The sequence below is a fragment of the Ideonella alba genome (assembly GCF_018069845.1).
GTDB classification, from domain to species: domain Bacteria; phylum Pseudomonadota; class Gammaproteobacteria; order Burkholderiales; family Burkholderiaceae_C; genus Ideonella; species Ideonella alba.
Genome location: NZ_JAGQDD010000003.1, coordinates 276,887 through 389,502, shown reverse-complemented (window position 1 = coordinate 389,502; position 112,616 = coordinate 276,887). Strand labels below are relative to the sequence as shown.

Sequence of the window (112,616 nt, the reverse complement as noted above, 5' to 3'; positions counted from 1 at the left end):
CCGCGCTGGCCGAGCGCACGCGCGCGTCGATGCTGTTCACCTTTGCGCCGCGCACGCCCGCGCTGGCGGCGATGCATGCGGTGGGCCGTTTCTTCCCGCGCAGCGACCGCGCGCCGGCCATCGTGCCGGTGGCCGAGCACGACCTGCACCAGCGCCTGCAGCAGCGCCTGGGTGGCCAGGGCTGGGCCTGCGCCGGCACCGAGCGCGTGGCCTCGGGCTTCTACACCTCGCAGGCCATGGCCTGGAGGCGCGGATGAACGGCCGCGCGCAGCAGAAGGTCCTGGCGCTGTGGCGCCAGGTCGGGCTGCGCTTTCTGCCCTTTGCCGACGCCGCCACGCCCGAGCTGCCGCTGGGGCGCCTGCTGCGCCTGTCGCTGTTCCAGGTCTCGGTGGGCCTGGCGCTGGCGCTGCTCAACGGCACGCTCAACCGGGTGATGATTGTCGAGCTGGCGGTGCCGGCCTGGCTGGTCTCGCTGATGGTGGCGCTGCCCATCGTCTTCGCGCCGGTGCGGGCGCTGATCGGCCACCGCAGCGACCACCATGCGTCGGCGCTGGGCTGGCGCCGCGTGCCCTACATCTGGTTCGGCTCGCTGCTGCAGTTCGGCGGCCTGTCGATCATGCCCTTCGCCCTGCTGGTGCTCACCGGTGAAGGCACCGGCCCGGCCTGGGTGGGCCAGCTGGGCGCGGCGCTGGCCTTCCTGCTGGTGGGCGCCGGCCTGCACACCACGCAGACCGCCGGCCTGGCGCTGGCCACCGACCTGGCCGCGCCGGCGCAGCGCCCGCGCGTGGTGGCGCTGCTGTATGTGTCGCTGATGCTGGGCATCCTGGGCAGCGGCGTGGCGCTGGGTCTGCTGCTGCAGGACTTCAGCCCGCTGCGCCTGGTGCAGGTGGTGCAGGGCGCGGCGCTGCTGACGATGCTGCTCAACGGCGTGGCGCTGTGGAAGCAGGAGGCCCGCCAGCCGCGCCGCATCGCGGCCGAGCGGCCCGAGTTCCGCCGCGCCTGGTCCGCCTTCGCCGGCCGCGCGCCGGTGCGCCGCCTGCTGTGGGCAGTGGGCCTGGGCACCGCGGCCTTCAGCATGCAGGACATCCTGCTCGAACCCTATGGCGGCCAGGTGCTGCACCTGCCGGTGGCGCGCACCTCGCTGCTGAGCGCGCTCACCGCGGCCGGCGCGCTGGTGGCCTTTGCGCTGGCCGCGCGCGCGCTGCAGCAGGGCCGCGACGCGGTGCGCCTGGCGGCTGGCGGCGCGCTGGTCGGTGTCTGGGCCTTTGCCGCGGTGGTGTTTGCCGAGCCGCTGTCCTCGGTCGCACTGTTCGCCGCCGGCGCCGGCCTGATCGGCCTGGGCGGCGGCCTGTTCAGCGTGGCCATGCTCAGCGCGGTCATGGCGCTCGACGAATCGGGTGACGGCGCGGTGCCGCACGGCCTGGCGCTGGGCGCCTGGGGCGCGGTGCAGGCCACCGCCGCGGGCCTGGCCATTGCGCTGGGCGGCGCGGTGCGGGATGCGGTCTCGGCCCTGGCCGTGGCTGGCTGGCTGGGGCCGGCGCTGAGCAGCCCCGGCGTTGGATTCAGCGTGGTCTATCACCTCGAGATCGCGCTGCTGTTCGCCACCCTGGTGGCATTGGGACCGCTGGTGCGACGCCCGCGGCCCGGTTCCGGGGCACCGGTGGGCCGTTTCGGCCTGGCCGAGTTCCCCGGCTGACGATCACTGAAGGAGCAAGCCCATGTCTCATCTTGGCGCCATCACCCACAACATCGACATTGCCCAGGTCGTGCTGTACATGTTCTGGATCTTCTTTGCCGGGTTGATCTACTACCTCCACCGCGAGAACAAGCGCGAGGGCTACCCGCTGGAGTCCGACGGCCGTGGCGGCCGCGTGGTCATCCAGGGCTTCCCGGCGGTGCCGGCGCCCAAGACCTTCCTGCTGCGCGACGGCAGCACCCGCCAGGCGCCCGGTGCGAACTCGGCCCCGGAACCGCTGGTCGGTGGCGAGGCCACCTCGCGCGTGCCCGGCTCGCCGATCGTGCCCATCGGTGACCCGATGCGCGCAGGAGTCGGCCCCGGCGCCTTCGCCGCCGGCCGCCCCGACACGCCCGACCTGACCTGGGACGACCGCGGCCCGCGCCTGCAGCCGCTGCGCGTGGCCGCTGGCTTCGACATCGCCCACGGCGACCCCGACCCGCGCGGCATGCCGGTGCTGGGCGCTGACGGTGCCCAGGGCGGCACCGTGGTGGACGCCTGGGTTGACCGCAGCGAGGTGCTGCTGCGCTACCTGGAAGTGGAAGTGGCCGGTGGCCGCCGCGTGCTGCTGCCGATGACGCTGGCCAAGGTGGGCGAGCGCTCGGTCAAGGTGCAGTCGATCCTGGGCCACCAGTTCGTGGGCGTGCCCGGCACCAGGCTGCCTGACCAGGTCACGCTGCTCGAGGAAGAGCGCATCGGTGCCTACTACGGCGCCGGCACGCTGTATGCCGAGCCCTCGCGCCAGGAGCCGCTGCTGTGAACCCCGGCCGCGTCCGCGAGCACCACAGCGAGCCGCAGCCCGGTCTGCCCGAGCGGCTGCCGGCGGGCGAGCGCCTGCTGTGGCAAGGCGCGCCGGACGCCCGTGTGCTGGCCCGGCGCGGCTTTCACCTGGGCGGCTTCGCGCTGTACTTCGCGGCGCTGCTGGCCTGGCGGACCTGGAACCTGGTGTCCGACGGCGCCGGTGCACCGGCCCTGCTGGTGGGCACCGCGCCGCTGCTGGGCCTGGCCGTGCTGGCGCTGGGCTTCATCGCCGTGCTGGCCTGGCTGGTCGAGCGCACCACGCTCTACACGCTGACCGACCGCCGACTGGTGCTGCGCATCGGCATCGTGCTGACGGTGAGCTTCAACCTGCCGCTCACACGCATCGAGGCCGCCGAGCTGCGCCGCCACCCCGATGGCAGCGGCGATCTGTCGCTGCGCCTGCTGGGCGATGACCGCATCGGCGTGATGCACCTGTGGCCGCACTGCCGCCCCTGGCGCTTCGCCCGCGCCGAGCCGATGCTGCGTGCGCTGCCCGACGTCGACCGCGTCGCCGCGCTGCTGGGCACCGCCCTGAGTGCGTCCCTGCAACCCGATCAGCGCGCCACCAGCGCCGCGCCGACCACCACCGAGCCCGCGGCCCTGCCTGGCCACCTGCCGCACGCCGCCTGAGACCGCCATGCACAGCGCCGCCCCACCCCTTGAGCACGACGACCATGTCGAGGTCCCCCGCGGCGCGCTGCGCGCCATCGCCGCCCTGATCCTGGCCACGCTGCTGGCCGTGGCCTGGGTGCAGCTCAGCGGCGGTGCGCCGTCCAGCGCCAGCACCGCACCGGTGGTGGTCGAGCGCTGGCTGCAGTTCAGCGACCTGCCGGACGGCCGCATCGAGGTGCGCGAGGACGGCCACCCGCTGGCCACGCTGTCGGCCGGCGCCCACGGCTTCCTGCGCGGCGCGCTGCGTGCGCTGGCGCGCGAGCGCCGCGTGGCCGGCCTGGCGGCGCAGGTGCCCCTGGCGGCCAGCACGCCGACCCCCGCCTTCCGCCTGCGCGCCCATGCCGACGGCCGCCTCAGCCTGGACGACCCGGCCACCGGCGTGCGCATCGACCTGGAATCCTTCGGCCCGACCAACACCGCCGACTTCGCCCAGCTGCTGCACCTGCCGGCCCTGGCGCCGTCGCGCTGAGCCCCTTCACCCTGCCTTTCTCCGGAGCGCGTCATGGACATCGCCGACACCGCCCTCACCCCGCTGCAGAACCCCGACGACGCGATCGCCCGCGCCCGTCGCCAGACGCTGCTGACCCCGCGCTTCTACACCACCGACTTCAAGGCCTTCGACCGGCTGGACCTGTCCTCGGTGAAGGCCGAATGGGATGCGGTGATGGCCGAGTACGAGGGCGACAACAACCACGACCACTTCCAGCGCGACGAGGCCTTCGCGCAGGAGATCCGCGAGCTGCCGCCGGCGCTGCACCAGGAGTTCCTGGACTTCCTGGTCAGCTCGCTCACGTCCGAGTTCAGTGGCTGCGTGCTCTACAACGAGATCCGCCAGCAGATCGAGCACCCCGAGGTCAAGCAGCTGATGGCCTACATGGCGCGCGATGAATCGCGCCACGCCGGCTTCCTGAACAAGGCGCTGAAGGACTATGGCCTGGGGGTGGATCTGGGCGCGCTCAAGCGCACCAAGGCCTACACCTTCTTCAAGCCCAAGTACATCTTCTACGCGACCTACCTGTCGGAGAAGATCGGCTACGCGCGCTACATCACGATTTTCCGCCAGCTCGAGCGTCACCCCGAGCGGCGCTTCCACCCGATCTTCCGGTGGTTCGAACGCTGGTGCAACGACGAATTCCGCCACGGCGAGAGCTTCGCGCTGATCATGCGCGCCAACCCGGGCCTGCTGCAGGGCGGCAACCGCTGGTGGATCCGCTTCTTCCTGCTGGCGGTCTTCGCCACCATGTACGTGCGCGACCACACCCGCCCCGAGATGCACCAGGCCATGGGCCTGGACCCGTCGGCCTACGGCTTCGAGGTGTTCCGCATCACCAGCGAGATCTCGCGCCAGGTCTTCCCGCTGTCGCTGGACATTGACCACCCGGTCTTCCGCCGCGGCCTGGACGCGCTGTGCGAGTGGTCGCGCCGCATGGACGCCGCCAAGGCCCGCGGCGGCCTGATCGGCCGGCTGCAGCAGGCCTGGTGCGGTGCCGGCGCCGCGCTGTGCTTTGCCCGCCTGTACCTGCTGCCGGTGAAGAACCACGAGCTGCCGGCGCAGGTGCACATTGCACCGGCCTACTGAGCGCCGGGCCCGCCTGTGACCGAGATCGCGCTGGCCGTCGGCTTCACGCTGTTCCTGTGGTGGTTCAGCACCGGCGTCATCATCTACCTGGACGGCCTGCCCCAGCGCACCTTCGTCACCACGATGCGCTGGACCACCGCCGTGCTGGTGGCCGCGCTGTGGGGCCTGGTGCACACGCGCGACGATGTGTCGGTCAGCGGCGCCTACTGCGCCTTCACCTGCGCGCTGCTGGTGTGGGCCTGGCAGGAGGTGGCCTTTCTGCTGGGCATGGTCACCGGGCCGCGCCGCGAGGCCTGCCCGCCGCAGGCCACCGGCTGGCGTCGTGCCCACCTGGCGCTGCAGACCGTGCTGTACCACGAGTTCGCGCTGGTGGTGCTGGCCCTGACCGTGCTGGCCTGCGTGGGCCCGGGCAGCAACCGCGTGGGCGTGTGGACCTACGCGTTGCTGTGGGCCATGCGCCAGAGCGCCAAGCTCAACATCTTCCTGGGCGTGCGCAACCTGGGCGAGACCCTGCTGCCGCCGCACCTGGCCTACCTGTCGAGCTACTTCCGCCGCCGGGCGATGAACCCGCTGTTCCCGCTGTCCGCGCTGCTGATCGGGGCGGCCACCGTGTTCGCCTGGGGCCCGCTGCTCGACACCGGCATGCCGGCCACCGGCGAAGGGGTCGCTCGCGTGCTGCTGGGCACGCTGCTGGCCCTGGGCGTGCTGGAGCATGTGCTGCTGGTGCTGCCGCTGCCCACCGATGCGCTGTGGCGCTGGGGTCTGAGCTCGCACCGGGCCAAGGGCGCGGTGGCGGCGCCGCCGCGCTGAGGCGCGCGCCGCGCCTCAGCGGCGGTGCAGCGTCAGCGGCAGGCGTGTCAGGTCTTCCTCGCGCGACGAGGGACCGACCTGCACCTCGAAATCGCCCGGCTCGATCACCTCGCGGCCCCGGGCGTCGACCAGCCGGAAGGCCTCTGGGGGCAGCGTGATCACCACCTCGCGCGATTCGCCGGGGGCGAGTTCCACCCGGGCGCAGCCCTGCAGCGAGCGCTGCACCCAGGTCACCGAGGTGACCAGGTCGCTGACATAGGCCTGCACCACCTCCACGCCGTGGCGCGCGCCGACGTTCTGCACGGTCACGCGCAGCGTCACCGGCTCGCCGATGGGGACCTCGCGGGCGTCCAGCCGCGCATCTCGCCAGGCAAACCGGGTGTAGCCCAGGCCATGCCCGAAGGGCCAGCGCGGGGCCTGCGTCAGGTCGGCGTAGCGGTGGCCGTGCTGGCCCCGCACCTGGCTGTAGAACACCGGCTGCTGCCCCACGTGCACCGGCATCGAGATCGCCAGGCGGCCGCTGGGGTTGAGCTGTCCGAACACCGCCTCGGCCACGGCCTGGCCGCCGCACATGCCGGGATTGAAGGCCTGGAGGATGGCGCGCGCCCGCCCGGCCGAGCGCGGCAGCACCAGCGGCTTGCTGTTGACCAGCACCAGCACGAAGGGGCGGCCGCAGGCCGCCAGCGCATCCAGCAGCGCCACCTGTCCGCCCTGCAGCTCCAGCGTGGCGGTGGACAGGGTCTCGCCCACCAGGCTCAGGTGGTCACCGACGACGGCCACCACCACATCGGCCTGCGCCGCCAGCGCCATGGCCTCCTCCACGCCCTCGGTGCCCTCATCGGTGATGCGGCAGCCCGGCGCATGCAGCACCTGCAGGCCGGGCGGCGCGAGCTGGCGCAGGCCGTCCAGGACGGTGGTGACGGTCTCGCGCGGGTGCTGGCCGGCCTCGGGCGGGTGCTGGCAGGAGCCCAGCGACCAGTCGCCCAGCTGCTGCAGCGCGTCGTCGGCGTTCGGTCCGATGACTGCGATGCGGCGCAGCGCGCCGGGGTCCAGCGGCAGCAGGCCGTCGTTGTGCAGCAGCACCAGGCTCTGGCGGGCCGCGTCGAGGTTGATCGCGCGGTGGGCCGCGCAGCCGGTGCGGCGTGCGGCTTCGGCCAGGTCGGCGCGGCGCGGCTGCTCGAACAGGCCCATCGCGAACTTCAGCGCCAGCAGGCGCGCGCAAGGGGCGTCCAGGTCGGCCTCGGTGATCAGCCCCCTCGCCAGGGCCTCGCGGGCGCCGTCGAAGAAGTCGGGCGTGACCATCACCAGGTCGTTGCCGGCTTTCAGGGCCACCGCGGCGGCCTCGGCGCGGTTGGCGCAGACCTGCTGTTCGTGGACCAGGCGGCCCACGTTGTCCCAGTCGGTCACCAGCACGCCGCGAAAGCCCCACTCGTCCTTGAGCACCTCGGTCAGCAGCCAGCGGTTGGCGGTCGAGGGCACGCCGTCGATCGACTGGTAGCCGGTCATGAAGGTCATCGCCCCGGCCTGCACCGCGCGGCGGAACGGCGGCAGGAAGTAGCTGCGCAGCTTGCGCGGGCTCAGGTCGGCCTCGGAGGCGTCGCGTCCGCCCTGGGTCTCGGAGTAGCCGGCGTAGTGCTTGGCCGTGGCCAGGATGCCCTCGGGATCGGCCAGGCCGGCGCCCTGGTAGCCGCGGATCATCGCGGCGCCGAGTTCGCCGATCAGCCACGGGTCCTCGCCGAAGGTCTCGCCGGTGCGCCCCCAGCGCAGGTCGCGGCTCAGGCACAGCACCGGGGAGAAGGTCCAGTGGATGCCGGTGGGCACGACCTCGCGCGCGGTGACGCGGGCCACCTGCTCGATCAGCGCCGGGTTCCAGCTGCAGGCCAGGGCCAGCTGGGTGGGGAAGATGGTGGCGCCCTGCCAGAACGAGTGGCCGTGGATGGCGTCCTCGCCGATCAGCAGGGGAATGCCCAGGCGGGTGGTCGCGGCCAGGTCCATCGCCCGGTTGGCCTTGTCGCCCAGGATGTGCAGCAGGGCGCCGGCGTGGCGCGCGGTGACGCAGGACAGGTCCTCGCCGCGGGCGTCCCACATCATCAGCTGGCCGATCTTCTCGTCGACCGTCATGCGCGCCAGCAGGTCGGCCACGCGTTCGGCGACGGGCCGCGTCGGATCGCGGTACGGCAGCGGGGCGCTCATCGTCGTGTCCCTCATGCCAGCACCGCCGGCGCGGCGTGTTCGCCCACCAGCGGCACGCGCCGCCCGTCTGGTCCGAAGGCGTGCAGGCGCTGGGCCGGCAGCCCGAAGCGCACGCCGTCGCCCAGCCCGACCTGGGCCGGCCCCGGCAGCAGCGCGCACCAGCGGCGGCCGGCGCCGGCGATCCACAGCAGGTGCTGGCTGCCCAGCGGCTCGACCAGTTCCACCGTGCCCTGCAGGGGCTGGCCCGGGGCGACGATCAGGTCTTCCGGCCGCACGCCCAGCGTCAGCGCTGGCGCATCGCCCACGGCCAGCGGCCAGGCCAGGCCAGGCGCTTCGAAGCGCTCGCCGCGCACGCTGCCGTCGACCAGGTTGATCGTCGGCGAGCCCACGAAGGCCGCGACATGGCGCGTGGCCGGCGTGTCGTAGACCTGGGCCGGCGTGCCGATCTGCTCGATGCGGCCCTGGTTCATCACCACGATGCGTGTGGCCAGCGTCATCGCCTCGACCTGGTCGTGGGTGACGTAGATCATGGTGTTGCGCAGCTGCGCGTGCAGCAGCTTCAGCTCGCGCCGCAGTTCGGCGCGCAGCTTGGCATCGAGGTTGGACAGCGGCTCGTCGAGCAGCAGCACCTGGGCCTCGCGCACCAGCGCCCGGCCGATGGCCACACGCTGGCGCTGGCCGCCCGAGAGCTGGCCCGGCCGGCGGTCCAGCAGGGCCTCGAGCTGCAGCATGGCCGCGGCCTTGGCCACGCGCTCGGCGATCTGCGGCCTGGCCATGCCGGCCATGCGCAGCGGAAAGCCCAGGTTGTCACGCACGCTCAGGTGCGGGTACAGCGCATAGCTCTGGAAGACCATGCCGACACCGCGTGCGCTGGGCTCGGCATGAGTCATGTCCTGCCCGCCGATGTCGATGCGCCCGCCGCTGATGGCGTTCAGGCCGGCGATGCTGTGCAGCAGTGTGGACTTGCCGCAGCCCGAGGGCCCCAGCAGCACCAGGAACTCGCCCGGCTGGACATCCAGGTCGAGCTGGGGGATGACCTCGACGTCGCCGTAGCGGATCTGCAGGCCTTGGATGTGGACGCGGCTCACGGGCGGACGCTCAGCTTTCCTTGTAGATGCGGACCCAGTCGACCAGCATGCGGGCCGGGAAGACCGTGCTCCCATTCGGCGGACCCGGCCAGTCACCCCCGACGGCCAGGTTCAGGATGAGGAAGAAGGGCCGCTCGAACACCCAGGGCGCACCCGGTGGCAGCGAGGCCGGCGTGAGGCGGTGGTACTCGATGCCGTCCACCTGCCAGATGATCTCGTTGGGGCGCTTGATCAGCGTGAACACGTGGAACCTGTCGGCCACCGGCGTGCCGAACTGGCGCGGCCGGCCGATGCCGCTGCCGCCGGAGTAGCCCGGGCCGTGGGCCGTGCCGTAGGTGGTGTTGGGCTCCTTGCCCACGTACTCCATGATGTCCAGCTCGCCGGCTTGCGGCCACGGCAGATTGCTGTCGCCCAGGCTCCAGAAGGCCGGCCACAGGCCCACGCCGGCCGGTACCCTGATGCGTGCCTCGACCTTGCCGTAGGTGTAGCTGACCTTGCCCCGGGTCAGGATGCGTGCCGAGGTGAACTCGCACGGGCGGCCGTTCCAGCACGGGCCGGGGTTGACCGCCCGCTCGGCGCGCAGCACCAGGCGGCCCTTGCCGTCGTGGAAGGCGTTTCTGGGCGCTGCGGTGTAGTACTGCAGTTCGTGATTGCCCCAGCCGCCCGCCTCGGCGTTGCCCAGGTCATTGCTCCAGACGCTGGGCTGCGGCGGGCTGCCGGCCGCGGCGTTGAATTCGTCCGACCAGACCAGCGTCCAGCCGGCGGGGGCCGCGTGGACCGCGCCGCCGCAGCAGCCCAGCAGGGCGCCGGCCAGCAGCATGGCCAGGCCTCGGCGCTTGATCCAGGGCCTGTGGAGGGTGGGGGTCGGTGCCAAGGGGCGCATCGGTGCTCCTGAGGGGGGTCGCGGGGGCCGCGTTCAGCCACGGCCAGCCTGGCAGGCGTGCAGAAAGGCCTGCAGCCAGCGCGCGCTGGCCTTGGGCGTGCGGGCCAGGGTGGTGTAGTCGACATGGACGATGCCGAAGCGCTTGGCGTAGCCGCTGGCCCACTCGAAGTTGTCCATCAGGCTCCACACCATGTAGCCGGCCATCGGCACGCCGCGGTCGAGGGCATCAGCCACCGCCGCGATGTGGTGGCGCAGGTAGTCGGTGCGGTCCTGGTCGTGGACCGTGCCGTCAGCGGCCACCGGGTCGGGAAAGGCGCCGCCGTTCTCGGTGATGTGCACCGGCGGCAGCCCGGGGTAGTCCGCCTTCAGCTGCAGCAGCAGGTTGGTCAGGCCGCGCGGGTAGATCTCCCAGCCCATCGCCGTCACCGGCCGGCCGGCCGCCTGGGGATCGACCGGCTGGCCCTGCGCACTGACGATGTGGCGGGTGTAGTAGTTGACGCCCAGGTAGTCCATCGGCTGCGCGATGTCCGCCAGGTCGCCGGGCTGCACCTTCGGCGCATCGGGACCCAGGTCGGCCCAGACGTCCTCTGGGTAGCGGCCCGTGAACAGCGGATCGGTGTACCAGCGGCGGGCATGGCCGTCGGCCAGACGGGCCGCTGCCCGGTCTTCGGGACGGTCGGTGGCGGGCTCGCACGGGGCGATGTTGAGCACGATGCCCAGCGGCTCGCGGGCGCCTTCGGCACGCAGGGCCTGCAGGGTCAGGCCGTGGCTGAGCAGCAGGTGGTGCGAGACCTGCATCGCCAGGCAGCGGCTCTTCAGGCCCGGCGCGAACACACCCTGCTCATGGCCCAGCGTGGCCACCACCCAGGGCTCGTTGTGCGTGGTCAGGCCGGCCAGTCGATCGCCGAAGCGGGCCTGGATGCCGCGGGCGTAGTTGACGAACTGGTGCACGGTGTCGCGCGAGCCCCAGCCGCCCTGGTCCTGCAGCGCCTGCGGCAGGTCCCAGTGGTTGAGGGTGGCGAAGGCGCGGATGCCGCGGCGTGACAGGCCGTCAAGCAGACGGTCGTAGAAGGCCAGGCCCGCCGGGTTCCACGCCCCTTGTCCCAAGGGCTGCACGCGGGGCCAGCTGATCGAGAAGCGGTAGCAGGCCACGCCCAGCGAGGCGATCAGGTCGAGGTCCTGCTCCAGGCGGTGGTAGTGGTCGCAGGCGATGTCGCCATGGCTGCCATCGGCGATGGCGCCGGGCTGACGGCAGAAGGTGTCCCAGATCGATGCGCCCCGGCCACCCACCTGGGTGGCGCCTTCGATCTGGAAGCTGCTGGTCGCCACGCCCCACAGGAAGTCGGGCGGAAAGCGCTGGGCCAGGGCCTGGAGGGAGTCGGACATCACTTCACGGCGCCAGCGGTCAGGCCGGCAATCAATTGACGGGAGAAGACCACGAAGAGGATCAGCAGCGGCACCGTGGCGATGGCCGAGCCGGCCATCAGCGCACCCCATTCGGTGTTGACCGTGCTCTGCAGGCTGCGCAAGGCCAGCGGCAGCGTGTAGCTGTCGGCCTGGCGCAGCACCACCAGCGGCGCCATGAAGTTGTTCCAGGAGCCGATGAAGGTGATCAGGCCCAGCGTGCCCAGGGCGGGGCGCATCAGCGGCAACGCCACATGCCAGTAGATGCCCAGTTCGCTGCAGCCGTCGATGCGCGCGGCCTTCAGCAGCTCGGGCGGCACCGCGGCGGCGGTGAACTGGCGCATCAGGTAGATGCCGAAGGCGCCGGCGGCACCGGGGACATAGAGCGCGCGGTGGGTGTCGATCCAGCCCAGCGCGTCCATGACCATGAAGTTCGGGATCATGGTCATGAACGGCGGCACCAGCATCGTGCCCAGCACCAGTGCGAACAGGGCCTGCTTGAAACGGAACTCCAGCAGCGCGAAGGCATAGCCGGCCATCGAGCAGAACAGCAGCGTCAGGCCGGTGGACATCAGCGCGACATACAGGCTCCAGCCCAGGTTCTTCCAGAACGGAATGCGGCCGGCCAGCACACCGACGTTGTTGAGCAGTTCCTGGCCGAACCACAGCGGCGGCGGCAGGTTGAAGATGGCCGTCTTGCTCTGCGTGGTGAAGACCGCCATCAGCCAGAACGGCGCCAGCATGACGAGGGCGCCCAGCGCGACCACCAGGTAGGCCGGGGCGCGGCTGAGGAGAAGCGGTGAGGGGCGCTGGCTCATCCGCGCTCCCGGAAAGCCCGGTTGGTGAGCCAGGTCAGCACCGCCAGCAGCGCGAACAGCAGCCAGGACATGGCGCTGGCCGCGCCGAAATCGCTGAAGTCGAAGGCCAGCCGGTAGACGTACATGGCCACCGTCATCACGGCCTGGTCGGCACCGCCGCGGCCGTTGGTGAGGATGAAGGGTTCCTCGAACAGCTGCATTCCGCCGATGATGCTGAGCGTGACGGCAAACAGCGCCATCGGCCGCAGCGCCGGCAGCGTGATGAAGCGGAACTGCGACCAGGCTCCGGCGCCGTCCAGACGAGCGGCCTGGTAGAGCTCGCGCGGGATGGTCTGCAGCGCCGCCAGGTACAGCACCACGTTGAACCCGAGGTAGCGCCAGAAGATCACCATCGCCACCGCGGGCTTGAGGGTCTGGGGCTGCCACAGCCAGTTCACCGGATCGATCCCCAGGAGCCCGAGTCCGGCGTTGATCAGGCCGTAATCGGTCGACAGCATCGAGGTGAACATCATCGCGATGGCCACCGACGAGGTGATGTAGGGCAGGAAGTACAGGGCCGAGACCCCGTGGCCCCAGCGGCCGCAGGCGCGGTCGATGAAGACGGCCAGCGGCAGCGCCAGCAGGTGCTGCGGCAGCGCCGACACCACCGCCAGCCACACGGTGTTGCGCAGCGCCTTCCAGAACCAGCCGTCGCCGAGCACGAAGAGCAGGTTGTCCAGGCCGGTGAAGCGCATGGCCTCCAGCCCGGCGGTGGGTTCCCAGGTCTGGAAGGCCATCCACAGGCTGAACAGCAGCGGAAACAGGCCGAAGGCGGCGAACAGCACCAGAAACGGAGCCACCAGCAGGTAGGGCGCGTATCGCTGGTGCCAGGGGCGGGCGCTCGGCTGGGTCATGGTCAGCGCTGGGCACGGTGGCGCAACAGGGCCTGGGCATCGGCCAGGGCCTGGGCCACGGGCTTGCCGTAGATCAGCACGTTGTCCAGTTCGCCATTGACCACCTCCTCGGCGAACTTGTGCTGGCGGTGCAGCGGGCGCGGCGGGATGCGGCGCGCCGCGTCGCGCCACTGCTGGCGCGCCAGCTGGCCGCCCAGGAAGGGCACGGGCTGGTCGAAGAAGGGGTCGTCCTGGGCGTCGAGCAGGGCCGGGAAGGCGTCCTGGCTCTTGAAGGCCCGCAGCTGCAGCGCGCGGTCCATGGTCAGCATCTGCACCAGCGACCAGGCCAGGTCGCGGCGGGCCGGGTCGGCGCGCCGCGGCAGGGCGTAGTAGGTGCCGCCGTAACCGATGAACACGCCCTCGGGCAGCGGGCTGCTGCGCCACAGGCCCTGGGTCTGCGGCGCGACCCAGTTGGCCATCTGGCCGGCCATCCAGGCGCCCGACAGTTCGGTGGCGATGCGGCCGCGGCGCAGGTGTTCGGCCCAGTCGTTCTGCCAGGTGTCGACGACGGCATCGAGCTTGGCGCGGCGCATCTCGCGCGCCAGCTCGAACGCGCGCCGGAAGATCGGGCCGTCCACCCGGGGCTGGCCCTGCTGGTCGAAGTAGACGCTCTGGCCGGGCGGGGCGCCCGTCAGCGCGACGATGTCCTTCAGGTAGCGCGCATGGGCCATCAGGTAGGCGCCGGTGCGGGCCTTGATGCGCTCGCCGGCGCGGACGTAGTCGTCCCAGCTGCGGGTGAGTTCGTCGATGCCCACGCCGGCCTTGGCCAGGATGTCCTGGCGGTAGAACAGGCAGCCCGGGCCGATGTCGGTGGGCAGCGCCACCAGCGCGCCGTCGCGGTTGCGCGCCTGCTCGAAGGCGAAGCTGACGAAGCGCGGCTTCAGGGCCTCACCGTCGTACGGCGCCGCGGACAGCGGCAGCAGTCCCGCGCCCATCGCGAATCGACCCAAGTAGCTGGCTTCCAGGGCCATCACGTCCGGCAGGTGGCGCGATCCGCCCCCGGCCGTGGACAGCGCGGTCGTCATCGCCGTGTGGTGGTCGTCGTACTGGCGGCTGATGACCTCCACCTCGACACCCGGATGGTGGGCCTGCCAGGCCGGCAGGGCCTCCTTGACGATCTGGTCCACCAGCGGATACGCCGCCACGACCAGCTTGCCGGCGGCCGCGGCCTGCACCGGGGCCCCCGCCAGCGGCCAGCCGACGGCCAGGCCCAGGCCCTGGGTCAGCCAGCGTCGGCGCGAGCGGTGAACGGGGTGCATCAAACGGGGAGGCGTCAGTGGTCACGCTCAAGATGAAAGCGCTTTCAGTCATTCTCGGCGCGGCGCTCGACCCGCGTCGACCGCGGAAACCCTAGGTTTGCGCGGGGCCTGGCACGCGGCGGGGCGAGCCTACACTTCAGTGCTTTGGACGGCACCGCTGCGCGGACGCATCGCCTTGAGTTCCCCGAAACCGCCGAAGAAAACGCATTCAGTTGTCCCTGGCCAGACGGTCACGCTGGAGCAGGTGGCCGCGCATGCCGGGGTGTCCCCCAGCACCGTCTCGCGCATCCTGAATGGCACGGCGGTGGTCAGCCCGGCCAAGAAAGCCGCGGTCGAGGCCGCGATCCAGGAACTGGGCTTCCGCCCGAACCCGGTGGCGCGTGGCCTGGCTGGCGGCCGCACGATGAGCATCGGCGTGGTCACGCAGATCATCAGCAGCCCGTTCTACGGCGAGGCGCTGCTGGGGATCGAGGAGCAGCTGGAGCAGGCCGGCTATGTGCCGCTGATCGTCAGCGGCCACTGGCGGGATGTCGACGAGCGCAAGGCCCTGCAGACCCTGCTGGCCCGCCGCGTCGACGGCCTGATCGTGTTCGCCGGGCGGCTGTCGGCGGCCGACCTGCTGCAGGAGGCCGCCGGCCTGCCGCTGGTGGTGATGGGCCGCCAGGTGCAGGGGCCGCAGGCCTTCAGCTTCAGCTTCGACAACCGCAAGGGCGCGCGCCTGGCGACCGAGCACCTGCTGGCGCAGGGGCACCGCCGCATCGCCTTCGTGATGGGCGACCCGGTGCACGACGATGCCGCTGACCGCTACCAGGGCTACCTCGACGCGCTGGCTGCCGCCGGTCTCGCGGCGGACCCGGCGCTGCTGACGCAGGGCGACTACACCGAGGGCGGGGGGCTGCTGGCCATCACCCACCTGCTGGCCCGCGGACAGTCGTTCAGCGCCGTCTTCAGCTGCAACGACCAGATGGCCATCGGCGCCGCCCATGGCCTGCGCCGCCATGGCCTGCGGGTGCCGGACGACGTGTCCCTCGTGGGCTTCGACGACGTCGTCCTGGCGCGCTATGCGATGCCGCCGCTGACCACCGTGCGCCAGTCGATGCTGGACATGGGGCACCAGGCCGCCAAGGCCGTGCTCGACCAGTTGGCGGGACGGCCCCCCCAGGTCCAGCTGCCGGCCCCGGAGCTGGTGGTGCGCGACAGCACCCGGCGCCTGGCGCGCTGAGCGTCACCCGCGACCAGCGACCGGCGACCTTCGGCACAGCGTCGCATTCTCGCCAACGCAGCACAGGACCTAGGGTGTTGCCTAATTTGAAAGCGCTTGCAGATGGTTCATCCTTACGCTGTTTGAAACCGCTTTCAGAACTCCTCGGCGCAAAGCCGGACAGCCCACTTCAACAACACTGGAGACATCACGATGCACCGACGCCACCAATTGGCCCGCCGCACCTGCGTGGCAAGCGCCGTGGGTCTGCTGTTCGCCGGCGCGGCTGCGCGGGCGCAGCAGGCGCCTGCTGCCAACGACCCTGAACCCCAGAAGATCGAGGTCACCGGCATCCGCAAGAGCCTGGAGACCTCGGTCGAGCTCAAGCGCGGCGCAGCGGGTCTGGTGGACGGCATCGTCGCCGAGGACATCGGCAAGTTCCCCGACACCAACCTGGCCGAGTCGCTGAGCCGCATCAGCGGCGTCTCGATCGAGCGCAGCAACGGCGAAGGCACGCGCATCTCGGTGCGCGGCATGGGCCCCGACTTCAACCTGGTGCTGCTCAACGGCCGGCAGATGCCGGGCTCCAGTTTTGACGGCGGCGCGCCCAGCTCGCGCTCCTTCGACTTCTCCAACCTGGCTTCCGACGGCGTGGCAGCGCTGGAGGTCTACAAGACCAGCCGCGCCAGCAGCCCCACCGGCGGCATGGGCGCCACCGTCAACGTGCGCACCCAGCGCCCGTTCGACATCAAGGACACCATCGCCTCGCTGGGCGTGAAGCTGGTCAACGACACCACCGCCAGCAACCTGCCCAACGAGATCCAGGGCAAGCGGGCCACCCCCGAGCTCAGCGGCATCTACAGCACGCAGTCGGCCGACGGCACCTTCGGCATCGCGCTGATGGGCACCTACCAGGTGCGCGACTCCGGCTACAACCAGGCCGGCGTGACCAGTGGCTGGAAGTCCTTCGACGGCAAGGTGGACAACGACTGGGGCGGCGGCAACGCCCAGTGGGGCGGCCTGCCGCCGGCCTCGTGGGGCGCGATCAAGAACCGCCCCACCGCGGACTCGATCTACAGCGTGCCGCAGAACATGAACTACTCGTTCACCAGCGTGCACCGCGAGCGCATCAACGGCCAGGCGGTGGTGCAGGTCAAGCCGACGCAGGACATGGTCGCCACGCTGGACTTCGTCATGTCGGAACAGAAGTTCCGCCAGCGCCGCAATGACATCTCGGCCTGGTTCAACTACGGTGGCCAGTTCGGTGAATACCAGACCGGCTCGCCCTCGTCGCCGATCATCTACGGCGAGACCATGACCAACTCCGACGTGGCCATGGGCACCTCGCGCACCCAGACCAAGGTCAAGAACGAGCAGATCGGCCTGAACCTGAAGTGGAAGGCCAGCAACGCGCTGAACTTCGACTTCGACGTCCACCACTCCACCGCGACCTCGGGCGCCGATGACCCGCTGGGCACCAACGTCGTGATCGGCACGGCGTCGATGAACCGCGGCGACACCTACGTCGACTTCAGCAACAAGTTCCCGGTGCTGAACATCAAGGGCGGCGCCCTCAATCCCGCGCTGCAGCAGCTGCAGGGCTCGGTGTTCGGCAACAGCTACCAGAAGAACGAGATCGACCAGTTCCAGGCCAAGGGCAAGTGGAAGATCGACGGCGACAGCAGCCTCGACTTCGGGGTGTCGCTGACCCAGGTGAAGAACCGCTCGGCCTTCGCCAATGTGCAGCGCGACTCCTGGGGCGACGGCGCCGCGGGTGGCCCGGCCGCGATGCCGGACAACATCTGGCGCGCCGACTCCATCGGCAAGTACTTCAGCAGCATCCCGGGCTCGAACGACCCGCGGCTGTACAACCAGTTCTTCGCCTTCAACTTCGACGACGTGCGCAACGCCGCGATCAAGGCGCTGGGCTCGGACGCGCTACTCAAGGCCTCGTTCAACTTCAAGGACGACTACCGCACGACGGAAAAGTCCGACGCGCTGTTCGTCCAGTACAACCGCGGCTTCGACTGGATCGTGCCGATCGACGTTGCCGCGGGCCTGCGCTACGAGCGCACCAAGGTCACCTCGCCCAGCGTCGAGTCGGTGCCGACCGTGGTCAGCTGGGTGGCCGACAACGAGTTGCCGATCACCTTCAACGGCACCACCTCGGGCCAGCGCTCGGGCAGTTACAGCTACGCGCTGCCCTCGATCGACCTCAGCGCCGACCTGACCACGGACTCCAAGCTGCGCCTGAGCTATGGCAAGACCATCGGTCGTCCGGGCTGGTCCGCGATTCAGGGCGGCCGCACGCTCGACGGACTGGCGCGCATCGGTGGGGGCACCGGCTCGGTGGGCAACCCCAGCCTGAAGCCGCTGCAGTCGATGAACCTGGACCTCGCGTTCGAGTACTACTACGCCCGCAGCAGCTACGCGGCGGTCAGCCTGTTCAACAAGCGCATCAAGGACTACAACGAAGGCGTGGTCACGCCGCAGACCATCCCCGGCCTGACCACCCCGATCGGCGGCGCCTACTACCGCCAGGCCATCGCGCAGGGCGGCTGCGCGGCCAGCGACTCGGGCTGCATCCGCCAGTGGATCTTCGCCAACCTGGCCGGCAGTCCGGGGGTCGATGCGGTCAACAAGATCATCACCGGCCAGCCTGGCGACCCGCTGATCAGCTTCAACCTCAGCACCTTCCAGAACAGCGCGCGCAAGAGCACGATCAACGGCATCGAGCTGAACGCGCAGCACATGTTCGGCAAGTCGGGCTTCGGCCTGTCGGCCAACTTCACCAAGGTGAAGTCCGACCGCACCTATGACAACAACAAGGTGGGGGCGCAGACCGATGTGCTGACCGGCATGGGCGACTCGGGCAACCTGGTGGGCTTCTACGAGAACGACGAGGCCAGCGTCCGCCTGGCCTACAACTGGCGGGGTCAGTTCCTGGTCGCCAACTTCGGTGGCGCCGAAGGGGCCCAGCCGCTGTATGTCGAGCCCTACGGCCAGTTCGACCTGAGCGTGGGCTACAGCCCGATCAAGAACCTGCGCCTGCAGTTCGAGGCGATCAACCTGACCGACGCCTACGTGCGCACCCACATGCGCAACGAGAACCAGCTGGGCTCGGTCACGCAGCTGGGTCGTCGCTACACGATCGGGGCGCGCTACAAGTTCTGAGCGCCCTGATCGCCGGCGCCCGGGCCGGCCCGGTGGCCTGAAGCAGGGTCGGACTCGTCCGACCCTGTTTGTCTCAGGGCCAGGGGGCGCAGCCGGGAAGCCACCGCGGCGCTCGGGAACAATCCGCGGATGCTGGGCGCCGGCCGCGTCCGGCCAGGGCGAGTGGGCGAGGACGAGATGCTGAACGACCGATTGCGCACGGTGCTGGTGCTGGGTGGCGGCTCCGCCGGCTGGCTGGTGGCCGGCCTGCTGGCCGCCGAGCACCCCGACCTGCGGATCACGCTGGTCGAATCCGACGACGTGCCCGTCATCGGCGTCGGCGAAGGCACCTGGCCGTCGATGCGCGACACCCTGCGGCGCATCGGCCTGTCGGAGTCGGACTTCATCCGGCGCTGCCAGGTCGCGCTCAAGCAGGGCTCGCGCTTCGACGGCTGGCAGCGCGGCGGCGCAGGCACCGACGGCGACCGCTACTACCACCCGTTCATGCTGCCGGTCGGCCACGGCGATGCCGACCTGGTGCAGGCCTGGCTGGCCACCGATCCGGCGCGCCCCTTCGCTGATCTGGTCAGCCCCTCGGTCCAGCTGTGCGAGACCGGTCGCGCCCCCAAGCAGCTGCAGACGCCCGAGTTCGGCGCGGTGGCCAACTACGCCTACCACTTCGATGCGGGCCTGTTCGGCCAGCTGCTGCGCGAGCACGCCGTGCAGCGGCTGGGCGTGCGGCATGTGGTGGACCACGTCGACGCGGTGCTGTCGGCCGACAACGGCGACATCGCCGCGCTGCGCACGCGCGGCCACGGCGAGCTGGCGGCGGACCTGTTCATCGACTGCTCCGGCCTCGCCTCGCGCCTGATCGGGCAGCACTTCGGTGTGCCGTTGAAGAGCGAGCGCGAGGTGCTGTTCAACGACGCCGCGATGCCGGTGCAGGTGCCGTACGCCAGCGCCGACCAGCCGCTGGCCACCTGCACCATCGCCACCGCCTGGGCCAAGGGCTGGATCTGGGACATCGGCCTGCCGTCGCGGCGCGGTGTGGGCTGCGTGTTCGCGCGCGCCCACGCCAGCGAGGACGAGGCCCAGGCGGCGCTGCAGGCCTACCTGGACGCCACCGGCGCCCCGCGCGAGCGCCCGGCGCCGCGCGTCATCCGCTACGACCCGGGCTACCGCCAGCGGTTCTGGGTGCGCAACTGCGTGGCCATCGGCCTGGCCAGCGGCTTCATCGAGCCGCTGGAGGCCTCGGCGCTGGCCTTGGTCGAGCTGTCGGCCCAGCGCCTGTGCGACGAGCTGCCGATGTCGCGCGCCAGCATGGACGCGGTGGCCGCCCGGTTCAACGACGACTTCGGCTACCGCTGGGCGCGGGTGATCGACTTCCTGAAACTGCATTACGCGCTCAGCGAGCGCGATGACACCGCCTACTGGCGTGCCCACCGCGACGCCGCCACCTGGCCCGGGCGGCTGCGCGAGCTGCTGCCGATGTGGCGCCTGCGCGCGCCGGCGCGGCACGACTTCGGCCGCATCGACGAGGTCTTCCCGGCGGCCAGCTACCAGTACGTGCTGTACGGCATGGGTTTTCGCCCTGTCCCGCAGCCCCCCTCGGCTGCCAAACTGCAGAGCGCCCTGGCCTGCTTCGACGAGGCCGCGCGCCAGACGCGCCGCTTCGTCTCCGGCCTGCCCGGCCATCGCAGCCTGATCGACCACCTTGTGAAGACCGCCGCATGACCCGCCCCGCGATGCTCGACAACATCACCCACCGCCACCTGCGCGTGCACACCGGGCACGCGGCGGCGATGGGCGATGCCCGCAACTCGGCGCTGGCGCTGCCGGCCGAGTTCCGCCGCCTGCAGGCGCATTTCCCCATCGTCTTCCAGCTCATCGACGGGGACGGCGGCTTCCAGCCGATCGCGCTGTTCGGTCTGGAGGACGGGCAGAACCTCTTCCTGACGGAGCGCGGCTGGGACGCCACGGCCGTGCCGATGGCGGTGCAGCGCGACCCCTTCCTGATCGGCCGTGCCCCGGACGACACGCTGCAACTGCACATCGACCTGGACAGCCCGCGCATCGTGCGGGCCGACGAGGGCGAGGTGGGGACCGCGCTGTTCATGCCCCATGGCGGCTTCAGCGACTACCTCGACCACATGGTCAAGCTGATGGAAAGCCTGCACGCGCACGCCCAGCAGCTGCCGTACTTCATCGAGGCGCTGACCCAGCATCAGCTGCTCGAACCGCTGGTGCTTGACCTGGAGACACCCGGCGGCGAACACAGCCGCTTGACCGGCCTGTTCACCATCAACGAGGAGCGGCTGACGACGCTGCCCGGTGCCGCGCTGGAGGCGCTGTCGCAGGCCGGCTACCTGCTGCCCTGCTACATGCAGATCGCCTCGCTGGCGCAGCTGCCCGTGCTGGCCGAGCGTGCAGTGCGTGCGGTGCGCCGCTGACAGGCCATGCGCGAGGTCCCGCTCTGGCAGGGTCCCATCGACCCCCGCGCGCTGCCCGATGCGCTGCTGACCGCGGCGCGGCCCTATGTCGTGCGCGGCGCTTTCGCCCACTGGCCGGTGGTGCAGGCGGCGCGCCAGTCCGACGTGGCGCTGGCGCACTACCTGATGCGGCTCTACAACGGCGTGCACATCGGCCTGTTCCAGCTGGCGCCCGAGGCCCGGGGCCGCGTCTTCTACGCCGACGACACCCTGCAGGGCTTCAACTTCAGCCGCCACGCGACCACGCTGGACCAGGTGCTGACCGGCCTGCTGCACCTGACCGCCACGCCGGAACCCCCCGCGCTGTATGTGGGCTCGACGACGGTGGAGGCGGTGCTGCCGGGCTTCCTGGACGCCAACGTGATGGCGCTGGGCGCGCGTGACGCGCTGGTCAGCCTCTGGCTGGGCAACCGCACCCGCATCGCCGCCCACTACGACCTGCCGGACAACCTGGCGGTCGTGGCCGCCGGCCGGCGCCGCTTCACGCTGTTCCCGCCCGAGCAACTGCACAACCTGTACCTGGGGCCGCTCGATCCCACCCCGGCCGGCCAGCCCATCAGCCTGGTCGACTTCGCCCGCCCCGACCTGGAGCGCTTTCCGCGCTTCGCCCAGGCCTGGGAGGCCGCCGAGGTGGTCGAGATGGACCCGGGCGATGCCCTCTTCATCCCCAGCATGTGGTTCCACCACGTCGAGGGCCTGGCGCCGGTCAATCTGCTGATCAACGCCTGGTGGCGCGAAACCCCCGAGTACATCGACTCGCCCCTGACGGCGCTGCGCCTGGCGCTGCTGACGCTGCGCGACCTGCCCGAGCGCGACCGGCGCATCTGGCAGCACCACTTCCAGCACTTCATCTGGGGCGCCGACGACAGCACCTGGGCCCACATCCCTGCCGCGGCCCGCGGCCTGCTGGGCCCGATCGACGAGGCCGTCGCGCGCCAGGCGCGCACCCAACTCCTGAACCAACTCAAGCGATGAACACCTCCCCGAACGCCTTCCACCGCGTCGTGATCGCTGGCGGCGGCACCGCCGGCTGGATGACGGCCGCGCTGATGAGCAAGCTGCTGGGCAAGCGGCTGGAGATCAGGCTGGTCGAGTCCGAGGAGATCGGCACCGTCGGCGTGGGCGAAGCCACGATCCCGGCGCTGCACACCTTCCACAACCTGCTGGGTCTGAACGAGGCCGAGTTCATGGCCGCCACCAACGCCACCTTCAAGCTGGGCATCCAGTTCGAGGGCTGGAAGGCCATCGGCGAGCACTACTTCCACTCCTTCGGCAGCACCGGCAACGACCACTGGAGCGCCGGCTTCCAGCACTTCTGGCTGAAGGGCCGGGCGCAGGGTCTGGCGCGGCCCTACACCGACTACAACCCCGAGACGATGGCGGCCCACGCCAACCGCTTCGCCCATGTGCCCAACAACGCGCTGAACTACGCCTACCACCTGGATGCGGGCCGCTATGCGCGCTTCCTGCGCGGCCTCAGCGAGGGCTACGGCGTGCAGCGCATCGAAGGCAGGATCGCCCGCGTGCTGCAGCACGAGACCGACACCGCCACCGCACGCGCCGGCGACATCGCGGCGCTGCAGATGATGGACGGCAGCCGCATCGAGGGTGACCTCTTCATCGACTGCACCGGCTTTCGCTCGCTGCTGCTGGGCGAGACGCTGGGCGTGGGCTACGAGGACTGGTCCTACTGGCTGCCCTGCGACCGCGCCGTGGCGGTCCAGACCAGTTCGGTGCGCGAGGCCTGGCCCTACACCCGCTCGATCGCCCACCCCTTCGGCTGGCAGTGGCGCATCCCGCTGCAGCACCGCGTCGGCAACGGTCTGGTCTACAGCAGCAAAGAGCTGAGCGATGCCGATGCCCCGGAGGTGCTCAAGCGCCACGTCGAGGGCGATGTGCTGATCCAGCCGCGCATCCTGCGCTTCCTGCCGGGTCAGCGCGACAAGGTCTGGGAGCGCAACTGCGTCGCCGTGGGCCTGGCGGGCGGCTTCGTCGAGCCGCTGGAGTCCACCAGCATCCACCTGATCCAGCGCCACGCGATCCGCCTGATGCAGCTGTTCCCGTCGGGCGGCATCCAGCAGGCGGATGTGGACGAGTTCAACCTGCAGTCGCGGCGCGACCTGGAGCACATCCGCGACTTCATCGTGCTGCACTACCACGTCAATCAGCGCACCGATTCGGCGCTGTGGCGGCATGTCCGCGAGATGACGCTGCCGCCCACGCTGCGCCACCGGATCGAGCTGTTCCGCGAGACGGCGCGCGTGTTCCGGCCCAGCGACGAGCTGTTCGCCGAGAACTCCTGGATCCAGGTGATGATGGGCCAGGGCCTGATGCCTGGCCGCTACCACCCGGTGGCCGACCTGATGGGGCCCGACGAGCTCCAGCGCTTCCTGGAGGACATCCGCGTGCGGGTGCAGCGCATCGTGGCCGGCCTGCCGGCGCACCAGGCCTATGTGCAGCAGCTGTGCGCGCCCTTCCGCGACCCGGCGCCGGCCGCCTGAGGCCGGCGGCGCTCGCCTGAGCGGCCACCGGCGGGCCCGGCGCCGGTCTTCCACCGTTGTCAAGGTGGCGAGACATGGGTGTATGTACCAATGTCTGGACACTTTGCGCCCCAAGCTTGCCCCACCTCAACCCTGGCGCCTCCCGCCTCGCTAGGCTGATCTCCATCCGCGTGTCCCGCGGTGGAGGTCTGTATGCGCATCGTCCTGATCCACCCCAACTACCACTCCGGTGGCGCCGAGATCGCCGGCAACTGGCCGCCGGCCTGGGTGGCCTACCTGGCCGGCTACCTCAAGCACGCCGGCTACACCGACCTGTGCTTCATCGATGCGATGACGCACCACCTCAGCGACGAGCAGGTGCGCGAGCGGCTGCTGGCGCTGCAGCCCGACATCATCGGCTGCACCGCGATCACGCCGGCCATCTACAAGGCCGAGGCGCTGCTGAGGATGGCCAAGGAGGCGCTGCCGCAGGCTGTGACCGTGCTGGGCGGCATCCACGGCACCTTCATGTACCCGCAGGTGCTGCAGGAGGCACCGTGGATCGACGCCATCGTGCGCGGCGAGGGTGAGCAGGTCTTCCTGAACCTGGTGCGCGCGGTCGACGACGGCCGCTGGCGTTCAGAGGGGCCAGGTGTGGTGCACGGCATCGCCTACCGGCAGGACGGGCAGGTGGTGGCCACGCCGGCCGAGCCGCCGATCCAGGACCTGGACCGGGTGGCGCCCGACTGGGGCGTGCTGGAGTGGGACCAATACATCTACATCCCGATGGGCGTGCGGGTGGCGATTCCCAACTTCGCCCGCGGCTGTCCCTTCACCTGCAGCTTCTGCAGCCAGTGGAAGTTCTGGCGCGACTACCGGGTGCGCGACCCGATCAAGGTGGTCGACGAGATCGAGACCCTGGTGCGCGAGCACCAGGTGGGCTTCTTCATCCTGGCCGACGAGGAGCCGACGATCCACCGCAAGAAGTTCATCGCCTTTTGCGAGGAGCTGATCCGCCGCGACCTGGGCGTGCTGTGGGGCATCAACACCCGCGTCACCGACATCCTGCGCGACGAGGCCCTGCTGCCGCTGTTCCGCCGTGCCGGTCTGGTGCATGTGAGCCTGGGCACCGAGGCGGCGGCGCAGCTCAAGCTGGACCGCTTCCACAAGGAGACCACGGTCGCGCAGAACAAGAAGGCGATCGCGCTGCTGCGCGAGGCCGGCATCGTCACCGAGGCGCAGTTCATCGTGGGCCTGGAGAACGAGACCGCCGAGACCCTGGAGGAGACCTACCAGATGGCGCGCGACTGGAACCCCGACATGGCCAACTGGGCGATGTACACGCCCTGGCCCTTCTCGGACCTGTTCCAGGAGCTGGGCGACAAGGTGGAGGTGTTCGATTTCGAGAAGTACAACTTCGTCACGCCGATCATGAAGCCCGACGCGATGGACCGCGCCGAGCTGCTCGACCGGGTGATGCACAACTACCGCCGCTTCTTCATGAACAAGGCCTTCTTCCAGTACCCCTGGACCAAGGACCGCACGCGGCGGCGCTACCTGATGGGCTGTCTCAAGGCCTTTGCCAAGAGCGGCTTCCAGCGCAGCTTCTACGACCTGGGCCGGGTGGGCTACTGGGGCCCGCAGAGCAAGGGCAAGGTCGACTTCGGCTTTGCCGGCGAGCGGGTCCATGCGCGGCCCGATGCCGCCGCCATCGCCGCGGCCGACGAAGGCTGGGTGACGATGCACGGCCCGAAGATCGCGATGCGCCGGCGCGAGGGCGAGGCGATCGCCGCCGAGGCCTTGTCGCGCATGAGCGAGGTGGCCGACGGACCCGCGGCCACGCCGTGAGCGCGGCGGTCGGCCGCATCGGCCCCAACGCGATCCTGCAGGTGATGGCGGTGCTGCGCGCCGGCCCCGGCGAGGCGGCCTGCCGCGCCGTGCTGGCCCAGGCCGGCCTGGCCGCCTACGCCGACACGCCGCCGCAGACCATGGTCGACGAGGCCCAGGTGCAGGCGCTGCACCGCGTGCTGCGCGAGCACGGCTCGGTGGCCGAGGCCCGGGGCATTGGCCGCGCGGCCGGGCTGGCCACGGGGGACTATCTGCTGGCCCACCGCATTCCGCGGCCCATGCGCTGGCTGCTGCCGCGCCTGCCGGCCACCTGGTCGGCGCGCGTGCTGCTGGTGGCCATCCGCCGCCACGCCTGGACCTTCTGCGGCAGCGGCCAGTTCAGCGCGCAGCTGCTGCGGCCCGGTCGGGTGCAGCTGCGGCTGCAGGGCAGCGCCACCAGCCGCGGCGTGCAGGCCGACGAGCCCCTGTGCGACTACTTCGCCGCCACCTTCGAGCGCCTGTTCCAGGCGCTGGTGTCGCCCGCCTCCAGGGTGCAGGAGGTGGCCTGCGCGGCGATGGGTGCGCCGGCCTGCGAGTTCGAGCTGGACTGGTGAGCGCCCAGCGCGCTCATCACCGCCGGCGGTCCCGGGTGCAGGCGCGGCGGCGCGCAGGGCTGCTCCGGCAGCGCCGGGGTGTCCAGGCCGGCGGGCAGGCGAAAGCGCACCCGCTCGACCTCGCCCGGCAGCGCGCGCGGCGCCGATGCGCCCAGCGCCACCAGGCGATCGCACAGCGCGTCGACCAGGGCGGGTGGGGTGGACGCGGCGGCGGTGATGCCCACCTGGCGCACACCCGCCAGCCAGGCCGGGTCCAGCTCGTTCGCCTCCTCGATCAGCCAGGCGCGCACGCCGGCCTGCTCGGCCACCTCGCGCAGCCGGGCGGCGTTGGCGCTGTGGCGCGCCCCCACCACCAGCACCGCGTCCACCTGGCGCGCCAGCGCACGCACCGCGAACTGGCGGTTCTGTGAGGCGTAGCAGATGTCCGAGGTGTTGGGTCCCTGCAGGTCGGGCCAGCGCTGGCGCAGCACATCGATCAGGCCGGCGGTGTCGTCGATCGACAGCGTGGTCTGCGTGACATAGGCGGCGCGGGTGTCGCCCGGCCAGTCCAGTGCGGCGATGTCGGCGGCGCTGCCCACCACGGCCAGCGGCTCGGCGGCGGCCACGCCGCGCGTGCCCTCGACCTCGTCGTGGCCGACCTGGCCGATCAGGATCACCCGGCGGCCGTCGGCGCTGTACTGGCGCACCTGCTGGTGCACCTTGCTGACCAGCGGACAGGTGGCGTCGATCACGCGCAGGCCGCGCGCCTGGGCGGCCTCCAGCACCGCATCGGCCACGCCGTGGGCGCTGAAGACCAGCACCTCGCCGCGCGGCACCTGGGCCACGTCATCGACGAAGACGACGCCGCGGCGGCGCAGGTCCTCGACCACCTGGCGGTTGTGCACGATCTCGTGGAACACATGCAGCGGCGCGCCGAAGCGCGCCAGCGCCCGCTCGACGCTGTCGATGGCCCGCTCCACGCCGGCACAGAAGCCGCGCGGCTGGGCCAGCAGGATCTCCAGCGGCGGCGTGGCCATGGCAGGGGGCGGATGGCCTCAGTTGGGGGCGGCCGCGGTGGTCGCGGCGGCCGGCGGCGTCGCGGTGGCGGTGCCCATCGGCACCCCGCCCAGCGCCGGATGGTCCTTCAGCATCGACTGGCCGGCCAGCGGCTTGTTGACCCCCTGGTGGCAGGTGGCGCAGCTGATCTTGGCCACATCGCCGCCCGGGCCCTTGCGGTGGTCCGGGAAGACCGAGGTCAGCGGCAGCAGGTACTGGTTGTTCAACTCGCGGGCCATGCGGATGCCGTGGTAGGCCTGGGTGCGCGCCAGCGGGCTCTGCGACCACTCGGTGTGCGAGCGGGTGTTGTGGCAGTGGGTGCAGTTGACGCCCAGCGATTCGCTCATGTGGATCATCAGGCCGAAGGTGTTCTCGGTCTGGCGGATCGTCATCGGGCTGCCCATCGGCAGGGCCTGCGGCGTGCCGGTGCGGATCGGCTCGGCCCCCACCAGGTAGCGCGACAGCACGTTCACATCCAGCGAGGTCAGGCCGGCCTGCATCGACGGGTGGTTCTGGCCATAGCCCAGCGCCGAGGCGCCGCCGGCATGCTTGCCGCCGTCCTGGTTGAACCACACCGCGGCCGGCACCGGCTGGCCACGGTGACAGGTGTAGCAGGTCACCCCGGTCTGCTGGACGTGGCTTTGCCAGTCGGCATTCAGGTGGCGGGTCATGGTCAGCATCTTGCGCGCCACGACCTTGGTGTAGAGCGAGTCGTCGGAGAGTTCGGCGCCCTGGGCGTGGCAGTAGGCGCAGCCCTGCTGCGGCGACACCCAGTTGGTGATCGCCTGCATCGTGCGGGTGAACTCGCCCACCGGCAGATCGCCCAGCACCTTGACGTTCTTGAAGACGTCCTTGGCCAGCGGCGAGCCGGGCGGCGCCGGCACCGCGGGCAGCGGCTCGGGCAGGGTCTGGGCGGCCAGCAGCGGTTCGGTCAGGCGCGGGTTGCTGACCTGGCCCATGGCGGTGCCGCGGTAGCCGGTCTGCTGGCTCTCCATCGGCGGGCGTTCGCAGCCCGCCAGCAGGGCGCAGAGGCTCAGGGCGGCGGCCAGCAGGCCGCGGTGGGGCGTGTTCTTCATGGGTGCTCCTGCGGGATCAGCGGGCCGCCAACGGCACGGGGGTTGCGGGCGCGTCGGCGGACATCGGGTCAGTGCGGGGCGAGGGCCGGGTCCGGTCCGACCGGGTAGGCCGCCGGGTAGCTGGGCGCCACGCCGTGCTGGACCGCCCACAGGTACCAGTTGTCGACCACGGTGCCGGTCAGCAGGATGCCGATGCCGCCGCACAGCGGGCACAGCACCGCGAACCACCAGGCCCAGCGGTGGATGGATTCCATCGTCGCGTTGAAGCCCATGGTCCAGCGCCAGAACAGCGCCGCGCGCTCGCTGGCGGTGCCGCGGTCCAGGATCTGCTCGATCTCGCGCTCGCCGCCGAAGCGGGTGACGGCCAGGATCGTCGCCCCGTGCATCGCGAACAGCAGCGCCGAGCCGTACAGGAAGGCGATGCTGAGCATGTGGAAGGGGTTGTAGAACAGGTTGCCGTAGCGCAGCGAGAAGGCCGCCGTCCAGTCCAGGTGCGGGAAGATGCCGAAGGGCACCGCCTCGCTCCACTGGCCCAGCATCACCGGGCGGATGAAGCCCAGCACCAGGTACAGCCAGATCGCCGCGGCGAAGGCCCACGCCACATGCGTGCCCAGGCCCAGCGCACGGGCCCGACGGTACATGCGCACCCACCACAGCAGGATGGCCATGGTCAGGCAGAAGCCCGCCATCAGCCACCAGCCGCCCTTCTCGAGCGGCGGGATGCGCAGACCGTACTCGGCCGCCGGCGGCTCCAGTGCCAGCCAGGGCAGCTGCCGGACGAACTCGATCGGGTTCCAGTTGACCGAGGCCAGCATGTTCAGGCCGATGATCTCGAAGGCCGCGAAGCCCAGGATCAGCGCGACCACGCCGAGCCAGCCCAGGTAGATCGGGCCGATCTGCGCGTCGCCGAAGCGTCCGAGCAGGTGCACATGCACCGGGGTGCCGGCGCGCTTGTCCTCGGCCAGCGCCACGCCGGGGTAGGCGGGCGAATGGACCTGGACGCGGGTGAAGATGTTCTGGTACTCGGCCATGGGAGCTCCTGTTGTCTTCTAGGGGCCGTGGGTGGGGGTGTTCAGCGCCAGACGGGCAGGCTCAGCCACCAGTTCCACCATTCGGGCCAGCCGCGGGTCCAGAAGGGACCGCTGAGCACGATGCAGATCGCGCTCCAGAAGGCCGCCGACAGCGCCAGGAACAGGCCCAGGCGGTGGATGCCCAGCGAGCCGATCGAGTAGCCGATGGTGTCGCGGAAGAAGGTGTTCTCGTGCTCGGGCGCCTTGACCACTTCGCCCTTGCCGGGGTTGGTGGCCGACAGGATCAGCGAGCCGTGCAGCGCCAGCGCGAAGCAGGTGGCGAAGAAGAAGCTCACGCCCAGCATGTGCGCCGGGTTGTAGTGGAAGTGCAGGTACTGGTAGCCGGTGTTGGACACCCAGTCCAGGTGGCTCATGATCCCGTAGGGGAAGCCATGGCCCCAGGCGCCCAGCAGCATCGGTCGGATCACCACCAGCGTGAAGTAGGCGAAGATCGCGAAGCTGAAGGCCACCGGCACATGCAGCCCCATGCCCAGCTTGCGGCAGATCTCGACCTCTCGCAGGGCCCAGGACACGAAGGCGCCCAGCGCACAGATCGTGATCAGCTGCCACAGCCCGCCTTCGGCCAGTGGCGCCAGGCGCAGGCCCCAGCTCAGGTCCGGCGGCGCGATGCTGATCTGCCACAGGTTCCAGGTCGGCCCCAGCGCCGCGCCCCACAGGATCAGCGCGGTGCCCAGGGTGGCGAAGAAGGCGGTGGTGACGCCGAAGAAGCCCACGTAGAACGGACCGACCCAGAAGTCGAACAGGTCGCCTCCGATCAGGGTTCCGCCGCGGACGCGGTATTTGCGCTCGAAGCTGAGCATGGCCATGGCCGACTCCCATGCAGACGCAGCACACCAGGGCTGCGCCGATCAGGTGTTGGGTCGGCATGCGACCGGTCGCTTGCCCGCAGGCAGGCGGCAGGCTCGGATGCCGAGGGACGGTGAACAAGGGGGTCTCCGGCCCGAACCCTGCGTCCGGGGACGCAGGGTGGGTGCGGGGACTAGCCCTTGGGCGGTGCCTCGACCTGGACGGTCGCCGCCTTGGTTTTCTTGGCGCCGTCGAGCCAGTTGAACTTGTCGGTGCTCAGCAGGATGAAGTGAATGAGCAGCGCCAGTCCGAACAGGAACGTGAACAGCGCGATGAGGACCCTTCGCGGGTCGAACAGCAACCACAATCTCCACATGTCTTGTCTCTCCATTCAAGGGATGTTGGACAACAGGGTGTAGACCGCCGACCTGACGCCGCCGATCAGCGAGCGATGGTCCTCGGCACCGGTCAACCAGCTGCGCCAGGGAATGAACAGCAGCTGGGCGATCACGGCGATCACCAGGAACATCGCAAAGCACACACAGAACACCAGCCGCGAGGACTCGGCGCCCCGGGTGTGGCCAACGTCGGGCTTCAGGGTGGAAGCGGTCATCTCTTGCTCCTCAGGAGCGTTGAAGGCGGGCCAGGCTCAGAGCCAGGGACGCCAGTTCCACACCAGGATGTGGGCGACGATCGCGATCGCAGTGAACGCGATGAAGCTGGTCACAAACATGCCGTGAAACTCGCGTGCTTCCTGCTCGGTCAGTCCGGACAGGGAGCCCTTACGGTCATCAGCCATAGTGGGGGTTCCTTTTCTCAATGGCCTTGCGGCCGATACCGCGGCTCCATCCCGCGCGGCAAGGGCGCCCGGTGGCAGGGCTGCCAGCCGGAACGTCGGAAGCGGGCGTCATCGGCGTCATGCCGGCACGCCCGTGGTCAGGGTGTCGCGCAGGCGCGCCATGCGCTCGGCGGTGACACGGTCCTCGCCGGCCTGCTGCGCCTCGTGCTCGGCGCGGTCGCGCAGGCGCTTGGCGGCCGAGATCTGCACCAGCACCGGCTGGGCACGCACCAGCTCATCGAGCAGGCGCTGCGCCTCGTCGTCCCAGGCCTGCGGGCGCTCGGGCGCCAGGCGGGCCGGGGTGGGCTCGACGGCATCCAGCGCCGAGGCCAGCGGCAACACATGGAACAGCGCGTCGAAGAGGGCGTTGCAGACCTCCTGCAGCACATAGGTGGCGCCGGCATAGCCCATGAAGGGCGTGCCGGTGGCGCGGCGGATGATGGCGCCCGGGAACGACGCCGGGATGTAGCTGGGCCGCGGGCCATGGCCGCCGGCCAGCTCGGCCAGGTACATGCGCTCGTTGAAGGAGCCGAACATCACCAGCGGCGTGCGGCTGTGGGTGAGGCGGCGCACCTCGGCGTTGTCGGTCTTGGCGCCGGGCACGCGTGGCACCGCGAACTGGCAGGGCAGGCCCAGCTCCTCGCCCAGGTAGCGCTGCAGGCCACGGGTGTAGGTGGCGCCGGCCACCACCGCGAAGCTGGCGGTGGCGAAGAAGTCCTGCGTCACCGAGCGCCACAGGTCCCACACCGGCTTGAGCGTGGTGTGCTTTTCCTGCTCGATGAAGGGCTCGGGGTCCAGGCCCAGCATCTCGCCCAGGGTGCGCAGGAAGCGGGTGGTGCTGTGCACGCCGATCGGCGCATGCAGCCAGGGCCGCTCCAGTTGTTCGCACAGCGCGGCGCCGAACTCGCGGTACAGGCAGACGTTGGCGTCGGCCTCGGCCAGGCGCGGCACGTCCTCCAGGTGGCTGCCCAGCGGGAAGCTGAGGTTCACCTCGGCGCCGATGCCTTCGACCAGGCGACGGATCTCGGCCAGATCGCTCGGGCCGTTGAAGACACCATAGCTCGGGCCGATCAGGTTGACCTTGGGGCGCGCGCCGGCCGGGCGTTCGGCCGCGGGCCGGGCCGCGGGGATGCGCTTCGTGCCGTACTGCGTCCACAGCCAGCTCATCGCACGGTTGGCGCACTGCCACTGGTCTTCGTCGATCGTGCGCGGCAGGAAGCGCAGCAGGCCGGTGCCCTCGGGGGTGACGCCGCCGCCGATCATCTCGGCGATCGAGCCGGTCACCACCACCGCCGGCAGGTCGGGGTCCAGGGCGCGGTGGGCGCGGCGCATCGCGCCTTCGGTGCCTTCGCGGCCCAGCTGTTCCTCTGCCAGGCCGGTGACGACGATCGGCAGCTCGTGCGGTGGCAGTGCGTCGGTGTAGTGCAGCACGCTGGTGACCGGCAGGTTCTCGCAGCCCACCGGGCCGTCGATCACCACCTGCAGGCCCTTGATCGCGGTGAACACGTACACCGCGCCCCAGTAGCCGCCTGCCCGGTCATGGTCCAGCACCAGCATGGTCTACACCCCCACCGGCGCGTTCGCCGCCTGCTGGATCTTGATGACGCGGCGGCGGAAGTCGGCACGGAAGGCCGGCCGCTCCTGCGGCGCCTGCTGCCAGACGCCGCTGCGGTCGCCCTGGCCGACGCCGGAGGCGCCGAAGAAGTCGTCCATCGCCTCGAAGCGCGCGCGGTTGGCGATCGCGGCGTTGATCACCGTGGCCAGCGAGCCGGCGCCGGCCGGGCCCATCAGCGGCCGCGCCGAGATCAGGTTCGTGAAGTACAGCGCCGGCGTGCGGGCCTGCTTGGCCGCCTGCACCAGCGGCGTGGTGCCGATCGCCAGGTCGGGCTCGAAGGCGCGCATCGCGGCCAGGTCCTGCTCCAGCGAGGCGCGGCACTGCACATGCACGCCGTGCGCGGCCAGCCAGTCGCGGTCGTCGGCGTTCCAGGGCGTGGCCGGTGCGGCGGTGCCGCAGTAGCGCAGGTCGGCGCCGCTTTCCACCAGCAGGCGCGCCACCAGCAGCTCGGAGCCCTCGTAGCCGCTGAGCGTGAGGCGGCCGCGGATCGGCTGCGACGCCAGCGCGCTGCGCACCGCGGGCACGAAGCGGTTGCGGGCGGCGTCGATCATCGCCTGCGGCACGTTGGCGCTGCGCCCGATCGCCTGCAGCCAGGCGTCGGTGCCCTCGGCCCCCACGGGCGCCGAGCCGACGATCGGCCGGCCAGCGGCCTGGAACTCGCGCACGCTGGCGGTGTAGAAGGGGTGGATCGCGGCGACCACGCTGGCGTCCAGCGCGGCGTACAGCTCGCGCCATTCGCGCGTGGGCACCACCGGGCCGGCGGCCAGGCCCAGGGGGTCGAGCAGCGCGCCCAGCACCACCGGGTCGGCGGGGAACATCTCGCCCAGGAAGGCCACGCTGGGCCGCTCGGCGCGGCCGCCGCGCGGTGCCTGCACCGGGCCGGACTCGGCCTCGGCGCGGGCGTAGCGCAGCATCGCGCCGGCCAGCACGTCCTTGGCCTCGGCATGGGTGGGCACGCCGAAGCCGGGCACGTCGATGCCGATCACGCGCACGCCGTCGATCTGCCTGGGCAGCAGCTGCAGCGGCACGCCGCTGGCGGTGGGCACGCACAGGTTGATCACCACCACCGCGTCGACCTTCTCAGGGTCAGCCAGGCCAAAGACCGCTTCGCGGATGTCCTCGAAGAGCTTGCCGGTGACCAGGGTCTCGCTGTTGAAGGGCACGTAGCCCACGCTGCGGCGCGCGCCGTAGAAGTGCGAGGTGAAGCTCAGCCCATAGACGCAGCAGGCCGAGCCCGACAGCACCGTGGCCACGCGGCGCATGCGCAGGCCCACGCGCAGCGAGCCGAAGGCCGGGCACATGCTCTGCGGCTGGTCGTGCGGGCCCTGCGGGTAGTCGCGGGCGTAGCGCGCCAGCGTGTCGGCGGTGGACTCGGGCAGCTGCTGCGCCAGCGCCGCGACCTGTTCGGCCGAGGCGTGGCAGCCCAGCGCCTCGGGGGCGCCGTCGTGCAGGGGCAGGGTGGACACAGTCATCGCTGGCTCACTCGGGGTCGTAGACCACCTCCAGCGAGGGCTTGGCCACCACGGCGCGGCCCATCATGTCGGCGTCGGTGGCCGGTTGCAGCACCACGTCGCGGCCGACCGCGCTGCCCGAGAACAGCGCCAGCAGGCCGTCCTGGCTGAGCGGGCGGGGCTGCTGCGGCGGGGCCTCGGCCACGGCGTCGGCCAGCTGGCCGAACAGCGGACCCCAGGCGCCATCGGGGCGGCCGATGATCTCGTAGGCGGCGCTCTTGCGGCGGATGTCCTCGTGCGCGGGGATGCTGGCCAGCACCGGGATGCCGGCCTGCGCGGCAAAGGCCTGGGCCTCGCCGGTGCCGTCGTCCTTGTTGACCACCAGGCCGGCCACGCCGACGTTGCCGCCGAGCTTGCGGAAGTACTCGACCGCCGAGCAGACGTTGTTGGCCACGTACAGGCTCTGCAGGTCGTTCGAGCCGACGACGATGACCTTCTGGCACAGGTCGCGGGCGATCGGCAGGCCGAAGCCGCCGCAGACCACGTCGCCCAGGAAGTCGAGCAGCACGTAGTCGAAGCCCCAGTCGTGGAAGCCGAGCTTCTCGAGCGTCTCGAAGCCGTGGATGATGCCGCGCCCGCCGCAGCCGCGGCCGACCTCGGGGCCGCCCAGCTCCATCGCGTAGACGCCGTCGCGCTTGAAGCAGACATCGCCGATCGCCACCGATTCGCCGGCGGCCTTGCGGCGGCTGCTGGTCTCGATGATGGTGGGCGTGGCCTTGCCGCCGAACAGCAGGCTGGTGGTGTCGCTCTTGGGGTCGCAGCCGATCAGCAGCACGCGCCGGCCCTGCTGGGCCATCATGTAGCTGAGGTTGGCCAGCGTGAAACTCTTGCCGATGCCGCCCTTGCCGTAGATCGCAATGATCTGTGTGCCCTGCTTGACGGGGCCGATGGACGGCGCGTCGGGCTCAATGGCCGCTTCGGCGCGCAACTGCAGATCGCGCAGCACCTGCACAGGCACCTCGGTGGGAGAGTTCATGCGCTGTGCCTCCAGTCGAGAATCATCTTCAGGCAGCCGGCGTCGCCGAAGGCGGTGCGGTAGGCCTGGTCGGCCTGATCGGCCTCGCAGTGGTGGGTGACCAGGCCGTCGAGCGGCAGCACGCCGGACTCGATCAGGGCCTTGACGGCCAGCAGGTCGGGGCGCTGCCATTCGGCCGCGACGCGGATGCGCGCTTCGCGCATGAAGGCCGGCGGGAAGGCGAAGGACACGCGGTCGGGGTAGAAGCCGGCCAGCACGATCTCGCCGCCGGGGGCCAGGCGCTGCATCAGCACGTCGAGCATGGCGGCATCGCCGCTGACGTCGCAGACGCTGCGGTAGTCGCGGCGCGGGTCGTCATCGGGGTGCAGCACGGTGTAGCCGCGGGCACCGTCCTGGCGGCGGGCGTCGGTTTCCCAGACGACCGTGTTGGTGCAGCCGGCGGCCACGTTCAGGCGCGCCAGCAGGCGACCCAGCACGCCGTGGCCGACGATCAGCTCGGGCGGCTCGGGGTGCTCGCAGGTGCCGCCGCGGGCCACCGCGTGGTAGGCGGTGGCGGCCAGGGCCATCAGCACTGCATCTTCGCCCAGGGCCTCGTCCACGGCCACCACGCGGCGCGCCGGCACCACCAGGCGCTGTGCGGCGCCACCGAACAGGCCGCGCACCGGGCCGAAGCAGTTGGCGCCGGGCACGAAGACGCGGTCGCCGGGGCGGAAGGCGCTGTCGGCGCCGGCTTCGGCCACGCGGCCGACCGACTCGTAGCCCGGTACCAGCGGGTAGCCCATGCCGGGGAAGGGCGGCATGCGGCCGCTCCACAGCAGGCGCTCGGTGCCGGTGGAGATGCCGCTCCATTCCACCTCGACCAGCAGATCGTCCTCGCCGCGCGGCGACAGGGCCAGGCGCTCGAGCTGCAGGTGCTCGGGTGAGGCGAGAACGACGGCCAAGGTGTCAGTGGAAATTGACATGTTGAGTGTCACTGTACGCTGACATATTGAGTTGTCAAGGGTGATTTACGACGGGGTCCGTGGGGGGCTCAGGTGCCGGGCTTGAGCGCCATCAACACCCGCGTCTGCAGCGGCTGGCGGGTGGCGTGCTCGCGCGGCGCCTGGAAGCCGGCGGCCTGCAGCAGCTCGGACAGGCGGGCCGCGCTGCGCGGCCGGCCGCTGCGCATGGCCAGCAGGTAGAAGCCGAAATAGGCGTCGCCCATGCGCGCGGCGCCGGGGGTGTCGGCCATCGGTTCGGCGAGCAGCAGTGCCCCGCCGGGGGGCAGCGCGGCGTGCACGGCGCGCAACAGTGCCTGGGCAGGTTCGTCGTCGTGGTCGTGGACCACGCGCACCAGCGAGACGATGTCGGCGCCCGTGGGCAGCGGCTGGCGCAGGAAGTCGGCGCCGTGCACGCGGGCGCGCTCGCCCAGCGCCTGCCAGTCTGGCTGCTGCCGTGCGCGCTCGACCACCGCCGGCAGGTCCAGCAGCCGCAGCGACAGCGCCGGCGCGCGGCGCGCCGCCTCGATCAGGAAGCGGCCCTGGCCACCCCCCACGTCCATCAGGCAGCGCCAGCGCCGCAGGTCCACCGCGTCCAGCACCTGCTCGGCCACCAGCGGCTGCGAGGCGCTCATCAGCTCGCTGTAGGCGCCCACGTCGGCGTCGCCGAGCTGGCCCGGCGCGGTGGTGGTGGCGTAGGGCCAGAACGCGGCCAGGTGGCTGTCGCGGGCCTGGCCGCGCAGCAGCGCCACCGGGTCGGCCAGGTCGGCATAGAGCGCGCCGTGGTGCTCGACCATCGCGCTGATCGCGCGGTCGCCGGCCATCACCGCGCCCAGCGGGCCCAGGCCCCAGCGGCCGGCGCCGCGTGGCTCGACCAGCGACAGTGCCTGCGCCGCCTGCAGCAGCCGCAGGCAGGCGCTGGCGTCCAGGCCCAGCCGGGGCGCCAGCGCGTCCAGCGTGCGGGGGCCCTCGGCCAGGTGGTCGAACAGGCGCAGCTGCACGCAGGCCAGCAGCACCTGCGAGTAGACGAAGCCGGCGACCAGGTCGAACAGCGCCTGCGCGCGCCGACGCGCCACCCAGCGCGTCAGCGGGAAGCCGGCCGCCCACTGGCGAAAGCGCGGGCTGCCCAGCAGGCGGTCACGCCAGCGCGCCCAGCCGTCGCGCCAGGGCGCGGGGGGGGGCGCCGTCCCAGCGGACGTCGGCGCTGTGTTCGCGGGGATTCACCGTGGGCTCAGGCGGCCTGGCGCAGCAGGTCGGCGTACAGCGCGGTGGGCACCAGACGCTCGCCCTCGGCGCGCACCAGGGCTTGCAGCTGGTGGCGGCCGGGGCAGGCCGGCACCGAGGCCGCGGCCTCGTCGACCAGCTCGCCGAAATGCCGCGTCGCGTCCAGCAGGCCATGCACGCGGGCCGAGCTGGGGCGGTCGTGCATTACGTCCTGGCCCACCGGCTTGCCCAGCGCCTCGGGGTCGGCCACCACGTCGCGGATGTCGTCGGCCACCTGGTAGGCCTCACCCAGACAGGCGCCCAGCGCGCGCCACGGGGCGCCAGGCGCGCCCGCGGCTTCGGCGCCGGCCACCGTGGCGGCCACGAACAGGGCGCCGGTCTTGGCACGCTGGTAGTCGCTCAGCACCACCTGGGGCTCGCATTCCTGGGCCTGGCCGGCGACGATGCCGTGGGGCATGCTGACGCCGCGCGTCACCGCCGCCCAGACCGCCGGCAGGCGCTGCGGTGCCCGTGCGGCCACCGCGCCCAGGCCCTGCAGCGCCAGCACGATCAGCGCGTCACCGCTGAGCACCGCCAGCCGCTCGCCATAGGCGGCGTGCACCGACGGCCGGCCGCGGCGCAGGCGCGCGTTGTCGAAGCAGGGCAGGTCGTCGTGCACCAGCGAGGCGCAGTGCAGCAGCTCGATCGCCGCGGCGGCGGCATCGGCCAGCAGCGGGTCGTCGTCGCCGCAGGCCAGCGCCACGGCCAGGCACAGGCGCGGCCGCACGCGGGCGCCGCCCGGCCACACCGCGTGTCGCACGGCGGCCGCCAGGCGCGGTGGCGCGTCGTCGATCAGGGCGCCTTCCAGGGCCCGCTGCAGCGAGGCCTCGATCCGGTTGCGAATGTCCATCAGGCTCCCCGGTGTGACGCCCGGCCGACCAGGGAGGGGCCGGCCTGACGCGGTTGTCAACAGCATCAAGTGTCAAGCAGAATAGACACATGAGCTGTCAACGTCAATACACACTGACGACCCCCCACGGTCGCCACCGGGTCTGAAGACCATGGCGGGCGAGCACCGGGTGATCGTGGTTGGCGGTGGCATCGGCGGCCTGGTCGCCGCGGCGCGCCTGGCCCACGCCGGGCGTGCCGTCACCGTGCTGGAGCGCGCCGCGCACTGGGGCGGCAAGCTGCGCCACCAGGCGGCGGGCGATGCCTGGATCGACGCCGGGCCCACGGTGTTCACGCTCAAACCCTGGTTCGAGACGCTGTTTGCCGAGCTGGGCGAATCCTTTGGCGCGTGGGTGCCCACCACGCCGATGCCGGTGCTGGCGCGCCACTTCTGGCGCGGCGGCGACACGCTGGACCTGCTGGCCGATCCGCAGCAGGCGGTGGCGGCGATCGGCGCCTTCGCCGGGCCCGACGAGGCGCGCCGCTACCAGGCCTTCTGCGGCCGCGCCGAGCGCATCTTCCGCACGCTGGAGCACACCCACATGCGGGCGCCGCGCCCCACGCCGATCAGCCTGGCCTGGCGCAGCTGGCGTGCGCAGGGCCTGCCTGGGCTGGCGGCGCTGGCCGGCATTGCGCCGTTCGCCACGCTGATGGCTGAGCTGGCCCGGCAGTTCCGTGACCCGCGGCTGCGCCAGCTCTTCGGCCGCTACGCCACCTATTGCGGCGCCTCGCCCGATGCGGCGCCGGCCACGCTGATGCTGGTGGCGCAGGCCGAGCGTGCGGGCGTGTGGCGCATCCCCGGCGGCATGCAGCGGCTGGCGCGGGCGCTGGCCGACATCGCCGTGGCGCGCGGCGCCGTGCTGCGCACCGGCGCCCATGTGAGCGAGCTGCTGGTCGAGGGCGGCCGCGCCTGCGGCGTGCGCCTGCTGGGGGGCGAGTGCCTGCGCGCCGACCAGGTGCTGTGGAACGGCGACGCCGCGGCGCTGGCGCGCGGTCTGGCCGGTGCGGCGGCGCGCGCCGCCATGCCGAGTGAGGCCGCCACCGCGCCGCGGTCGCTGTCGGCCCTCACCTGGACCGCGCTGGCGCAGGCCCAGGGGCCGGCGCTGGCGCACCACAACGTGTTCTTCAGCAGCGATGGCGCGGGCGAGTTCAGCGACATCTTCGGCGCCACGCGCCTGCCGCGCCGCCCCACGGTCTACCTCTGCGCCCCCGACCGCGACGACGTCTCGCCGCCGCCCGGGGGCCTGGAGCGGATGTTCTGGCTGGTCAATGCACCGGCCCAGGCGGACGGCCGCGGCCTGTCCCCACAGGAGATCGACACATGCGAACTGCGCAGCCTGACCCATCTGAGACGCTGCGGCCTGCGCCTGCGCTGGCAGCCCGAGACGGTGCTGCGCACGACGCCGGCGGACTTCGCGGCGCGCTTTCCGGGGACCGGGGGGGCGCTGTACGGGCGGGCGACGCACGGCTGGCAGGCCTCGTTTCGCCGGATGGGCTCGGCCAGCCGGATCCCGGGCCTGTGGCTGGCGGGGGGCAGCGTGCACCCGGGGCCGGGCCTGCCGATGGCGGCCACTTCGGGCTGGCTGGCGGCGCAGGCGATGCTGCAGGCAGCGCCCGCCCGGGTTTCGATCACCCTGTCCCCCCCGGCGGCTATGCCTGGTGGTACCTTGACGCGCTGAGCGCCGACCGCCGTGATGCGCTGGTGCTGATCGGCTTCGTCGGCAGCGTCTTCTCGCCCTACTACGCCCGGGCCCGCGCCCGGGGTCCGGCCGACCCGCAGGCGCACTGCGCGATCAACGTGGCGCTGTACCGCGACGGCCGGCCCCTGTGGGCGATGACCGAGCGTGGCGCGGCGCAGCTGCAGCGCGGGCCCGATCACCTGCAGGTGGGGCCCAGCGCGCTGCACTGGGACGGCGAGGTGCTGGAGGCGCGCATCCAGGAATGGGCCGTGCCCTGGCCGCGCCGCCTGCGCGGCCGCGTGCGGCTGCGGCCGCGGCCCTGTCCCACCGCGCCGATCGACCTGGACGGCGCCGGCCGCCACCAGTGGTGGCCGCTGGCGCCGCTGGCCGACGTGGAGGTCGACTTCGACGAACCCGGCTGGCACTGGCGCGGCCAGGGCTACCTGGACAGCAACCGCGGCGCCGAACCGCTGGAGCAGGCCTTCTCGCACTGGCACTGGGCGCGCGCCCACCTGGACGAGCGGCGCTGCATGGTGGTCTACGACACGGTCGAGCGCGATGGCCAGACCCGCGCGCTGGCGCTGGAACTGCGCGAGGGCCAGCCGGTGCAGCAACTGCCGCTGATGGCCAGCACCGATCTGCCGCGCGGCGCCTGGGGCGTGGCGCAGCAGGTGCGCCAGGACGCGGGCTCGCTGCCGCAGCGGCTGCGCCGGCTGGAGGACGGGCCGTTCTACACCCGCTCGCTGCTGGGGCTGCGCTGGCACGGCCTGCCGGTCTGCGCGGTGCAGGAGAGCCTGGACCTCAGGCGTTTCGCTCGTCCGTGGGTGCAGGCGATGCTGCCGTTCCGGATGCCACGGCGGGCTTGAGCGCCTCGGCGTGGGCGGCCTCGTCGCGCTGGCGCAGCCGGCGCAACGACCACAGCTCCCACAGGCCCCAGGCGATGGGCACGCCGAAGCCCAGCACGATCTCCAGCCAGATCAGCGACACGGCGCCCCAGCGGCCGTCAGCGCCAGACCACCGGCGGCGCAGCCTGGCGCGCGCGGTCCCAGCGCTCCAGACGCTCGAACAGCGCCAGCACGCGCAGGCCGCGCGTCTGCCACTGCCACCAGGCCGGCGGCGTGTCGGCCAGCGGGCGCGGCAGCGCCTGCACCAGGAAGGCATTGGCCGCCAGCGGCGGCTCGTGCAGCGCCTGCATCGACGGCCGCAGCGTGCAGGCGGCCTGGGCCAGGCCCAGCAGCTTGCGCCGGGCCGACACGACGGCGCGGCGGTCGACCGAGTTGCCGCCGTTGCGCCGCACCTGCAGACCGATCTGGCGGTACAGCAGGCGCGCGGCGTTGATGCCGGGCCGGCAGGCCAGCGGCAGCGCGGCCACGCCGGCGCCGGCGCGGGCGTACAGGCGCTCGGCCACGGCCAGCAGGCGTTCCACCACCTGGTGCAGCGCCGGGCTGAACACCGGGGCGGCGAGGAAGGCGTCGGGGTCGATGCCGGCCTCGCGCAGCCATTGCTGCGGCAGGTAGAGCCGGCCCATCGCGGCGTCTTCTCCCACATCGCGGGCGATGTTGGAGAGCTGCATCGCCACGCCCAGGTCGCAGGCGCGGGCCAGCGCGGCCTCGGCGTGCTCGCCCTGGGTGGCGCCCATCAGCGCGGCCATCATCGCGCCCACCGCGCCGGCCACGCGGGCGGCGTAGGCCAGCAGCTCGTCGAGCGTCTCGTAGCGGCGGCCGGTGGCGTCCCACTCGAAGCCCTCGATCAGCGCCAGCGGCCAGGCGATCGGCAGCGTGCCGCCGCGCACCACCGCGGCCAGCGCGCGGTCGGCCACGTCCGGGCCGGGCTGGCCGGCGTACAGGCGTGCCAGGCGCTCGCGCAGCTCGGCCACCGCCTCGGCGGCGTTCTCGCCGCGGGCGGCGGCGCCATCGACCCGGTCGTCGGCCATGCGGCAGAAGGCGTAGAGCGCGCAGGCCGGCTCACGCACCGCACGCGGCAGCAGCCACGAGGCGGCCAGGAAGGTGCGCGAGCCATTGGCCAGCGCCACCCGGCAGGCGGCCAGGTCGGCGCGGTCGGCGGCCAGACGATCAGGCGGCGGCGCGGACATGGGCGGCGGCCGGAGCCAGGTAGTGGTCGAGCACGCGGGCTGAGCTGAGCACGCCGGGCAGCCCGGCGCCCGGATGGGTGCCGGCGCCAACCAGGTACAGCCCCGGAATGTCCTCGCTGCGGTTGTGCGGTCGGAACCAGGCGCTCTGCATCAGCGTGGGCGCCAGGCCGAAGGCGGCGCCCTGCTCGGAGGACAGGCGCTGGGCGAAGTCCAGCGGCGTCGTCACGCGCGAGGTCACGACCTCGGCACTCAGGCCCGGCAGCAGGGTGCTTTCCAGCCGCCGCTGCACCGCCTGCCGGAAGGGCTCGGCCTGCTGCGTCCAGTCGACGCCGCTGCCCTGGTGCGGCACCGGCGCCAGCGCGTAGAAGGTGTCGCAGCCCGGCGGTGCCAGCGAGGGGTCGGTGGCGGTGGGGCGGTGCAGGTAGAGGCTGAAGTCCTCGGCCAGGTGCTGGCGGTGGAAGATGTCGGCCAGCAGCTCGCGGTAGCGCGGCCCCAGCGCAATCGTGTGGTGGGCCACGTCCGGGTACTGGCGGCGCGTGCCGAAGTACCAGACGAACAGGCTCATCGAGTAGTTGGCGCGCTCCAGCTTGCGGTCGGTCCAGCGGTGGCGGTGCTCGGGCGCCACGAGGCGGCGGTAGGTGAAGGCCGAGTCGGCGTTGGAGATCACCGCGTCGGCGTCCAGGCGCTCGCCGCCCTGCAGCATCACGCCCCGGGCGCGGCCGCCCTCGACGATGATCTGCTCGACCCGGGTGTTCAGCCGCAGCTGAGCGCCCTGCTCCTGCATCAGCTTGACCAGGCCGCTGACCAGCGCGCCGGTGCCGCCCATCGCGAAGTGCACGCCCCAGTGGCGCTCCAGGTGGGCGATCAGGCAGTAGACCGCGGTGGTGTCGAAGGGGTTGCCGCCCACCAGCAGCGACTGGAAGGTCAGCACCACGCGCAGCCGCGGGTCGCGCACATGGCGGCTGGCCAGGCCCCAGACCGAGCGCCAGCCCTGCAGGCGCAGCAGGTCGGGGGCGACCTTGAGCATGTCGGTGGGGCTCTCGAACGGCACATGGCCCAGCTGCTCGAAGCCGACCTTGAAGATGGCCTTGCTGGCCGCCAGGTAGCGCTCGTAGCCGGCCACGTCACCCGGCGCCAGGCGGGCCACCTCGCGGCGCATGGCTTCGGGGTCGCCGCTGTAGTCGAACAGCGTGCCGTCGTCGAAGCGGATGCGGTAGAACGGCGCCACCGGGCGCAGGTCGATGTCGTCGGACAGGCGCTTGCCGCACAGCGCCCACAGCTCCTCGAGCAGGAAGGGCGCGGTGATGACGGTGGGCCCGGCGTCGAAGGTGAAGCCGTCCTGCCGGTGCACATAGGCCCGGCCGCCGGGCGCGTCGAGCTGCTCGACGACGGTCACCCGCCAGCCACGGGCCACCAGCCGGACCGCGGCGGCGAGGCCACCGAAGCCGGAGCCGATCACCACGGCGTGCGGCACGCCACTGTCGAGTGTCAACATTTGGTGATTGTAGGAGTGTCAAGTTAGAATGACAACACGATCCGTACTCCTCCTGGCCGGCCCCACCTTCCCCTGCGCTGCGGCGCCCGGGCAGCCGTCCTCAAAGAGCCCGACTCGCCGGCCCTGGTCCTCTCGGCAGCGTCATGGACAGGGCCCCTGTGGTATCGTGGATTGATCATTCCAGGCCCTGTGCGTCGACACCTGCGCCTGGCGGATCATTCCGCCCTTGGTGCAAGTCGTGCGCTGCAGTGGAGAAGTCGCGTGAGCAACGCCCCGAATCGCCCGACCGAGCCGCCTGACCTGGGTGCGCTGTCCGAACTCGCGCCCCAGCTGGCGCAGACCTTTGTCTCCATCGCCAGTGACATCGCACTGGTGATCGACGACGACGGGGTCATCCGCAACGTCGCCCAGGGCGCCGAGCCGCTGACCGGTGGCGCCGCCCACTGGGTGGGCCGGCACTGGGTGGACACCGTCACTGGCGAGACCCGCCGCAAGGTCGAGATGATGCTCAGCGAGGCCCGCGCCGGCCGCGTGACGCAGCGCCGCGAGGTCAACCACCACGCCGACGGCGGCACCGAGATCCCGGTGGCCTACTCGGCCGTGCGCCTGGGCGCCAAGGGCCCGGTGCTGGCGGTGGGCCGCGACCTGCGCTCGGTGGCCGCCATCCAGCAGCGATTCGTCGAAGCCCAGCAGGCGCTGGAGCGCGACTACTGGCGCCGTCGCCAGGCCGAGGCGCGCTACCGCATGCTGTTCCAGGTGGCCACCGACGGCGTGCTGGTCATCGACGCCCACAGCTACGCCATGGTCGAGGCCAACCGCGCCGCCGCCGAGCTGTTCGGCCGCGTGATGGCGCACTGGGCCGGGCAGAGCGTGCTGGCGAGCATCAGCAGCGTCTCGCGCGCGGCGGTGGAAGAGCTGTTCGTCACCGCCCGCACCAGCGGCCGCCCGGGCGAGATCCGTGCGCTGCTGGCGCCTGGCGAGGGCCTGGCGGTGGCGCCGGTGCCGGCCGACCTGTCGGCCACGCCCTTCAGCGCCGACGGCACGCTGCTGCTGCTGGTGCGCGTACGCGTGGCCGAGGTGGCCGCCGAGCCGGGCTCGGCCAGCCTGCGCCTGGCCAGTTTCGTCGACCGCACGCCCGACGCGGTGGTGATCACCGATTCGCAGGCCCGGGTGCTGATGTCCAACTCCGCCTTCGACCTGCTGTGCCAGGACGCCGCCGCGGTGCCCGGCATGCCCATGCCCAGCGCCGGCCAGAGCCTGACCCAGCTGCTGGGCGACGCCAAGGGCAGCCTGCCCGCCATCCTGGCGCAGGCGCGCCACCTGGGCATCGTCGACCAGCAGCAGTGCACGGTCGGCTGCCATGAGTCGGTGGCGATCGACGTCGAGGTCTCGGCCGCGCTGCTGGCCGAAGGCGACCAGGAATGCATGGGCCTGACGCTGCGCCGCATCGACCACCGCCAGGGCGCGATGCCACCGCAGGTGCGCCAGCTGGCCAGCGCGATCGACCGCCTGGCCGCCCAGGTCGGCCTGATGTCGCTGGGCGACCTGCTGCGCGAGACCAGCGAGCTGGCCGAGCGCCACCTGCTGGAAGAGGCGATCGCCCGCCACCCGTCCGACCTGGCGCAGGCCGCGGCGCTGCTGGGCATTGCGCTGGATGACCTGTGGGCGCGGATGCGCCACCATCGGCTCGAGGCGGGCAAGACGCCGGGCCCGGGGCTGCTGAACTGATCTGCGGAGCACGCACGTGCAAGGCGAGAGTCCCCGCTTCGGTCAGGCCGATCTGACCAACTGCGAGCGTGAGCTGATCCACCTCGCCGGCTCGGTGCAGCCGCACGGCGTGCTGCTGGTGCTGGAGGGCGAGGGCCTGCGGCTGTCGGCAGCGTCCGAGAACATCGCGCAACTGCTGGATGCCCCCGGCAGCGCCTGCCTGGGCCGTCCGCTGGAGGCGCTGGCGCCGGGCCTGGCGCAGGCGGTGCAGGCCGCGCTGCCCGCGCTGCGCGCCGATGAACCGGTGCCGCTGCAGGCCGCCCGCGGCGGCGGCGCGCCCGACTGGGAGGGCGCACTGCACCGCAATGCCGCGGGCGCGCTGGTGCTGGAGCTGGAGCCGCTGGCGTCGGGGGCCGCGCCCACCGTGGGCCATGACCGCGAGACGCTGATGACGCTGGTCGCGCAGACCGTGCAGCGCATTGGCGAAGCCGCCAGCCTGGGCGTGCTGGCCGACGCCACCGCACGCGGCGTGCGCGAGCTGATCGGCTACGACCGGGTGATGGTCTACAAGTTCGACCCCGAGGGCCACGGCGAGATCATCGCCGAGTCGCGCGACCCGCGGCTGCAGTCGCTGCTGGGGCACCACTACCCGGCCACCGACATTCCGCAGCGCGCCCGCGAGCTGTACCTGCGCAACCGGGTGCGGGTGCTGGTGGACGTGCACTACCAGCCGCAGCTGCTGGTGCGCGAGGACGGCCAGCCGGTGGGCGACCAGCTCGACATGTCGATGAGCTACCTGCGCAGCATGTCGCCGCTGCACCTGCAGTACCTGAAGAACATGGGTGTCACCGCGACGCTGGTGGTGTCGCTGGTGCACGAGGAACGGCTGTGGGGCCTGATCGCCGCCCACCACGATGCGCCGCGCAACGTGCGCTACGCGGTGCGCGCCGCCTGCGACCTGATCGGCGAGGTGGTCTCCACCCGCATCGCGGCGATCGAGAACTACGCCCATGCGCAGGTCGCGGTGCTGGTGCGCCGGCTCGAGCAGCGCCTGGTCGAGGCCACCTCCACCGAGGGCGACTGGCGCCAGGCGCTGTTCCGCAACCCGGCCACGCTGCTGCAGCCGCTGAATGCCACCGGCGCGGTGCTGTTCGCCGAGAACGAATTGCTGACCACCGGCGAGGTGCCGTCCACGCCCGAGCTGCGCGCGCTGCGCGACTGGGTGGTCGAGCAGACCGCCAGCGACATGCTGTTCGCCAGCTCCGCGGTGGGCAAGGCCAACCCGGCGCTGGCCTCGCTGACGCCCACCGCCAGCGGCGTGCTGGGCGTGCGCCTGTCGGCACAGCGGCCCGACCTGCTGATGTGGCTGCGCAAGGAGCAGATGCGCACCGTCACCTGGGCCGGCGACCCGCACAAGCCGATGATCGGCGATGACCCGATGAGCCTGTCGCCGCGGCGCTCCTTCGCCGCCTGGTCCGAGCTGGTGCGCGGCACCGCGATCGCCTGGACCACCGCCGAGCTGGCGCTGGGCCGGGCCTTTGGCGGTGCGCTGGTGGACATCATCGTGCAGGTCCAGGCGGTGCGCCTGCTGGTGGCCGAGCACCAGTTGGCCACGGTGCGCGAGACCGTGCGCAACGCCGTCGAGGCGGTGCTGGTGGCCGGGCCGGACGGCCGGCTGCTGTTCATCAACGAGGCCTGTGGTCAGTTGCTGGGCCGGGTCTGGTCCGGGGGGCCGCCGGCCGACGCGGCCGACCTGGACCACCTGGCCGATGCCTTCACCCAGCCCCAGCAGCTGCGCCATGCGCTGGCCGCGTTGCGCACCGGCCAGGCCCACTGGCGTGGCGAGCTGCTGTTGCGCCCGCAGCAGGCCGATGCCGGCGAGCGGCCGGTGACGGTGCGCGCCGAGGTGGTGCCGGGCCGTGACGGCCGTCCGCTGGGCTATGTGCTGACGTTCTTCGACCGCAGCCAGAGCTGGCGCGCCACCCAGGCCCGCGCCCACCTGGAGGCCTCACTGGCCCGGGCGATGCCGGCGGCGGCGCCGGTCGAGGGCCTGTCGGCGGGCGCCGCGGCCACGCGCGAGATCGACCCGCTGCTGGGCGCCATCCTCACCAATGCCAGCCTGGCGGCGATGGACATTGCCGATTCCAGCGCCTCCGTGCCCACCGCGCCGATGCTTGAAGAGCTGGAAAGCGCCACCCGCCGGGCCACCTCGCTGGTCGAGCGCATCCGCCGGCTGAGCACGCCGCCGGGCGCGGACAGCGGGTCGTGAGCGCCGCGCTGCGCGGGTCAGGGCGGGCAGCGCCAGTCGAACCAGTCGCCGTGGCGGTCGAAGGCGGCGCAGGCCTCGTCCTCCAGCGCCTGGGCTTCGTCCTCGTCGCGCGCCAATTGGTCCAGGCCGCTGCGAAAGCGCATGGCCAGCTCGCCCACGCGCGCCGGACCGCCGAAGTCATAGAACGCCAGACCCGGGCCGCCGGCCAGACCCAGGCTCTGGCCCACCACCCGCGCCAGCACCTGGCCGCCCGCCAGGTCGCCCAGGTAGCGCACATAGGCGTGTGCCGCCAGACCCAGCGGCTGGCGCATGGCCAGGCCCTGCAGGTGCTGCGCATAGGCCAGGGCCGGCGGACTGGCCTGCAGATCGGCGCGCCAGTCGGGGCCGTGCAACTGCCCCAGATCCTGGTCCAGGGCACTGCGGCGCGCCAGCGCCGGGTCCAGCAAGGGCGCCAGGCGCTGCTGCACGGCGGGCGTGTCCAGGCCGTCTTCCAGCGCGCTGTACAGGGCGTGCAGGTCGCACAGCCAGCCGCAGTAATCGGCGCGGCCCAGCTGGCCGCGCAGCAGCCGCTGCATCAGCGCACTGCGCTCCACCTGGGTGTGGCGCGTCTGCGTGGCCTGGCGCAGCCGGCGGGCCAGGGGCTGAAAGGGGGGCGCGGCCGGACTCATGCAGCCCATCTTAGGGCCTGGCCCGTGGCCCGCAGGGGGGCTTGATGGGGGCGGGCACCACGATGGTGTCTGCCGGCGGTCTGCGCTGGCACCTGGCGCGCTGGGGCGACGGTCCTCGGCAGCTGCTGTGCCTGCACGGCACCGGTGCCTGCAGCGACAGCTTCCAGACGCTGGCGCAGGCCTGGCTGGCGCGCGATGCTGGCTGGACCCTGCTCGCCCCCGACCTGCCCGGCCAGGGCCGCAGCGCCCCGCTGCCGCCCGGGCGACGCGGCATGGCGGCGATGGCCGAGGCGCTGCGCGCGCTGCTGGCCACGCTGGCCGAGCCGCCGGCGGTGGTGCTGGGGCATTCCGCCGGTGGCGCGCTGATGCTGCGCCTGGCGCTGGACGGCGGCCTGTCGCCCCCAACCCGGCTGATCGGCCTGAACGCCGCGCTGCAGCCCTTCGACGGCCTGGCCGGCTGGACCTACCCGGCGCTGGCCAGGCTGCTGGCCTGGAACCCGCTGGTGCCGCCGCTGGCCGCCTGGCGCGCGCGCGACCTGACGGCGGTGCGCCGCCTGATCGCCGCCACCGGCTCGGCACTGAATGAAGACGCCGTGGCCCGTTATGGCCACTGGCTGCGCCAGCCCACCCACCTGGCGGGCGTGCTGTCGATGATGGCCGACTGGGACCTGGCCGGCCTGCAGCGTGACCTGCCGCGTCTGCAGCACCCGCTGACGCTGGTGGTGGGCGAGCGCGACGCAGTGGTGCCGCCGGCGCAGGCGGCGCGGCTGCGCCGGCCGGGTGTGCAGGTGCAGCGCCTCGACGGGCTGGGCCACCTGATGCATGAGGAAGACCCGCCGCGCCTGGCCGCGCTGCTGCTGGCCGATTTGGATCAGCCCAACGCTGCGTGCAGCTGACGCGCGTCGGCGTGCGGCAGCGGCAGGTAGCGCGCGCCCATCGCCTGGGCCAGCTCGCGCGCCTGGGCCTGGGGCTGCGGCGCGGTGTCCAGCCACAGCAGATCGAGTGACTGGCCGGCGAAGGCGCGCGCCGACACCAGTGCATCGGCCGCGGCCTGGGTGCGCCCGGGGCTGCCGTCGCGCGCCAGGTTGGCGCGGCCGTCGGACAGCACCACCACCACCGGCGTGGCGCCGCGGCGCAACTGTTCCTGGCTGGCCAGGAAGGCGGCGTCGAGTGCGGCGGCCAGCGGCGTGGCGCCGCCGCCGACCAGGCCGGCCAGACAACGGCGTGCGCGCGCCAGCGCGCGGGTGGGCGGCAGCAGCCATTCCACCGACGGGCCACCCGGCTGGCCGCGGAAGGCCAGCAGCGCCACCTGGTCACGCCGCACATAGCACTCGGCCAGCAGCAGCTCGACCGCGCCCTTGGCCTCGGCCAGGCGGTGCGCGGCCGCCGAGCCCGAGGCGTCGACGACGAACATGGTCACCGTCTGGCGCTGCTGGATGCGGCGGGTGATGCGGAAATCCTCGCGCTGCAGCTGCACCCGGTTCGGGGTGGCGGGGCGCTCGCGGCGGCGCAGCGTCTGCCAGGGCGCGGCGGCTCGCAGCGTCTCGACCAGGTTCAGCCGGGCGCCGCGGCGCGGGTCGCCAGGGTGGGCGCCGGCCGGGCGGCCGCGCAGTGGCTGAACCTGCCAGGCGCCGGCGCTGCCCGCGCTGCGCGAGGCGTTGCGGGCGCGGCCGGCGGCCAGGCGTGCCAGCAGGCCCGGCGGCAGCGCTGCCAGAGCGGCCTGCAGCAGCACGTCGGCGGCCTGCTCCAGCGCCTGGTCGCTGGGGGCCGGATCGCTGGAGTCGGCGGGGGGCGGTGTGTCGGCGCAGGCGTCCTGCGGCGGCGGTTCGGCCGGTGTCTCCTCGGTGTCGTCGGCGGGCAGCGGCGGCAGCTGGGTGGCGCGTGGCGCCAGCACCAGGCGCGCGGCCCAGGCCAGGTCCTCGTCCTGCACCTGGGCATGGCCGGCCCAGGCGGCGGCGGCGCGAGCGGCACGCCAGGCCTGCAGCAGCGCGCGGTCGGAGCCCACGCCCAGCGCGGCGGCGGTCTCGGCCAGCGCCTGCAGCGCCTCGTCGGACACCTGGATCCAGGGCAGCGCCGTGTGGGCCGCTTGCACCCGCTGGCGCCAGGCGGCAGCCTCGTCGCCGACGGGGGCGTCCAGCGCTTCGCCGCAGGCGCCCAGGTCCAGCCACAGGCCCAGGCGCTCGGCCAGCGCGGGCGGCAGGGTCTCGTCGGGCTCGGCGCCCTCGTCCATGGCCACCAGCGCCCAGCAGGCCGGCAGGCACTGGTCCAGGCCCTCGCGCTGCACGGCCACCTGGTGGGTGTCCAGCGCATGGCCCAGCAGCGCAGCGCGGCCGCGGTCCAGACGCTCGGCCATCGGCAGCAGCAGCACGCCGCCATCGCACTCGGCCAGCAGGCCGCGCTGGGCCACCGGGCGGCCGCTGCGCAGGCTGGCCGTCAGGTCCAGGCCGCCCAGCAGGCGCCCGGTGTCGATGCTGGCGGGCATGCGGCGCCAGGGTGTCTCGGGGGGCTGGCCGGCCGCCAGCCAGGCCAGCCAGGCCTCGCGGCGCGGGCCGTGGCGGTCGCGCAGCGCGACGCCGCCCAGGCCGGCGGCGTCCACCGCCAGCAGCGCGGCGGCCTGGCGGGCCGCGATGGCGTTCACGCCGGCACCAGCTCGTCCACCGCGCGCTGCACCCGCACGCCCGAACCAGCGTCGTCCAGCGGGTTGCGGCGCAGGCGGTGGCGCAGCGCGGGCGCGGCCATGCGGCGCAGGTGATCCGGCGTGACGGTGGCCGCACCTTCCAGCGCGGCCAGCGCGCGGGCGGCGCGCATCAGCGTAATCTCGCCGCGCAGGCCGTCGGTGCCCAGCTGCAGGCACAGCTGGGCGGCCAGGGTCAGCACCTCATCGGACACCGCCAGCTCGGCCAGCCGGCGCTGGGCGCCCTGCAGCTGGCGCCGCAGCCGCGCCTGCTCGGCCGCCCAGGTCTGCTGGAAGGCCTCGGGGTCGCGCTCATAGGCCTCGCGGCGGCGCACCACCTCGATGCGCTGGCCAATGTCCTTGGGCGTGCCCACGTCCACCGCCAGGCCGAAACGGTCCAGCAGCTGCGGCCGCAGCTCGCCCTCCTCGGGGTTGCCGCTGCCCACCAGCACGAAACGGGCGGGGTGGCGCACCGACAGGCCTTCGCGCTCGACCACGTTCTCGCCCGAGGCGGCCACGTCGATCAGCAGGTCGACCAGGTGGTCCTCGAGCAGGTTGACCTCGTCGATGTACAGGAAGCCCCGGTGCGCCCGTGCCAGCAGCCCGGGCTCGAAGGCCTTGACGCCCTGGCTCAGCGCCCGTTCCAGGTCGAGCGCGCCAACCACCCGGTCCTCGGTGGCGCCCAGCGGCAGGTCGACCACCGGCACCGGGCGCAGCGCGCTGCGTGAGCGGCCATGGCGGCCGGCGGCCTGGCATTCGGGACACAGGCGCGCGGTGCCGGCACGCGGGTCGCAGCCATAGCGGCAATCGGCCAGCGCGCGCATCGGCGGCAGCAGCGCGGCCAGACCGCGCACCGCGGTGGACTTGCCGGTGCCGCGGTCGCCCAGGATCAGCACACCGCCCAGGCTGGGATCGACCACGGTGGCGAGCAGCGCCCGCTTCATCTCCTCCTGGCCGACGATGGCGGTGAACGGGTAGGGCGTGGCCATGGAAATCACCTTGGGCGGCAGGGGGCCGCAGGCTGTCAATTTAACAGGACACTGGGTGGTGTCAATGCTGGCGATCGCGTGCACGGTGACGGCGGCCTGCTGACACGGCCATAATGGGTCCATGTCTGCGATCCGTCTGATCCCTGCAGCGCGCTCCGGGTGGCGTTGGCGCAAGCCATCGGCCTGAACCCACCCATGCCCCGGGCGACCGCTGTTGCGGCCCCGCCCCACTCCCCGCCCCGTCTGCCGCGCCAGCCTGCGCCGGAAGGGGACGCCGGGATCCAGAATCCCGGGGGTCCGCCAGACCTCCGCTGCCATCCAAGGGAAAGCGCCCATGCTGCTGATGATCGACAACTACGACTCCTTCACCTTCAACCTGGTCCAGTACTTCTCTGAGCTGGGCGAAGAGGTGAAGGTGGTGCGCAACGACGAGATCACCGTCGACGAGATCGGTGCCCTGCAACCCGACCAGCTGGTGCTCTCGCCCGGCCCCTGTTCGCCGGCCGAGGCGGGCGTGTGCGTGCCGGCGATCCAGGCCTTCGTCGGCAAGCTGCCAATCCTGGGCGTGTGCCTGGGCCACCAGAGCATCGGTGCCGCGCTGGGCGGGCGCATCATCCGCGCCAAGACCCAGATGCACGGCAAGACCAGCGTCATCGACACCGATGGCGAAGGCGTCTACGCCGGCCTGCCCAAGCAGTTCACCGTGATCCGCTACCACTCGCTGGTGATCGAGGAGAGCACCCGGCCCGAGGCGCTGCAGGTGACCTCGCGCTCGGAAGATGGCGAGATCATGGGTGTGCGCCACCGCGAACTGGCCGGCACCCGCACGCCGCTGGAGGGCGTGCAGTTCCACCCCGAGTCCATCCTCTCCGAGCATGGGCATGCGATGCTGCGCAACTTTGTCGCGATGAGCCGCGCATGAAGACCGTCGACCTAAGGAGCGACACGGTCACGCGGCCCACCGCCGCGATGCGCGAGGCCATGGCCCGCGCCGAGGTGGGCGACGACGTCTTCGGCGACGACCCCACCGTCAACGCGCTGCAGGAGCGCATGGCGGCGCTGGCCGGCATGGAGGCGGCGCTGTTCATGCCCAGCGGCACGCAGAGCAACTTCTGCGCGCTGCTGGCGCACTGCCAGCGCGGCGACGAATACATCGTCGGCCAGCTGGCCCACACCTACCGCTACGAGGGCGGCGGCGCCGCGGTGCTGGGCAGCATCCAGCCGCAGCCGCTGGCGCAGGACGCGCGCGGGCAGATGGCGCTGGCCGACATCGCCGGCGCGATCAAGCCCGACGACCCGCACTTCGCCCGCAGCCGCCTGCTGTGCCTGGAGAACACCTGGAACGGCCATGTGATGCCGCAGCACTACCTGGCCGAAGCCACCGCGCTGGCGCGCTCGCGCGGCCTGGCCTGCCACCTGGACGGCGCGCGGGTGTTCAACGCCGCAGTGGCCGAGGCCGGGCCGGGCGGTGACATCGCCAGCGCGCTGCGCGGCATCACGCGCCACGTCGACAGCGTCTCGATCTGCTGCTCCAAGGGCCTGGGCGCGCCGGTGGGCTCGCTGCTGTGCGGCTCGCGCGAGCTCATCACCCGCGCCCACCGCATCCGCAAGATGGCCGGCGGTGGCCTGCGCCAGGTCGGCCTGCTGGCCGCGGCGATCGACCATGCGCTGACCCACCACCTGGGCCGCCTTCACGAGGACCACGCGCTGGCCGCGCGCCTGGCCGACGGCCTGCGCGGCCTGCCGGGGCTGAGCGTCAAGAGCGCCGAAACCAACATCGTCTTCGTCGATGTGGCCGACGGCCGCGGCCCGGCGCTGCTGGCCCACTTGGCGGCGCAGGGCATCCTGGCCACCGGCCTGATCGGCCTGCGCTTCGTCACCCACCAGGACGTCGATGCCGCCGGCATCGACCGCACCATCGCCGCGGTGCGCGCCTTCGTCGAACTTCATCCCGCCGCCGATGCGCCCACCGCGGCGTCGCGCGCCCCGTACTGACCCGCCCGAAAGACCGCCATGAGCATCACCAACACCGAGGCGCTGACCCGCGTCATCGAGCACCGCGAGATCTTCCACGACGAGATGCTGACGCTGATGCGCCGCATCATGAGCGGCGAGATGTCGCCGGTGATGATTGCCGCGCTGGCGATCGGCCTGCGCGTCAAGAAGGAGTCGATCGGCGAGATCGCCGCCGCCGCGCAGGTGATGCGCGAGTTCGCCACGCCGGTGCCGGTGGCCGACCGCACGGGCCTGGTCGACATCGTCGGCACCGGCGGCGACGGCAGCCACACCTTCAACATCTCCACCGCCAGCACCTTCGTTGCCGCGGCGGCGGGCGCGCGGGTGGCCAAGCACGGTGGGCGCAGCGTGTCGTCCACCAGCGGCTCGGCCGACGTGATGGAGGCGCTGGGCGCGCACATCAACCTCAACCCGGAGCAGGTGGCGCAGTGCCTGGCGCAGACCGGCATCGCCTTCATGTTCGCGCCCAACCACCATGCGTCGATGAAGCATGCGGCGCCGGTGCGCAAGGAGCTGGGCGTGCGTACCATCTTCAACATCCTGGGCCCGCTGACCAACCCGGCCGGTGCGCCCAACATCCTGCTGGGCGTGTTCCACCCCGACCTGGTGGGCATCCAGGTGCGCGTGCTGCAGCGCCTGGGCGCCGAGCATGCGATGGTGGTCTATGGCATGAACGGCATGGACGAGATTTCGCTGTCGGGCGAGACCATGGTGGGTGAGCTGAAGGACGGCTCGGTGCACGAGTACATGGTGCACCCCAGCGACTTCGGCCTGCCGGTCTACGACAGCCGCGTGCTGCGGGTGGCCAACCGCGATGAATCGGTGGCCTGCATCCAGCGCGCGCTGGGCAACGAGGACGGCCCGGTGCGCGACATCGTGCTGCTAAATGCCGGCGCCGCGCTGTACTGCGGCGGCCAGGCGGCCAGCATCAGCGAGGGCGTGAAGCTGGCCCGCGAGGCGGTGGCCTCGGGGCGGGCCATGGCCAAGCTGAGCGCGTTTGTCGCGGCCACCCAGGCCTTGAAAGGCTGAGGGGCTGAGTCGATGGACGACATCCTGAAGAAGATCGTGGCGGTCAAGCACCAGGAGGTGGCGTCCGCCAGGGCGGCACGCGACCTGGCCAGCCTGCGCCGCGAGGCCGAATCGCTGGGCGGGCAGCGCGACTTCATCGGCGCGCTGCGCGCGAAGATCGCCGCCGGCCAGGCCGGTGTGATCGCCGAGATCAAGAAGGCCAGCCCCAGCAAGGGCGTGATGCGCGACCCCTTCGAGCCCGCCGACATCGCCGCCAGCTACGCCGCCCACGGCGCCGCCTGCCTGAGCGTGCTGACCGATGTGCAGTTCTTCCAGGGCAGCGCCGACTACCTCCGCGCCGCCCGCGCCGCCTGCGCGCTGCCGGTGCTGCGCAAGGACTTCATGGTCGATGACTACCAGGTGGTCGAGGCCCGCGCGATGGGTGCCGACTGCATCCTGCTGATCGCCGCCTGCCTGGACGACGCCCAGATGGCCGACCTGGAAGCCACCGCCCACGGCCTGGGCATGGCGGTGCTGGTCGAGGTGCACGACGGCGCCGAACTGGACCGCGCACTGCGCCTGCGCACGCCGCTGGTGGGCATCAACAACCGCAACCTGCGCACTTTCGACGTGACCCTGGACACCACGCTGGGCCTGCTGCCGCGCGTGCCGGCCGACCGCCTGCTGGTGACCGAGTCGGGCATCCTGGGCCAGGCCGATGTGCAGCGCATGCGCGCCGCCGACGTGCACGCCTTCCTGGTCGGCGAGGCCTTCATGCGCCAGCCCGACCCGGGCGTGGCCCTGGCCACGCTGTTCGCGTGAGCGACCTGTTCGGCGGCGCCGGCTTGCGGCTGGAACAGCCGCTGGAGGCGCTGATTGCGGAAGTGGGCACTGACTGGCGAAGCGTTGTCGAGGCCTGGGTGGGCACGTCCGCCGGCCGCGGCCTGATCGCCCACGTCGACGCCCGCCGCACCGCCGGCGCGCTGATCTACCCCGCCCAGCCCTTCCGGGCGCTGGCGCTGACGCCGCTGGACGCGGTGCGGGCGGTGATCCTGGGCCAGGACCCGTACCACGGGCTGGGCCAGGCCGAAGGGCTGGCCTTCTCGGTGCCGCCGGGCCAGAAGATCCCGCCCAGCCTGCGCAACATCCACGCTGAACTGCAGCGCGACCTGGGCCTGCCAGCGCCGCGCCATGGCCACCTGGGCGACTGGGCACGGCGCGGCGTGCTGCTGCTCAACACCAGCCTGACGGTCGAGGACGGCCAGCCGGCCAGCCACGCGAAGAAGGGCTGGGAGGCGCTGACCGATGCGCTGATCGAGGCGGTGGCCCGCCAGCCGCGCCGCATCGCCTTCCTGCTGTGGGGGGCACATGCGCAAGCCAAGGCGCCGCTGATCGAGGCCGCCGCGCCGGGCCGCCACCTGCTGCTGCAGGCCAACCACCCGTCGCCGCTGTCGGCCCGCCGCCCGCCGCTGCCCTTCCTGGGCTGCGGCCACTTCGGCGCCTGCCGCCAGGCGGGCATCGACGTCGACTGGCGGCTGGGCTGATCGCGCTGGCGCGCCGATTTGCGCACTGCACGAAAAAGCTGCTAAACTCTTGGGCTCGCTCCGGAGGGGTGCCCGAGTGGCTAAAGGGGGCAGACTGTAAATCTGTTGGCTTACGCCTACGCTGGTTCGAATCCAGCCTCCTCCACCAGAGCGAACCTGTCATGAGAGCACCAGCCGCAAGGCTGGTGCGGTGAGTGCGCCGGCCGCAAGGCTGGCGACAAGTTGCGAATGAGTGAACGAGTCCCGAGCGGGAGTAGTTCAATGGTAGAACCTTAGCCTTCCAAGCTAATGACGCGGGTTCGATTCCCGTCTCCCGCTCCAGTGAAGGACAGGGTTCGTTGGTGTGTGTCGAGTGAGTCGACACAGGCCTGAGGGGTGCCCCGGCAGCCCTCAATCCTGTGTCGATGCCCATGTGGCTCAGTGGTAGAGCACTCCCTTGGTAAGGGAGAGGTCGCGCGTTCGATCCGCGCCATGGGCACCACCTCTTTCTCGTTTTCATTGTTCTCGAACGCCCTCAGGGGCACCAGGAGCGCAAGATGGCAAAAGGCAAGTTTGAACGGACCAAGCCGCACGTGAACGTGGGCACGATTGGTCACGTGGACCATGGCAAGACGACGCTGACGGCGGCGATCACGACGATCCTGGCCAAGAAGTTCGGTGGCGAGGCCAAGGCCTACGACCAGATCGATGCGGCGCCGGAAGAGAAGGCACGCGGCATCACGATCAACACCGCGCACGTCGAGTACGAGACGGCCAACCGCCACTACGCGCACGTCGACTGCCCGGGCCACGCCGACTATGTGAAGAACATGATCACCGGCGCCGCCCAGATGGACGGCGCGATCCTGGTGTGCTCGGCCGCTGACGGCCCGATGCCCCAGACCCGCGAGCACATCCTGCTGGCGCGTCAGGTGGGCGTGCCCTACATCATCGTCTTCCTGAACAAGTGCGACATGGTCGACGACGCCGAGTTGCTCGAGCTGGTCGAGATGGAAGTGCGCGAGCTGCTCAGCAAGTACGACTTCCCGGGCGACGACACCCCGATCATCAAGGGCTCGGCCAAGCTGGCCATCGAAGGCGACACCGGTGACCTGGGCGAGCAGGCGATCTTCCGCCTGGCCGACGCGCTGGACAGCTACATCCCGACGCCCGAGCGCGCCGTGGACGGCACCTTCCTGATGCCTGTCGAAGACGTGTTCTCGATCTCGGGCCGCGGCACCGTGGTGACCGGTCGCGTCGAGCGCGGCATCGTCAAGGTCGGCGAGGAAATCGAGATCGTCGGTATCAAGCCGACCCAGAAGACCACCTGCACCGGCGTGGAAATGTTCCGCAAGCTGCTGGACCAGGGCCAGGCGGGCGACAACGTCGGCATCCTGCTGCGCGGCACCAAGCGTGAAGAAGTCGAGCGCGGCCAGGTGCTGTGCAAGCCCGGCTCGATCAAGCCGCACACCCACTTCACCGCCGAGGTGTACGTGCTGAGCAAGGAAGAGGGCGGCCGCCACACCCCGTTCTTCAACAACTATCGCCCGCAGTTCTACTTCCGCACGACGGACGTGACCGGCGCGGTGGAGCTGCCGAAGGACAAGGAAATGGTCATGCCGGGCGACAACGTCAGCATCACCGTCAAGCTGATCGCCCCGATCGCGATGGAAGAAGGCCTGCGCTTCGCCATCCGTGAAGGCGGCCGCACCGTCGGCGCCGGCGTCGTGGCCAAGATCATCGAGTAAACCTTCCCGAAAAGGCCGCAGGGGTATAGCTCAATTGGCAGAGCGTCGGTCTCCAAAACCGAAGGTTGTAGGTTCGATTCCTACTGCCCCTGCCAACTGAACACGCTGCGCAGAACAGCGTGCCCGGTTGGTGGCTCCGCAAGGAGCCCAGCAGCCCGAAGCAGGCAGCCCGCAGGCCACCAGAGCCCGGCGGGCTTTCCTGCTGTTGGGCCGTCAGTCTCCTGACGGGCCGACAGACCACCCAAGCAGACCATGTCCACCTCTCCTCAAGTCGAAACTGTCTCCACCGGCGCTGACAAGGCCAAGCTGGCCGCAGCGGCGGTGCTGCTGATCGGCTCGGTCGCGGCCTTCTACCTGCTGAACCAGCAGAGCATGTGGCTGCGCGTGGTGGCCCTGCTGGTGGGCGTGGCCCTGGCGGTGGTCGTGTTCTTCACGTCCGAGAACGGCAAGCAGCTGATCGGCTTCGGCCGCGAGTCGGTGCGCGAGGTCAAGAAGGTCGTCTGGCCCACCCGCAAGGAAGCCGGCCAGATGACGCTGTACGTGTTCGCCTTCGTCGTCGTGATGGCCCTGTTCCTGTGGCTGACCGACAAGACGCTGGAGTGGGTGCTGTACGACCTGATCCTGGGCTGGAAGCGCTGAACGCGCACCCGGTCATCCAACAAGAGGCATCCGAATGAGCGAATCCGTCGCCCCCGACACCACCGCCAACGCACCGGCCAACGGCATGCGCTGGTACGTGGTGCATGCCTATTCGGGCATGGAGAAGGCCGTCGAGCGCAACATCCGCGAGCGCATCGAGCGCGCCGGCATGCAGGCCAAGTTTGGCCGCATCCTGGTGCCGACCGAGGAAGTGGTCGAGCTGAAGAACGGCAAGAAGTCGGTCACCGAGCGCCGCTTCTTCCCCGGCTACGTGCTGGTCGAGATGCTGATGGACGACGAGTCCTGGCACCTGGTCAAGCACACCAGCAAGGTCACCGGCTTCGTCGGCGGCGCGCGCAACCGCCCGGCCCCGATCTCCGAGGCCGAGGTGATGAAGATCGTCAACCAGATGCAGGAAGGCGTCGAGAAGCCGCGGCCCAAGGTCGAGTGGCAGGTCGGCGAGCTGGTCCGCGTCAAGGAAGGCCCGTTCACCGACTTCAACGGCGCCGTCGAGGAAGTCAACTACGAGAAGTCCAAGGTCCGCGTCTCGGTCACGATCTTCGGTCGTGCCACGCCGGTGGAGCTGGACTTCTCCCAGGTCGAAAAGGTCTGACGACCTGAGTCGTCAGACCTGTCGAGTCCGCCCCTCAGGGCGGGCTCGAAAGGTCAAAGCAGTCAGCAGCGTTCCCGACCCGGCGCCGCTGATGAAGTTCGAAACGGGTCGTGGACGAGGAGCCGAGGGGCTGATGCCCCGAAGCGTCTGAACTCGAAAAGGAGCCATTCATGGCAAAGAAGATCGTCGGCTTCATCAAGCTGCAGATCCCGGCCGGCAAGGCCAACCCCTCTCCGCCGGTCGGTCCGGCGCTGGGCCAGCGCGGCCTGAACATCATGGAGTTCTGCAAGGCGTTCAACGCCCAGACCCAGGGCATGGAGCCCGGTCTGATGCTGCCCGTGGTGATCACCGCCTTCGCTGACAAGTCCTTCACCTTCGTGCTGAAGTCGCCCCCGGCGACGGTGCTGATCAAGAAGGCGATCAAGCTGGACAAGGGCTCGGACAAGCCGCACCTGAACAAGGTGGGCAAGATCACCCGCGCCCAGCTGGAAGAGATCGCCAAGATGAAGCAGAAGGACCTGACGGCGGCCGACATGGACGCCGCGGTGAAGACGATTGCCGGTTCCGCCCGCTCGATGGGCGTGATCGTGGAGGGCGTGTGACATGGCAAAGCTGACCAAGAAGGCCAAGGCCCTGCAGGGCAAGGTCGACAGCCTGAAGCTGTACACCATCAATGACGCGCTGAGCCTGGTCAAGGGCTGCGCCACCGCCAAGTTCGACGAGTCGATCGACGTGGCCGTGCAGCTGGGCATCGACGCCAAGAAGTCGGACCAGGTCGTGCGTGGCGCCGTCGTGCTGCCCAACGGCACCGGCAAGACCAAGCGCGTGGCCGTGTTCGCCCAGGGCGCCAAGGCCGAGGAAGCCAAGGCCGCCGGCGCCGACGTGGTCGGCATGGAAGACCTGGCCGAGCGCGTCAAGGCGGGTGACATGCCCTTCGACGTGGTGATCGCCTCGCCCGACACGATGCGCATCGTCGGTACCCTGGGTCAGATCCTGGGCCCGCGCGGCCTGATGCCGAACCCGAAGGTCGGCACCGTGACCCCGGACGTCGCCACGGCGGTGAAGAACGCCAAGGCCGGTCAGGTCCAGTTCCGCGTCGACAAGGCCGGCATCATCCACGGCACGATCGGCCGTCGCTCGTTCGACGACGACAAGCTGGTGGGTAACCTGGCCGCGCTGCTGGAAGCCCTGAACAAGGCCAAGCCGGCCTCGTCCAAGGGTGTCTACCTGCGCAAGCTGGCCGTGTCCTCGACGATGGGCGTGGGCGCCCGCGTCGACATCAGCTCGGTGGCGATCAACACCGCCGCTGCCTGATCGAGGCATTGAATCCGGCCGGGCGGCCGTCTTGACGCCCGGTTGGTCATTGGTGGGCCGTGCCAGGAGCTTGCTCCGGGCGCGGGCCATCCAAGACCGCTGGTGACGGCACGCAGGTGCCGTCTTAATCGAACCCAAGGGTCCGCCCGAGGGGTCCACCAGCGCAGATGGCGTCCCCGCCGTGACGAAGGAAGTGAACCGTGATGGGCACCTCACTCGAAGCGGCAAGGTCGCTGAAACCCCGGTGCACCGGAGTCGCCCGTCAGGGTGGCGAAGGTGCGTGATGTGAGGAGTAGACCTTGAGTCTCAACCGCAACGAGAAGGCGGCCGTGATCGAGGAAGTGGCAGCGCAAGCCGCCAAGTCCCAGACCCTGGCGCTGGCCGAGTACCGTGGCCTCACCGTGGAAGCCCTGAACAAGCTGCGCGTCGATGCGCGTGCCAAGGGTGTGTATCTTCACGTGCTGAAGAACACCCTGGCCCGTCGCGCTGTCGCCGGCACCCCGTTCGAGGTGGCCGCGGAGAGCATGGCCGGTCCGCTGATCTACGGCTTTTCGGAAGATGCCGTCGCCGCGGCCAAAGTCATCGCTGACTTTGCCAAGGGCAACGACAAGCTGGTCATCAAGGCTGGTGCCTACGCTGGCAAGGCCCTGGACGCCGACGGCGTCAAGGCCCTGGCGTCGATCCCCAGCAAGGAAGTCCTGCTGGCCCAGATCGCTGGCCTGCTGATGTCGCCCGTGCAACGCATGGCCGGCGTCCTGGCTGCCCTGTCCGAGAAGCGTGGTGGCGGCGCTGAAGCGCCTGCCGAGGCCCCTGCGGCCTGATCCCGCTGCCTGTACCCATTCACTGATTCACTGATTTCAAGGAAACCATCATGGCTTTCGACAAAGACGCCTTCCTGACCGCCCTGGACAGCATGTCCGTCATGGAACTCAACGACCTGGTCAAGGCGATTGAAGAGAAGTTCGGCGTGTCCGCCGCCGCCATGGCCGCCCCGGCCGCCGGCGGTGCCGCTGGCGCTGGCGCCCCGGCCGCTGAAGAGAAGACCGAGTTCAACGTCGTGCTGACCGAAGCCGGCGCCAACAAGGTCTCGGTCATCAAGGCCGTGCGCGAACTGACCGGCCTGGGCCTGAAGGAAGCCAAGGACCTGGTCGACGGCGCCCCGAAGAACGTCAAGGAAGGCGTGGCCAAGGCCGACGCCGAAGCCGCCGTCAAGAAGCTGGTGGAAGCCGGCGCCAAGGCCGAGCTGAAGTAATTCAGCCCCCTGGCCAGGAGGCTGGGAGCCCGCCAAGGGCTCCCGGCCTTTTGCGCTTACAGGGCGCAGCGCGGCGACCCCGGTCGCGGCGGTGCAAAACCCTGTTGAGAGCAGCTGGAAAATTCCCGAGTGATAATCGTGGGTTTTCCAAGTGTTCTCTGATCCGACTGCAGAGAACGGGTTTGGTCGGACTCCGGTGCAATGCCGGGGTTGTCCGCCAGCGGTTGGTAGTGGCCAACCACCAAGCTTTCAGGTCTCCCCGTGAGGGGATGAGCCTGGCCAGCCAGTCGCCGACGCAGCCCGTGCTACCGGCCGGCACGCGCTGTCGATACGGAGTCTTCCATGGCGCAAGCAACCCCCTACAGCTACACCGAGCGCAAGCGTATCCGCAAGAGCTTCGGCAAGCGCGAGAGCGTTCTCAACGTCCCCTACCTGCTGACGATGCAGCGGGAGTCCTACGTCGCCTTCCTGCAGAAGGACACCCCGCCGCAGCAGCGCAAGCCCGAAGGCTTGCAGGCCGCCTTCCTGTCCGCGTTCCCGATCGTGTCGCACAACGGGTTCGTGGAGATGAAGTTCATCGAATTCAACATCGCCAAGCCCACGTTCGACGTGCGCGAGTGCCAGCAGCGCGGCCTGACCTTTGCCGCCGCGGTGCGCGCCAAGCTGCAGATGATCATCTATGACCGCGAGGCGCATCCCGCCAAGGTGGTCAAGGAGATCAAGGAGCAGGAGGTCTACATGGGCGAGGTGCCCCTGATGACCGACTACGGCTCGTTCATCGTCAACGGCACCGAACGCGTCATCGTCAGCCAGCTGCACCGCTCGCCCGGCGTGTTCTTCGAGCACGACAAGGGCAAGACCCACAGCTCGGGCAAGCTGCTGTTCAGCGCCCGCATCATTCCCTACCGCGGCTCCTGGCTGGACTTCGAGTTCGACCCGAAGGACATCCTGTACTTCCGCGTCGACCGTCGCCGCAAGATGCCGGTCACGATCCTGCTCAAGGCCATCGGCCTGAACCCCGAGCAGATCCTGGCGCATTTCTTCAAGAACGACACCTTCCGCCTGATGGATGCGGGCGCGCAGATGGAGTTCGTGCCCGAGCGCCTGAAGGGCGAGGTGGCCCGCTTCGACATCACCGACAAGACCGGCGCGGTCATCGTCGAGAAGGACAAGCGCATCACCGCGCGCCACGTGCGCCAGCTCGAGCAGGGCGGCACCACCTTCATCTCGGTGCCGGAAGACTTCCTGGTGGGCCGCATCGTGGCCCGCAACATGGTCGACCCGGACACCGGCGAGATCATCGCCAAGGCCAACGACGAGCTGACCGAGTCGCTGCTCAAGAAGCTGCGCGCCGCCGGCATCAAGGACATCCAGTGCCTGTTCACCAATGAACTGGACCAGGGTGCCTACATCAGCCAGACCCTGGGTCTGGACGAGACCGCCGACCAGCTGGCCGCCCGCGTCGCGATCTACCGCATGATGCGCCCCGGCGAGCCGCCGACCGAGGACGCCGTCGAGGCCCTGTTCCAGCGCCTGTTCTACAGCGCCGACACGTATGACCTGTCGCGCGTGGGCCGCATGAAGTTCAACGCCCGCGTGGGCCGCGACGCCCCCGAAGGCCCGATGACGCTGTCCAACGAGGACATCCTGGACGTCGTCAAGATCCTGGTCGAACTGCGCAACGGCCGCGGCGAGGTCGATGACATCGACCACCTGGGCAACCGCCGCGTGCGCTGCGTGGGCGAACTGGCCGAGAACCAGTACCGCTCGGGCCTGGCCCGCATCGAGAAGGCCGTCAAGGAGCGTCTGGGCCAGGCCGAGACCGAGGCCCTGATGCCGCACGACCTGATCAACTCCAAGCCGATCTCCGCGGCGCTCAAGGAGTTCTTCGGAGCGTCGCAGCTGTCGCAGTTCATGGACCAGACCAACCCGCTGTCCGAGATCACGCACAAGCGTCGCGTCTCGGCCCTGGGCCCGGGCGGTCTGACCCGCGAGCGCGCCGGCTTCGAGGTGCGCGACGTGCACCCCACGCACTACGGCCGCGTCTGCCCGATCGAAACGCCGGAAGGCCCGAACATCGGCCTGATCAACTCGCTCGCGCTGTACGCCCAGCTCAACGAGTACGGCTTTCTCGAGACGCCGTACCGCCGCGTGGTCGACAGCAAGGTGACCGACCAGATCGACTACCTGTCGGCCATCGAGGAAGGCAAGTACGTCATCGCCCAGGCGAACGCCTCGCTGGGCGCCGACGGCACGCTGACCGACGAGCTGGTCTCGGCCCGTGAGAACGGCGAATCGGTGCTGACCTCGCCCGAGCGCATCCAGTACATGGACGTGGCGCCGACGCAGATCGTCTCGGTGGCGGCCTCGCTGGTGCCCTTCCTGGAGCACGACGACGCGAACCGCGCGCTGATGGGCGCCAACATGCAGCGCCAGGCCGTGCCGGTGCTGCGCCCCGAGAAGGCCCTGGTGGGCACCGGTGTCGAGCGCGTCGCCGCGGTCGACTCGGGCACCGTGGTCACGGCGCGCCGCGGCGGCGTGGTCGACTATGTCGACACCAACCGGGTGGTGATCCGCGTCAATGACGCGGAAGCCGTGGCCGGTGAAGTCGGCGTCGACATCTACAACCTGATCAAGTACCAGCGCTCGAACCAGAACACCAACATCCACCAGCGCGCCATCGTGCGCCGCGGTGACAAGGTGGCGGCGGGCGACGTGGTGGCCGACGGCGCGTCGACCGACCTGGGTGAGCTGGCCCTGGGCCAGAACATGCTGGTCGCGTTCATGCCCTGGAACGGCTACAACTTCGAGGACTCGATCCTGATCAGCGAGCGCGTCGTCGCCGAAGACCGCTACACCTCGATCCACATCGAGGAACTGGTGGTCATGGCCCGCGACACCAAGCTGGGCGCCGAGGAAATCACCCGCGACATCCCCAACCTGTCCGAGCAGCAACTGGCGCGCCTGGACGAGTCGGGCATCGTCTACATCGGCGCCGAGGTCAACCCCGGCGACGTGCTGGTGGGCAAGGTCACCCCCAAGGGCGAGACCACGCTGACCCCGGAAGAGAAGCTGCTGCGCGCGATCTTCGGCGAGAAGGCCTCCGACGTGAAGGACACCTCGCTGCGCGTCGACCAGGGCACGCAGGGCACCGTCATCGACGTGCAGGTCTTCACCCGTGAAGGCATCCAGCGCGACAAGCGCGCCCAGCAGATCATCGACGATGAACTCAAGCGCTTCCGCCTGGACCTGAACGACCAGCTGCGCATCGTCGAGGCCGACGCCTTCGACCGGATCGAGAAGCTGCTGGTCGGCAGCGTGGCCAATGGCCTCCCGCAGCGCCTGGCCAAGGGCGCGTCGATCACCAAGGAGTACCTGGCCGGCATCGACAAGTACCACTGGTTCGACGTCCGTCCGGCCGAGGAGACCCTGGCCAACCAGCTCGAGTCGATCAAGAACTCGCTCGAGCAGACCCGCCACGGCTTCGACCTCGCCTTCGAAGAGAAGCGCAAGAAGCTGACCCAGGGCGACGAGCTGCCCGCCGGCGTGCTGAAGATGGTCAAGGTCTACCTGGCCGTCAAGCGCCGCCTGCAGCCTGGCGACAAGATGGCCGGCCGCCACGGCAACAAGGGTGTGGTGTCCAAGATCGTGCCGGTCGAGGACATGCCCTACATGGCCGACGGCACCCCCGCCGACATCGTGCTGAACCCGCTGGGCGTGCCCTCGCGGATGAACGTCGGCCAGGTGCTGGAAGTGCACCTGGGCTGGGCGGGCAAGGGCATCGGCCAGCGCATCGGCGACATGCTGCAGCGCGAGGCCGCGGTGGCCGAGCTGCGCCAGTTCATGGACGAGCTCTACAACCAGTCGGGCGGCAAGTCCGAGAACCTGGGCGAGTTCACCGACGCCGAGGTCATCGAGATGGCCCAGGAACTCAGCAAGGGTGTGCCCTTCGCGACGCCGGTCTTCGACGGCGCCAAGGAAGAGGAAATCCGCGCCATGCTGAAGCTGGCCTACCCGGAAGACATCGCCACCCGCAAGGGCCTGACCGACACCCGCACCCAGGCCTGGCTGCATGACGGCCGCACCGGCGAGCGCTTCGAGCGCCCGACCACCGTGGGCTACATGCACGTGCTGAAGCTGCACCACCTGGTCGACGACAAGATGCACGCCCGCTCCACCGGCCCGTACAGCCTGGTCACCCAGCAGCCGCTGGGCGGCAAGGCGCAGTTCGGCGGCCAGCGCTTCGGCGAAATGGAAGTCTGGGCGCTGGAAGCCTACGGTGCCGCCTACGTGCTGCAGGAAATGCTGACCGTCAAGTCGGACGACGTGAACGGCCGCACCAAGGTGTACGAGAACATCGTCAAGGGCGAGCACGCGATCGATGCCGGCATGCCGGAATCGTTCAACGTGCTGGTGAAGGAAATCCGCTCGCTGGGTATCGACATCGAGCTGGAGAAGAACTGATCGCCTGGGCGGCAGGCCCCGCGCCTGCCGCTTCAGTCATCCGTCCCCTTTTCCATCTCGATACCACATTAGGAGTTAAGCCATGAAAGGCTTGCTGGACCTCTTCAAGCAGTTCACCCCGGATGAACACTTCGACGCGATCAAGATCGGGCTGGCTTCGCCCGAGAAGATCCGTTCGTGGTCGTTCGGCGAGGTGAAGAAGCCCGAGACCATCAACTACCGCACCTTCAAGCCGGAGCGTGACGGCCTGTTCTGCGCCAAGATCTTCGGCCCGATCAAGGACTACGAGTGCCTGTGCGGCAAGTACAAGCGCCTGAAGCACCGCGGCGTGATCTGCGAGAAGTGCGGCGTTGAAGTCACCCAGACCAAGGTGCGCCGCGAGCGCATGGGCCACATCGACCTGGCCGCGCCCTGCGCCCACATCTGGTTCCTGAAGTCGCTGCCGTCGCGTCTGGGCCTGGTGCTCGACATGACGCTGCGCGACATCGAGCGCGTGCTGTACTTCGAAGCCTACGTCGTCGTCGACCCCGGCATGACCTCGCTGAAGAAGTTCAGCATCATGAGCGAGGACGAGTACGAGGCCAAGCGTGCCGATCCCGCCTTCGGCGATGACTTCGAGGCCCTGATGGGCGCCGAGGGCATCCAGAAGCTGCTCGCCGAGATGGACCTCGACGTCGAGATCGACAAGCTGCGCAACGACATGACCGGCAGCGAGCTGAAGGTCAAGAAGAACTCCAAGCGCCTGAAGGTGATGGAGGCCTTCAAGAAGTCGGGCATCAAGCCGCACTGGATGGTGATGGACGTGCTGCCGGTGCTGCCGCCGGACCTGCGTCCGCTGGTGCCCCTGGATGGCGGCCGCTTCGCCACCTCGGACCTGAACGACCTCTACCGTCGCGTCATCAACCGCAACAACCGCCTGGCCCGTCTGCTCGAGCTCAAGGCCCCCGAGATCATCGTGCGCAACGAAAAGCGCATGCTGCAGGAGGCCGTCGATTCGCTGCTGGACAACGGCCGTCGCGGCAAGGCCATGACCGGCGCGAACAAGCGCGCGCTGAAGTCGCTGGCCGACATGATCAAGGGCAAGAGCGGCCGCTTCCGCCAGAACCTGCTGGGCAAGCGCGTCGACTACTCGGGCCGCTCGGTCATCACCGTGGGCCCGACGCTCAAGCTGCACCAGTGCGGCCTGCCCAAACTGATGGCGCTGGAGCTGTTCAAGCCCTTCATCTTCAGCCGGCTGGAGGCGATGGGCATCGCCACCACCATCAAGGCGGCGAAGAAGGAAGTGGAATCGGGCACGCCGGTGGTCTGGGACATCCTTGAGGAAGTCATCAAGGAACACCCGGTCATGCTCAACCGCGCCCCGACGCTGCACCGCCTGGGCATCCAGGCCTTCGAGCCGGTGCTGATCGAGGGCAAGGCGATCCAGCTGCACCCGCTGGTCTGCGCGGCCTTCAACGCCGACTTCGACGGCGACCAGATGGCCGTCCACGTGCCGCTGTCGATCGAAGCGCAGATGGAAGCCCGCGCCCTGATGCTGGCCTCGAACAACGTGCTCTTCCCGGCATCGGGCGAGCCGTCGATCGTGCCCTCGCAGGACGTGGTGCTGGGCCTGTACTACGCCACCCGCGAGCGCATCAACGGCAAGGGCGAAGGCATGGTCTTCTCCGACACCGTCGAGCTGCAGCGCGCGCTGGACAACGGTGCGGTCGAGATCACCTCTAAGATCTCGGTGCGCCTGGTCGAGTGGACCAAGGACGCCGACGGCGAGTTCCAGCCCGAGACCAAGCTGGTCGACACCACTGTCGGCCGTGCGCTGCTCTCCGAGATCCTGCCCAAGGGCCTGCCGTTCGCCAACATCAACAAGGCGCTCAAGAAGAAGGAAATCTCGCGCCTGATCAACGTCTCCTTCCGCAAGTGCGGCCTGAAGGAGACCGTGGTCTTCGCTGACAAGCTGCTGCAGTCGGGCTTCCGCCTGGCCACGCGCGCCGGCATCTCGATCGCCATCGACGACATGCTGGTGCCGCCGCAGAAGGCCGGCCTGATCGAGCGTGCCGAGAAGGAGGTCAAGGAGATCGAGCAGCAGTACGTCTCGGGTCTGGTCACCGCCGGTGAGCGCTACAACAAGGTCGTGGACATCTGGGGCAAGACCGGCGACGAGGTCGGCAAGGTCATGATGTCGCAGCTGTCCAAGCAGAAGGTCATCGACCGTCACGGCAAGGAAGTCGACCAGGAGTCGTTCAACTCGATCTACATGATGGCCGACTCGGGCGCGCGGGGTTCCGCCGCCCAGATCCGCCAGCTGGCCGGCATGCGGGGCCTGATGGCCAAGCCGGACGGCTCGATCATCGAGACGCCGATCACCGCGAACTTCCGCGAAGGCCTGAACGTTCTGCAGTACTTCATCTCCACCCACGGCGCCCGCAAGGGCCTGGCGGACACGGCGCTGAAGACCGCGAACTCCGGCTACCTGACCCGCCGCCTGGTGGACGTCACGCAGGATCTGGTGGTGGTCGAGGACGACTGCGGCACCGAGCACGGCTTCGCCATGCGCGCGCTGGTCGAAGGCGGTGAAGTCATCGAGTCGCTGCGCGACCGCATCCTGGGCCGCGTCACCGCGGTCGAGGTGACCCACCCCGAGACCCAGGAGATCCTGATCCCCGCCGGCACCATGCTGGACGAGGACAACCTGGACGTCATCGAGTCGGCCGGCGTCGACGAGGTCAAGGTCCGCACCCCGCTGACCTGCGGCACGCGCTTCGGCCTGTGCGCCAAGTGCTACGGCCGCGACCTGGGCCGCGGTGGCCTGGTGAACACCGGCGAAGCGGTGGGCGTGATCGCCGCGCAGTCGATCGGCGAGCCGGGTACGCAGCTGACGATGCGGACCTTCCACATCGGTGGTGCGGCGTCGCGTGCAGCGGTGGCCTCCAGCGTGGATGCCAAGTCGGACGGCTTCATCGGCTTCAACGCCACGATGCGCTACGTGACCAACGGCAAGGGCGAGCTGGTGGTGATCTCGCGTTCCGGCGAGATCATCATCTCCGACCAGCACGGCCGCGAGCGCGAGCGCCACAAGGTGCCGTACGGCGCCACGCTGAACGTCAAGGCCGACCAGCAGATCAAGGCCGGCACCGTGCTGGCCAACTGGGACCCGCTGACCCGCCCGATCATCACCGAGTTCGCCGGCAAGGCGCGCTTCGAGAACGTCGAGGAAGGCGTCACCGTCGCCAAGCAGGTGGACGAGGTCACCGGCCTGTCGACGCTGGTGGTGATCGACCCGAAGCGCCGCGGCGCGGCCAAGGTCGTGCGTCCGCAGGTCAAGCTGCTCGACGCCGCCGGCCAGGAAGTCAAGATCCCCGGCACCGACCACTCGGTGACGATCGGTTTCCAGGTGGGCGCGCTGATCCAGATCCGCGACGGCCAGGACCTGGCGCCGGGTGAAGTGCTGGCGCGCATCCCGGTCGAAGGCCAGAAGACCCGTGACATCACCGGCGGTCTGCCGCGGGTGGCCGAGCTCTTCGAAGCCCGCTCGCCCAAGGACAAGGGCACGCTGGCCGAGATCACCGGCACGGTGTCCTTCGGCAAGGAGACCAAGGGCAAGGTGCGCCTGCAGATCACCGACCCGGACGGCAAGGTGTTCGAGGAGCTGGTGCCCAAGGAGAAGAACATCCTGGTGCACGAAGGCCAGGTGGTCAACCGCGGCGAGCTGATCGTCGACGGCGCGGCGGATCCGCAGGACATCCTGCGCCTGCTGGGCGTCGAGGAGCTGGCGCGCTACATCGTCGACGAGGTGCAGGACGTCTACCGTCTGCAGGGCGTGAAGATCAACGACAAGCACATCGAGGTGATCGTTCGCCAGATGCTGCGCCGCGTGCAGATCGTCAACCCGGGCGACTCGACCTACATCGCCGGCGAACAGGTGGAGCGCTCCGAGCTGCTCAACACCAACGAGAAGCTGCGCGCCGAGGACAAGCTGCCGGCCACCTACCAGGACGTGCTGCTGGGCATCACCAAGGCCTCGCTGTCGACCGATTCGTTCATCTCCGCGGCTTCCTTCCAGGAGACCACCCGCGTGCTGACCGAGGCGGCGATCATGGGCAAGCGCGACTCGCTGCGCGGCCTGAAGGAAAACGTCATCGTCGGCCGCCTGATCCCGGCCGGCACTGGCATGGCCTTCCACCAGGCCCGCAAGGCCAAGGAAGAGATGGACGAGACCGAGCGTCGCGCCATCGCGCTGCAGGAGGCCGAGGAACTGGCCGCCACGCAGCTGGCCGCGCTGGATGACGCGGGCGACGCACCGGCCGGCGAATAAGCCGCGGCGGCTGCCACCCCAGGAAGGGCGACCGAGAGGTCGCCCTTTTTTCGTTCAGCCGGCCGGTCGCCAGTCGTCCGGGTGGACGATCTGCAGGCCGTGCAGCGCCAGCGCGCGCCGGCGCAGCTTCAGCACCGCCTTGTCCCGGCTGACCAGCCAGCGCGCGCCGCAGGCCAGCGCGAAGTCGATGAACTTCTGGTCGTCGCGGTCGGTGCAGCGCAGGCTCGGCAGCGGCGCCGGGGTGGGCAGCTCACCGGGCAGGGCCCGCACGTCCACCTGCGCCAGCACCGGCTGGCCCGACGGGGCCGCGGCCGGCAGCCGACCCCGGGCCAGCACGTGGGCCAGTTCGTCGCGCAGCGGCGCGGCGATCCGCCAGCGCCAGGCGCCGGCCTGCCGCCAGGCCTCCCAGGCGGTGCATCGCGGGTCGGCAAAGTGCAGCCAGTCGAGGATGCTCTGGGTGTCCAGCACCGCATCCAGGCTCTCTGAGCGAGAGTAGGTGTTCACATTGATGGCTCGCTGGGGTCGGGCGCCCGGGCGGCTTGCGTGCCGTGCCGGGGTCGACCTATAATGTTCGGCTTTTCGGCACATTCTGCCGCGCTTGGCGCTGCCTGGACAACCCGGTGGCGCCGTTGCCGTTTTGCGGCGCGCAGCGCAGGGCCCCGGGGCATTCGCCTGCGGGGCGACACCAGGGCCCGCAAGGCGCTGGACGCCAGCCGGAAGGAATTTTTCGTCGTAACTTCAAACGGGAACAAGTTACCCATGCCCACCATCAACCAGCTCGTGCGCCAAGGCCGTCAGGTCGAGGTCACGAAGTCCAAGTCGCCTGCGATGCAGAACTGCCCGCAGCGCCGCGGGGTTTGCACCCGCGTCTACACCACGACCCCGAAGAAGCCGAACTCGGCGCTGCGGAAGGTCGCCAAGGTGCGCCTGACCAACGGTTTCGAGGTCATCTCGTACATCGGCGGTGAAGGCCACAACCTGCAGGAACACAGCGTCGTGCTCGTGCGCGGCGGCCGTGTGAAGGATCTGCCGGGTGTGCGCTACCACATCGTGCGTGGCTCGCTGGACCTGCAAGGCGTCAAGGATCGCAAGCAGGCCCGCTCCAAGTACGGCGCCAAGCGTCCCAAGAAGGCCTGATCGGCCGTCTGACCCGTTCGTGTCACACCGGCCTGCCAGGCTGCTGATGTGATCCCAGTTGCGGCCCCACCCCGATACGGTGCGGTCGAGTAAGTGAAGGGCCCGAAACGCCTCGTGCAAGCGTGGTCCCTCCAGGTGAGCAGGTGGCTGCCACCCACTGAAGATGAAGGAAGAGTGAAATGCCTCGTCGTCGCGAAGTCCCCAAGCGCGAGATCCTGCCCGATCCGAAGTTCGGCTCGGTCGATCTGTCCAAGTTCATGAACGTCATCATGGAGTCCGGCAAGAAGGCCGTGGCTGAGCGCATCATCTATGGCGCCCTCGAGCAAGTCGAGAAGAAGGCCGCCAAGGATCCGCTGGAAGTGTTCATGACCGCGCTGAACAACGTGAAGCCCATGGTCGAAGTCAAGAGCCGCCGCGTCGGTGGTGCGAACTACCAAGTTCCCGTGGAAGTTCGTCCCATCCGCCGCATGGCCCTGGCGATGCGCTGGCTCAAGGAGTCGGCCCGCAAGCGTGGTGAGAAGTCGATGGCTGCCCGCCTGGCCAACGAGCTGCTGGAGGCCTCGGAAGGCCGCGGCGGCGCGATGAAGAAGCGCGACGAAGTGCACCGCATGGCCGAAGCCAACAAGGCCTTCTCGCACTTCCGCTTCTAAACCACCGTTCTTTGGCCGCTCAGGGTTAACGCTGACCCGGGCGGCCCTCGCCATTTCTGGCATTTGGAGTGACACATGGCTCGTCAGACCCCCATTGAGCGCTACCGCAACATCGGTATCTCCGCTCACATCGACGCCGGCAAGACCACCACCACCGAGCGCATCCTGTACTACACCGGTGTGAACCACAAGATCGGTGAAGTGCACGACGGTGCCGCGACCATGGACTGGATGGAGCAGGAGCAGGAGCGTGGCATCACGATCACCTCCGCCGCGACCACCTGCTTCTGGAAGGGCATGGACCTGAACTATCCGGAGCACCGCTTCAACATCATCGACACCCCGGGCCACGTCGACTTCACCATCGAGGTGGAGCGTTCGATGCGCGTGCTCGACGGCGCCTGCATGGTGTACTGCGCGGTGGGTGGCGTGCAGCCGCAGTCGGAAACCGTCTGGCGCCAGGCCAACAAGTACAAGGTGCCCCGCCTCGCGTTCGTCAACAAGATGGACCGCACCGGCGCCAACTTCTTCAAGGTCGTCGACCAGATGAAGACCCGCCTGAAGGCCAACCCCGTGCCCGTGGTGATCCCCATCGGCGCCGAGGAAAACTTCAAGGGCGTGGTCGACCTCATCAAGATGAAGGCGATCTTCTGGGATGAGGCCTCGCAGGGCATGAAGTTCTCGTACGAGGACATCCCCGCCGAGCTGGCCGAGCAGGCCAAGGAATGGCGCGAGAAGATGGTCGAGGCGGCTGCCGAAGCCACCGAAGAGCTGATGAACAAGTACCTCGAGACGGGCGACCTGACCGAGGAAGAGATCAAGGGCGCGATCCGTCAACGCACCATCGCCACCGAGATCCAGCCGATGCTGTGCGGCACCGCCTTCAAGAACAAGGGCGTGCAGCGCATGCTCGACGCGGTGATCGACTTCCTGCCTTCCCCGGTGGACATTCCTCCGGTCGGCGGCACCGACGAGGACGACCAGCCGGTCACCCGCAATGCCGACGACAAGGAGAAGTTCTCCGCGCTGGCCTTCAAGCTGATGACCGACCCGTTCGTCGGCCAGCTGACCTTCGTTCGCGTGTACTCGGGCGTGCTGACCTCCGGCTCGACCGTCTACAACCCGATCAAGGGCAAGAAGGAGCGTATCGGCCGGATCCTGCAGATGCACGCCAACCAGCGTGAGGAAATCAAGGAAATTCTGGCCGGCGACATCGCCGCCTGCGTGGGCCTGAAGGAAGTGACCACGGGCGAGACCCTGTGCGATCCGGATGCCGTGATCACGCTGGAAAAGATGGTCTTCCCCGAGCCGGTGATCTCGCAGGCCGTGGAACCGAAGACCAAGGCCGACCAGGAAAAGATGGGCATCGCGCTGGGCCGTCTGGCTGCCGAAGACCCCTCGTTCCGCGTCCGCACCGACGAGGAATCGGGCCAGACCATCATCTCGGGCATGGGCGAGCTGCACCTGGAAATCATCGTCGACCGCATGAAGCGCGAGTTCGGCGTGGAAGCCAACGTGGGCAAGCCGCAGGTCGCGTACCGCGAGACCATCCGCAAGTCGGCCACCGACGTCGAAGGCAAGTTCGTCCGCCAGTCGGGCGGCAAGGGCCAGTACGGTCACGTGGTGTTCACGATCGATCCTCAGGAAGCCGGCAAGGGCTTCGAGTTCGTCGACGCGATCAAGGGTGGCGTGGTGCCGCGCGAGTTCATCCCGGCGGTCGAGAAGGGCGTCATCGACACCCTGCCCAACGGCGTGCTGGCGGGCTTCCCGGTGGTCGACGTCAAGGTCACGCTGACCTTCGGCTCGTACCACGAAGTGGACTCGAACGAAAACGCGTTCAAGATGGCCGCGTCGATGGGCTTCAAGGAAGCCATGCGCCGCGCCAGCCCGGTGATCCTGGAGCCGATGATGGCCGTGGAAGTCGAGACCCCGGAAGACTACGCCGGCTCGGTGATGGGCGACCTGTCGTCCCGCCGCGGCATGGTCCAGGGCATGGACGACATGGTCGGCGGCGGCAAGATCATCAAGGCCGAGGTCCCGCTGTCCGAGATGTTCGGCTACTCGACCACGCTGCGCTCGATGTCGCAAGGCCGCGCCACGTACACGATGGAGTTCAAGCACTACAGCGAAGCTCCGAAGAACGTGGCCGACGCGATCATCACCGCGCGCTCGAAGTAACACCCACCCCCGGAGCGGCTGCCGCCGCTCCCCCTCAAGGGGGCGCAACCAGCGGCCCGGCAAAGCCGGTTCCGCGGTTGCCGCCGGATGGGTTGGTTCTCCTTTCAGGTCTTCAGCACCCCTCACGACGGGGTTGGCCTGCTGCCCGTGGCGGCCAGTGCTGGAGACGTTAAACCGACACGGGCGCTGCTCTTTACCTGGAGATCTGAGAAATGGCAAAAGGCAAGTTTGAACGGACCAAGCCGCACGTGAACGTGGGCACGATTGGTCACGTGGACCATGGCAAGACGACGCTGACGGCGGCGATCACGACGATCCTGGCCAAGAAGTTCGGTGGCGAGGCCAAGGCCTACGACCAGATCGATGCGGCGCCGGAAGAGAAGGCACGCGGCATCACGATCAACACCGCGCACGTCGAGTACGAGACGGCCAACCGCCACTACGCGCACGTCGACTGCCCGGGCCACGCCGACTATGTGAAGAACATGATCACCGGCGCCGCCCAGATGGACGGCGCGATCCTGGTGTGCTCGGCCGCTGACGGCCCGATGCCCCAGACCCGCGAGCACATCCTGCTGGCGCGTCAGGTGGGCGTGCCCTACATCATCGTCTTCCTGAACAAGTGCGACATGGTCGACGACGCCGAGTTGCTCGAGCTGGTCGAGATGGAAGTGCGCGAGCTGCTCAGCAAGTACGACTTCCCGGGCGACGACACCCCGATCATCAAGGGCTCGGCCAAGCTGGCCATCGAAGGCGACACCGGTGACCTGGGCGAGCAGGCGATCTTCCGCCTGGCCGACGCGCTGGACAGCTACATCCCGACGCCCGAGCGCGCCGTGGACGGCACCTTCCTGATGCCTGTCGAAGACGTGTTCTCGATCTCGGGCCGCGGCACCGTGGTGACCGGTCGCGTCGAGCGCGGCATCGTCAAGGTCGGCGAGGAAATCGAGATCGTCGGTATCAAGCCGACCCAGAAGACCACCTGCACCGGCGTGGAAATGTTCCGCAAGCTGCTGGACCAGGGCCAGGCGGGCGACAACGTCGGCATCCTGCTGCGCGGCACCAAGCGTGAAGAAGTCGAGCGCGGCCAGGTGCTGTGCAAGCCCGGCTCGATCAAGCCGCACACCCACTTCACCGCCGAGGTGTACGTGCTGAGCAAGGAAGAGGGCGGCCGCCACACCCCGTTCTTCAACAACTATCGCCCGCAGTTCTACTTCCGCACGACGGACGTGACCGGCGCGGTGGAGCTGCCGAAGGACAAGGAAATGGTCATGCCGGGCGACAACGTCAGCATCACCGTCAAGCTGATCGCCCCGATCGCGATGGAAGAAGGCCTGCGCTTCGCCATCCGTGAAGGCGGCCGCACCGTCGGCGCCGGCGTCGTGGCCAAGATCATTGAATAAGGGGCGGACCATGTCCAAGCAAAAGATCCGCATCCGCCTCAAGGCCTTCGACTACAAGCTGATCGACCAATCGGCTCTGGAAATCGTCGACACCGCCAAGCGCACCGGCGCGATCGTCAAGGGCCCGGTGCCCCTGCCGACCCGCATGCAGCGTTTCGACATCCTGCGCTCGCCGCACGTCAACAAGACCAGCCGCGACCAGTTCGAGATCCGCACGCACCAGCGCCTGATGGACATCGTCGACCCGACCGACAAGACCGTCGATGCCCTGATGAAGCTCGACCTGCCGGCCGGTGTGGACGTGGAGATCAAGCTCCAGTGAGCCACTGACCGGCGCCGGGCGCCCGCAGGCCTACTTGCGGGTTAGTCCGGGGCTGGTTATACTCGCCATCTTTTGCGAAAGGCGGCCATTCGTGGTCGCCTTCGCGTCATCACTTTTCAGAACTGCGGTGCCGACAGGCGGCGTTGGAGTGAAGAGTCAGATGGCACCGTCAGCCCGGCCAATCGTTGTCGGGGATGTGAAAACCCAGCTCCTTCAGTGGAGCGGAGAAGAACCATGAGTCTGAGCAACCGTCTCGGTTTGCTGGGCCGCAAGGTGGGCATGATGCGCGTGTTCACGGACGATGGCGACGCCATCCCCGTGACCGTGCTGGATGTGTCCAACAACCGCGTCACCCAGGTCAAGACCGTCGAGACCGACGGCTACAGCGCCCTCCAAGTGGCGTTCGGCACGCGCAAGGCATCGCGCGTGACCAAGCCGGAAGCCGGCCACCTCGCCAAGGCGGGTGTCGAAGCCGGTGAAGTCCTGAAGGAATTCCGCGTCGACGCCACCGTGGCCGCCGAATACAAGGCCGGTGCCACCGTGCCCGTCACGCTGTTCGCCGCCGGCCAGAAGGTCGACGTGCAGGGCACCTCGATCGGCAAGGGCTACGCCGGCACGATCAAGCGCCACAACTTCGGTTCGCAGCGCGCCTCGCACGGCAACAGCCGTTCGCACAATGTCCCGGGCTCCATCTCGATGGCGCAGGATCCGGGCCGTGTGTTCCCGGGCAAGAAGATGACCGGCCACATGGGCGACGAGACCGTCACCACCCAGAACCTGGACATCGTCCGCATCGATGAAGCCCGCCAGCTGCTGCTGGTGCGTGGCGCGGTGCCGGGCGCCAAGAACGGCTTCGTGACCGTGCGTCCCGCCGTCAAGGTCAAGGTCAAGAAGGGAGCCAACTGATGCAACTCGAGCTCCTGAACGAACAAGGGCAGGCCACCTCCAAGGTGGACGCACCTGACACCGTGTTCGCCCGCGACTACAACGAAGCCCTGGTCCACCAGGTCGTGGTCGCCTACCAGGCGAACGCCCGTCAAGGCACCCGCAAGCAGCTGACCCGTCGCGAGGTTCACCACTCGACGAAGAAGCCGTTCCGTCAGAAGGGCACCGGCCGCGCTCGCGCCGGTATGACCTCGTCGCCGCTGTGGCGCGGGGGTGGTCGGATCTTCCCGAACACGCCGGACGAGAACTTCTCGCAGAAGGTCAACAAGAAGATGTACCGCGCCGCGATGGCCACCATCTTCTCGCAGCTGGCCCGTGACGGCCGCATCGCGGTGGTCGATTCGCTGACCATCGAGGCGCCCAAGACCAAGCTGCTGGCCTCCAAGTTCAAGGCCATGGGCCTGGACTCGGTGATGGTCATTTCCGACAACGTGGACGACAACCTGGCGCTGGCCTCGCGCAATCTGGCCAACGTGCTGGTGGTCGAGCCGCGCTACGCCGATCCGCTGTCGCTGGTCTTCTACAAGAAGGTGCTGGTGACCAAGGGCGCGATCGAACAGCTCAAGGAGATGTTCGCATGAGCACCAAGTTCAACGAGGGCCGTCTGGCCCAGGTGCTGGTCGCCCCGGTGATCTCCGAGAAGGCCACCTCGGTGGGCGAGAAGCACAACCAGGTGATGTTCAAGGTCCTGCGCGACGCCACCAAGCCCGAGATCAAGGCCGCAGTCGAGCTGCTGTTCAAGGTCGAGGTCGAGGCGGTGAACGTCGTCAACGTCAAGGGCAAGGTCAAGCGCTTCGGTCGCTCGATCGGCCGTCGCGACCACGTCAAGAAGGCGTATGTCTCGCTGAAGGCCGGCCAGGAGCTCAACTTCTCCGGGGAGGCCGCGTAAATCATGGCAGTCGTCAAAGTCAAACCGACCTCGCCGGGCCGCCGCGCCGTCGTCAAGGTCGTTCACAAGCACCTGCACAAGGGCGCTCCTGAAGCGTCGCTGCTGGAGCCGCAGAAGCAGAAGTCGGGCCGCAACAACAACGGCCACATCACGATGCGCCACAAGGGTGGTGGTCACAAGCACCACTACCGCGTCGTCGACTTCAAGCGCAACAAGGACGGCATTCCGGCGAAGGTCGAGCGCATCGAGTACGACCCGAACCGCACCGCCCACATCGCGCTGGTCTGCTACGCCGATGGCGAGCGCCGCTACATCATCGCCCCGCGCGGTCTGGAAGTCGGTGCCACCATCCTGAGCGGTGCCGAGGCCCCGATCAAGGCTGGCAACACGCTGCCGATCCGCAACATCCCCGTGGGCTCGACCATCCACTGCGTCGAGATGCTGCCGGGCAAGGGCGCGCAGATCTGCCGCTCGGCCGGCACCTCGGTGACGCTGATGGCCCGCGAAGGCACCTACGCTCAGGTCCGCCTGCGCTCGGGTGAAGTGCGCAAGATCCACATCGACTGCCGCGCCACCATCGGTGAGGTCAGCAACGAAGAGCACAACCTGCGCCAGTACGGCAAGGCCGGTGCGATCCGTTGGCAGGGCATCCGCCCGACCGTGCGTGGTACCGCGATGAACCCGGTCGACCACCCGCACGGTGGTGGCGAAGGCCGCACCGGCGAAGGCCAGGTGCCGGTGTCGCCGTGGAACACCCTGACGAAGGGCTACCGCACTCGCAACAACAAGCGCACGCAGACCTTCATCGTCTCGCGTCGCAAGAAGTAAGGGCTGGACCATGGCACGTTCACTCAAGAAGGGTCCGTTCGTGGACCATCACCTGGTGGCCAAGGTCGACAAGGCCGTGACCACCAAGGACAAGAAGCCGATCAAGACCTGGTCGCGTCGCTCGACCATCCTGCCCGACTTCATCGGCCTGACCATTGCCGTGCACAACGGCAAGCAGCACGTTCCGGTGTATGTGACCGACCAGATGGTCGGCCACAAGCTGGGCGAGTTCGCGCTGACCCGCACGTTCAAGGGTCACCCCGCGGACAAGAAGGCCAAGAAGTAAAGGAACACGACGATGGAAACCAAAGCAATCGTCCGTGGCGTCCGCCTCTCCGTTGACAAGGGCCGCCTGGTGGCGGACATGGTCCGCGGCAAGAAGGTGGATCAAGCCCTGAACATCCTGACCTTCACCCAGAAGAAGGCCGCCGGCATCGTCAAGAAGGCGCTGGAAAGCGCCATCGCCAACGCCGAGCACAACGACGGCGCTGACATCGACGACCTGAAGGTCACCTCGATCTATGTCGAGCAGGGCGCCACGCTCAAGCGTTTCGCCGCGCGCGCCAAGGGTCGCGGCAACCGCATCAGCAAGCCGACCTGCCACATCTACGTGACCGTGGGGAACTGAGGAAGACCATGGGACAGAAAATCCACCCGACCGGCTTCCGCCTGCCCGTCACCCGTGCCTGGGCGTCGCGCTGGTACGCGAACAGCCGCAACTTCGCCGGCATGCTGGCCGAAGACCTGGATGTGCGCGAGTACCTCAAGGCCAAGCTGAAGAACGCCGCCGTCTCGCGCATCCTGATCGAGCGTCCTGCCAAGAACGCCCGCATCACGATCTACTCCGCCCGTCCGGGCGTGGTGATCGGCAAGAAGGGCGAGGACATCGAGAACCTGAAGGCCGAACTGACCAAGCGTCTGGGCGTGCCGGTGGCCGTGAACATCGAGGAAGTGCGCAAGCCTGAAGTCGATGCTCAGCTGATCGCCGACTCGATCACCCAGCAGCTGGAAAAGCGCATCATGTTCCGCCGCGCCATGAAGCGCGCGATGCAGAACGCGATGCGCCTGGGCGCCCAGGGCATCAAGATCATGTCCGCCGGCCGCCTGAACGGCATTGAAATCGCCCGTACCGAGTGGTACCGCGAAGGCCGCGTGCCCCTTCACACCCTGAAGGCCGACATCGACTATGGCTTCTCCGAAGCCAAGACGACCTACGGCGTGATCGGCGTGAAGGTGTGGGTCTACCGCGGTGACCGCCTGGCCAACGGCGAGGCGCCCACCATCAACACCCCGGCCGGTGCCGAGGACGACCGCCGCCCGCGCCGCAACGCCCGCCCGGGCGCCCCGGCCGGCCGTGGCCGCCCCGGTGACCGTGCTCCGCGCGCTGCCGCTGGCGACAAGCCGGCCGAGGCTGGCGCCGGTGCCGCCGCCACCCCCGGCGTGAAGCGCGTGCGCAAGACGCCCGCCGCCGGTGAAGGCAAAGGAGAATAAGCATGCTGCAACCCGCACGTCGCAAGTACCGCAAGGAGCAGAAGGGCCGTAACACTGGCGTCGCCACCCGTGGCGCCAGCGTGTCCTTCGGCGACTTTGGTCTGAAGGCCACCGAGCGTGGCCGCATCACCGCGCGCCAGATTGAGGCGGCACGTCGTGCCATCTCGCGTCACATCAAGCGCGGTGGCCGCATCTTCATCCGCATCTTCCCGGACAAGCCGATCTCGCAGAAGCCTGCCGAGGTCCGCATGGGTAACGGCAAGGGCAACCCGGAGTACTACGTGGCCGAGATCGTGCCCGGCAAGGTGCTCTACGAAGTCAACGGCGTCCCCGAGGCGCTGGCCCGTGAAGCCTTCACGCTGGCTGCCGCCAAGCTGCCGCTGCGCTGCACCTTCGTGGCGCGCCAGATCGGCGCCTGAGAAAAGGACAGCACATGAAAGCATCTGAACTGCGTACCAAGGACGTGGCCGCGCTCGAGAAGGAAGTCTCCGACCTCCTGAAGGCGCACTTCGGTCTGCGCATGCAAAAGGGCACGCAACAGCTGGGCAACACCGCCCAGCTGGGCAATGTCCGCCGTGACATCGCCCGTGCCAAGACCATCCTGGCCGAGAAGAAGAAGGGAGCCGCGAAGTGAGCGAAGCCCAAGCCACCACCAAGGTCCAGCGCACCCTGATCGGTCGCGTGGTCAGCGACAAGCGCGCCAAGACGGTCACCGTCCTGGTCGAGCGTCGCGTCAAGCACCCGCTGTACGGCAAGATCGTCGGCGAGTCGCGCAAGTACCACGCGCATGACGAGAACGGCGAATACAAGATGGGTGACACCGTCGAGATCTCCGAGTCGCGTCCGCTGTCCAAGACCAAGAACTGGGTCGTGACCCGCCTGGTCGAGAAGGCCCGCCTGGTCTGATCGCCTGACCGTCCCGCAGGTGGGGTCTTCGCGACCCCCCGCGTGACCGAAGCCGCTGCGCTGGAAGAATCCGGCCCAGCGGCTTTCTTCATTTCCCGGGCCTGGCCGTTCCCACAACAAGAAGGAGAGCTCCCCATGATCCAGGTTGGCGACAAGCTGCCCGGCGGCACGCTGTACGAGTTCATCGAGGTCGAGGGCAATGGCTGCAGCCTGGGCCCCAACGCCTTCGACATCGAGAAGGCCACCGCCGGCAAGACCATCGCGCTGTTCGCGCTGCCTGGCGCCTACACGCCCACCTGCTCGGCCAAGCATGTGCCCGGCTACGTGGAGCTGCACGACCAGCTCAAGGCGGCCGGTGTCGACGAGATCTGGTGCGTGTCGGTCAACGACGCCTTCGTGATGGGCGCCTGGGGCCGCGACCAGAAGACCGGCGGCAAGGTCCGCATGATGGCCGACGGCTCGGCCGATTTCGCCCGCGCCACCGGCCTGACGCTGGACCTCAGCGCCCGCGGCCTGGGTCTGCGCAGCAACCGCTACTCGGCCCTGGTGGTCGACGGCGTGGTGCGCACGCTCAATGTGGAAGGCCCTGGCCAGTTCGAGGTCAGCGACGCCGCCACCCTGCTGAAGCAGGCGCAGCAGCTGGCCCGCTGAAAAATCTCGCCCGGGGCTGTTGACACGGCCTCGGGAAAGCCAGCATAATAGACAGCTTCGCCGCAATGGCGTGGCCTTGCCGTTGTCGACTTCAAGCTCGACAAGGACGCAAGGGCGCGACGTGGCGGTTTTCTGCCCAATCGGTCGAGGGCGCCTTCGCAAGAGGTGCCCGGAGCCAGACGGGCCCAATACTGACCGCGACAGCCTACGCCAAGGGGGTGTGGGCGCCGCGGGAGCAAGTTGGGGACATTGACATGATCCAAATGCAATCGCGGCTCGACGTCGCGGACAACACGGGCGCGAAGTCCGTCATGTGCATCAAGGTGCTGGGCGGCTCCAAGCGCCGCTACGCCGGTATCGGCGACATCATCAAGGTGAGCATCAAGGAAGCTGCTCCCCGTGGCCGCGTCAAGAAGGGCGAGGTCTACAGCGCCGTCGTCGTGCGCACCGCCAAGGGTGTGCGCCGCCAGGATGGCTCGCTCGTCAAGTTCGACGGCAACGCCGCCGTCCTGCTGAACAACAAGCTGGAGCCGATCGGCACCCGCATCTTCGGCCCGGTGACGCGCGAACTGCGCTCCGAGCGCTTCATGAAGATCGTGTCGCTGGCGCCCGAGGTGCTGTAAGCGCTTCGCACCCACAAGAGGAAACGCGATGAACAAGATTCGCAAGGGCGACCAGGTCGTGGTCCTGACCGGCCGTGACAAGGGCAAGCGCGGCACCGTGTCGCTGCGCGTTGACGCCGACCATGTGGTCGTCGAGGGCGTCAACATGGTCAAGAAGCACGTCAAGCCGAACCCGCTCAAGGGCACCACCGGTGGCGTGATCGACAAGACCATGCCGATCCATCAATCCAACGTGGCGATCTGGAATGCCGCCGCCGGCAAGGCCGATCGCGTGGGCATCAAGACCCTGGCCGATGGCAAGCGCGTGCGCGTCTTCAAGTCCAGCGGCGAAGAGATCAAGGCTTAAGGCGGGGTATCCAGCATGAGTCAACAGCAACAAGCCGCCGTCATCGCCCGACTGCAGGCCTTCTACCAGGAAAAAGTCGTCCCCGACATGATGGCCAAGTTCGGCTACAAGTCGGTGATGGAAGTGCCGCGTCTGACCAAGATCACGCTCAACATGGGTGTGGGCGAGGCCGTGGCCGACAAGAAGGTCATGGACAACGCCGTCGGCGACCTGACCAAGATCGCCGGCCAGAAGCCCGTGGTCACCAAGAGCCGCAAGGCCATCGCGGGTTTCAAGATCCGTGACGGCGTGCCCATCGGCTGCATGGTCACCCTGCGCGGTGCCCGCATGTACGAATTCCTGGACCGCTTCGTCACCGTGGCCCTGCCGCGCGTGCGCGACTTCCGCGGCATCTCGGGTCGTTCGTTCGATGGCCGTGGCAACTACAACATCGGCGTCAAGGAACAGATCATCTTCCCGGAAATCGAGTACGACAAGATCGACGCGATCCGTGGCATGAACATCTCCTTCACGACCACCGCGAAGACCGACGACGAGTGCAAGGCGCTCCTCGCCGCCTTCCGCTTCCCGTTCAAGAACTGAGGTGACACGTGGCTAAGGTTTCCCTGATCCAGCGCGAAGAAAAGCGCGCCAAGCTTGTCGCCAAGTACGCGAAGAAGTACGCCGAGCTGAAGGCCATCATCGACAACGCCAAGAAGTCCGAGGAAGAGCGCTACGCCGCGCGCCTCGAGCTGCAGAAGCTGCCCCGCAACGCCAACCCGACCCGCCAGCGCGCCCGCTGCGAGCTGACCGGTCGTCCTCGCGGCACGTTCCGCAAGTTCGGTCTGGCCCGCTCCAAGATCCGCGATCTCGCCTTCAAGGGCGACATCCCCGGCGTGATCAAGGCCAGCTGGTAATCAAGGCGAGAAGGAGATAACACCATGAGCATGAGTGATCCCATCGCCGACATGCTGACCCGCATTCGCAATGCCCAGGCGGTCGAGAAGGCGTCGGTGACGATGCCCGCCTCGAAGCTGAAGGTGGCGATTGCCCAGGTCCTGAAGGATGAAGGCTACATCGACGCTTTCGCTGTCAAGAGCGAGAGCGGCAAGAGCGAGCTCGAGATCGGCCTGAAGTACTACGCCGGCCGTCCCGTGATCGAGCGCATCGAGCGCGTGAGCCGCCCCGGCCTGCGCATCTACCGTGGCCGCGATGCCATCCCCCAGGTCATGAACGGCCTGGGCGTGGCGATCGTCACGACCCCCAAGGGCGTGATGACCGATCGCAAGGCGCGCGCTGCCGGCGTCGGCGGCGAAGTGCTGTGCTACGTGGCCTAAGGGAGGAGTCGAGCAATGTCCCGCGTTGGAAAAATGCCGATCACCGTCCCGCAAGGCGTGGACGTCAAGATCGCTGCTGACCAGATCACCATCAAGGGCGCCCAGGGCACCCTGGTGCGCGCCGGCAACGGCCTGGTCACCGTGAAGCAGGAAGGCGCCGTGCTGTCGGTCGCTCCGGCCAACGATTCGGCCGAAGCGAACGCCATGAGCGGCACCATGCGTGCGCTGCTGGCCAACATGGTCAACGGCGTCAGCAAGGGCTTCGAGAAGAAGCTGAACCTGGTCGGCGTGGGCTTCCGTGCCCAGGCCCAGGGCCAGAAGCTGAACCTGCAGATCGGTTTCTCGCATCCGGTTGTCAAGGAAATGCCCGCCGGCATCACCGTGACCACCGCGACGCCCACCGAAATCGTCATCAAGGGTGCTGACCGCCAGGTGGTGGGCCAGCTCGCCGCCGAAGTGCGCGCCATCCGGCCGCCCGAGCCCTACAAGGGCAAGGGCATCCGCTATGCCGACGAGCGCGTGGTCATCAAAGAGACCAAGAAGAAGTAAGGAGCGACACCATGCTGAACAAGAAAGAGCAGCGCCTGCGTCGTTCGCGCCAGACCCGCGAGCGCATCGCCACGCAGGGCGTCGCGCGCCTGACCGTCTTCCGCTCGAATCTGCACATCTACGCCTCGGTCATCTCCGGCTGCGGCAGCAAGGTCCTGGCCTCGGCCTCGACCGCCGAGAAGGACGTGCGCACCGAACTGTCGGGCAAGGGTGGCAACACCGAAGCCGCGGCCCTGGTGGGCAAGCGCATCGCCGAGAAGGCCAAGGCCGCTGGCGTCGACAAGGTGGCTTTCGACCGTGCGGGCTTCGCCTACCACGGCCGTGTCAAGGCCCTGGCCGAAGCCGCTCGCGAAGCCGGCCTGCAGTTCTGATCTGCGCGAAAAGGAAACCTGAAAATGGCAAAGTTCACTCCCCGCGCCCAGACTGAAGGCAATGACGACGGCCTGAAGGAAAAGATGATCGCGGTCAACCGCGTCACCAAGGTCGTCAAGGGTGGTCGCACGCTGAGCTTCGCGGCGCTGACCGTGGTCGGCGACGGCGACGGCCGCGTCGGCATGGGCAAGGGCAAGGCCAAGGAAGTGCCGGTGTCGGTGCAGAAGGCCATGGATTCGGCCCGCCGCAACATGGTCAAGGTGCCGCTGAAGAACGGCACGATCCACCATGTGGTCAAGGGCCACCATGGTGCCGCCCGCGTGCTGATGATGCCCGCGCCGGCCGGTACCGGCATCATCGCCGGCGGCCCGATGCGCGCCGTCTTCGAAGTGCTGGGCATCACCGACATCGTCGCCAAGAGCCACGGCACCTCGAACGCCTACAACATGGTCCGTGCCACGCTCGACGCGCTGAAGAACGTGTCGACCCCGGCCGAGATCGCTGCCAAGCGCGGCAAGTCGGTTGAAGAGATCTTCAACTGATCAGCCCAGCAGGAGCCAACATGACTGACGCCAAGAAGACCCTCACGGTCAAGCTGGTCAAGAGCCCGATCGGCTGCAAGGAATCCCACCGCGCCACCGTGCGTGGCCTGGGCCTGGGCAAGCTCAACAGCCAGCGCACCCTGGAAGACACCCCGGCGGTTCGCGGCATGATCAACAAGATTTCCTACCTGGTCCAGGTGCTGTAAGCACCGCGCCTGATCGACAGGAAAAGCACCATGCAACTCAACACCATCCAGCCGGCCACCGGTTCCAAGCATGCCAAGCGTCGCGTCGGCCGTGGCATCGGCTCGGGCCTGGGCAAGACCGCCGGCCGTGGCCACAAGGGCCAGAAGTCCCGTGCGGGCGGCTACCACAAGGTCGGCTTCGAAGGCGGCCAGATGCCGCTGCAGCGTCGTCTGCCCAAGCGTGGCTTCAAGTCGGCCTCGCTGAAGTACAACGCCGAAGTCACGCTCTCCGAGCTGCAAGCCCTGGGCGCTGCCGAGGTCGACGTGTCGACCCTGAAGGCGGCCGGCCTGGTGCCCCAGCTGGCGAAGAACGTCAAGGTCATCAAGTCGGGCGAGCTGAGCGCCAAGGTGTCCCTCAAGGGCATCGGTGCCACCGCCGGCGCGAAGGCCGCGATCGAAGCCGCCGGCGGCACGCTGGGCTGATCGGCACGCGCTGAAGGACACCCACGCTCGTGGCAACCTCTCCGACTCAGCTGGCCAAGACAGGCAAGTTCGGCGATCTCAATCGCCGGCTGGTCTTCCTCTTGCTGGCGCTGGTGGTGTACCGCATCGGGGCGCATATCCCCGTGCCGGGCATCAACCCGCAGCAGCTGCAGGCCCTCTTCGAGGGTCAGCAGGGCGGCATCCTGAACCTGTTCAACATGTTCTCGGGTGGCGCGATGTCGCGCTTCGCGGTCTTCGCACTGGGGATCACGCCGTACATCTCGGCGTCGATCATCATGCAGCTGATGACCTATGTGGTGCCCAGCCTCGAGGCCCTGAAGAAGGAAGGCGAGTCCGGCCGTCGCAAGATCACCCAGTACACCCGCTACGGCACGCTGGGCCTGGCGATTTTCCAGTCGCTGGGCATCGCCCTGGCGCTGGAAGGCTCGGCCGGTCTGGTGCTGAACCCGGGCTTCGGCTTCCGCATGACCGCAGTGGTCAGCCTGGTGGCCGGCACGATGTTCCTGATGTGGCTGGGTGAGCAGATCACCGAGCGCGGTCTGGGCAACGGCATCTCGATCCTGATCTTCTCGGGCATCGCGGCCGGTCTGCCCAACGCCATCGGCGGCCTGTTCGAGCTGGTGCGCACCGGTGCGATGAGCATCATCGTGGCGCTGTTCGTGATCGCCCTGGTCGGCATCGTCACCTACGTCGTGGTGTTCGTCGAGCGGGGTCAGCGCAAGATCCTGGTCAACTACGCCAAGCGCCAGGTCGGCAACAAGGTGTATGGCGGCCAGTCCTCGCACCTGCCGCTGAAGCTGAACATGTCGGGCGTGATCCCGCCGATCTTCGCCTCGTCGATCATCCTGCTGCCCGCCACGGTGGTCGGCTGGTTCGCCACCGGCGACGACATGCGCTGGCTGAAGGACATCTCGGGCACGCTGCAGCCGGGTCAGCCGATCTACGTGATGCTGTACGCCGCGATGATCGTGTTCTTCTGCTTCTTCTACACGGCGCTGGTGTTCAACAGCCGCGAGACCGCCGACAACCTGAAGAAGAGCGGCGCGTTCATCCCTGGCATCCGGCCGGGCGAGCAGACCGCGCGCCACATCGACAAGATCCTGGCCCGCCTGACGCTGGCCGGTGCCGTGTACATCACGCTGGTCTGCCTGCTGCCGGAATTCCTGCAGCTCAAGTACAGCGTTCCGTTCTACTTCGGTGGCACGAGCCTGCTGATCATCGTGGTCGTCACGATGGACTTCTGGGCCCAGGTGCAGTCGTACGTGATGAGTCATCAGTACGAGTCGCTGCTGAAGAAGGCCAATTTCAAGGCGAGCTGAAGAGCCAGAGGTCCGCAACACAGCCCGTCAACGCATTTCCATGGCGAAAGACGACGTCATCCAGATGCAGGGGGAGATCCTCGAGAACCTGCCCAACGCCACCTTCCGCGTGAAGCTGGACAATGGGCACGTGGTCCTCGGACACATCTCCGGCAAGATGCGCATGCACTACATCCGCATCCTCCCCGGCGACAAGGTGACAGTCGAGCTGACGCCCTACGATTTGAGTCGCGCTCGGATCGTTTTCCGCGCAAAGTAAACGTTCAAGAGCGCTTGAACCCGTCAAGGAGAAGACGATGAAAGTCTCGGCATCGGTCAAGAAGATGTGCCGCAACTGCAAGATCATCCGGCGCAACGGCATCGTGCGCGTGATCTGCACCGACCCGCGTCACAAGCAGCGCCAGGGCTGATCCCCGGCGGCTGAGGAATCCAAGGAAGCACCATGGCACGTATTGCTGGTATCAACATTCCGCCGCAGAAGCACGCGGAAATCGGCCTGACCTACATCTTCGGTATCGGCCGCACGACCGCGCAGAAGATCTGCGAAGCGGTGGGCATCCCCTTCTCCAAGAAGATCAAGGACCTGACCGACGGCGACCTGGAGAAGATCCGGGAAGAGGTGGGCAAGCTGACCATCGAGGGCGACCTGCGTCGCGAGACCTCGATGAACATCAAGCGCCTGATGGACCTGGGCTGCTACCGCGGCTTCCGTCACCGCCGCGGCCTGCCGATGCGCGGCCAGCGCACCCGCACCAATGCCCGTACCCGCAAGGGCCCGCGCAAGGGTGCCGCCGCGCTGAAGAAGTAAGCCCTCCGTAGGAAGACCAAGACATGGCCAAGTCCCCTGCCAACAACGCGGCCCGCCGCGTGAGCAAGAAGATCCGCAAGAACGTCGCGGATGGCATCGCTCACGTGCACGCCTCGTTCAACAACACCATCATCACCATCACCGACCGCCAGGGCGGCGCCCTGTCGTGGGCCTCGTCGGGTGGCCAGGGCTTCAAGGGTTCGCGCAAGTCGACCCCGTTCGCTGCCCAGGTCGCTGCCGAGAACGCCGGCCGTGCCGCGCAGGAACAGGGCATCAAGAACCTGGACGTGCGCATCAAGGGCCCGGGCCCCGGTCGCGAGTCGTCGGTGCGTGCCCTGGCTTCGCTGGGCATCCGCATCAACTCGATCTCCGACGTCACGCCGGTTCCGCACAACGGCTGCCGTCCGCAGAAGCGCCGCCGCATCTAAGGCGCGCTGCAGGCCCCGGTTCGCCGCGGGCCTGCTACAATGAAGAGTTTTCCCGCATGCCGGCGATGGCGTTAGCCATGCGTCGGCCATTTTGACTCCAAGCCCACCGTCTGTCGCCCCGCGGGCCCCGTGCCCCGGCCACAGACTCGCGCATCGTCACGGCTCACCGCCGTGGCTCGGATGCGTCAGACCGACCAACGAAGGACAACACCGTGGCACGTTACCTCGGCCCCAAGGCCAAACTCTCCCGCCGTGAAGGCACCGACCTGTTCCTGAAGAGCGCCCGCCGCGCCATCAGCGACAAGGCCAAGTTCGAATCCAAGCCGGGCCAGCATGGCCGCACCTCCGGCGCCCGCACCTCCGACTTCGGTCTGCAGCTGCGCGAGAAGCAGAAGGTCAAGCGCATGTACGGCGTGCTCGAGCGCCAGTTCCGCCGCTACTTCGCCGAAGCCGATCGCCGCAAGGGCTCGACCGGCGTGAACCTGCTGCAGCTGCTGGAATCGCGTCTGGACAACGTCGTCTACCGCATGGGCTTCGGCTCGACCCGCGCGGAAGCCCGCCAGCTGGTCTCGCACAAGGCCCTGACGGTCAACGGCATCGTCGTCAACATCCCGTCGTACCAGGTCAAGGCCGGTGACGTGATCGCCGTGCGCGAAAAGGCCAAGAAGCAGCTGCGCATCGCCGACTCGCTGAAGCTGGCCGAGTCGATCGGCCTGCCGGCCTGGGTGTCGGTGGACGCCACCAAGCTCGAGGGCACCTTCAAGAAGGCCCCCGACCGCGACGAATTCGGCGCCGAGATCAACGAGTCGCTGATCGTCGAACTGTATTCGCGCTGATGAATACCGGCCGCGGCGCGCCGTCCCGTTGCGGGGCAGCGCGTGGCGGCCACTGCCGCTGCGGTATGCCGGTTCCGCAGCGGTCGACATCGCTTCCGGCGTGGTCCGCCAGCCTTATCGGTGTAACGAGCCGAGGGTATTGAGAGGAACAGGACTTACATGCAAACCAATCTGCTGAAACCCAAAGCCATCGTTGCGGAGCCGCTGGGCGGCCACCGCGCCAAGGTCACGCTCGAGCCCTTCGAGCGCGGCTACGGTCACACGCTGGGCAACGCGCTGCGTCGCGTGCTGCTGTCGTCGATGGTGGGTTACGCACCGACCGAGGTCACCATCGCCGGCGTGCTCCACGAGTACTCCACGATCGACGGTGTCGCCGAGGACGTGGTGCACATCATGCTGAACCTCAAGGGCGTGGTCTTCCGTCTGCTCAACCGCGACGAAGTCACCCTGGTCCTGCGCAAGGAGGGCGAAGGCCCGGTCACCGCCAACGACATCCAGACGCCGCACGACGTCGAGATCGTCAACAAGAACCATGTCATCGCCAACCTGGCCCAGGGTGGCAAGCTCGACATGCAGATCAAGGTCGAGAAGGGCCGCGGCTACGTGCCGGGCAACCTGCGCCGCTTCGGCGACGAGCCGACCAAGTCGATCGGCCGCATCGTGCTAGACGCCTCCTTCTCGCCGGTCAAGCGCGTGAGCTACGCGGTCGAGAACGCCCGCGTCGAGCAGCGCACCGACCTCGACAAGCTGGTCATGGAGATCGAGACCAACGGCGCGATCTCGCCCGAGGAAGCCATCCGCGCCTCGGCCAAGATCCTGGTCGAGCAGCTGGCGGTCTTCGCCCAGCTGGATGCCGGCGCCGAGTTCGGCAGCCCGATCGCCACCGGCGACAAGCCGGCCGGCCCGATCGACCCGATCCTGCTGCGTCCGGTCGACGAGCTCGAGCTGACCGTGCGCTCGGCCAACTGCCTGAAGGCCGAGAACATCTACTACATCGGCGACCTGATCCAGCGCACCGAGACCGAGCTGCTCAAGACCCCGAACCTGGGCCGCAAGTCGCTCAACGAGATCAAGGAAGTGCTCGCCTCGCGCGGCCTGACCCTGGGCTCGCGCCTCGAGCACTGGCCGCCCCAGGGCCTGGACAAGCGCTGATCCATTGAACCCGCCGGCCGCTCCACCCGGGGCGCCGGCACAACACCACCAGCCTTCGGGCTGACGTGCACACCCCGGTACCTTGTCCGGCCGGGGTTCCATAACGAAAGGAAAGCACCATGCGCCACCGTAACGGCCTTCGCAAGCTGAACCGCACCTCCGAGCACCGCGCCGCGATGCTGCGCAACATGTCGGTCTCGCTGCTCACGCACGAAGCCATCAAGACCACCCTGCCCAAGGCCAAGGAACTGCGCCGCGTCGTCGAGCCGCTGATCACCCTGGCCAAGATCGACAGCGTGGCCAACCGCCGCCTGGCCTTCGCCCGCCTGCGCGACCGTGACGTCGTCACCAAGCTGTTCAACGACCTGGGCAAGCGCTACAACGCCCGTCCGGGCGGCTACACCCGCATCCTGAAGATGGGCTTCCGCGTCGGCGACAACGCCCCGATGGCCTTCGTCGAGCTGGTGGATCGCCCCGAGGTGGCCGACGCCCCCGCCGAGGCCGCCGCCGAGTAATCCAAGGCTGCCCCTGCGAACAAGGCCCGCCCCGTGCGGGCCTTTTTTCATGGGCCGGGAACCACCCGCCCCGAGCGCCCCTCAGAATGTGGACCATGCGCCTGTTCCGCCTCTTCACGCTGCTGCTGATCGCCCTGGGCGCATCGCTGTTCGCCCGTGCGGCCGACTTCCTCGAGCCCGACCAGGCTTTCAAGCTTTCGGCCGAGGCCGCCGGGCCCGATGCGGCGCAGCTGCGCTTTGACATCGCCGACGGCTACTACCTCTACCGCGAGCGCTTCAAGTTCGTCGCGGCGGATGGCACCACGCTGGGCGAGCTCGAGCTGCCCAAGGGCAAGGTCAAGTTCGACGAGACCTTCCAGAAGGAGGTCGAGACCTACCGCGGCGCGCTGACGGTGCGCCTGCCGGTGCGCGCGGCCAGCGGTCCCTTCGTGCTGGAGGTCACCTCGCAGGGCTGCGCCGACGCCGGCCTGTGCTACCCGCCCGACACCCGCCGCGTGCAGGTCTCGCTGACCGGGTTCGGTGGCGATGGCAGCGCGCGCCTGCTGACCGACGAGGCCAGCGCCACGCCCGCGGCCAGCCCCGGCGGCCTGCTGGCCGGCGCCGCCACCTCGCCGCCCCAGGCCACAGCACCCGAGGCCCAGGGCGACACCGCGCGCATCGAGCGCGTGCTGCGCGACGGCAACTGGTGGACGACGGTGGGCGCCTTCTTCGTGATGGGCCTGCTGCTGGCCTTCACGCCCTGCGTGCTGCCGATGCTGCCCATCCTGTCGTCGGTGATCGCGGGCCAGGGGCAGGTCTCGCGCGGCCGCAGCTTCGGCCTGGCCGTGGCCTACTCGCTGGGCATGGCGATGGTCTACACCGCGCTGGGCGTGGCCGCCGGCCTGGCCGGCGAGGGCCTGGCCGCGGCGCTGCAAAAACCCTGGGTGCTGGCCAGCTTCGCCGCGCTGCTGGTGGCTTTCTCGCTGGCGATGTTCGACGTCTACGAGCTGCGCCTGCCCAGTGCGCTGCACAACCACCTGCACGGCGTGTCGGCGCAGCTGCCGGGCGGGCGCTTCGTCGGCGTGTTCCTGATGGGCGGCCTGTCGGCGCTGATCGTCAGCCCCTGTGTCAGCGCGCCACTGGCCGGGGCGCTGGTCTTCCTGAGCCAGAGCCGCGACGTGGTGCTGGCCGGCAGCGCGCTGTTTGCGCTGGCCTGCGGCATGAGCGTGCCGCTGCTGGCGCTGGGCGCCTCGGCGGGCGCCTGGCTGCCGCGCTCGGGTGCCTGGATGCACGCGGTCAAGCACTTCTTCGGCCTGCTGCTGCTGGCCACCGCGCTGTACATCGTGCAGCCGGTGCTGCCGGCCTGGGCGGTGCTGGCTGGCTGGGGCGCGCTACTGCTGGTCACCGGCTTCATGCTGCGCCCCTTCGACAACCATCCGCACAGCCACGCGCCGCGCGTGTGGGTGCAGCGTGCGGCCGGCATCGCGGCCTTGACGCTCGGCGTCTCGCAGCTGGTGGGGGCCGCTTCGGGCGGCCGTGATCCGCTGCAGCCACTGGGCCATTTCACGGGTGGTGGCGCTGTCGCGGCCAGCACACTGCCCTGGCAGCCGGTGCGCAGCGTGGCCGAACTCGACGCCGCGCTGGCCAGCGCCGGCCGGCCGGTGATGCTGGACTTCTACGCCGACTGGTGCGTCAGCTGCAAGGAGATGGAGCGCTTCACCTTCACCGATGCCGCGGTGCGCCAGCGCCTGGCCGGCGCGCTGCTGCTGAAGGCCGACGTCACCGCCAACAGCGCCGACGACCGCGCGCTGCTCAAGCGCTTCAACCTGTTCGGCCCGCCCGGCACCATCTTCTTCGACGCCCAGGGGCGCGAGATGAACGGCCTGCGCGTCGTCGGCTTCGAGGACGCGCAGCGCTTCAACGCGACGTTGCAGCGCGCCGGCCTCTGACGATCTGCACACGCTGCTGGACGATGCGCGCGAATCCGTGCTACACTGCTAGCTTCAGTCGCGGGGTGGAGCAGTCTGGTAGCTCGTTGGGCTCATAACCCAAAGGTCGCAGGTTCAAATCCTGCCCCCGCAACCAGGAAATCTGTAGCCAACTCAACGAGTTAGCTGCGCAGCGAAAGCCACCCAACCGGGTGGCTTTTTGCTTTGTGCCCATCCTGTGCCCACGGCGTGCCCGAACTGTGCCCATCGTCTGCTGAGATGCCTACGAGCTGACCGTTGGGCTCTGTGCCCGACATGCGTGTACTCCGGCAGGCGCGCAACGGCGCCAGCCCGAGCGCCATTCCGGCATCGAATGGCTCGTCCTCAAGCACTCTTGCAATGCCGGGGGTCAGCCCGATTCGAACGGTACGGAAACTCCTTTCATCGCCACGCTCACCGCCCCAAGTGAGATGCAGCAACGCCGCATCCTGGATGGACCGCCTGATTGACACGTTGCCGGGTCTCGGTGACGACGCGCTCCGTCTCGGGCTCCACCTTGCGCAGCAGGTCTGTGATTCGGATCGGCACAGGTATGCCCCCGATCAGGGCTTCGCCGACTTCGGCGTGCCGAAGGGCCAGATTCGAGCGGCCACGTCGAACAGCGTTCGCGCCCGTTCGCGGATGCGGGTCTCGTCCCACACCGGCTCTTGAACTGCAAAGGCTGTCCCTTGAAAGTGGGCATTCAGCGCCAGCAGGCTCTTGGTGATCTCGGGCCGCTTCACGCCAAACCCTGAATTGCTCAGCGAGGGATTCAGCTTCGCCGTCAGCAACGTGAGATTGCCGATGTTGTGCAGCAGATGATTGCGCAGCAGCACTGCGTTCTCGTCACCCGGCGACGGCCAATGGGCTTCCCAAGCCACTGGGAGCACATGCTCGACGTGGAGCGCAGCGGACGGCAGCTGCGCCGACTCATGGTGAACGTCGTTCCGACTGCCCAGCTCCAAGGCCTCAAGCAGCATCTTCGTCTTGGCCGTGCGCAGCGCCTTGTAGGTGTTGAGCTCCAGCCACGCCTTCTGGAAGGTTGCATCGTCAGGCCAGTCCTGCGTCTCGCCGCCGGACAGGCCTTGAAGATGCGCTGCAAGCAACGCCGCCGTTGGCGCATCCGCCTCGCTCAGGCGTTTCAAGAGCCCGGGGAAGACTCGGTTGTAGGCCTTGGTTGATCGGCCGCACACGGCACGTCGCACCAGGTAGGACTCGATCACCGTCAGGCACGACAGGAATGCATCGTTATCGCTGCCCAGGCGCTCGGCCAGAAACAGCACCACCGGCGTGACCGTGGTGCTGTCCAGCACCCGCAGGTTGTGGGCGAAGCGGCCCAATCGCGTGGTGCGGTCTGGATTCACCATCGCCCGGAACACAGCAGCCGCCTGCTTCAGGCGCGCCAGTTCTTGGTCAACGTCCTTCTTCCCGGCCAACCACCACTGCTTGAACTCCTCGAAGACGTGATCGAGCTTCACGTCGTTCATCGTGCGCATCGAGACGTAGTGGTACAGCATGGTGTCCAGCCGCGTGTTCGTCAGGCGGCCCTGCCGTTCGTCCACCTTCCAGAACAACTTGCTCTTGCTGATTGCACCCTTTTCGGCGGGCGCTTCGTCGAAGTCGCGCCAATGCTGGTCGTACAAGGCCGCTGCGGACGCGTTCTTGCGCGTGGCCTCCAGGAACACGAAGTTGCGCACCAGGTCGGCCGGCGTCAAGCGTTCGCCGCGGTCGTTCAGCGACTCAAAGATCACCTGCGCATCGTCATCGGCGCCGAGGCGGAGTTCGATCAACTGCACGTACTCCGTCAGCGTCGAAATCAGCAGCTGTATGCGCTCGGGCAGGATGGGCCGCTCGCTCCGCGGCAGCTGGGGGTCCGTCTCATGCCGGATCTCATGGATCCAGTGGGCAGCCAGTGTCCGATCTACGTCGTGGCCCGCTTCCAGCAACACCTCGTAGATCCGCGCTTCCGAGCTTCCGGGTTCGGGTGGCACCACTTCGTCGAAATCCACGCCGCGCAGAAAGAGGCCGATGACACCGTAGAAGTAGAGATAGGCTTCCACCAGCGGAGGCCTGGGGACGCGCTTGCGGCTCTTGCCGCCGCCGATCGTCGCCACCGGATACCGTTCGCAGACCTGCTTGAAAGACCGGCTCTCGACGAGATCAGTCATCTCCTGACGCCCAGCATTGGTGGGCCACACCTTGTAGCGCGCATGAGGTGCGCGGTACGTTCCGGCGTTCGCGGTATAGGTGTCCATGCATTGGCGCAGGAATTCATCGTCGAGGTCGGCCAAGGCGTCTCGAAACGCCAGCGCCAGCACTTGCGTGGTGGTCATGCGTTGCTGGCCGTCGATCACCTCGGCGGTGGTCGGCTCGCCGATCGTGCCGCCCCGATGCTCGGTGACGATGACGGTGCCCAGAAAATGCCGCCGGGGTTGACGCGCCAGGTGCGGGGCACCTTGGGCCTCTGCGGTCTGCCGAATCGTCTCGTAGCGCTCCAGCTCGCGGGCCCGGTCGACAATGTCGGCCCACAGCGGCTGAATTTGACGCTCAACGGTCCAGACGTAGCCCCGTTGAAAGATGGGCACCAGGTACTGCAAGGGCTGGCCGAAGAGCGCCAGCGGTGATGTCTTGTTCGGCTGCAAAGGCCGTTCCTCCCTTCCTAGATATGTCGCGCGGGCCAGTGCACGTCTCCAATTGGCCGCCAGCTCATGGCAACCACCACCCGCACTGCGCGCGGTGAAACGCCAGGTACGGCCGGTGATGCTGGTCTAGCCAACGCAGCTTCAGACCTGGTGCCAGCCCCAGAGCGGCCAGCGCTGGCCCGGTGACCACAGGTGCCAAGTGCAGCACACCGTCGTCATCAAACGTGGCCAGCCCGGTGTCGAACAGGGCGTCCAGGTTGGCGCTGAGCAGAAACCCGTTGTAGACGTCCAGCCTCTCGGCATCGGTGGCGCACAGGGCCCAAGCCTTGGCGTGGCTGGCGCGCAGCGCCTGGGGGAGGGCCACGCCGGTGACGGCGCAGGCGCCGCCCCAGTAGTCGAGCATGGCTTGTCGGAACGCCTGTTGGCCCAAGCGCTGGCGCACCATGCGTTGGACCTCCGTGCTCATCGCTGCAGCGGGCTCCAGTTCGGCAAGAGCCGACTTCACCTGGCCATCGAAGGCGACCATCGCCTGATTGGGCAAGGCCTGGGCCAGTGATGCCGCCCGGCGCAGCCAGCCGGCCAACCCGGCTTGGGACGGAAGCAGGAAGGAGGGGCCAGACATCGCTTCGCCCTCGATGAACTCGGAGAAGCTGCGCGCCAACTCTTCCGGCAGGCCCGCCTGGCTGCGCGTCAATAGAGCGCGAAAGCCGCCGTCCTGGGCTTGCACCGATACCTCTGCCGGATGCCGCGCCGAGCCCAACGCCAACCATCCTTCTGGTGAGTTGGGCAGCACGTGCTCAAAGCCGTTGTCGTGGCCGGCCTTCTCGATGAGCGCGTGCTGCAGCAGGTTCATGGTCGTCTATGCCGTTGCGCTGCCAAGGCGGTTCCACTCCAGCCGTCGGCTGCGCCAGTGCTCGCCGATGGCCTGGGTGAAGTCGGCCCTAACGAGCTTGGCACGTTGCTCGCAACACTGTGTCGACTCACGCCGAATCACGATGCCTTCCAGCGGCCCATCACGAAATCGACTTGGCCACTGCGCGATCCCTCTCTTGAGATCGGCGACGGTGAAGTGCCCACGCTTGAGCTCCGGCGTGGTCGCCAAACCTACCCTTGCCGCCAAAGCATTGCGGCGGATTGCACTCCAGAAGCTCCCCGTCCCGGCGCCAGCATCGACCTCGAAAACATCGAAGAGCAAGAACCAATCAGGCAGGCGAGTGTAGTGCAGCGAATGGCGCGCGGCGCACCATTCACCGAACAACACGAGCTGCTGGGCATGCTCCAGCAGCGCATCAGCGATGGCGGCGCCGTGTGTGGTGAGCCATGCCGGCAGCTTCGTGAATTGGCCGGCGTGCGGAGCGTGGAGGTACTGCCCTCGGTTCTGCATCCGCAGCGCACCATCGGGCCCGAGAGAGAGGCCCAGATTGGCCCCGTCGACCTTCTCTTCCAGCGTCACTTCGCCTTCCAGCAGGGAGGCGGCCTCTTGCGCTGAGAGCACCTTGTCATCCCGCGGCTCACCCGCACCCAACCAGGCCAGGTGCGGCGTGTGAGGAAAGCGAAAGAACTCGTGACTCACGGTGCCGCCACCTTCGCCTGGTACCACGTATCAGGTAGCAGTCGAATGAACTGAAGTCCAATGGCCATCAATCCTTTCTCGGCCACGTACCAATCGGATTCAGCGCCGTAGACGATGGGTGGCGTTGCCCCATGCAGCACGTTGGCAGCCAGCGCACAGGCCACCCACTTCCTGTCCTCCCGGTCGGGCACCAGTCTTTCGTGCTGAGGGGCGAGTACGGCGATGTGTTCACCGTTAGCCTGCACTGCGTCGATAGGTACGAAATCGACTTGGCTCCTGTCGAGCTTGCTTTGCAGAACCTGGAGACCGTACTCCTGCTCCTGCCAGTTGAAGGGCAGGTTCCGCTCGTACTCGTCTTGAATGAGACCCACGTCGTCCAGAACGATCCGCGAGTCGGACTGATCAAACTGCGTCAACCAGTCGAACACGATCTCACGAAGGGGAATTTCCTGCGGCATGGCCCGTGTGGCCACTGCGGAAAGCTCGTGAACGGCGCTGGCCGCCATCATCACGTTGGTGTCAATCAGATGCATGGCCGTCTTGTGCCCTCATCTGCTTGGCGCGCTGAAGTGCCAGCGAGGTCTGTTCGCGTGTCTCGCCCAATGTGTCGCCAAAGAACTTCTCTGGCCAGTTGGCAACTCGGCCGAAGTCATCCAGCTTCAGCTCGCGCAACTTCGCCGCCTGCCCATCACGTTCGACGAAGTACAACGCCGCCTGCTGAGGCTGCACCTGCTGCTTGGCCATCAAGGTCTGGAGCCTGCGGAACAGATGTTCCGAATGCGTCTCCACGATGAACTGCACATTGCGCTCCGCACTCACCGAGGCCAGCAGTTCGGCCAACTTGGCCTGCGCCAGCGGGTGCAGATGGCTTTCGGGTTCTTCAACGATGACGATGTGGCCGGGCTGGGCAAACAGAGCGGCCACCACCACCGGCAGAACCTGGGACACACCCACGCCCACGTCCTTTAGATTGACCACCGCGCCGCGGTGGCGCACCAGCAACTCGTAGCGCGCTGAGCGCCCCAGGGCGCGGACTTGCAGGCCATCGGCCACGTCCAGTTCGCGCAGCCAGCGCTCGGTCTCGCGGAAGATGCGACCACCATCGCTGGACTGATCCGTACCGCGCCCGGCCTGCTGAGCCACGCCGCTGGCAATCAGCACGTCTACCGCGCGGCCGCCGTCGTCGCCGATGTGCGCGGGCATGCGGCCGCCCCATACATAGTCGCGACGTGCCAGCTGGCGGACTGGCCCAAGGTAGATGATGCGGCTCAATTCGTCCAGCAGCGCCGGTCCCACAGGCCGTATGCCGTCGGCCAATGGACCCAGCCTGTTCAGCATGGCCGCGGAGAAGGCAAACGAGCGTTCGGGCCGGTAGTCAGCGCTCTGCCGCACCGGAAGCACTTGGTTCGTGAGCAAGAGCCGGTAGATGCCGGGCTTGGTGCGAAGTGCCGTGAATCCCTCGCCGTCCTTCCCCAGGCGCAGGTAGCGCAGTTCAGCGCTGCCAGCCGGACCGGACGCATAGCGTGCCGAGAACAGAGTCGAGTCTTGCGCTGGGGCACCGTGCGCTGCCCAGCGAAACTCGATGCCCACTTGGGTGGCAGGCGTGCTCTCGGTGGCGGTGCCATGCCGACAGAGCAGATCGTGAAACTGCCCCATCGTGACGGTGTCGTCGGCGTCTGGGTTGCCCAGATTCAGATCCAGACCGGTGTCGTCGCCCTTCACCGTTTGCCGGATCAGCAGCAGGCTTTGGATGAGGCTGGACTTGCCGGAAGAGTTCGTGCCCAACAGCAGGGTCAGCGGTGCCAGCCGAACCGGTCCGGTGGTGCGCCAGATCTTGAAGTTCTCGAGCTTGAGGTGGGTGAGCATCAGTGCAGCTCCCCGCTATGCAGGCGATCCCAAGCGTCCATCACAAGGTCGCGAGTTCGATACTCGTTGTTGAACTCCCGCTTGTCGTTTGCCTTCAGGACGCGGAAGGTCTCGGTGGGGTAGTCAGAGCCTTCAACTTCTTCAGGGTCGAGGATGTAGAGAAGCTCGCCGCGGGAAAGGCCATAAAGGCGGGCGAAGTAGGCGTCGAGCTCTGCGCGCCACTCGGCTCGGCTCTCAGGGTCAAAGGTGAACGGCGGGCCTTCATGACCGAGCGCCGCACCCCAGGCGGCCATCTCGTAGGTGGTGCAGGTCAGCTTCAGAACCCGTTCCCTGATGAACTCCAAGTCGGCGCTGCTGTAGCGATCTGGCGGCAAAAATGGAAACTGCTTGATGAGGAAGTAGGACATGGACGTGCCGCCCACCTTCTGGCGAGCGACATAGTCCAGGACCAACGCGCAAGCGTTGGCCAAGAAGGCTGCGCTATGCGCCGGCGTTGGAGCCTGGTGGGTGAACCACAACGGTGTCTTGTGGTTGACGCCGGCCAAGGGCATGACCGAGGCGATCAAAGTCCGCTCGTCCGTGGCCCGACAGACATCCCGCCATCCCATCAGCCACTTCGGGCAAGACTCTTCCAGCCAGCGCTCGGCCAACGCCAGCACTTGCGACCGCTCGGTCATGCCGGGCTCTGGCGCATGCAGGCCATCCCGATGCTTGGATGTGAACTCCAGCACCCGCTCCCAGGCCTCAGGGTCCACGGCATACCAGGCTGTGCTGCTGCGCTCGTTGGACATGAAGACTTCAAAGCTGCCTTCGGCGGGCAGGTAGTTGTCGTTCAGTGGCTTGATGCTGGGCGGGTTGTTGCCGCACAGACCCAACGAGGTTGGGGCCACCTTGGCAGCATATGGATGGCGCTGCACGAACAGCTGCCACGCGGGATAGACCGGTACCTCGGGGTTGTCCTTCATCCACCAGCCGAAGAGCAGCTGCGTCACGCACAAGGTGATCGCGGAGGCATCGCGCATCTCCAGCGCCTTGCGCAGGCCTTCAGGCAGCGTGGACACCTTCAGCCACACCTCGCGCTGCGGCACCCAGTAGCGCGGTGTGATAGCGACGGCCGGATCACGCTTCTCTTCGGGTGTGAAGGGGCGGGTCTCTCCGTCCGGCGTGTAGGTGGCCCAGCGGTGATCGAAGTGATGGATGAGCTTGGCTTCGTACAGGGGCAGTCGATCCTCGCCCGGTGAGTCGAGAAACAGGTGGCTGTCGTTGGCCATGTCCAACATGCGCTGGAAATCAATGCCCCACGGGTTGCCTTCGCCGCTGGCACCGTCGCGGATGAGCACCGGCGCCGCGCGATACAGCTTCTTCGTCAGCTCGGCGTCGCGGTTGCTGCGGAAGATGGGGCAGGTCAGCGTATTGGGGTTGAGGAGTTTGAACTCGTCGGGCGTGAGGGTGAACTTGCGGCGCGTGTCTCGCAAATCACTCAGGTCTTTCGCGTGGAAGATGAACTCTGCCTTCTCGGATCGTCCCAATGTCAGCAGGCAAAAGGAGTCGCGGCTGTCTGTTCCCGGAAACAGCCGGCGAATCTCCCAAAAGCCGTAGAGACTGGCCAGTCGAGCGGATTGGGCCAGCTCTCCGAAGTAGGCCTTGGTGGTGTCATCGGTCGCAATACCCGTGGGCACGATGAAGCCGGCGCGCCCGCTGTTGGAGTGGATCTGCAGGATGGTTTCCGCGAACAGCGCATAGGTATTGACGTCGCCCACGCCGGTCAGCGGATAGCGGCCGCCGTCGTCACCGTCCACATGCGCGAACACGCTGGAGGCTTCTGCCGTGCGCCTCGCGGTGATGAACTCCTGGTACAGCTCCACTTCCTTGGCGCGGACGCCGTCGGAGGCGTGTACTGCATCGGTCGGGTACAGGTGCTGGTTGAGCATGCCTTCGCTCAGCCACTGGATGCGCTGCGCGCGCTCAGCCTTGTTCTTGGCCTCGGCGATGGCCGTATGGCGCGTGGCGAAGAACTCTTCCTCCTGCAGCTTGATGCGCTCCCACGGCGGATTGCCCAGCACGCAGTCGAAGCCGCCTTGTGCAAACACCTGCGGAAAGGCCAGCGGCCAATGGAAGACGCGTGCGGCTTTGCAAGCCTCGCGGGCGGCCGCACAGGCGGCCGCATGGTCGCCGTCGCTCCCGTGCACGCCGTGGCTGCCGGTGAGCACGGCATGCAGCGTCTCGTTCGTAGGCACCGCGTCCAACGTCTCTGGCGTCTTGGGCAGCAGGTAGGCGCCCACGGCCAGGTCGGCGGCCAGGGCCAAGGGGCTGTTCGCGGTGTCGTCCAGCAGCCGACGGTAGGCCACCTCTTTGGCCGCCACCTCCGCGGTGGTTTCGGCCGGCATGGCTTCGATGGCACGCAAGGTATCCAGAGCGGCCGGTTGCGGGTTGAAGCCCAAGGTCTGCTGCAGACCCTTCAGGTCCATGATAAGTTGCTTCAGGCCCGCGCTGTTGCGCTTGGCCAGGTCGCGGCAAGCGGCCTTGTCGTCGCCGGACAAGGCCTTGAACGCGTCCTTGGCGATGCCCTTTTCCAAGGCGTGCAGGTCGGTCAAGCCCAGCAGCGCGTCGCCGCATTGCAGGTGGTGGTCCAGAAAGCCCAGCGGGCGGCCTTCCTCGAAGCCTTCGATCCACAGCGCAGTGCGGGCCAGTTCAATGGCCATGGGGTTGCGGTCCACGCCGAAGATGCAGCGCGCCACCACTTCGCGCAAGGCGTGGCGGTAGGCCTGCGGGCTGACGGCGCCATCCACGGACCGCAGGCCGGCGAGCCGCTCGGCCAGGCGGCGCGCCGCGCCCAGCAGAAAGTGCCCGCTGCCGCAGGCCGGGTCCACCACGCGCAGAGACAGCAAGGCCTCCACCGGCTGGGCGGGGTTCTTGGCCACGCGGTCTTCGATGACGGGGTCGAGCGCGCTGCGGATCAGCTCCTGTACCAGGCTGTCGGGCGTGTAGTAGCTGCCGCTGGTCTTGCGGTCGCTGCCGCCCGCGGCTTGGGGCAACTCGAAGCGGCGCGCCATGACGTCGATCCGCGGATGCAGCTCCAGCAGGCCTTCATAGACGCTGCCGAGCTCCTCGGTGTCCATGTTGCGGTAGTCGATGGGTGCCAGCGACCCACCCGCCGGTGCCGCCCAGCGCAGGCTCTTCATGGCAGCCAGAAGGTCGGCATTGCTCAGTGCCGAAGCGTCCAGGGCCTCGCACTGGCCCGCTGCGAACAGGCCGCCCAGCGCTGGCAAGCCCAGGCGCGGCTGGCCTTGGTCCAGGCCGCGGAAGACGATGCGAACGGCCTGCCACAGATCGTCGTGGCGGTTGTGAGCCCGGCGGCGCAGGGCCAGGGTGCGCAGGCGGGCCATGGCGTAGCCATCTGCGTAGAGCTGGGCCGCGGCGTGGCGCGCCTGGGCGGTGGCCTCGTCGTCACCGGGTTGCGCCGCATTGGGCAGCAGGCCCCGCTCTTCTGTGGTGAACAGAAAGATGAAGCGATAGACCAGGCGCAGCAACTGGGCGAAGAACTGCTCGGGCCGCAAGACGCCGCTTTGCAGTTGCTGGCGCAGGGCGTCGTTGCCCGGATGGTGAACGAAGCCCTGGCCCAGGCTGACGAGGGCGTTGGTCACGCCCTGGCGCAGGCCCTTGCGCACGCGGATGCCTTCGTCCTGCCCGGCTTGCTGCCAGGTGGCCCAGACCACCGGTGGCGAGGCCTGGGTGGTGGCATCGTTCGGCACATCCAGCAGGCCGGCCCGGCTGGCATGCAGCACGCGCCACGCGTTGCCGAACTCCACGAAGCGCTGGCCCGCCAGCAGGTCTTGCAGGTCCATTTCCAGGTAGCTGGGCCGGGTGAGCGTGGCGGCATCACGCAGCAAGCGCAGCGTGCGGCCGTTGCTCACCAGCGCCCATTCGTGCTCAGCGCTGGCATTCAGCAGTTCCTGCGCCAGTTGGAAGGCTGACTTGCGGCGGGCGCCAGCGCCTTGCACCGCGTAGCGTGCATCGGGTGTGTCCAGCGCCAGCGTGTGCGGGGCGATGACGATCGCCAGCGGCTTGGCGCCCGCTGCCTTGGCTGCCGGGGTGGGATGGGCGAGGTGGGTGATGGGGTAGAGCCGATCACCCACCGGCACGCCGCTGCACGCGGCGATGGCCGGGTAGGCAAAGACGTCGCGCAGCAGTTCGGTGACGAACTGGGTGCTTGCGCGTTCGGCGGTGATGTCGGTGCGATCCAGCGCGCCAGCAAAGCTGCGCCACTGCGCGCAGGCGATCTGGAAGGCCCGGCTGGCTTCGTCACGCAGCTTCAAGCCCTTGGGCAATGCGTAGTCAGCCTCGGTCTGCAGCAGGCCCTGGCCCAGCGCCGCCTTCTCCAGTATGTCGGGCAGGAAGAGGCCGCCTTCCAGGCGCAGGGAGGGCAGGTTCAAAGGGGTGGCGCGAGGGATCGTCATGGTCTTCTGGATGTCTGCCTGGGTCATACCGCGTCAGGCAGCAGCACGTACACGCCCACAACGTCCACGGGCAGGCAAGCCTGAACCTGGTGCTGGCCGGCGCCTGCGCCGATGCGGCGGCCGGTGGCTTGGCGCACACGTTCATGGTCGTGGCGAAGCGCTGTGGCGCGCTGTTCGGCCAGTGCATCCAGGCGTGGGCGTTCGGCTTGCAAGGCTTCCAGGGCCCTGGCAACTTCTCGTTGCGCGGCCTCGCGCGGCAGGTTGCCCGCGGGCACACTTTCCAGCAGGCGAGCGGCATCGGGACCGGTGAGCCACTCAGGCGCCTGCCGGCCACGGATGGCCAGGGCCAGGCACTCCTCGGCCAGCATCTGGAAGCTGGCCTTCTGCTGCTGGTAAGACAGCTGGTGCCGCAATCGCAGCAGCACGACGGTGGTGATGCGGTCGACGTCGGCGGTGACGGTTGCAGCGCAGCGCGCAGCCAGCGTGCTCTCGCCCTGCAACGCGGTTTCAATCAGGTACTCGGCCAGCAGGCTCACGACGGGATGGCTGCGGTGCAGGTCGTCGAGATCCAGCACCAGTGGCTTGGCGTTGCCTTCCGGCACCAGGCCTTCATCGGCCAGGCGCAAGCGCAGCGGCTGAGGGAGGTGCTGGGTGTGCAGCCGGTACTGGCTGTGGTGCCGTTCCAGCGGTGCGTTCAAGCGGGCGCAGGCACTGGTGAGGAAGCGCTGGACATCGGCCTGCGAGCCGAGGGCCTCTTGCTGCTTGTGCCACTCGGGCAAGACTTCGGCGGGGTGCACCCCCAGTTGACGAAAGACGGTGCGGTTGCCGCGTGCTTTCTCCAGTGCGTCCTCCCACTGCACTTGCAGCGGGGCCAGTAACTGCTCCGGCTCGTCGAAGTCGAAGCCCAACTGCGGGCCGTTGCCGGTGGGCCGCTTCATCAGTGCCGCCTTCACCATGGCCTGGTTGATGCGCTGGCGGTCTTCGGGCATGGGGACCAACACGCCCAGCTCCTTCTGGATGGCATCGCCCTTGCGCAGGATCACCTTCAGCACGAAGCCGTCGACTGGGTTGTTCTGGCCGTAGAGCATGGTGCAACGCACCTCGGGAGCGCGCTGGCCGTAGCGGTCAACCCGCCCTTCGCGCTGCTCGTGCCGGGTCGGGTTCCAAGCCATGTCGTAGTGGACGACGGCGGTGAACAGGTGCTGCAGGTTGATGCCTTCGGACAGGCAATCGGTGGCGACCAGCACACGGCCGCCGGCCGCATCGGCCTCGCCCATGTGTTCGACACGCTCACGGCGCTCTTCCGGCGCGAGTTCGCCGGTGACCGCATCGATGACGGCGCCGGGAAAGTGCTTCTTGAGTTCACCGGCCACATAGTTGGCCGTGGCGACATAGCGGCAGAAGACAACCGGCGCGTAGCCGTCGCTCAGCAACTGGCCGACGTGGGTGACCAGCACGGCGAGCTTGGGATCACCGGCGGCGCCGCTGAGCTTCTCGGCCTTGGCGATCAGCGCTTGAAGGCGCTGGGTGCCGGACTGGCCTTGCAACTGGGCGGGGGGTTCGAGGTCCAGGCTGGTCAGGTCTTCGGCGGTACCGTCATGGAGGTCGGTGAACCCGTCGTCATCGGCGTCCTCGTCGCCAGCAGCCAGTCGCCCTTCCAGCCTGGTTGTCAGCGCCTTGGCCGCCGCAGCGGGTGACGAAGCGACGCAGCGCAGCAGGGCCAGCGTGGCGTACCAGATCAGACGTGCGCCACCGGTGCTGCCGGACTGTTCGGTCGCTTCAGCCAGTTCACGGCAATAGGCCTGCACATCGTCAAAGAAGCTCCCCCACGCGCCACTCAGCTGGTAAGTGAGCTCCGCCTTCATGCGGCGGGGGAATCCATGCCCGTCCTGGGTGGCCGCCTGCCATTCGGCGATGTCCTTGCGGCGGCGTTGCACGAAGTGGCGTGCCAACTGCAGGCGCAGCGGGTCGTCCTTCGACACCCGGCGCTGGAGCTCGACGAAGGCCGGGTTCAGCAGCGAGAGCAGGTTGAAGAAAGCAACTTCGTCGCCGGAATGGGGCGTGGCGGTGAGCAGAAGAAGGTGCCGCGCCTCGTCGGCAGCCAGACGCTGCAGCAGCTCGAAGCGCAGCTGCTTGCCCGCGCCGCTGGCTGAGCAGGTGTGGGCTTCGTCCACCACGATGCACTCGGGCGCGATGGAGAGGAAGTGCTCGCGGTGCCGTTCGCTCTTGATGTAGTCCAAGCTAACGACCACCACAGGGTGGTGATCGAACAAGCCCACGCCATGGGGCAGTTGCCGCTCCAGGCGGCTGGCACTGGCTGCGGTGAGCGCCACAGCGGGCAAGTTGAATCGCTGCTGAAGTTCGCCCTGCCACTGCTCCACCAGGTGGGGCGGGCAGAGCACGGCCACACGCTGAATCTCGCCACGATCCATCAGCTCTCGCACCACCAGCGCGGCCTCGATGGTCTTGCCGATGCCGACGTCATCGCCAATCAGCAGCCGCACCGTGGGCAGCCGCAGCGCCATGAGGAGGGGGACGAGCTGATAGGCTCGTGGCTCTACAGCGATGTTGCCGAAGCTGCGGAATGGGCCGGCGCCGGCGCGGAGCTTCAAACGCAGGGCATCGCGCAGCAGCAGGGCCGCAGCGTGGTTGCCGGCCTGAGCGGGGTCGGGCGGTGCAAAGCTGGCGTGCTCAACAGGGTTGAACTCGAGCTCGGGCAGCAGGGTGATGACATCGGCATCGGCGCCGCCCAGCGGACGCAGACGCAGCGCACCATCCGTGGTGTGGCCGTCGGACTGCACCACCCATTCGCGGCCGCGGGCGCGGACCAGGTTGCCAGGTAGGAATTCAGCGGCAGTTGTCGTCATCAAGCGGAGAGCAAATGGATCAGTTGAACAGCGCGGCGTGCGTGGCGAATTGTCCGGCCCATTGGACAGGATCCGACATGTCGAGCACTGTCCACCCGAGGTCGGCCAGTTCCGCTACGGCGTCAGCCGGCAAAGGCGATAGCGTCACCAAGGTGCGGCTCCCCTTGAACCGAGCCGCCACCTGCGCCTTGCCACCTAGAACGGCCAAAGGCCCTTCGCCGGGTGGCTTGCAGCCGGCGGCGAGCAGCGCTGCGAGCCATTGGGCATGCAGATCACCTTGGGCCGCCGGATGTGGTGTCACCGAGGCAGGTGCTGCGAGAGGCGCCTCGGGTGCTGGAACGACGCGGGCGTTGGCCAATGCCACAAGAAGACCCAGCGCGCTGGGGTCACGGCGATTGATGTGCTCGTGGTCGGGCTGATTGAAGTAGGACAGCAGGCATTGATAGCAGCCCGCTTCGCAGATGGCGCTGCCATCCTGGCGCTTGATCTCCAGATCCGGCAGGCCCGCCAGCGTCCAGGCGCCGCCCGGCTGACGATGGTGCATTAGCGCCAAGGCCTGAGCTGCCACTTGGGCCAGGGCGTCTGGCTCGGTAGCCAGCCGCGTGAGGACACCTGCGCCACCCTCGGCGGCTTCATAGAACAACAAGGCTTTGCGGTCGTCCTGGGTGGGTAGGGGCTCGGCAACCAGCTCAGACTCTTCGATCTGGAACACCAGCTCTATGCCGCGCTTGAGCGCGGCCTGCAACGTGGCCATGGCCTCCTTGGTCAGCGGCTTGACCGGCGCCAGGATGAGCACATTGCGGTGGTCCTCGACAAAGGGAACGATGGGCTGATTCGGAACCTTGTCCAGCAGTTCATCGGCTGCTTCGGGAGGCTCGTCAGCGGCACCGGGCTCGTCCTTGCGGCTCCACTGCCCCGTGATGGGGTTGATGTAGAAGCCCAGTTGGTCCTTGTTCTTGCGCCGGCGCCAGCCGCGGTTGATGCGCCAGATCTGTGCCGCGGGTGCGTATTTGAGGCTGGCCAATGGTGCTTCATCGGCCGCCTGGGCGTCCATGACCAGCGAGGTCTGCAGTGCGCTGCGGCCTTCCGGGCCGGGCAGGAAGCGGTAGGTGGTCTGCAGTTCGAAGCCCTGGCGCTGGCGGTCTTCGTCATTGATGGAGATGCGCTCGACCGGCACGGTCTCCACCGTCTCGATCCGGTAGAGGTTTCGCACCCAATCGTGGTCAGTGAGCAAGGCCCCGCAGTTCTCGCACAGGTTCTCGGTGGGCTCGGCGCCGTCTTCGCTGCCCATGTGGGCGTAGCCGCATTGGCTGCAGACGCGACTGGCCACGGTGGCCAGGGTGTTGTTGCCCGACACATGATCGGCTGAGCCGACGTTGAGCTTGGCCCTGACCACCCGGTACATGCGGCCCTGGTGATAGATCAGGCTGCGCGGGCCGAACTCCGACAAAGCCAGGAAACGCGGACGGCTCACCATGCTGCCATCGTCGTCCTTGCCTTTGACGGGCGCACCACCACGCGCCGGAATCCAGGCCATGAGCGGCAGACGAGGGAAGTTGTAGCCCGGCAGGAAGCCCTGGCTGGCCAGATAGCGGTAAGTGTAGAAGTCCGAGTTCTGGGTGTTGCCCGCCTTCAGCAACACGGCGTATTGCCGAGCTGCATCGCCGTAGCGGCGCTGGGCGTTCTGCTTTTCGATGTGGGAGGTGGTGTAGCTCTTGACCACCTGGTCGGCCATGTCCATCTGCTTGCGCGTGGCGTCCACCATCACGCGCCAGCGGCCGAAAGCGGCGTTGAACGCGGCCGCTGCTTCCTGCATGGTGTTGGTGACGTGGGTGTCACTGAACCAACCGGCCTTAGCCAACAGCGGACGCACCTGTTGCATGAGTCGTTCGCCGCTCTCGGTGGCGCGTGCCGTGACTTCTGGCGCTTCCAAGGCCGCGCGCAGTGCTGGTACCAGCGGCTTCTCGGGCTTCTCCAAGTCGAGCAGTGGCGCGATGCTGGTGTCCAACTGAACGCGTGCGGCCGCCAACCAAACGGCGTGCAGATGGCTATCGATCAGATCCCGATTGGCGAGGTCGAGGGTCGGCGGGCGCACGATGCCATGCACCATTTCGGTCGCGTGATGGAAGAACCACTGGTCATGCGGGCTGAGCGCTGCACAGTAGGTGATGACCAGCGCTTGCTGCCCTGATCGACCGGCACGGCCGCTGCGCTGGGCGTAGTTGGCCGGCGTGGGCGGCACGTTGCGCAGGTAGACGGTGTTGAGCGCTGAGATGTCCACGCCCAGCTCCATGGTGGGCGAGCAAAACATGACCGGCAGTCGCTCAAGCGGAGCTTCATGGGCTGGGTTCTCAAGCCAATCTCGCCGGTCTTTCTCGGTGTATCGGAAGCGCTGCTCCAGCAGTTGGCGTCGGCCTGCATCGACTTGGGCAGTGTGCTCTTGTGCTTCGAGTTCGAAGAGTGAATGGCTCTGCTGGTTGAGCGTGTCCGCAACGGCGAGGTAGAGCTGGCGAAAGAACCGGTTGTGCTTGCCTTCTTGCTCGGTTTCGGGGGTGTTGACCAGGAGCCAGTCCATCGCCGACGCGTTGAGCCGCCAGCCGATCAACTGTGCGTCGACTTCGTGGCGCTGCACATACCCGTAGCGCGATGCTGCAATCAGCAGCGCCTGCAAGAGCTCCAGCCACTGCGCGTCTTTCCAGCCCTTCGTCATGCCCGCCAGGTTGGGCGACTTCCAGACGGACAGGGCCTTGATGCTCTTCAGCAGTCGCGAGCGCGCACCGCCGGGCACTAGATCGGCCCGGGGTTTGCCGCGCTTGTCTTCCGGACGTTTGCTGAGGATCAGCCAACGCGAGGTTTCCAGGTCTTCGTCACCAAACGTCCAACGTTCATTCAGGTACTGGAAGGCCGTGGTCTTGGCCCGCTCCTGCTCGACTGCGTTGAGATAGCGGGTTTCCAGGCACAGCGATCTGCGCATGCCGTTAAAGACGGTCTCGGCCAACATGGCCCGCTCAGCGGGAGACATGCCCGCCAGTGTCTGGTTGGTGGCGAACAGCTCTGGTTGCTCGCTGAACTCGTCAAGGCCACGGTATGCGATGGTGAGGAGGTTCAGCTGATCCAGGTTGGGGTTGTTGAAGCGCCATCCGCGTCGGAGATCTCGAAAGAGCCGGTAGCCCAGGATGAAGCGAAGCGTGCGCTGTGCTTCTTGCCTAGCGAGCCCCATGAGCTTGGGCGTCTTCAGGTATTCGGCCAGCGTTCCGGCATCCGTGCGATCAAACCCGAGAGCCTTGAAAACCGCATCGGCCAGGTGCTCTTCGGTGAGGACGCCACCGGCACGCTGCAGCGCAGCCACCAGGGCTGACCGCAGGGTTAGCAGGAAGATGAAGTCGTTGAAGTGGCCCGCCTGTAGGGCAGCGTCCTGCCGGTTGTCGGTGAAGCCGAGCAGCTTCCGGGGGTCCGGCTGATCTGGCTCCGGGTCTCCCAACTCAAACAACTGGCGCACGGCGCTGAGCGTGAGCATGGTGGTCGCCGATGAGCGGCCCTCTCCGGACAAGCTGGCTAACCGATTCTTGTCTTTGCCGTAGGCCTCGTGCGTGAGGCCGCAACTCAGGCAGAAGCGGAACTTTCCGGGAATGAACCAGTAGGTCTCACCGGAGCCGGTCTCGCCCTGCGGCGTGACGGTGACGGACTCGGGAACGGCGTTCTTGTAGGTGCTCTTGAGTTTGGGCTCGCTCTTCGATAGATCCAGCCAGCTGTCGGGCACATCCTCCCAGCCGGCGTAGGCCATGCCCGGGCGAAGCGGGCAGAGGAAGCCGTAGCGAGCGGCTTCGTCATCGTCGCTGGAGATGTCATCGATCTCCCGCGGATCAAACCGGGGCGCACCTTTGCCAGATCGCCAGACGGGGTGGTATTCCTGCCCGCAGTCGCGGCAGAAGTGAACGGGGTAGAGCTGCGTGCCCTCGGTCTGCCTACCCGGTGCGAAACGCTGCGCGTCCAGTGTGATGTGGCGCTTGCCGGCTGGCTCCAGGGTGGCAAGCACCTTGCCAGGACCGCTGATGAACTGGTGTAGCTTGAACGCGAAAGGGGCCCGCCCCTCTGGTGTGCGAACCTCGTGCGCCGCCACCAAGAAGCGACGCATGCCTTCGCGGGCCAGTTCGATTCCGCAGCCTGCATCTGCAGCCAAGCGTTCGGCGGCCGACTCCACCGTGATTGGCTTGGCGCGACGTGGGGGCTGATCAGCGGGTAGATCAATGCCGAGGTTGAGCTCGACCCATATGGCCAGTGGGTCGCCGCGAAACTCGTCGAAGCTTGACCAGGCATGGGTGCTCTTGGACAGCGCGGCAAGCAGCTGCGGCTTGACGGCGGCCACGTCACGGGACTTGTCCGTGACGCGCTCGAGCGTCTCACCGATGACGTCCAGTGCCGTGATGGGCGTGCCGAAAAGCAGGCTGGCCACCTCAGCCACTGTCTGATTGCGATCGTCCTGCCGCTCGGAGGAGGACATGGTTGCCGAGGTACCAATGCAGACGAGCTGATCGGCTTGCATGCGCTCGCGGAGGCGACGCACGAGCATGGCGACGTCGGCCCCTTGGCGGCCGCGGTAGGTGTGCAGCTCGTCGAGGACCAGGAATTCAAGGCCTCGACAGTGGTCGACTACGCGGCGATCAATATCCTCGTAACGTGTGAGGATCAGCTCCAGCATCATGAAGTTGGTGAGCAGGATGTCCGGGGGCGTATCGGCGATCGCCTTGCGCTCTTCGCTGCTCTCCTGGCCGGTGTAGCGCTTAACCGTGAAGGGCTCTTGGCCCTGCGCGTAGCCGTGGAGGAACTTGTCCAGCTCCTCCAACTGGCTGTTAGCCAAAGCGTTCATCGGGTAGATGACGATGGCGCGTGTGCGTGGCGTCGCATCTGCCTGCTTCGCCTTGAGGATGCGATCGATGATCGGGATGAAGAACGAGAGCGACTTGCCCGAGCCGGTTCCCGTCGTGACCACATAGCTTCGGCGCTCCTGCGCCTTGGCGATGGCCTGCATCTGGTGCACGTAGAGATGCAGGTCAGCGGGCTTGCCCTCTACCTTGCCCGTCTGGAACAGGGCGGCGCATGCGGCGTGCAGGCTGCCTTCCTTCACCAACTTTTGGACCGAGCCGCTGCGCTTGTAGTTCGGGTTGATCTGGATGAGCGGCTCCGGCCAGTACCGGCCGCGGCTGTATTCGTCATCGACCTTGGCCGCCAGGTCAGGTGCGGCAATGGTCGAGAAGCTGCGCGAGAACGCGCTGTACTCGTCAATCACTCGATTGCGGAAGTCAAAGACATCTTGCATTCGTTGTTCTCCCTGATCTCTTGGCAGTGCCATGCGCCGATATTCACGGCTTGCTGACCTGCTCCTTCTCGCCGGCCAGGTGCTCGAAGAGTTCTCCCACAGGGATGCCGAAGTAGCTGCACAAGCGATCGATGGCATCCAGGTCCACTCGCGCGGCTGTCTCGTCGTACAGCAGCGTGACCGTGTTGCGGTGCAAGCCCGTGTCGCGGGCAACGTCCGCGATCTTCAACTTGCGCTCCCCCATCAGTCGGGACAGATGGCACTTGATCATGTCGTTCCAAACAAATAAATGTCATCCAGAACGAAAAAAAGCCTTTAAAGGCGGCTTTCTGTTGGGAAGAATGCTATTCAGGACGACAAAAAGGCCAGTTGCATGGAAATTTGTCAGTCTCATTGTCACAGGCTTGGTAAGGGGCGCAAGGTCTAGAACGACCTACCTCACCACTGACAACTTGTCGCATCGATATCTCTGGTCTCATAAACCAACGCAACCACTGAACCCCATGCAGCCAGCCATCACGAAGCCCGCCCCTCGCGGGCTTTGTCGTTTCTGGGCGCGGGGGACCGCACCGCGCCGGGCCGTGCAGGTTCCGCCGTCCA

104 protein-coding genes, 5 tRNA genes and 1 pseudogene (1 of these 110 cut by a window edge) are annotated in these 112,616 nt (G+C 68.8%); 74 read left to right on the top strand and 36 right to left on the bottom strand.

Features of this window, described 5'->3' with window-relative positions; genetic code table 11:
* The 7 genes in view from bchM to puhE are tightly spaced (at most 33 nt apart) and all read left to right on the top strand, a layout consistent with a single transcriptional unit that may run on beyond the window.
* Positions 1–257 carry the final stretch of a magnesium protoporphyrin IX methyltransferase gene (gene bchM / locus KAK03_RS07615; RefSeq protein ID WP_247660979.1) on the top strand. 475 nt of this gene lie to the left of the window's left edge, so only the last 257 of its 732 coding nucleotides appear in the window; its start codon lies off the left edge, out of view; the stop codon is at positions 255–257.
* The gene (locus KAK03_RS07610) at positions 254–1,696 is read left to right on the top strand and encodes a BCD family MFS transporter (RefSeq protein WP_210852971.1); all 1,443 of its coding nucleotides are present in this window, start codon (positions 254–256) and stop codon (positions 1,694–1,696) included. The genes bchM and KAK03_RS07610 overlap by 4 nt, the downstream gene beginning before the upstream one ends.
* Positions 1,697–1,718: 22 nt before the next feature.
* On the top strand, positions 1,719–2,495 hold the full coding sequence (puhA, locus tag KAK03_RS07605; protein WP_210852969.1) for a photosynthetic reaction center subunit H: 777 nt from the start codon (positions 1,719–1,721) through the stop codon (positions 2,493–2,495).
* On the top strand, positions 2,492–3,166 hold the full coding sequence (puhB, locus tag KAK03_RS25270) for a photosynthetic complex putative assembly protein PuhB (protein ID WP_210852967.1): 675 nt from the start codon (positions 2,492–2,494) through the stop codon (positions 3,164–3,166). The genes puhA and puhB overlap by 4 nt, the downstream gene beginning before the upstream one ends.
* Positions 3,167–3,173: 7 nt before the next feature.
* Complete coding sequence (puhC, locus tag KAK03_RS07595; RefSeq protein WP_210852965.1) at positions 3,174–3,677, top strand: photosynthetic complex assembly protein PuhC; 504 nt, start codon at positions 3,174–3,176, stop codon at positions 3,675–3,677.
* A 33-nt stretch (positions 3,678–3,710) separates the two neighbouring features.
* Entirely contained in the window at positions 3,711–4,787 is a 1,077-nt protein-coding gene (gene acsF / locus KAK03_RS07590; protein ID WP_210852963.1) for a magnesium-protoporphyrin IX monomethyl ester (oxidative) cyclase, read from the top strand.
* A gap of 15 nt (positions 4,788–4,802) precedes the next feature.
* Positions 4,803–5,597, top strand: a complete 795-nt coding sequence (gene puhE, locus KAK03_RS07585; RefSeq protein WP_210852962.1) for a putative photosynthetic complex assembly protein PuhE — start codon at positions 4,803–4,805, stop codon at positions 5,595–5,597.
* A gap of 15 nt (positions 5,598–5,612) precedes the next feature.
* On the opposite strand, the gene KAK03_RS07580 is transcribed toward puhE, so the two are convergent.
* Genes KAK03_RS07580 through KAK03_RS07550 form a run of 7 tightly spaced genes read right to left on the bottom strand, consistent with a single transcriptional unit; the run spans position 5,613 to position 14,174 of the window.
* Complete coding sequence (locus KAK03_RS07580; RefSeq protein ID WP_210852960.1) at positions 5,613–7,790, bottom strand: glycoside hydrolase family 3 N-terminal domain-containing protein; 2,178 nt, start codon at positions 7,788–7,790, stop codon at positions 5,613–5,615.
* 11 nt (positions 7,791–7,801) lie between these two features.
* The gene (locus tag KAK03_RS07575) at positions 7,802–8,878 is read right to left on the bottom strand and encodes an ABC transporter ATP-binding protein (protein WP_210852958.1); all 1,077 of its coding nucleotides are present in this window, start codon (positions 8,876–8,878) and stop codon (positions 7,802–7,804) included.
* 10 nt (positions 8,879–8,888) lie between these two features.
* The gene (locus KAK03_RS07570; RefSeq protein ID WP_210852956.1) at positions 8,889–9,761 is read right to left on the bottom strand and encodes a glycoside hydrolase family 16 protein; all 873 of its coding nucleotides are present in this window, start codon (positions 9,759–9,761) and stop codon (positions 8,889–8,891) included.
* 33 nt (positions 9,762–9,794) lie between these two features.
* Positions 9,795–11,147, bottom strand: a complete 1,353-nt coding sequence (locus KAK03_RS07565; protein ID WP_210852954.1) for a GH1 family beta-glucosidase — start codon at positions 11,145–11,147, stop codon at positions 9,795–9,797.
* The gene (locus tag KAK03_RS07560; protein WP_210852952.1) at positions 11,147–11,983 is read right to left on the bottom strand and encodes a carbohydrate ABC transporter permease; all 837 of its coding nucleotides are present in this window, start codon (positions 11,981–11,983) and stop codon (positions 11,147–11,149) included. The genes KAK03_RS07565 and KAK03_RS07560 overlap by 1 nt, the downstream gene beginning before the upstream one ends.
* Entirely contained in the window at positions 11,980–12,876 is an 897-nt protein-coding gene (locus KAK03_RS07555) for a carbohydrate ABC transporter permease (protein ID WP_210852950.1), read from the bottom strand. The genes KAK03_RS07560 and KAK03_RS07555 overlap by 4 nt, the downstream gene beginning before the upstream one ends.
* Positions 12,877–12,878: 2 nt before the next feature.
* Positions 12,879–14,174 carry an extracellular solute-binding protein gene (locus tag KAK03_RS07550; RefSeq protein WP_210852948.1) on the bottom strand — a complete coding sequence of 432 codons (1,296 nt, stop codon included), beginning with the start codon at positions 14,172–14,174 and terminating at the stop codon, positions 12,879–12,881.
* A 175-nt stretch (positions 14,175–14,349) separates the two neighbouring features.
* Between KAK03_RS07550 and KAK03_RS07545 the strand changes: the two genes are divergently transcribed.
* The 8 genes from KAK03_RS07545 to bchJ all read left to right on the top strand — a co-directional run bounded on the left by KAK03_RS07545 (position 14,350) and on the right by bchJ (position 25,938).
* Complete coding sequence (locus tag KAK03_RS07545) at positions 14,350–15,396, top strand: LacI family DNA-binding transcriptional regulator (protein ID WP_210852946.1); 1,047 nt, start codon at positions 14,350–14,352, stop codon at positions 15,394–15,396.
* A gap of 192 nt (positions 15,397–15,588) precedes the next feature.
* Positions 15,589–18,549 carry a TonB-dependent receptor gene (locus KAK03_RS07540; RefSeq protein WP_210852944.1) on the top strand — a complete coding sequence of 987 codons (2,961 nt, stop codon included), beginning with the start codon at positions 15,589–15,591 and terminating at the stop codon, positions 18,547–18,549.
* 177 nt (positions 18,550–18,726) lie between these two features.
* Positions 18,727–20,262: a tryptophan halogenase family protein gene (locus KAK03_RS07535; protein WP_210852942.1), complete on the top strand. Its 1,536-nt coding sequence runs from the start codon at positions 18,727–18,729 to the stop codon at positions 20,260–20,262.
* Positions 20,259–20,978 (top strand): SapC family protein, encoded by a 720-nt coding sequence (locus tag KAK03_RS07530; RefSeq protein ID WP_210852941.1) that lies wholly within the window; start codon positions 20,259–20,261, stop codon positions 20,976–20,978. Before KAK03_RS07535 ends, KAK03_RS07530 begins: the two co-directional genes overlap by 4 nt.
* Before the next feature lie 6 nt (positions 20,979–20,984).
* Positions 20,985–21,992 carry a cupin-like domain-containing protein gene (locus KAK03_RS07525; RefSeq protein WP_210852939.1) on the top strand — a complete coding sequence of 336 codons (1,008 nt, stop codon included), beginning with the start codon at positions 20,985–20,987 and terminating at the stop codon, positions 21,990–21,992.
* Positions 21,989–23,518 carry a tryptophan halogenase family protein gene (locus KAK03_RS07520; RefSeq protein WP_210852937.1) on the top strand — a complete coding sequence of 510 codons (1,530 nt, stop codon included), beginning with the start codon at positions 21,989–21,991 and terminating at the stop codon, positions 23,516–23,518. The genes KAK03_RS07525 and KAK03_RS07520 overlap by 4 nt, the downstream gene beginning before the upstream one ends.
* Before the next feature lie 192 nt (positions 23,519–23,710).
* Complete coding sequence (gene bchE, locus KAK03_RS07515; RefSeq protein WP_210852935.1) at positions 23,711–25,345, top strand: magnesium-protoporphyrin IX monomethyl ester anaerobic oxidative cyclase; 1,635 nt, start codon at positions 23,711–23,713, stop codon at positions 25,343–25,345.
* Positions 25,342–25,938: a bacteriochlorophyll 4-vinyl reductase gene (gene bchJ, locus KAK03_RS24905; protein ID WP_310738503.1), complete on the top strand. Its 597-nt coding sequence runs from the start codon at positions 25,342–25,344 to the stop codon at positions 25,936–25,938. The genes bchE and bchJ overlap by 4 nt, the downstream gene beginning before the upstream one ends.
* Before the next feature lie 83 nt (positions 25,939–26,021).
* Here bchJ and ispH read toward each other — a convergent pair.
* The 13 genes and pseudogenes from ispH to KAK03_RS07450 form a co-directional block, all read right to left on the bottom strand.
* Positions 26,022–26,939, bottom strand: a pseudogene (gene ispH / locus KAK03_RS07510) (4-hydroxy-3-methylbut-2-enyl diphosphate reductase); the annotation flags it as partial.
* A gap of 33 nt (positions 26,940–26,972) precedes the next feature.
* Entirely contained in the window at positions 26,973–28,049 is a 1,077-nt protein-coding gene (gene pufC / locus KAK03_RS07505; RefSeq protein WP_210852933.1) for a photosynthetic reaction center cytochrome PufC, read from the bottom strand.
* Between the two features lie 68 nt (positions 28,050–28,117).
* Positions 28,118–29,080, bottom strand: coding sequence for a photosynthetic reaction center subunit M (pufM, locus tag KAK03_RS07500; RefSeq protein WP_210852932.1), 963 nt, complete (start codon positions 29,078–29,080; stop codon positions 28,118–28,120).
* Between the two features lie 41 nt (positions 29,081–29,121).
* The gene (pufL, locus tag KAK03_RS07495) at positions 29,122–29,946 is read right to left on the bottom strand and encodes a photosynthetic reaction center subunit L (RefSeq protein WP_210852930.1); all 825 of its coding nucleotides are present in this window, start codon (positions 29,944–29,946) and stop codon (positions 29,122–29,124) included.
* Positions 29,947–30,119: 173 nt separating this feature from the next.
* Positions 30,120–30,302, bottom strand: a complete 183-nt coding sequence (pufA, locus tag KAK03_RS07490) for a light-harvesting antenna LH1, alpha subunit (protein WP_210803183.1) — start codon at positions 30,300–30,302, stop codon at positions 30,120–30,122.
* Between the two features lie 15 nt (positions 30,303–30,317).
* Entirely contained in the window at positions 30,318–30,539 is a 222-nt protein-coding gene (locus KAK03_RS07485; RefSeq protein ID WP_210852928.1) for a hypothetical protein, read from the bottom strand.
* A gap of 36 nt (positions 30,540–30,575) precedes the next feature.
* Positions 30,576–30,725 carry a light-harvesting antenna LH1, beta subunit gene (gene pufB, locus KAK03_RS07480; RefSeq protein WP_210803181.1) on the bottom strand — a complete coding sequence of 50 codons (150 nt, stop codon included), beginning with the start codon at positions 30,723–30,725 and terminating at the stop codon, positions 30,576–30,578.
* Between the two features lie 117 nt (positions 30,726–30,842).
* Entirely contained in the window at positions 30,843–32,321 is a 1,479-nt protein-coding gene (gene bchZ / locus KAK03_RS07475) for a chlorophyllide a reductase subunit Z (RefSeq protein ID WP_210852926.1), read from the bottom strand.
* A gap of 3 nt (positions 32,322–32,324) precedes the next feature.
* Entirely contained in the window at positions 32,325–33,851 is a 1,527-nt protein-coding gene (gene bchY / locus KAK03_RS07470) for a chlorophyllide a reductase subunit Y (RefSeq protein ID WP_210852925.1), read from the bottom strand.
* A 7-nt stretch (positions 33,852–33,858) separates the two neighbouring features.
* Positions 33,859–34,866 carry a chlorophyllide a reductase iron protein subunit X gene (locus KAK03_RS07465; protein WP_210852923.1) on the bottom strand — a complete coding sequence of 336 codons (1,008 nt, stop codon included), beginning with the start codon at positions 34,864–34,866 and terminating at the stop codon, positions 33,859–33,861.
* A complete protein-coding gene (gene bchC, locus KAK03_RS07460) occupies positions 34,863–35,807 on the bottom strand; it encodes a chlorophyll synthesis pathway protein BchC (RefSeq protein WP_247660977.1) in 945 nt (314 codons plus the stop codon). The genes KAK03_RS07465 and bchC overlap by 4 nt, the downstream gene beginning before the upstream one ends.
* Positions 35,808–35,896: 89 nt before the next feature.
* Positions 35,897–36,919 carry a methyltransferase gene (locus KAK03_RS07455; protein ID WP_210852919.1) on the bottom strand — a complete coding sequence of 341 codons (1,023 nt, stop codon included), beginning with the start codon at positions 36,917–36,919 and terminating at the stop codon, positions 35,897–35,899.
* 155 nt (positions 36,920–37,074) lie between these two features.
* Positions 37,075–37,956 carry a polyprenyl synthetase family protein gene (locus tag KAK03_RS07450; RefSeq protein ID WP_210852917.1) on the bottom strand — a complete coding sequence of 294 codons (882 nt, stop codon included), beginning with the start codon at positions 37,954–37,956 and terminating at the stop codon, positions 37,075–37,077.
* A 151-nt stretch (positions 37,957–38,107) separates the two neighbouring features.
* On the opposite strand from KAK03_RS07450, the gene crtD reads away from it, so the two are divergent.
* Entirely contained in the window at positions 38,108–39,673 is a 1,566-nt protein-coding gene (gene crtD, locus KAK03_RS07445; RefSeq protein WP_210852916.1) for a 1-hydroxycarotenoid 3,4-desaturase CrtD, read from the top strand.
* Between the two features lie 23 nt (positions 39,674–39,696).
* Positions 39,697–40,539: a carotenoid 1,2-hydratase family protein gene (locus tag KAK03_RS07440; protein WP_210852909.1), complete on the top strand. Its 843-nt coding sequence runs from the start codon at positions 39,697–39,699 to the stop codon at positions 40,537–40,539.
* On the opposite strand, the gene KAK03_RS07435 is transcribed toward KAK03_RS07440, so the two are convergent.
* The 3 genes from KAK03_RS07435 to KAK03_RS07425 are packed head-to-tail and all read right to left on the bottom strand — an operon-like array spanning position 40,475 to position 43,260.
* Positions 40,475–40,660: a hypothetical protein gene (locus tag KAK03_RS07435; RefSeq protein WP_210852907.1), complete on the bottom strand. Its 186-nt coding sequence runs from the start codon at positions 40,658–40,660 to the stop codon at positions 40,475–40,477. The genes KAK03_RS07440 and KAK03_RS07435 overlap by 65 nt on opposite strands.
* 16 nt (positions 40,661–40,676) lie before the next feature.
* On the bottom strand, positions 40,677–41,765 hold the full coding sequence (locus KAK03_RS07430; RefSeq protein WP_210852905.1) for a phytoene/squalene synthase family protein: 1,089 nt from the start codon (positions 41,763–41,765) through the stop codon (positions 40,677–40,679).
* Positions 41,746–43,260 carry a phytoene desaturase gene (locus tag KAK03_RS07425; protein ID WP_210852903.1) on the bottom strand — a complete coding sequence of 505 codons (1,515 nt, stop codon included), beginning with the start codon at positions 43,258–43,260 and terminating at the stop codon, positions 41,746–41,748. Before KAK03_RS07425 ends, KAK03_RS07430 begins: the two co-directional genes overlap by 20 nt.
* Positions 43,261–43,521: 261 nt before the next feature.
* On the opposite strand from KAK03_RS07425, the gene ppsR reads away from it, so the two are divergent.
* Entirely contained in the window at positions 43,522–44,988 is a 1,467-nt protein-coding gene (ppsR, locus tag KAK03_RS25385) for a transcriptional regulator PpsR (protein ID WP_210852901.1), read from the top strand.
* Positions 44,989–45,004: 16 nt separating this feature from the next.
* A complete protein-coding gene (locus KAK03_RS07415) occupies positions 45,005–47,236 on the top strand; it encodes a GAF domain-containing protein (protein WP_210852898.1) in 2,232 nt (743 codons plus the stop codon).
* 17 nt (positions 47,237–47,253) lie between these two features.
* Here the strand turns inward: KAK03_RS07415 and KAK03_RS07410 are convergent, their stop codons facing one another.
* A complete protein-coding gene (locus KAK03_RS07410) occupies positions 47,254–47,904 on the bottom strand; it encodes a biliverdin-producing heme oxygenase (RefSeq protein ID WP_210852893.1) in 651 nt (216 codons plus the stop codon).
* A 44-nt stretch (positions 47,905–47,948) separates the two neighbouring features.
* Here KAK03_RS07410 and bchO point away from each other — a divergent pair, with 44 nt between their 5' ends.
* Positions 47,949–48,800: an alpha/beta fold hydrolase BchO gene (gene bchO, locus KAK03_RS07405; protein ID WP_210852892.1), complete on the top strand. Its 852-nt coding sequence runs from the start codon at positions 47,949–47,951 to the stop codon at positions 48,798–48,800.
* Here bchO and KAK03_RS07400 read toward each other — a convergent pair.
* Complete coding sequence (locus tag KAK03_RS07400) at positions 48,776–50,542, bottom strand: magnesium chelatase subunit D (protein WP_210852891.1); 1,767 nt, start codon at positions 50,540–50,542, stop codon at positions 48,776–48,778. The genes bchO and KAK03_RS07400 overlap by 25 nt on opposite strands.
* Positions 50,539–51,567 carry a magnesium chelatase ATPase subunit I gene (bchI, locus tag KAK03_RS07395; RefSeq protein ID WP_210852890.1) on the bottom strand — a complete coding sequence of 343 codons (1,029 nt, stop codon included), beginning with the start codon at positions 51,565–51,567 and terminating at the stop codon, positions 50,539–50,541. Before bchI ends, KAK03_RS07400 begins: the two co-directional genes overlap by 4 nt.
* Positions 51,568–51,901: 334 nt before the next feature.
* On the opposite strand from bchI, the gene KAK03_RS07390 reads away from it, so the two are divergent.
* The 18 genes from KAK03_RS07390 to rpoC all read left to right on the top strand — a co-directional run bounded on the left by KAK03_RS07390 (position 51,902) and on the right by rpoC (position 70,453).
* On the top strand, positions 51,902–52,489 hold the full coding sequence (locus KAK03_RS07390) for an aminodeoxychorismate/anthranilate synthase component II (RefSeq protein ID WP_210801712.1): 588 nt from the start codon (positions 51,902–51,904) through the stop codon (positions 52,487–52,489).
* Positions 52,486–53,562, top strand: a complete 1,077-nt coding sequence (gene ltaE, locus KAK03_RS07385) for a low-specificity L-threonine aldolase (protein WP_210852889.1) — start codon at positions 52,486–52,488, stop codon at positions 53,560–53,562. The genes KAK03_RS07390 and ltaE overlap by 4 nt, the downstream gene beginning before the upstream one ends.
* Before the next feature lie 18 nt (positions 53,563–53,580).
* Positions 53,581–54,612: an anthranilate phosphoribosyltransferase gene (gene trpD, locus KAK03_RS07380; RefSeq protein ID WP_210852888.1), complete on the top strand. Its 1,032-nt coding sequence runs from the start codon at positions 53,581–53,583 to the stop codon at positions 54,610–54,612.
* 12 nt (positions 54,613–54,624) lie between these two features.
* A complete protein-coding gene (trpC, locus tag KAK03_RS07375; protein WP_210852887.1) occupies positions 54,625–55,413 on the top strand; it encodes an indole-3-glycerol phosphate synthase TrpC in 789 nt (262 codons plus the stop codon).
* Positions 55,414–55,418: 5 nt separating this feature from the next.
* The gene (locus tag KAK03_RS07370) at positions 55,419–56,135 is read left to right on the top strand and encodes a uracil-DNA glycosylase (protein WP_375140972.1); all 717 of its coding nucleotides are present in this window, start codon (positions 55,419–55,421) and stop codon (positions 56,133–56,135) included.
* Between the two features lie 62 nt (positions 56,136–56,197).
* A tRNA-Tyr gene (locus KAK03_RS07365) sits at positions 56,198–56,283 on the top strand.
* 99 nt (positions 56,284–56,382) lie between these two features.
* Positions 56,383–56,456, top strand: a tRNA-Gly gene (locus tag KAK03_RS07360).
* Between the two features lie 85 nt (positions 56,457–56,541).
* A tRNA-Thr gene (locus KAK03_RS07355) sits at positions 56,542–56,616 on the top strand.
* 55 nt (positions 56,617–56,671) lie between these two features.
* Positions 56,672–57,862 carry an elongation factor Tu gene (gene tuf / locus KAK03_RS07350; protein ID WP_210801697.1) on the top strand — a complete coding sequence of 397 codons (1,191 nt, stop codon included), beginning with the start codon at positions 56,672–56,674 and terminating at the stop codon, positions 57,860–57,862.
* Between the two features lie 19 nt (positions 57,863–57,881).
* A tRNA-Trp gene (locus KAK03_RS07345) sits at positions 57,882–57,957 on the top strand.
* Between the two features lie 157 nt (positions 57,958–58,114).
* The gene (gene secE, locus KAK03_RS07340) at positions 58,115–58,501 is read left to right on the top strand and encodes a preprotein translocase subunit SecE (protein ID WP_210852885.1); all 387 of its coding nucleotides are present in this window, start codon (positions 58,115–58,117) and stop codon (positions 58,499–58,501) included.
* A gap of 34 nt (positions 58,502–58,535) precedes the next feature.
* Positions 58,536–59,114 carry a transcription termination/antitermination protein NusG gene (gene nusG, locus KAK03_RS07335; RefSeq protein ID WP_210852884.1) on the top strand — a complete coding sequence of 193 codons (579 nt, stop codon included), beginning with the start codon at positions 58,536–58,538 and terminating at the stop codon, positions 59,112–59,114.
* A 170-nt stretch (positions 59,115–59,284) separates the two neighbouring features.
* Positions 59,285–59,716: a 50S ribosomal protein L11 gene (gene rplK / locus KAK03_RS07330; protein WP_210852883.1), complete on the top strand. Its 432-nt coding sequence runs from the start codon at positions 59,285–59,287 to the stop codon at positions 59,714–59,716.
* A 1-nt stretch (position 59,717) separates the two neighbouring features.
* Positions 59,718–60,428 carry a 50S ribosomal protein L1 gene (rplA, locus tag KAK03_RS07325; RefSeq protein WP_210852882.1) on the top strand — a complete coding sequence of 237 codons (711 nt, stop codon included), beginning with the start codon at positions 59,718–59,720 and terminating at the stop codon, positions 60,426–60,428.
* A 299-nt stretch (positions 60,429–60,727) separates the two neighbouring features.
* Positions 60,728–61,249, top strand: a complete 522-nt coding sequence (gene rplJ, locus KAK03_RS07320) for a 50S ribosomal protein L10 (RefSeq protein ID WP_210852880.1) — start codon at positions 60,728–60,730, stop codon at positions 61,247–61,249.
* A gap of 50 nt (positions 61,250–61,299) precedes the next feature.
* On the top strand, positions 61,300–61,680 hold the full coding sequence (gene rplL, locus KAK03_RS07315; protein ID WP_210852878.1) for a 50S ribosomal protein L7/L12: 381 nt from the start codon (positions 61,300–61,302) through the stop codon (positions 61,678–61,680).
* A 342-nt stretch (positions 61,681–62,022) separates the two neighbouring features.
* Complete coding sequence (rpoB, locus tag KAK03_RS07310) at positions 62,023–66,144, top strand: DNA-directed RNA polymerase subunit beta (RefSeq protein WP_210852876.1); 4,122 nt, start codon at positions 62,023–62,025, stop codon at positions 66,142–66,144.
* Between the two features lie 82 nt (positions 66,145–66,226).
* Positions 66,227–70,453 carry a DNA-directed RNA polymerase subunit beta' gene (rpoC, locus tag KAK03_RS07305; RefSeq protein WP_210852874.1) on the top strand — a complete coding sequence of 1,409 codons (4,227 nt, stop codon included), beginning with the start codon at positions 66,227–66,229 and terminating at the stop codon, positions 70,451–70,453.
* A 54-nt stretch (positions 70,454–70,507) separates the two neighbouring features.
* Here rpoC and KAK03_RS07300 read toward each other — a convergent pair whose 3' ends face one another.
* Positions 70,508–70,957 carry a PIN domain-containing protein gene (locus KAK03_RS07300; RefSeq protein WP_210852872.1) on the bottom strand — a complete coding sequence of 150 codons (450 nt, stop codon included), beginning with the start codon at positions 70,955–70,957 and terminating at the stop codon, positions 70,508–70,510.
* Positions 70,958–71,212: 255 nt separating this feature from the next.
* Here KAK03_RS07300 and rpsL point away from each other — a divergent pair, with 255 nt between their 5' ends.
* The 36 genes from rpsL (at position 71,213) to KAK03_RS07120 (ending at position 93,412) form a co-directional block, all read left to right on the top strand.
* Positions 71,213–71,590 carry a 30S ribosomal protein S12 gene (rpsL, locus tag KAK03_RS07295; protein ID WP_210852871.1) on the top strand — a complete coding sequence of 126 codons (378 nt, stop codon included), beginning with the start codon at positions 71,213–71,215 and terminating at the stop codon, positions 71,588–71,590.
* Positions 71,591–71,769: 179 nt separating this feature from the next.
* Positions 71,770–72,240: a 30S ribosomal protein S7 gene (rpsG, locus tag KAK03_RS07290; protein ID WP_210801699.1), complete on the top strand. Its 471-nt coding sequence runs from the start codon at positions 71,770–71,772 to the stop codon at positions 72,238–72,240.
* A gap of 75 nt (positions 72,241–72,315) precedes the next feature.
* A complete protein-coding gene (gene fusA / locus KAK03_RS07285; RefSeq protein ID WP_210852869.1) occupies positions 72,316–74,418 on the top strand; it encodes an elongation factor G in 2,103 nt (700 codons plus the stop codon).
* Positions 74,419–74,630: 212 nt separating this feature from the next.
* A complete protein-coding gene (gene tuf / locus KAK03_RS07280; protein ID WP_210801697.1) occupies positions 74,631–75,821 on the top strand; it encodes an elongation factor Tu in 1,191 nt (396 codons plus the stop codon).
* Positions 75,822–75,831: 10 nt separating this feature from the next.
* Positions 75,832–76,143 (top strand): 30S ribosomal protein S10, encoded by a 312-nt coding sequence (gene rpsJ, locus KAK03_RS07275; protein ID WP_210801696.1) that lies wholly within the window; start codon positions 75,832–75,834, stop codon positions 76,141–76,143.
* Between the two features lie 234 nt (positions 76,144–76,377).
* A complete protein-coding gene (gene rplC / locus KAK03_RS07270; RefSeq protein WP_210852849.1) occupies positions 76,378–77,049 on the top strand; it encodes a 50S ribosomal protein L3 in 672 nt (223 codons plus the stop codon).
* Entirely contained in the window at positions 77,049–77,669 is a 621-nt protein-coding gene (gene rplD / locus KAK03_RS07265) for a 50S ribosomal protein L4 (protein WP_210852847.1), read from the top strand. Before rplC ends, rplD begins: the two co-directional genes overlap by 1 nt.
* The gene (gene rplW, locus KAK03_RS07260; RefSeq protein WP_210801693.1) at positions 77,666–77,977 is read left to right on the top strand and encodes a 50S ribosomal protein L23; all 312 of its coding nucleotides are present in this window, start codon (positions 77,666–77,668) and stop codon (positions 77,975–77,977) included. The genes rplD and rplW overlap by 4 nt, the downstream gene beginning before the upstream one ends.
* A 3-nt stretch (positions 77,978–77,980) precedes the next feature.
* Positions 77,981–78,805: a 50S ribosomal protein L2 gene (gene rplB / locus KAK03_RS07255; RefSeq protein WP_210801692.1), complete on the top strand. Its 825-nt coding sequence runs from the start codon at positions 77,981–77,983 to the stop codon at positions 78,803–78,805.
* Positions 78,806–78,815: 10 nt separating this feature from the next.
* Positions 78,816–79,091, top strand: coding sequence for a 30S ribosomal protein S19 (gene rpsS, locus KAK03_RS07250; RefSeq protein ID WP_210801691.1), 276 nt, complete (start codon positions 78,816–78,818; stop codon positions 79,089–79,091).
* 12 nt (positions 79,092–79,103) lie between these two features.
* Positions 79,104–79,433: a 50S ribosomal protein L22 gene (gene rplV / locus KAK03_RS07245; protein WP_210852845.1), complete on the top strand. Its 330-nt coding sequence runs from the start codon at positions 79,104–79,106 to the stop codon at positions 79,431–79,433.
* Positions 79,434–79,441: 8 nt separating this feature from the next.
* Positions 79,442–80,296 (top strand): 30S ribosomal protein S3, encoded by an 855-nt coding sequence (rpsC, locus tag KAK03_RS07240; protein WP_210801689.1) that lies wholly within the window; start codon positions 79,442–79,444, stop codon positions 80,294–80,296.
* A 2-nt stretch (positions 80,297–80,298) separates the two neighbouring features.
* The gene (gene rplP, locus KAK03_RS07235; protein ID WP_210852843.1) at positions 80,299–80,715 is read left to right on the top strand and encodes a 50S ribosomal protein L16; all 417 of its coding nucleotides are present in this window, start codon (positions 80,299–80,301) and stop codon (positions 80,713–80,715) included.
* A 14-nt stretch (positions 80,716–80,729) separates the two neighbouring features.
* On the top strand, positions 80,730–80,930 hold the full coding sequence (rpmC, locus tag KAK03_RS07230) for a 50S ribosomal protein L29 (RefSeq protein WP_210801687.1): 201 nt from the start codon (positions 80,730–80,732) through the stop codon (positions 80,928–80,930).
* On the top strand, positions 80,927–81,202 hold the full coding sequence (rpsQ, locus tag KAK03_RS07225; protein ID WP_210801686.1) for a 30S ribosomal protein S17: 276 nt from the start codon (positions 80,927–80,929) through the stop codon (positions 81,200–81,202). The genes rpmC and rpsQ overlap by 4 nt, the downstream gene beginning before the upstream one ends.
* 135 nt (positions 81,203–81,337) lie before the next feature.
* Entirely contained in the window at positions 81,338–81,853 is a 516-nt protein-coding gene (locus KAK03_RS07220; protein ID WP_210852841.1) for a peroxiredoxin, read from the top strand.
* Between the two features lie 254 nt (positions 81,854–82,107).
* A complete protein-coding gene (gene rplN / locus KAK03_RS07215) occupies positions 82,108–82,476 on the top strand; it encodes a 50S ribosomal protein L14 (protein ID WP_119156770.1) in 369 nt (122 codons plus the stop codon).
* Positions 82,477–82,504: 28 nt separating this feature from the next.
* Entirely contained in the window at positions 82,505–82,822 is a 318-nt protein-coding gene (rplX, locus tag KAK03_RS07210; protein WP_210852839.1) for a 50S ribosomal protein L24, read from the top strand.
* A gap of 42 nt (positions 82,823–82,864) precedes the next feature.
* Positions 82,865–83,404 carry a 50S ribosomal protein L5 gene (rplE, locus tag KAK03_RS07205; protein ID WP_210801722.1) on the top strand — a complete coding sequence of 180 codons (540 nt, stop codon included), beginning with the start codon at positions 82,865–82,867 and terminating at the stop codon, positions 83,402–83,404.
* A gap of 8 nt (positions 83,405–83,412) precedes the next feature.
* Entirely contained in the window at positions 83,413–83,718 is a 306-nt protein-coding gene (rpsN, locus tag KAK03_RS07200) for a 30S ribosomal protein S14 (RefSeq protein WP_210801683.1), read from the top strand.
* A gap of 24 nt (positions 83,719–83,742) precedes the next feature.
* Positions 83,743–84,138: a 30S ribosomal protein S8 gene (gene rpsH / locus KAK03_RS07195; protein ID WP_210852837.1), complete on the top strand. Its 396-nt coding sequence runs from the start codon at positions 83,743–83,745 to the stop codon at positions 84,136–84,138.
* Positions 84,139–84,153: 15 nt separating this feature from the next.
* A complete protein-coding gene (gene rplF / locus KAK03_RS07190; protein ID WP_210852835.1) occupies positions 84,154–84,687 on the top strand; it encodes a 50S ribosomal protein L6 in 534 nt (177 codons plus the stop codon).
* Positions 84,688–84,698: 11 nt separating this feature from the next.
* Positions 84,699–85,058 carry a 50S ribosomal protein L18 gene (gene rplR, locus KAK03_RS07185; RefSeq protein WP_210852833.1) on the top strand — a complete coding sequence of 120 codons (360 nt, stop codon included), beginning with the start codon at positions 84,699–84,701 and terminating at the stop codon, positions 85,056–85,058.
* 24 nt (positions 85,059–85,082) lie between these two features.
* The gene (gene rpsE / locus KAK03_RS07180; protein WP_210852831.1) at positions 85,083–85,601 is read left to right on the top strand and encodes a 30S ribosomal protein S5; all 519 of its coding nucleotides are present in this window, start codon (positions 85,083–85,085) and stop codon (positions 85,599–85,601) included.
* Between the two features lie 20 nt (positions 85,602–85,621).
* Positions 85,622–85,807, top strand: coding sequence for a 50S ribosomal protein L30 (gene rpmD, locus KAK03_RS07175; RefSeq protein ID WP_210801678.1), 186 nt, complete (start codon positions 85,622–85,624; stop codon positions 85,805–85,807).
* Positions 85,808–85,837: 30 nt separating this feature from the next.
* The gene (rplO, locus tag KAK03_RS07170) at positions 85,838–86,269 is read left to right on the top strand and encodes a 50S ribosomal protein L15 (RefSeq protein WP_210852829.1); all 432 of its coding nucleotides are present in this window, start codon (positions 85,838–85,840) and stop codon (positions 86,267–86,269) included.
* Between the two features lie 29 nt (positions 86,270–86,298).
* Positions 86,299–87,609 carry a preprotein translocase subunit SecY gene (gene secY, locus KAK03_RS07165; RefSeq protein ID WP_210852828.1) on the top strand — a complete coding sequence of 437 codons (1,311 nt, stop codon included), beginning with the start codon at positions 86,299–86,301 and terminating at the stop codon, positions 87,607–87,609.
* A 40-nt stretch (positions 87,610–87,649) separates the two neighbouring features.
* Positions 87,650–87,868, top strand: coding sequence for a translation initiation factor IF-1 (infA, locus tag KAK03_RS07160; RefSeq protein WP_210801675.1), 219 nt, complete (start codon positions 87,650–87,652; stop codon positions 87,866–87,868).
* A 37-nt stretch (positions 87,869–87,905) separates the two neighbouring features.
* Positions 87,906–88,019 carry a 50S ribosomal protein L36 gene (gene rpmJ / locus KAK03_RS07155; RefSeq protein WP_210852826.1) on the top strand — a complete coding sequence of 38 codons (114 nt, stop codon included), beginning with the start codon at positions 87,906–87,908 and terminating at the stop codon, positions 88,017–88,019.
* 32 nt (positions 88,020–88,051) lie between these two features.
* Entirely contained in the window at positions 88,052–88,417 is a 366-nt protein-coding gene (rpsM, locus tag KAK03_RS07150; RefSeq protein ID WP_210801673.1) for a 30S ribosomal protein S13, read from the top strand.
* 23 nt (positions 88,418–88,440) lie between these two features.
* A complete protein-coding gene (rpsK, locus tag KAK03_RS07145; RefSeq protein WP_210852824.1) occupies positions 88,441–88,845 on the top strand; it encodes a 30S ribosomal protein S11 in 405 nt (134 codons plus the stop codon).
* Positions 88,846–89,057: 212 nt separating this feature from the next.
* A complete protein-coding gene (gene rpsD, locus KAK03_RS07140) occupies positions 89,058–89,681 on the top strand; it encodes a 30S ribosomal protein S4 (protein WP_210801671.1) in 624 nt (207 codons plus the stop codon).
* 159 nt (positions 89,682–89,840) lie between these two features.
* A complete protein-coding gene (locus tag KAK03_RS07135; RefSeq protein WP_210852822.1) occupies positions 89,841–90,833 on the top strand; it encodes a DNA-directed RNA polymerase subunit alpha in 993 nt (330 codons plus the stop codon).
* A gap of 119 nt (positions 90,834–90,952) precedes the next feature.
* Positions 90,953–91,348, top strand: coding sequence for a 50S ribosomal protein L17 (rplQ, locus tag KAK03_RS07130; RefSeq protein ID WP_210801669.1), 396 nt, complete (start codon positions 90,953–90,955; stop codon positions 91,346–91,348).
* Positions 91,349–91,443: 95 nt separating this feature from the next.
* Positions 91,444–93,276, top strand: coding sequence for a protein-disulfide reductase DsbD (dsbD, locus tag KAK03_RS07125; RefSeq protein ID WP_247660976.1), 1,833 nt, complete (start codon positions 91,444–91,446; stop codon positions 93,274–93,276).
* Positions 93,277–93,335: 59 nt separating this feature from the next.
* A tRNA-Met gene (locus tag KAK03_RS07120) sits at positions 93,336–93,412 on the top strand.
* A 445-nt stretch (positions 93,413–93,857) separates the two neighbouring features.
* Here the strand turns inward: KAK03_RS07120 and KAK03_RS07115 are convergent.
* The 9 genes from KAK03_RS07115 to KAK03_RS07075 form a co-directional block, all read right to left on the bottom strand.
* Positions 93,858–95,936, bottom strand: a complete 2,079-nt coding sequence (locus KAK03_RS07115) for a DUF262 domain-containing protein (protein WP_210852818.1) — start codon at positions 95,934–95,936, stop codon at positions 93,858–93,860.
* Between the two features lie 64 nt (positions 95,937–96,000).
* Positions 96,001–96,789 carry an HNH endonuclease gene (locus KAK03_RS07110; protein WP_210852816.1) on the bottom strand — a complete coding sequence of 263 codons (789 nt, stop codon included), beginning with the start codon at positions 96,787–96,789 and terminating at the stop codon, positions 96,001–96,003.
* Positions 96,790–96,795: 6 nt separating this feature from the next.
* The gene (locus KAK03_RS07105; protein ID WP_210852814.1) at positions 96,796–97,509 is read right to left on the bottom strand and encodes an RNA ligase family protein; all 714 of its coding nucleotides are present in this window, start codon (positions 97,507–97,509) and stop codon (positions 96,796–96,798) included.
* Entirely contained in the window at positions 97,506–98,042 is a 537-nt protein-coding gene (locus tag KAK03_RS07100) for a hypothetical protein (RefSeq protein WP_210852812.1), read from the bottom strand. Before KAK03_RS07100 ends, KAK03_RS07105 begins: the two co-directional genes overlap by 4 nt.
* Entirely contained in the window at positions 98,029–99,375 is a 1,347-nt protein-coding gene (locus tag KAK03_RS07095) for a DUF3696 domain-containing protein (RefSeq protein WP_210852810.1), read from the bottom strand. Before KAK03_RS07095 ends, KAK03_RS07100 begins: the two co-directional genes overlap by 14 nt.
* Positions 99,375–103,859, bottom strand: a complete 4,485-nt coding sequence (locus tag KAK03_RS07090; RefSeq protein WP_247660975.1) for an Eco57I restriction-modification methylase domain-containing protein — start codon at positions 103,857–103,859, stop codon at positions 99,375–99,377. The genes KAK03_RS07095 and KAK03_RS07090 overlap by 1 nt, the downstream gene beginning before the upstream one ends.
* A complete protein-coding gene (locus tag KAK03_RS07085) occupies positions 103,856–106,699 on the bottom strand; it encodes a DUF8741 domain-containing protein (RefSeq protein ID WP_210852808.1) in 2,844 nt (947 codons plus the stop codon). The genes KAK03_RS07090 and KAK03_RS07085 overlap by 4 nt, the downstream gene beginning before the upstream one ends.
* A gap of 19 nt (positions 106,700–106,718) precedes the next feature.
* Positions 106,719–112,016, bottom strand: coding sequence for a DEAD/DEAH box helicase family protein (locus tag KAK03_RS07080; RefSeq protein WP_210852806.1), 5,298 nt, complete (start codon positions 112,014–112,016; stop codon positions 106,719–106,721).
* Positions 112,017–112,059: 43 nt separating this feature from the next.
* Positions 112,060–112,287 (bottom strand): helix-turn-helix domain-containing protein, encoded by a 228-nt coding sequence (locus KAK03_RS07075; RefSeq protein ID WP_210852805.1) that lies wholly within the window; start codon positions 112,285–112,287, stop codon positions 112,060–112,062.
* Positions 112,288–112,616 lie beyond the last annotated feature (329 nt).

What these genes read in the sequence shown, in the direction of transcription:
- bchI (WP_210852890.1), bottom strand. Translation starts at nt 51,567, where the DNA reads ATGGCCACGCCCTACCCGTTCACCGCCATCGTCGGCCAGGAGGAGATG.
- rplB (WP_210801692.1), top strand. Translation starts at nt 77,981, where the DNA reads ATGGCAGTCGTCAAAGTCAAACCGACCTCGCCGGGCCGCCGCGCCGTC.
- rpsM (WP_210801673.1), top strand. Translation starts at nt 88,052, where the DNA reads ATGGCACGTATTGCTGGTATCAACATTCCGCCGCAGAAGCACGCGGAA.
- rpsE (WP_210852831.1), top strand. Translation starts at nt 85,083, where the DNA reads ATGGCAAAGTTCACTCCCCGCGCCCAGACTGAAGGCAATGACGACGGC.
- KAK03_RS07610 (WP_210852971.1), top strand. Translation starts at nt 254, where the DNA reads ATGAACGGCCGCGCGCAGCAGAAGGTCCTGGCGCTGTGGCGCCAGGTC.
- rplR (WP_210852833.1), top strand. Translation starts at nt 84,699, where the DNA reads ATGCTGAACAAGAAAGAGCAGCGCCTGCGTCGTTCGCGCCAGACCCGC.
- KAK03_RS07580 (WP_210852960.1), bottom strand. Translation starts at nt 7,790, where the DNA reads ATGAGCGCCCCGCTGCCGTACCGCGATCCGACGCGGCCCGTCGCCGAA.
- tuf (WP_210801697.1), top strand. Translation starts at nt 56,672, where the DNA reads ATGGCAAAAGGCAAGTTTGAACGGACCAAGCCGCACGTGAACGTGGGC.
- rplW (WP_210801693.1), top strand. Translation starts at nt 77,666, where the DNA reads ATGAGCACCAAGTTCAACGAGGGCCGTCTGGCCCAGGTGCTGGTCGCC.
- KAK03_RS07095 (WP_210852810.1), bottom strand. Translation starts at nt 99,375, where the DNA reads ATGCTCACCCACCTCAAGCTCGAGAACTTCAAGATCTGGCGCACCACC.
- bchE (WP_210852935.1), top strand. Translation starts at nt 23,711, where the DNA reads ATGCGCATCGTCCTGATCCACCCCAACTACCACTCCGGTGGCGCCGAG.
- rpmJ (WP_210852826.1), top strand. Translation starts at nt 87,906, where the DNA reads ATGAAAGTCTCGGCATCGGTCAAGAAGATGTGCCGCAACTGCAAGATC.
- pufA (WP_210803183.1), bottom strand. Translation starts at nt 30,302, where the DNA reads ATGTGGAGATTGTGGTTGCTGTTCGACCCGCGAAGGGTCCTCATCGCG.
- trpC (WP_210852887.1), top strand. Translation starts at nt 54,625, where the DNA reads ATGGACGACATCCTGAAGAAGATCGTGGCGGTCAAGCACCAGGAGGTG.
- rpsG (WP_210801699.1), top strand. Translation starts at nt 71,770, where the DNA reads ATGCCTCGTCGTCGCGAAGTCCCCAAGCGCGAGATCCTGCCCGATCCG.
- KAK03_RS07520 (WP_210852937.1), top strand. Translation starts at nt 21,989, where the DNA reads ATGAACACCTCCCCGAACGCCTTCCACCGCGTCGTGATCGCTGGCGGC.
- trpD (WP_210852888.1), top strand. Translation starts at nt 53,581, where the DNA reads ATGAGCATCACCAACACCGAGGCGCTGACCCGCGTCATCGAGCACCGC.
- puhC (WP_210852965.1), top strand. Translation starts at nt 3,174, where the DNA reads ATGCACAGCGCCGCCCCACCCCTTGAGCACGACGACCATGTCGAGGTC.
- rplP (WP_210852843.1), top strand. Translation starts at nt 80,299, where the DNA reads ATGCTGCAACCCGCACGTCGCAAGTACCGCAAGGAGCAGAAGGGCCGT.
- rplF (WP_210852835.1), top strand. Translation starts at nt 84,154, where the DNA reads ATGTCCCGCGTTGGAAAAATGCCGATCACCGTCCCGCAAGGCGTGGAC.
- rpsJ (WP_210801696.1), top strand. Translation starts at nt 75,832, where the DNA reads ATGTCCAAGCAAAAGATCCGCATCCGCCTCAAGGCCTTCGACTACAAG.
- KAK03_RS07485 (WP_210852928.1), bottom strand. Translation starts at nt 30,539, where the DNA reads ATGACCGCTTCCACCCTGAAGCCCGACGTTGGCCACACCCGGGGCGCC.
- pufC (WP_210852933.1), bottom strand. Translation starts at nt 28,049, where the DNA reads ATGAAGAACACGCCCCACCGCGGCCTGCTGGCCGCCGCCCTGAGCCTC.
- KAK03_RS07565 (WP_210852954.1), bottom strand. Translation starts at nt 11,147, where the DNA reads ATGTCCGACTCCCTCCAGGCCCTGGCCCAGCGCTTTCCGCCCGACTTC.
- infA (WP_210801675.1), top strand. Translation starts at nt 87,650, where the DNA reads ATGGCGAAAGACGACGTCATCCAGATGCAGGGGGAGATCCTCGAGAAC.
- KAK03_RS07540 (WP_210852944.1), top strand. Translation starts at nt 15,589, where the DNA reads ATGCACCGACGCCACCAATTGGCCCGCCGCACCTGCGTGGCAAGCGCC.
- KAK03_RS07080 (WP_210852806.1), bottom strand. Translation starts at nt 112,016, where the DNA reads ATGCAAGATGTCTTTGACTTCCGCAATCGAGTGATTGACGAGTACAGC.
- KAK03_RS07430 (WP_210852905.1), bottom strand. Translation starts at nt 41,765, where the DNA reads ATGTCCGCGCCGCCGCCTGATCGTCTGGCCGCCGACCGCGCCGACCTG.
- KAK03_RS07525 (WP_210852939.1), top strand. Translation starts at nt 20,985, where the DNA reads ATGCGCGAGGTCCCGCTCTGGCAGGGTCCCATCGACCCCCGCGCGCTG.
- rplC (WP_210852849.1), top strand. Translation starts at nt 76,378, where the DNA reads ATGAGTCTGAGCAACCGTCTCGGTTTGCTGGGCCGCAAGGTGGGCATG.
- bchZ (WP_210852926.1), bottom strand. Translation starts at nt 32,321, where the DNA reads ATGCTGGTGCTGGACCATGACCGGGCAGGCGGCTACTGGGGCGCGGTG.
- KAK03_RS07390 (WP_210801712.1), top strand. Translation starts at nt 51,902, where the DNA reads ATGCTGCTGATGATCGACAACTACGACTCCTTCACCTTCAACCTGGTC.
- KAK03_RS07425 (WP_210852903.1), bottom strand. Translation starts at nt 43,260, where the DNA reads ATGTTGACACTCGACAGTGGCGTGCCGCACGCCGTGGTGATCGGCTCC.
- pufM (WP_210852932.1), bottom strand. Translation starts at nt 29,080, where the DNA reads ATGGCCGAGTACCAGAACATCTTCACCCGCGTCCAGGTCCATTCGCCC.
- rpmD (WP_210801678.1), top strand. Translation starts at nt 85,622, where the DNA reads ATGACTGACGCCAAGAAGACCCTCACGGTCAAGCTGGTCAAGAGCCCG.
- KAK03_RS07220 (WP_210852841.1), top strand. Translation starts at nt 81,338, where the DNA reads ATGATCCAGGTTGGCGACAAGCTGCCCGGCGGCACGCTGTACGAGTTC.
- rplX (WP_210852839.1), top strand. Translation starts at nt 82,505, where the DNA reads ATGAACAAGATTCGCAAGGGCGACCAGGTCGTGGTCCTGACCGGCCGT.
- fusA (WP_210852869.1), top strand. Translation starts at nt 72,316, where the DNA reads ATGGCTCGTCAGACCCCCATTGAGCGCTACCGCAACATCGGTATCTCC.
- KAK03_RS07110 (WP_210852816.1), bottom strand. Translation starts at nt 96,789, where the DNA reads ATGAACCTGCTGCAGCACGCGCTCATCGAGAAGGCCGGCCACGACAAC.
- KAK03_RS07550 (WP_210852948.1), bottom strand. Translation starts at nt 14,174, where the DNA reads ATGCACCCCGTTCACCGCTCGCGCCGACGCTGGCTGACCCAGGGCCTG.
- rpsL (WP_210852871.1), top strand. Translation starts at nt 71,213, where the DNA reads ATGCCCACCATCAACCAGCTCGTGCGCCAAGGCCGTCAGGTCGAGGTC.
- KAK03_RS07560 (WP_210852952.1), bottom strand. Translation starts at nt 11,983, where the DNA reads ATGAGCCAGCGCCCCTCACCGCTTCTCCTCAGCCGCGCCCCGGCCTAC.
- tuf (WP_210801697.1), top strand. Translation starts at nt 74,631, where the DNA reads ATGGCAAAAGGCAAGTTTGAACGGACCAAGCCGCACGTGAACGTGGGC.
- KAK03_RS07450 (WP_210852917.1), bottom strand. Translation starts at nt 37,956, where the DNA reads ATGGACATTCGCAACCGGATCGAGGCCTCGCTGCAGCGGGCCCTGGAA.
- rplV (WP_210852845.1), top strand. Translation starts at nt 79,104, where the DNA reads ATGGAAACCAAAGCAATCGTCCGTGGCGTCCGCCTCTCCGTTGACAAG.
- crtD (WP_210852916.1), top strand. Translation starts at nt 38,108, where the DNA reads ATGGCGGGCGAGCACCGGGTGATCGTGGTTGGCGGTGGCATCGGCGGC.
- bchO (WP_210852892.1), top strand. Translation starts at nt 47,949, where the DNA reads ATGGGGGCGGGCACCACGATGGTGTCTGCCGGCGGTCTGCGCTGGCAC.
- rpsK (WP_210852824.1), top strand. Translation starts at nt 88,441, where the DNA reads ATGGCCAAGTCCCCTGCCAACAACGCGGCCCGCCGCGTGAGCAAGAAG.
- nusG (WP_210852884.1), top strand. Translation starts at nt 58,536, where the DNA reads ATGAGCGAATCCGTCGCCCCCGACACCACCGCCAACGCACCGGCCAAC.
- puhA (WP_210852969.1), top strand. Translation starts at nt 1,719, where the DNA reads ATGTCTCATCTTGGCGCCATCACCCACAACATCGACATTGCCCAGGTC.
- KAK03_RS07135 (WP_210852822.1), top strand. Translation starts at nt 89,841, where the DNA reads ATGCAAACCAATCTGCTGAAACCCAAAGCCATCGTTGCGGAGCCGCTG.
- pufB (WP_210803181.1), bottom strand. Translation starts at nt 30,725, where the DNA reads ATGGCTGATGACCGTAAGGGCTCCCTGTCCGGACTGACCGAGCAGGAA.
- rplK (WP_210852883.1), top strand. Translation starts at nt 59,285, where the DNA reads ATGGCAAAGAAGATCGTCGGCTTCATCAAGCTGCAGATCCCGGCCGGC.
- rplD (WP_210852847.1), top strand. Translation starts at nt 77,049, where the DNA reads ATGCAACTCGAGCTCCTGAACGAACAAGGGCAGGCCACCTCCAAGGTG.
- rpsC (WP_210801689.1), top strand. Translation starts at nt 79,442, where the DNA reads ATGGGACAGAAAATCCACCCGACCGGCTTCCGCCTGCCCGTCACCCGT.
- rplA (WP_210852882.1), top strand. Translation starts at nt 59,718, where the DNA reads ATGGCAAAGCTGACCAAGAAGGCCAAGGCCCTGCAGGGCAAGGTCGAC.
- rplN (WP_119156770.1), top strand. Translation starts at nt 82,108, where the DNA reads ATGATCCAAATGCAATCGCGGCTCGACGTCGCGGACAACACGGGCGCG.
- dsbD (WP_247660976.1), top strand. Translation starts at nt 91,444, where the DNA reads ATGCGCCTGTTCCGCCTCTTCACGCTGCTGCTGATCGCCCTGGGCGCA.
- rpoB (WP_210852876.1), top strand. Translation starts at nt 62,023, where the DNA reads ATGGCGCAAGCAACCCCCTACAGCTACACCGAGCGCAAGCGTATCCGC.
- rpmC (WP_210801687.1), top strand. Translation starts at nt 80,730, where the DNA reads ATGAAAGCATCTGAACTGCGTACCAAGGACGTGGCCGCGCTCGAGAAG.
- rplO (WP_210852829.1), top strand. Translation starts at nt 85,838, where the DNA reads ATGCAACTCAACACCATCCAGCCGGCCACCGGTTCCAAGCATGCCAAG.
- KAK03_RS07465 (WP_210852923.1), bottom strand. Translation starts at nt 34,866, where the DNA reads ATGAACTCTCCCACCGAGGTGCCTGTGCAGGTGCTGCGCGATCTGCAG.
- KAK03_RS07530 (WP_210852941.1), top strand. Translation starts at nt 20,259, where the DNA reads ATGACCCGCCCCGCGATGCTCGACAACATCACCCACCGCCACCTGCGC.
- KAK03_RS07085 (WP_210852808.1), bottom strand. Translation starts at nt 106,699, where the DNA reads ATGACGACAACTGCCGCTGAATTCCTACCTGGCAACCTGGTCCGCGCC.
- pufL (WP_210852930.1), bottom strand. Translation starts at nt 29,946, where the DNA reads ATGGCCATGCTCAGCTTCGAGCGCAAATACCGCGTCCGCGGCGGAACC.
- ltaE (WP_210852889.1), top strand. Translation starts at nt 52,486, where the DNA reads ATGAAGACCGTCGACCTAAGGAGCGACACGGTCACGCGGCCCACCGCC.
- rpsH (WP_210852837.1), top strand. Translation starts at nt 83,743, where the DNA reads ATGAGCATGAGTGATCCCATCGCCGACATGCTGACCCGCATTCGCAAT.
- rplL (WP_210852878.1), top strand. Translation starts at nt 61,300, where the DNA reads ATGGCTTTCGACAAAGACGCCTTCCTGACCGCCCTGGACAGCATGTCC.
- KAK03_RS07075 (WP_210852805.1), bottom strand. Translation starts at nt 112,287, where the DNA reads ATGATCAAGTGCCATCTGTCCCGACTGATGGGGGAGCGCAAGTTGAAG.
- KAK03_RS07100 (WP_210852812.1), bottom strand. Translation starts at nt 98,042, where the DNA reads ATGCATCTGATTGACACCAACGTGATGATGGCGGCCAGCGCCGTTCAC.
- rplQ (WP_210801669.1), top strand. Translation starts at nt 90,953, where the DNA reads ATGCGCCACCGTAACGGCCTTCGCAAGCTGAACCGCACCTCCGAGCAC.
- KAK03_RS07535 (WP_210852942.1), top strand. Translation starts at nt 18,727, where the DNA reads ATGCTGAACGACCGATTGCGCACGGTGCTGGTGCTGGGTGGCGGCTCC.
- rpsS (WP_210801691.1), top strand. Translation starts at nt 78,816, where the DNA reads ATGGCACGTTCACTCAAGAAGGGTCCGTTCGTGGACCATCACCTGGTG.
- bchY (WP_210852925.1), bottom strand. Translation starts at nt 33,851, where the DNA reads ATGACTGTGTCCACCCTGCCCCTGCACGACGGCGCCCCCGAGGCGCTG.
- KAK03_RS07570 (WP_210852956.1), bottom strand. Translation starts at nt 9,761, where the DNA reads ATGCGCCCCTTGGCACCGACCCCCACCCTCCACAGGCCCTGGATCAAG.
- KAK03_RS07410 (WP_210852893.1), bottom strand. Translation starts at nt 47,904, where the DNA reads ATGAGTCCGGCCGCGCCCCCCTTTCAGCCCCTGGCCCGCCGGCTGCGC.
- KAK03_RS07090 (WP_247660975.1), bottom strand. Translation starts at nt 103,859, where the DNA reads ATGACCCAGGCAGACATCCAGAAGACCATGACGATCCCTCGCGCCACC.
- KAK03_RS07555 (WP_210852950.1), bottom strand. Translation starts at nt 12,876, where the DNA reads ATGACCCAGCCGAGCGCCCGCCCCTGGCACCAGCGATACGCGCCCTAC.
- secE (WP_210852885.1), top strand. Translation starts at nt 58,115, where the DNA reads ATGTCCACCTCTCCTCAAGTCGAAACTGTCTCCACCGGCGCTGACAAG.
- rpoC (WP_210852874.1), top strand. Translation starts at nt 66,227, where the DNA reads ATGAAAGGCTTGCTGGACCTCTTCAAGCAGTTCACCCCGGATGAACAC.
- acsF (WP_210852963.1), top strand. Translation starts at nt 3,711, where the DNA reads ATGGACATCGCCGACACCGCCCTCACCCCGCTGCAGAACCCCGACGAC.